Origin of the sequence: Kitasatospora sp. NPDC001261 (genome assembly GCF_042896795.1) — a bacterium.
GTDB lineage: Bacteria > Actinomycetota > Actinomycetes > Streptomycetales > Streptomycetaceae > Kitasatospora.
In genome coordinates this window covers 248,731-343,869 of record NZ_JBIAXP010000007.1, presented here as the reverse complement: position 1 = coordinate 343,869, position 95,139 = coordinate 248,731, and the positions used below count along the sequence as shown (strand labels likewise).

At 73.6% G+C, this 95,139-nt stretch carries 87 protein-coding genes and 1 pseudogene (1 of these 88 only partly in view); 30 read left to right on the top strand and 58 right to left on the bottom strand.

The features are described 5' to 3' along the window. Together ACFY4B_RS12720 and ACFY4B_RS12715 are read left to right on the top strand one after the other, a co-directional pair. Positions 1 to 97 (top strand): annotated as a pseudogene (locus ACFY4B_RS12720) (ABC transporter ATP-binding protein); the annotation flags it as partial. Between the two features lie 62 nt (positions 98 to 159). Beyond that, the gene (locus ACFY4B_RS12715) at positions 160 to 2,721 is read left to right on the top strand and encodes an ABC transporter permease (RefSeq protein WP_387967649.1); all 2,562 of its coding nucleotides are present in this window, start codon (positions 160 to 162) and stop codon (positions 2,719 to 2,721) included. 139 nt (positions 2,722 to 2,860) lie between these two features. Here ACFY4B_RS12715 and ACFY4B_RS12710 read toward each other — a convergent pair whose 3' ends face one another. The 5 genes from ACFY4B_RS12710 to ACFY4B_RS12690 form a co-directional block, all read right to left on the bottom strand. After that, complete coding sequence (locus ACFY4B_RS12710; protein WP_158077734.1) at positions 2,861 to 3,472, bottom strand: DUF4232 domain-containing protein; 612 nt, start codon at positions 3,470 to 3,472, stop codon at positions 2,861 to 2,863. Between the two features lie 252 nt (positions 3,473 to 3,724). Continuing rightward, positions 3,725 to 4,573 carry an iron uptake transporter permease EfeU gene (gene efeU / locus ACFY4B_RS12705; protein WP_387824206.1) on the bottom strand — a complete coding sequence of 283 codons (849 nt, stop codon included), beginning with the start codon at positions 4,571 to 4,573 and terminating at the stop codon, positions 3,725 to 3,727. A 48-nt stretch (positions 4,574 to 4,621) separates the two neighbouring features. Further along, the gene (gene efeB / locus ACFY4B_RS12700) at positions 4,622 to 5,923 is read right to left on the bottom strand and encodes an iron uptake transporter deferrochelatase/peroxidase subunit (protein ID WP_049655800.1); all 1,302 of its coding nucleotides are present in this window, start codon (positions 5,921 to 5,923) and stop codon (positions 4,622 to 4,624) included. A gap of 114 nt (positions 5,924 to 6,037) precedes the next feature. Then, the gene (efeO, locus tag ACFY4B_RS12695) at positions 6,038 to 7,186 is read right to left on the bottom strand and encodes an iron uptake system protein EfeO (protein WP_387967647.1); all 1,149 of its coding nucleotides are present in this window, start codon (positions 7,184 to 7,186) and stop codon (positions 6,038 to 6,040) included. A gap of 194 nt (positions 7,187 to 7,380) precedes the next feature. After that, positions 7,381 to 8,205 carry an ABC transporter ATP-binding protein gene (locus ACFY4B_RS12690; protein WP_049655803.1) on the bottom strand — a complete coding sequence of 275 codons (825 nt, stop codon included), beginning with the start codon at positions 8,203 to 8,205 and terminating at the stop codon, positions 7,381 to 7,383. 202 nt (positions 8,206 to 8,407) lie between these two features. Here ACFY4B_RS12690 and ACFY4B_RS12685 point away from each other — a divergent pair, with 202 nt between their 5' ends. Further along, complete coding sequence (locus tag ACFY4B_RS12685; RefSeq protein ID WP_387967644.1) at positions 8,408 to 10,507, top strand: AMP-binding protein; 2,100 nt, start codon at positions 8,408 to 8,410, stop codon at positions 10,505 to 10,507. Positions 10,508 to 10,582: 75 nt separating this feature from the next. On the opposite strand, the gene ACFY4B_RS12680 is transcribed toward ACFY4B_RS12685, so the two are convergent. Together ACFY4B_RS12680 and ACFY4B_RS12675 are read right to left on the bottom strand one after the other, a co-directional pair. Beyond that, positions 10,583 to 11,911 (bottom strand): hypothetical protein, encoded by a 1,329-nt coding sequence (locus ACFY4B_RS12680; protein WP_387967642.1) that lies wholly within the window; start codon positions 11,909 to 11,911, stop codon positions 10,583 to 10,585. A gap of 100 nt (positions 11,912 to 12,011) precedes the next feature. Continuing rightward, positions 12,012 to 12,413, bottom strand: coding sequence for a GNAT family N-acetyltransferase (locus ACFY4B_RS12675; protein WP_049659195.1), 402 nt, complete (start codon positions 12,411 to 12,413; stop codon positions 12,012 to 12,014). Positions 12,414 to 12,572: 159 nt separating this feature from the next. On the opposite strand from ACFY4B_RS12675, the gene ACFY4B_RS12670 reads away from it, so the two are divergent. Further along, positions 12,573 to 14,165: a M4 family metallopeptidase gene (locus ACFY4B_RS12670; protein ID WP_053112463.1), complete on the top strand. Its 1,593-nt coding sequence runs from the start codon at positions 12,573 to 12,575 to the stop codon at positions 14,163 to 14,165. A gap of 10 nt (positions 14,166 to 14,175) precedes the next feature. Here the strand turns inward: ACFY4B_RS12670 and ACFY4B_RS12665 are convergent, their stop codons facing one another. The 3 genes from ACFY4B_RS12665 to ACFY4B_RS12655 are packed head-to-tail and all read right to left on the bottom strand — an operon-like array spanning position 14,176 to position 16,528. Beyond that, positions 14,176 to 15,198, bottom strand: a complete 1,023-nt coding sequence (locus tag ACFY4B_RS12665) for a hypothetical protein (protein WP_387967640.1) — start codon at positions 15,196 to 15,198, stop codon at positions 14,176 to 14,178. A 15-nt stretch (positions 15,199 to 15,213) separates the two neighbouring features. Next, entirely contained in the window at positions 15,214 to 15,609 is a 396-nt protein-coding gene (locus ACFY4B_RS12660; protein WP_387967639.1) for a hypothetical protein, read from the bottom strand. A gap of 10 nt (positions 15,610 to 15,619) precedes the next feature. After that, on the bottom strand, positions 15,620 to 16,528 hold the full coding sequence (locus ACFY4B_RS12655) for a glycerophosphodiester phosphodiesterase (protein ID WP_387967637.1): 909 nt from the start codon (positions 16,526 to 16,528) through the stop codon (positions 15,620 to 15,622). Between the two features lie 181 nt (positions 16,529 to 16,709). Between ACFY4B_RS12655 and ACFY4B_RS12650 the strand changes: the two genes are divergently transcribed. The 3 genes from ACFY4B_RS12650 (at position 16,710) to ACFY4B_RS12640 (ending at position 19,041) form a co-directional block, all read left to right on the top strand. Next, the gene (locus ACFY4B_RS12650; protein WP_387967635.1) at positions 16,710 to 17,663 is read left to right on the top strand and encodes an oxidoreductase; all 954 of its coding nucleotides are present in this window, start codon (positions 16,710 to 16,712) and stop codon (positions 17,661 to 17,663) included. Positions 17,664 to 17,738: 75 nt separating this feature from the next. Next, positions 17,739 to 18,368 (top strand): histidine phosphatase family protein, encoded by a 630-nt coding sequence (locus ACFY4B_RS12645; RefSeq protein WP_387967633.1) that lies wholly within the window; start codon positions 17,739 to 17,741, stop codon positions 18,366 to 18,368. Between the two features lie 76 nt (positions 18,369 to 18,444). Further along, positions 18,445 to 19,041 (top strand): TetR/AcrR family transcriptional regulator, encoded by a 597-nt coding sequence (locus ACFY4B_RS12640; RefSeq protein ID WP_387967631.1) that lies wholly within the window; start codon positions 18,445 to 18,447, stop codon positions 19,039 to 19,041. A 63-nt stretch (positions 19,042 to 19,104) separates the two neighbouring features. On the opposite strand, the gene pqqE is transcribed toward ACFY4B_RS12640, so the two are convergent. From pqqE to ACFY4B_RS12610, 6 genes are read right to left on the bottom strand one after another with little or no spacing between them, the layout of a single operon-like run. Continuing rightward, the gene (gene pqqE, locus ACFY4B_RS12635) at positions 19,105 to 20,172 is read right to left on the bottom strand and encodes a pyrroloquinoline quinone biosynthesis protein PqqE (RefSeq protein WP_387967629.1); all 1,068 of its coding nucleotides are present in this window, start codon (positions 20,170 to 20,172) and stop codon (positions 19,105 to 19,107) included. Then, positions 20,160 to 20,399, bottom strand: a complete 240-nt coding sequence (pqqD, locus tag ACFY4B_RS12630; RefSeq protein ID WP_049654686.1) for a pyrroloquinoline quinone biosynthesis peptide chaperone PqqD — start codon at positions 20,397 to 20,399, stop codon at positions 20,160 to 20,162. The genes pqqE and pqqD overlap by 13 nt, the downstream gene beginning before the upstream one ends. After that, positions 20,396 to 21,070: a pyrroloquinoline-quinone synthase PqqC gene (gene pqqC, locus ACFY4B_RS12625; RefSeq protein WP_049654684.1), complete on the bottom strand. Its 675-nt coding sequence runs from the start codon at positions 21,068 to 21,070 to the stop codon at positions 20,396 to 20,398. The genes pqqD and pqqC overlap by 4 nt, the downstream gene beginning before the upstream one ends. Beyond that, entirely contained in the window at positions 21,064 to 21,876 is an 813-nt protein-coding gene (pqqB, locus tag ACFY4B_RS12620; RefSeq protein WP_117486598.1) for a pyrroloquinoline quinone biosynthesis protein PqqB, read from the bottom strand. The genes pqqC and pqqB overlap by 7 nt, the downstream gene beginning before the upstream one ends. Before the next feature lie 52 nt (positions 21,877 to 21,928). After that, the gene (locus tag ACFY4B_RS12615) at positions 21,929 to 22,090 is read right to left on the bottom strand and encodes a hypothetical protein (protein ID WP_387967627.1); all 162 of its coding nucleotides are present in this window, start codon (positions 22,088 to 22,090) and stop codon (positions 21,929 to 21,931) included. A 26-nt stretch (positions 22,091 to 22,116) separates the two neighbouring features. Beyond that, positions 22,117 to 23,574 (bottom strand): glucose/sorbosone family PQQ-dependent dehydrogenase, encoded by a 1,458-nt coding sequence (locus ACFY4B_RS12610; RefSeq protein WP_387967625.1) that lies wholly within the window; start codon positions 23,572 to 23,574, stop codon positions 22,117 to 22,119. Between the two features lie 424 nt (positions 23,575 to 23,998). Here ACFY4B_RS12610 and ACFY4B_RS12605 point away from each other — a divergent pair, with 424 nt between their 5' ends. After that, positions 23,999 to 24,280, top strand: coding sequence for a hypothetical protein (locus tag ACFY4B_RS12605; protein WP_387967623.1), 282 nt, complete (start codon positions 23,999 to 24,001; stop codon positions 24,278 to 24,280). A gap of 45 nt (positions 24,281 to 24,325) precedes the next feature. Here the strand turns inward: ACFY4B_RS12605 and ACFY4B_RS12600 are convergent, their stop codons facing one another. From ACFY4B_RS12600 to ACFY4B_RS12590, 3 genes are all read right to left on the bottom strand, one after another. Then, positions 24,326 to 24,673 carry a peptidoglycan-binding protein gene (locus ACFY4B_RS12600; protein WP_375877001.1) on the bottom strand — a complete coding sequence of 116 codons (348 nt, stop codon included), beginning with the start codon at positions 24,671 to 24,673 and terminating at the stop codon, positions 24,326 to 24,328. A gap of 366 nt (positions 24,674 to 25,039) precedes the next feature. Next, positions 25,040 to 25,609 carry a hypothetical protein gene (locus ACFY4B_RS12595; RefSeq protein ID WP_387967621.1) on the bottom strand — a complete coding sequence of 190 codons (570 nt, stop codon included), beginning with the start codon at positions 25,607 to 25,609 and terminating at the stop codon, positions 25,040 to 25,042. Positions 25,610 to 25,700: 91 nt separating this feature from the next. Beyond that, positions 25,701 to 25,931, bottom strand: a complete 231-nt coding sequence (locus ACFY4B_RS12590; protein ID WP_049654693.1) for a hypothetical protein — start codon at positions 25,929 to 25,931, stop codon at positions 25,701 to 25,703. A 126-nt stretch (positions 25,932 to 26,057) separates the two neighbouring features. Between ACFY4B_RS12590 and ACFY4B_RS12585 the strand changes: the two genes are divergently transcribed. Beyond that, a complete protein-coding gene (locus ACFY4B_RS12585) occupies positions 26,058 to 26,669 on the top strand; it encodes a hypothetical protein (protein WP_387967619.1) in 612 nt (203 codons plus the stop codon). On the opposite strand, the gene ACFY4B_RS12580 is transcribed toward ACFY4B_RS12585, so the two are convergent. The 3 genes from ACFY4B_RS12580 to ACFY4B_RS12570 form a co-directional block, all read right to left on the bottom strand. Beyond that, positions 26,660 to 28,954 (bottom strand): acyltransferase family protein, encoded by a 2,295-nt coding sequence (locus tag ACFY4B_RS12580; protein ID WP_387967617.1) that lies wholly within the window; start codon positions 28,952 to 28,954, stop codon positions 26,660 to 26,662. The two genes, ACFY4B_RS12585 and ACFY4B_RS12580, sit on opposite strands and share 10 nt — an antisense overlap. A gap of 136 nt (positions 28,955 to 29,090) precedes the next feature. Further along, positions 29,091 to 30,830 carry a cellulose synthase catalytic subunit gene (locus ACFY4B_RS12575; protein ID WP_338016312.1) on the bottom strand — a complete coding sequence of 580 codons (1,740 nt, stop codon included), beginning with the start codon at positions 30,828 to 30,830 and terminating at the stop codon, positions 29,091 to 29,093. A gap of 281 nt (positions 30,831 to 31,111) precedes the next feature. Next, on the bottom strand, positions 31,112 to 31,690 hold the full coding sequence (locus ACFY4B_RS12570) for a GNAT family N-acetyltransferase (RefSeq protein ID WP_049657166.1): 579 nt from the start codon (positions 31,688 to 31,690) through the stop codon (positions 31,112 to 31,114). Between the two features lie 356 nt (positions 31,691 to 32,046). On the opposite strand from ACFY4B_RS12570, the gene ACFY4B_RS12565 reads away from it, so the two are divergent. Continuing rightward, positions 32,047 to 32,955 (top strand): lysozyme, encoded by a 909-nt coding sequence (locus ACFY4B_RS12565; protein ID WP_387967614.1) that lies wholly within the window; start codon positions 32,047 to 32,049, stop codon positions 32,953 to 32,955. 67 nt (positions 32,956 to 33,022) lie between these two features. On the opposite strand, the gene ACFY4B_RS12560 is transcribed toward ACFY4B_RS12565, so the two are convergent. Both ACFY4B_RS12560 and ACFY4B_RS12555 read right to left on the bottom strand, forming a co-directional pair. After that, complete coding sequence (locus tag ACFY4B_RS12560) at positions 33,023 to 34,858, bottom strand: M1 family aminopeptidase (protein WP_387967612.1); 1,836 nt, start codon at positions 34,856 to 34,858, stop codon at positions 33,023 to 33,025. A 110-nt stretch (positions 34,859 to 34,968) separates the two neighbouring features. Beyond that, positions 34,969 to 35,598 carry a maleylpyruvate isomerase N-terminal domain-containing protein gene (locus ACFY4B_RS12555; protein WP_074003669.1) on the bottom strand — a complete coding sequence of 210 codons (630 nt, stop codon included), beginning with the start codon at positions 35,596 to 35,598 and terminating at the stop codon, positions 34,969 to 34,971. 203 nt (positions 35,599 to 35,801) lie between these two features. Between ACFY4B_RS12555 and ACFY4B_RS12550 the strand changes: the two genes are divergently transcribed. The 4 genes from ACFY4B_RS12550 to ACFY4B_RS12535 all read left to right on the top strand — a co-directional run bounded on the left by ACFY4B_RS12550 (position 35,802) and on the right by ACFY4B_RS12535 (position 38,995). After that, entirely contained in the window at positions 35,802 to 36,416 is a 615-nt protein-coding gene (locus ACFY4B_RS12550; protein WP_387967610.1) for a LysE family transporter, read from the top strand. A gap of 344 nt (positions 36,417 to 36,760) precedes the next feature. After that, entirely contained in the window at positions 36,761 to 37,483 is a 723-nt protein-coding gene (locus ACFY4B_RS12545) for a TetR/AcrR family transcriptional regulator (RefSeq protein WP_117486606.1), read from the top strand. Positions 37,484 to 37,577: 94 nt separating this feature from the next. Next, positions 37,578 to 37,907, top strand: a complete 330-nt coding sequence (locus tag ACFY4B_RS12540; RefSeq protein ID WP_117486607.1) for a hypothetical protein — start codon at positions 37,578 to 37,580, stop codon at positions 37,905 to 37,907. A gap of 14 nt (positions 37,908 to 37,921) precedes the next feature. Beyond that, complete coding sequence (locus ACFY4B_RS12535; protein ID WP_380782492.1) at positions 37,922 to 38,995, top strand: M14 family metallopeptidase; 1,074 nt, start codon at positions 37,922 to 37,924, stop codon at positions 38,993 to 38,995. Positions 38,996 to 39,087: 92 nt separating this feature from the next. Here ACFY4B_RS12535 and ACFY4B_RS12530 read toward each other — a convergent pair whose 3' ends face one another. From ACFY4B_RS12530 to ACFY4B_RS12515, 4 genes are all read right to left on the bottom strand, one after another. Beyond that, positions 39,088 to 40,467 (bottom strand): hypothetical protein, encoded by a 1,380-nt coding sequence (locus ACFY4B_RS12530; RefSeq protein ID WP_049658722.1) that lies wholly within the window; start codon positions 40,465 to 40,467, stop codon positions 39,088 to 39,090. 6 nt (positions 40,468 to 40,473) lie between these two features. Continuing rightward, positions 40,474 to 41,244 (bottom strand): hypothetical protein, encoded by a 771-nt coding sequence (locus ACFY4B_RS12525; protein ID WP_380744647.1) that lies wholly within the window; start codon positions 41,242 to 41,244, stop codon positions 40,474 to 40,476. A gap of 18 nt (positions 41,245 to 41,262) precedes the next feature. Further along, the gene (locus ACFY4B_RS12520) at positions 41,263 to 41,544 is read right to left on the bottom strand and encodes a hypothetical protein (RefSeq protein WP_049658726.1); all 282 of its coding nucleotides are present in this window, start codon (positions 41,542 to 41,544) and stop codon (positions 41,263 to 41,265) included. 375 nt (positions 41,545 to 41,919) lie between these two features. Continuing rightward, entirely contained in the window at positions 41,920 to 42,546 is a 627-nt protein-coding gene (locus ACFY4B_RS12515; RefSeq protein WP_049660629.1) for a TetR/AcrR family transcriptional regulator, read from the bottom strand. Positions 42,547 to 42,738: 192 nt separating this feature from the next. Here ACFY4B_RS12515 and ACFY4B_RS12510 point away from each other — a divergent pair, with 192 nt between their 5' ends. Next, on the top strand, positions 42,739 to 43,497 hold the full coding sequence (locus ACFY4B_RS12510) for an SDR family oxidoreductase (RefSeq protein WP_074003674.1): 759 nt from the start codon (positions 42,739 to 42,741) through the stop codon (positions 43,495 to 43,497). Positions 43,498 to 43,505: 8 nt separating this feature from the next. Here ACFY4B_RS12510 and ACFY4B_RS12505 read toward each other — a convergent pair whose 3' ends face one another. Beyond that, entirely contained in the window at positions 43,506 to 44,327 is an 822-nt protein-coding gene (locus ACFY4B_RS12505; RefSeq protein ID WP_387967606.1) for an NAD(P)H-binding protein, read from the bottom strand. A gap of 97 nt (positions 44,328 to 44,424) precedes the next feature. On the opposite strand from ACFY4B_RS12505, the gene ACFY4B_RS12500 reads away from it, so the two are divergent. After that, complete coding sequence (locus tag ACFY4B_RS12500; RefSeq protein ID WP_387967604.1) at positions 44,425 to 44,838, top strand: winged helix-turn-helix transcriptional regulator; 414 nt, start codon at positions 44,425 to 44,427, stop codon at positions 44,836 to 44,838. Between the two features lie 33 nt (positions 44,839 to 44,871). Here ACFY4B_RS12500 and ACFY4B_RS12495 read toward each other — a convergent pair whose 3' ends face one another. From ACFY4B_RS12495 to ACFY4B_RS12480, 4 genes are all read right to left on the bottom strand, one after another. Further along, a complete protein-coding gene (locus ACFY4B_RS12495) occupies positions 44,872 to 46,155 on the bottom strand; it encodes an alpha/beta hydrolase family protein (protein ID WP_375877017.1) in 1,284 nt (427 codons plus the stop codon). A gap of 120 nt (positions 46,156 to 46,275) precedes the next feature. Continuing rightward, a complete protein-coding gene (locus ACFY4B_RS12490) occupies positions 46,276 to 47,490 on the bottom strand; it encodes an acyl-CoA dehydrogenase family protein (RefSeq protein WP_387967602.1) in 1,215 nt (404 codons plus the stop codon). 6 nt (positions 47,491 to 47,496) lie between these two features. Next, positions 47,497 to 48,525 (bottom strand): phosphotransferase family protein, encoded by a 1,029-nt coding sequence (locus ACFY4B_RS12485; RefSeq protein ID WP_387967600.1) that lies wholly within the window; start codon positions 48,523 to 48,525, stop codon positions 47,497 to 47,499. Positions 48,526 to 48,696: 171 nt separating this feature from the next. Beyond that, positions 48,697 to 48,918 carry a hypothetical protein gene (locus tag ACFY4B_RS12480; protein WP_117486616.1) on the bottom strand — a complete coding sequence of 74 codons (222 nt, stop codon included), beginning with the start codon at positions 48,916 to 48,918 and terminating at the stop codon, positions 48,697 to 48,699. 466 nt (positions 48,919 to 49,384) lie between these two features. Between ACFY4B_RS12480 and ACFY4B_RS12475 the strand changes: the two genes are divergently transcribed. Continuing rightward, a complete protein-coding gene (locus ACFY4B_RS12475; RefSeq protein ID WP_387967667.1) occupies positions 49,385 to 50,608 on the top strand; it encodes a hypothetical protein in 1,224 nt (407 codons plus the stop codon). A 110-nt stretch (positions 50,609 to 50,718) separates the two neighbouring features. Here the strand turns inward: ACFY4B_RS12475 and ACFY4B_RS12470 are convergent, their stop codons facing one another. Both ACFY4B_RS12470 and ACFY4B_RS12465 read right to left on the bottom strand, forming a co-directional pair. Further along, positions 50,719 to 51,531 carry an isocitrate lyase/phosphoenolpyruvate mutase family protein gene (locus ACFY4B_RS12470; RefSeq protein WP_387967597.1) on the bottom strand — a complete coding sequence of 271 codons (813 nt, stop codon included), beginning with the start codon at positions 51,529 to 51,531 and terminating at the stop codon, positions 50,719 to 50,721. Positions 51,532 to 51,675: 144 nt separating this feature from the next. Further along, positions 51,676 to 52,419 (bottom strand): hypothetical protein, encoded by a 744-nt coding sequence (locus tag ACFY4B_RS12465; protein ID WP_387967595.1) that lies wholly within the window; start codon positions 52,417 to 52,419, stop codon positions 51,676 to 51,678. Positions 52,420 to 52,587: 168 nt separating this feature from the next. Here ACFY4B_RS12465 and ACFY4B_RS12460 point away from each other — a divergent pair, with 168 nt between their 5' ends. Then, a complete protein-coding gene (locus tag ACFY4B_RS12460) occupies positions 52,588 to 53,658 on the top strand; it encodes a LuxR C-terminal-related transcriptional regulator (protein WP_387824114.1) in 1,071 nt (356 codons plus the stop codon). Between the two features lie 87 nt (positions 53,659 to 53,745). Here ACFY4B_RS12460 and ACFY4B_RS12455 read toward each other — a convergent pair whose 3' ends face one another. From ACFY4B_RS12455 to ACFY4B_RS12445, 3 genes are all read right to left on the bottom strand, one after another. Then, positions 53,746 to 55,077 (bottom strand): hypothetical protein, encoded by a 1,332-nt coding sequence (locus ACFY4B_RS12455; RefSeq protein WP_387967592.1) that lies wholly within the window; start codon positions 55,075 to 55,077, stop codon positions 53,746 to 53,748. Then, positions 55,059 to 56,810 (bottom strand): hypothetical protein, encoded by a 1,752-nt coding sequence (locus tag ACFY4B_RS12450; protein ID WP_387967590.1) that lies wholly within the window; start codon positions 56,808 to 56,810, stop codon positions 55,059 to 55,061. Before ACFY4B_RS12450 ends, ACFY4B_RS12455 begins: the two co-directional genes overlap by 19 nt. Before the next feature lie 247 nt (positions 56,811 to 57,057). Continuing rightward, on the bottom strand, positions 57,058 to 58,266 hold the full coding sequence (locus ACFY4B_RS12445) for an RICIN domain-containing protein (RefSeq protein WP_143204599.1): 1,209 nt from the start codon (positions 58,264 to 58,266) through the stop codon (positions 57,058 to 57,060). Between the two features lie 403 nt (positions 58,267 to 58,669). On the opposite strand from ACFY4B_RS12445, the gene ACFY4B_RS12440 reads away from it, so the two are divergent. Then, positions 58,670 to 59,140 (top strand): hypothetical protein, encoded by a 471-nt coding sequence (locus ACFY4B_RS12440; protein ID WP_387967589.1) that lies wholly within the window; start codon positions 58,670 to 58,672, stop codon positions 59,138 to 59,140. A gap of 90 nt (positions 59,141 to 59,230) precedes the next feature. On the opposite strand, the gene ACFY4B_RS12435 is transcribed toward ACFY4B_RS12440, so the two are convergent. Beyond that, entirely contained in the window at positions 59,231 to 59,749 is a 519-nt protein-coding gene (locus ACFY4B_RS12435; protein WP_387967587.1) for a GNAT family N-acetyltransferase, read from the bottom strand. A gap of 50 nt (positions 59,750 to 59,799) precedes the next feature. On the opposite strand from ACFY4B_RS12435, the gene ACFY4B_RS12430 reads away from it, so the two are divergent. Continuing rightward, positions 59,800 to 60,441 carry a TetR/AcrR family transcriptional regulator gene (locus ACFY4B_RS12430; protein WP_387967585.1) on the top strand — a complete coding sequence of 214 codons (642 nt, stop codon included), beginning with the start codon at positions 59,800 to 59,802 and terminating at the stop codon, positions 60,439 to 60,441. A gap of 290 nt (positions 60,442 to 60,731) precedes the next feature. On the opposite strand, the gene ACFY4B_RS12425 is transcribed toward ACFY4B_RS12430, so the two are convergent. From ACFY4B_RS12425 to ACFY4B_RS12410, 4 genes are all read right to left on the bottom strand, one after another. Continuing rightward, positions 60,732 to 63,719, bottom strand: coding sequence for an ATP-binding protein (locus ACFY4B_RS12425; protein ID WP_387967583.1), 2,988 nt, complete (start codon positions 63,717 to 63,719; stop codon positions 60,732 to 60,734). A gap of 294 nt (positions 63,720 to 64,013) precedes the next feature. Beyond that, positions 64,014 to 65,927 carry a DNA/RNA helicase domain-containing protein gene (locus ACFY4B_RS12420; RefSeq protein ID WP_387967581.1) on the bottom strand — a complete coding sequence of 638 codons (1,914 nt, stop codon included), beginning with the start codon at positions 65,925 to 65,927 and terminating at the stop codon, positions 64,014 to 64,016. Between the two features lie 110 nt (positions 65,928 to 66,037). Then, positions 66,038 to 67,039 carry a hypothetical protein gene (locus ACFY4B_RS12415; protein ID WP_387967579.1) on the bottom strand — a complete coding sequence of 334 codons (1,002 nt, stop codon included), beginning with the start codon at positions 67,037 to 67,039 and terminating at the stop codon, positions 66,038 to 66,040. A gap of 147 nt (positions 67,040 to 67,186) precedes the next feature. Further along, entirely contained in the window at positions 67,187 to 69,304 is a 2,118-nt protein-coding gene (locus tag ACFY4B_RS12410) for a transglycosylase domain-containing protein (protein WP_380739430.1), read from the bottom strand. A 259-nt stretch (positions 69,305 to 69,563) separates the two neighbouring features. Here ACFY4B_RS12410 and ACFY4B_RS12405 point away from each other — a divergent pair, with 259 nt between their 5' ends. Then, on the top strand, positions 69,564 to 70,691 hold the full coding sequence (locus tag ACFY4B_RS12405) for a hypothetical protein (protein ID WP_387967577.1): 1,128 nt from the start codon (positions 69,564 to 69,566) through the stop codon (positions 70,689 to 70,691). A gap of 276 nt (positions 70,692 to 70,967) precedes the next feature. Beyond that, positions 70,968 to 71,504, top strand: coding sequence for a GNAT family N-acetyltransferase (locus tag ACFY4B_RS12400; protein WP_074003688.1), 537 nt, complete (start codon positions 70,968 to 70,970; stop codon positions 71,502 to 71,504). A gap of 89 nt (positions 71,505 to 71,593) precedes the next feature. Here the strand turns inward: ACFY4B_RS12400 and ACFY4B_RS12395 are convergent, their stop codons facing one another. The 4 genes from ACFY4B_RS12395 to ACFY4B_RS12380 all read right to left on the bottom strand — a co-directional run bounded on the left by ACFY4B_RS12395 (position 71,594) and on the right by ACFY4B_RS12380 (position 75,095). Then, positions 71,594 to 72,493 carry a Gfo/Idh/MocA family protein gene (locus tag ACFY4B_RS12395; protein WP_387967575.1) on the bottom strand — a complete coding sequence of 300 codons (900 nt, stop codon included), beginning with the start codon at positions 72,491 to 72,493 and terminating at the stop codon, positions 71,594 to 71,596. Positions 72,494 to 72,625: 132 nt separating this feature from the next. Next, positions 72,626 to 73,297, bottom strand: coding sequence for an O-methyltransferase (locus ACFY4B_RS12390; RefSeq protein ID WP_049650680.1), 672 nt, complete (start codon positions 73,295 to 73,297; stop codon positions 72,626 to 72,628). 114 nt (positions 73,298 to 73,411) lie between these two features. Further along, a complete protein-coding gene (locus ACFY4B_RS12385) occupies positions 73,412 to 74,077 on the bottom strand; it encodes a DedA family protein (protein ID WP_049650679.1) in 666 nt (221 codons plus the stop codon). A gap of 202 nt (positions 74,078 to 74,279) precedes the next feature. Further along, positions 74,280 to 75,095: a class I SAM-dependent methyltransferase gene (locus ACFY4B_RS12380; RefSeq protein WP_074003691.1), complete on the bottom strand. Its 816-nt coding sequence runs from the start codon at positions 75,093 to 75,095 to the stop codon at positions 74,280 to 74,282. 265 nt (positions 75,096 to 75,360) lie between these two features. Between ACFY4B_RS12380 and ACFY4B_RS12375 the strand changes: the two genes are divergently transcribed. Next, on the top strand, positions 75,361 to 75,906 hold the full coding sequence (locus tag ACFY4B_RS12375; protein ID WP_387967572.1) for a tetratricopeptide repeat protein: 546 nt from the start codon (positions 75,361 to 75,363) through the stop codon (positions 75,904 to 75,906). Positions 75,907 to 76,027: 121 nt separating this feature from the next. Here ACFY4B_RS12375 and ACFY4B_RS12370 read toward each other — a convergent pair whose 3' ends face one another. Next, complete coding sequence (locus ACFY4B_RS12370) at positions 76,028 to 76,726, bottom strand: hypothetical protein (RefSeq protein ID WP_387967570.1); 699 nt, start codon at positions 76,724 to 76,726, stop codon at positions 76,028 to 76,030. A gap of 585 nt (positions 76,727 to 77,311) precedes the next feature. On the opposite strand from ACFY4B_RS12370, the gene ACFY4B_RS12365 reads away from it, so the two are divergent. From ACFY4B_RS12365 to ACFY4B_RS12355, 3 genes are all read left to right on the top strand, one after another. After that, positions 77,312 to 77,836 carry a DUF6879 family protein gene (locus tag ACFY4B_RS12365; RefSeq protein ID WP_387967568.1) on the top strand — a complete coding sequence of 175 codons (525 nt, stop codon included), beginning with the start codon at positions 77,312 to 77,314 and terminating at the stop codon, positions 77,834 to 77,836. A 25-nt stretch (positions 77,837 to 77,861) separates the two neighbouring features. Beyond that, positions 77,862 to 78,710: a helix-turn-helix domain-containing protein gene (locus ACFY4B_RS12360; protein WP_387967565.1), complete on the top strand. Its 849-nt coding sequence runs from the start codon at positions 77,862 to 77,864 to the stop codon at positions 78,708 to 78,710. A gap of 117 nt (positions 78,711 to 78,827) precedes the next feature. Further along, positions 78,828 to 79,337, top strand: coding sequence for a hypothetical protein (locus ACFY4B_RS12355; protein ID WP_387967563.1), 510 nt, complete (start codon positions 78,828 to 78,830; stop codon positions 79,335 to 79,337). Between the two features lie 210 nt (positions 79,338 to 79,547). Here ACFY4B_RS12355 and ACFY4B_RS12350 read toward each other — a convergent pair whose 3' ends face one another. The 4 genes from ACFY4B_RS12350 to ACFY4B_RS12335 form a co-directional block, all read right to left on the bottom strand. Continuing rightward, a complete protein-coding gene (locus tag ACFY4B_RS12350; protein WP_387967665.1) occupies positions 79,548 to 80,087 on the bottom strand; it encodes a hypothetical protein in 540 nt (179 codons plus the stop codon). Positions 80,088 to 80,191: 104 nt separating this feature from the next. Then, positions 80,192 to 80,986, bottom strand: a complete 795-nt coding sequence (locus ACFY4B_RS12345; protein ID WP_387967663.1) for a spermidine synthase — start codon at positions 80,984 to 80,986, stop codon at positions 80,192 to 80,194. A gap of 89 nt (positions 80,987 to 81,075) precedes the next feature. Further along, positions 81,076 to 82,047: an alpha/beta hydrolase gene (locus tag ACFY4B_RS12340; RefSeq protein WP_387967561.1), complete on the bottom strand. Its 972-nt coding sequence runs from the start codon at positions 82,045 to 82,047 to the stop codon at positions 81,076 to 81,078. A 194-nt stretch (positions 82,048 to 82,241) separates the two neighbouring features. Then, entirely contained in the window at positions 82,242 to 83,999 is a 1,758-nt protein-coding gene (locus ACFY4B_RS12335; RefSeq protein ID WP_387967559.1) for an NB-ARC domain-containing protein, read from the bottom strand. 96 nt (positions 84,000 to 84,095) lie between these two features. On the opposite strand from ACFY4B_RS12335, the gene ACFY4B_RS12330 reads away from it, so the two are divergent. Further along, positions 84,096 to 85,499, top strand: coding sequence for a selenium-binding protein SBP56-related protein (locus ACFY4B_RS12330; RefSeq protein ID WP_049650674.1), 1,404 nt, complete (start codon positions 84,096 to 84,098; stop codon positions 85,497 to 85,499). 61 nt (positions 85,500 to 85,560) lie between these two features. On the opposite strand, the gene ACFY4B_RS12325 is transcribed toward ACFY4B_RS12330, so the two are convergent. The 4 genes from ACFY4B_RS12325 to ACFY4B_RS12310 form a co-directional block, all read right to left on the bottom strand. Further along, positions 85,561 to 86,796: a globin domain-containing protein gene (locus tag ACFY4B_RS12325; RefSeq protein ID WP_049650687.1), complete on the bottom strand. Its 1,236-nt coding sequence runs from the start codon at positions 86,794 to 86,796 to the stop codon at positions 85,561 to 85,563. A 283-nt stretch (positions 86,797 to 87,079) separates the two neighbouring features. Continuing rightward, positions 87,080 to 87,610, bottom strand: a complete 531-nt coding sequence (locus ACFY4B_RS12320) for a DUF6114 domain-containing protein (RefSeq protein ID WP_241852985.1) — start codon at positions 87,608 to 87,610, stop codon at positions 87,080 to 87,082. 2 nt (positions 87,611 to 87,612) lie between these two features. After that, positions 87,613 to 88,269 carry a DUF6230 family protein gene (locus ACFY4B_RS12315; RefSeq protein ID WP_049650672.1) on the bottom strand — a complete coding sequence of 219 codons (657 nt, stop codon included), beginning with the start codon at positions 88,267 to 88,269 and terminating at the stop codon, positions 87,613 to 87,615. A gap of 186 nt (positions 88,270 to 88,455) precedes the next feature. Further along, on the bottom strand, positions 88,456 to 89,184 hold the full coding sequence (locus tag ACFY4B_RS12310; protein WP_387967556.1) for a TetR/AcrR family transcriptional regulator: 729 nt from the start codon (positions 89,182 to 89,184) through the stop codon (positions 88,456 to 88,458). 601 nt (positions 89,185 to 89,785) lie between these two features. Here ACFY4B_RS12310 and ACFY4B_RS12305 point away from each other — a divergent pair. The 3 genes from ACFY4B_RS12305 (at position 89,786) to ACFY4B_RS12295 (ending at position 92,999) form a co-directional block, all read left to right on the top strand. After that, the gene (locus tag ACFY4B_RS12305) at positions 89,786 to 90,454 is read left to right on the top strand and encodes a hypothetical protein (RefSeq protein ID WP_049650670.1); all 669 of its coding nucleotides are present in this window, start codon (positions 89,786 to 89,788) and stop codon (positions 90,452 to 90,454) included. A gap of 194 nt (positions 90,455 to 90,648) precedes the next feature. Continuing rightward, entirely contained in the window at positions 90,649 to 91,530 is an 882-nt protein-coding gene (locus tag ACFY4B_RS12300; protein ID WP_387967554.1) for an AAA family ATPase, read from the top strand. Further along, positions 91,527 to 92,999, top strand: coding sequence for a VWA domain-containing protein (locus ACFY4B_RS12295; RefSeq protein WP_387967552.1), 1,473 nt, complete (start codon positions 91,527 to 91,529; stop codon positions 92,997 to 92,999). The genes ACFY4B_RS12300 and ACFY4B_RS12295 overlap by 4 nt, the downstream gene beginning before the upstream one ends. A gap of 43 nt (positions 93,000 to 93,042) precedes the next feature. On the opposite strand, the gene ACFY4B_RS12290 is transcribed toward ACFY4B_RS12295, so the two are convergent. Then, a complete protein-coding gene (locus ACFY4B_RS12290) occupies positions 93,043 to 94,011 on the bottom strand; it encodes an alpha/beta fold hydrolase (protein WP_380739456.1) in 969 nt (322 codons plus the stop codon). A gap of 169 nt (positions 94,012 to 94,180) precedes the next feature. Then, on the bottom strand, positions 94,181 to 95,139 hold the end of the coding sequence (locus ACFY4B_RS12285) for a S8 family serine peptidase (RefSeq protein ID WP_387967550.1). It continues 2,533 nt past the right edge of the window; the window shows 959 of its 3,492 coding nt (coding positions 2,534–3,492); the start codon falls outside the window, past its right edge — the gene reads right to left on this strand; it ends in the stop codon at positions 94,181 to 94,183.

Below are 95,139 nucleotides of genomic sequence, written 5' to 3'. Positions count from 1 at the left end.
CGCCGACGGCCGCATCGTCGACGAACTCCACCAGCCCACCGCCGACACCGTCCTGGACCGCATGCGCCGCTTCGACGCCAAGGGCCGCACCAGCTGATCCGGCCCACCGAGGCCCGAAGCCACCCGTCCCCCGAGTACCCCCAGGACTGACACTCCCTCATGTTCCGCACCGCACTGCGCAATGTGCTCGCCCACAAGGGCCGGCTGCTGATGACGGTACTGGCCGTCATGCTCGGCACCGCCTTCGTGTCCGGCACGCTGGTCTTCTCCGACACCTTCGGCAACGCGCTGAGGACCCAGAACTCCAAGAGCTACACCGACGTCGCCGTCACGGTCGCCGACCGCGAGGCCCGCAACCTCAGCGACGACGACGGCGGCCGGATCGCCGGCCCGACCCTCACCGAGGAGACCCGTGCCAAGGTCGCCGCGGTGCCCGGCGTCGCCGAGGTCCGCGGCGTGGTCAGCGGCTTCGCCGGCATCGCCGACACCAAGGGCGCGCTGATCGGCAACGGCTTCTCCACCACCGGCACCAACTACGTGCCGGGCGCCGACGGCACCGACCCGCGCTACCCGCTGGTCGAGGGCCGCGGCCCGAAGGACGCCACCGAGATCGCGCTGGACCGCAAGACCGCCGACAAGGGCGGCTACAAGGTCGGCGACACCGTCCGGGTCGCGGTCAACGGCCCGGTGATGAAGCTCAAGCTCACCGGCACCCTGACCACCAACGACCCGCGCGTGGTGGCCGGCGGCTCGCTCGCCGCCTTCGACACCGCCACCGCCCAGCAGCTCTACCTGACCCCGGGCCGCTACGCCGAGCTGGACGTCAGGTCCAAGCCGGGCACCGACGACGCCGCGCTGCTCACCGCCGTCAAGCAGGCCGTCCCGCAGGGCGACTCCATCGAGGCGAAGACCGGCCGCGAACTCGCCGCCGAGCAGGACGAGATGATCAGGAAGGGCACCACCGTCCTGACCACCGTCCTGATGGGCTTCGCGGGCATCGCGCTGTTCGTCGGCATCTTCATCATCGCCAACACCTTCACCATGCTGGTCGCCCAGCGCACCAAGGAGCTGGCGCTGCTGCGCGCCGTCGGCGCCACCCGCCGCCAGATCACCCGCTCGGTGCTGATCGAGGCCGTGCTGGTCGGCCTGACCGCCGCGGTGACCGGTCTGCTGGCGGGCATCGGCATCGCCGCCGGACTCAAGTCGCTGCTCAACGGCCCGATGGACGCCAACCTGCCGGACGGCCCGCTGATCATCGCCCCGACCACGGTGGCCACCGCGCTCGCGGTCGGCGTGCTGGTGACGGTGCTGGCCGCCTGGCTGCCCGCCCGCCGGGCCTCCCGGATCGCCCCGGTGGCGGCGATGAGCTCGGCCGAGCAGCCCGCGACCCAGAAGGGCCTGCGGATCCGCAACACCATCGGCCTGCTGTTCTCCCTGGCCGGCCTCGCCGCGCTGGCCGGCGGTGTGGCCGGCAAGGAGGTCAAGCTGGTCGGCCTCGGCGCCGGCACGCTGCTGATCGGCGTGTTCGTGCTGACCCCGCTGCTGTCCCGGCCGCTGATCGCGCTGTTCGCCCCGCTGCTGCGCGCCGTGTACGGCGCCCCGGGCAAGCTGGCCCAGGAGAACGCGGTCCGCAACCCGCGCCGCACCGCCGCGACCGCCTCGGCGCTGACCATCGGCGTCACCCTGATCACCTCGCTGACGGTGATCGGCGCCTCGGTGAACCAGGCCGTGGACAAGGCCGCCGAGACCGACCTCAAGGCCGACTACACGGTCGCGATGCAGAACTTCTCGAAGCTCTCCCCCGAGGTCGCCGCCCAGATCGCCAAGGCACCCGGCGTCAGCGTGATCAGCGCCGAGCGCAGCGTCACCGTCAAGACGGGGCAGAACGGCGAGGACAGCGAGTGGATGACCGCGGTGGACGCCGCGACCATCGACCAGGTGGCCACCGTCAAGGTCAAGGAGGGCTCCCCGGACGCCCTCAAGCAGGGCAGGCTGCTGGTCAGTTCGGGCCGCGCCGAGCGCGCCGGCTACAAGGTCGGCGACACCCTCGCCGTCACCTACCCGGACGGCGCCAAGGGCTCGCTGACCGTCGGCGGCATCCTGGAGGCCAACACCGCGCTGGCCTCGGTCATCGTCCCGGAGGCCGTGGTCGCCCCGCACCTGGCACCCGCCACCGGCCTGGAGAAGGTCCTGGTCAAGGGCACCAACGGCGCGACCGAGGAGCTGAAGCAGGCGCTGCGCGACGCGACCGGCGGCAACCCGCTGATCGCGGTCAAGGGCGCGAAGGAGATCAAGGCGGAGAACCGCCAGATGATCACCGGCATCCTGAACATGATGTACGGGCTGCTCGGCATGTCCGTGGTCATCGCGGTGCTCGGCGTGGTCAACACCATGGCGATGTCGGTGTTCGAGCGCCGCCGGGAGATCGGCATGCTGCGGGCGATCGGCCTGGACCGGCTCGGCATCCGCCGGATGGTCCGGCTGGAGTCGCTGCTGATCGCGCTGTTCGGCGGGCTGGTGGGTGTCGGACTCGGCATCCTGGTCGCCTGGGCGGGTGTGCGCACGCTGGCGGACAGCCTCAAGGACATCACCACCGTGGTGCCGCCGGTGCAGACCGTCGGCTTCCTGCTCGCGGCCGCCGTGATCGGCCTGCTGGCCGCGCTCTGGCCGGCCCACCGGGCGGCGAAGCTGGACATCCTGGACTCGATCAAGAGCCAGTAGTCCGGGCCCGGAACGGACGGAGCCCCCGGGGCGGTTCGGAAGAACCGGCCCGGGGGCTCCGTCGTGTCATCAGGCGAGCATCATCAGGTGGACATCGTCAACCGGACAGCATCAGGTGAACCGGATCGGGTGAACCGGATCAGTTGAACAGCACCTTCTCGTTGTTCGGCTGCAGGGTGCCGGTGGTCAGCCCGGCGGCCGAGACCAGCAGCTGGCCGGCCGGCTTGCCGTCGGTGCCCAGCACCTCGGCGTTGACCGCCGTGGTCTCGTCCGGCGCGGTGACCTGGAGGCCGGTGAGCACGTGGCAGGTCGCGTCCGACTTGTCGCAGGCGCTCCACTTGAGGCCCGCGTAGCCGGACTTGTTGGGCTTCAGGGTGACCAGCACCGCGGGCCCGGGGTGCGACTCGCGGTTGGCCGCCAGCGCGTCCGCGCTGTTGTCGGCCTTCAGTCCGCCGAAGCCCGGGTAGCCGTACAGGGTGCAGTTGTGGCTGCTCTTGTTCTTGATCGTCAGCATCGCCGAGCCCGCGCCCTTGAGCTGCACGGTGGCGGTGATGTCGTCGCTCTTGCAGCGCGAACCGGCCGCCTGGCCGGCCATCGGGTCACCCGGGACGGTGGCCCCGGCGGCGCTCGCCTTCGGGTCGCCCGGCTTGTCGTCGGTGTACTTCACGTCGTCGCACGCGGTCAGCAACACGGTCGCCGCGAGGGCGGCGACACCGGCGGCGACTAACCTGGCAGGCCTGCGAACGGTCATGTTCCCCCCATGTGTGGGTAATGGCATGGTGCTGTCACCCTAAGTACGAAGGTGGTGGCGCAACGGTTCCACTGGGACTGCAGTTTGTCAGAGCTGACCGTTTTCGTCGTCTTCCTGACTGGTTCCGACCGCTCCTGGCGAGAACTGGCTCCGCTCATACGAAACCGCCCCGACCGGCGGGTGCCGGACGGGGCGGTACGGGTGGAGCGGGGTGGAGCGGGTGCTACGGGTGGAACAGGCCGAACGGCCGGATCAGGCGGCCGGCTTGGCGGCCACCGGCTGGGCGGGCTTCTTGCTCCTGCCGCCGCCGAGGACGTTGAAGAACACCGCCAGGGTCGGGACCAGGTAGAGCAGCCAGACCACCAGCTGCAGCACCGTCGGGTCCGGCTGGAAGTTGAACACGCCCTTCAGCAGGGTGCCGTACCAGCTGTCCTTGGGGATGGTGCTGGAGATGTCGAAGGCCGTGTTGTGCAGGCCGGGCAGCCAGCCGGCCTCCTGGAGGTCGTGCACGCCGTAGGCGAGGACGCCGGCCGCGACCACGACCAGCATCGCGCCGGTCCAGGTGAAGAACTTGGCCAGGTTGATCTTCAGCGCGCCCCGGTAGAACAGCCAGCCGAGCACCACCGAGGTGAGCAGGCCGAGCGCGGCGCCGATCAGCGGGTTCCAGCCGTCGCCGGTGGCCTGGACGGCGGTCCAGATGAACAGGGACGTCTCCAGGCCCTCGCGGCCGACGGCCAGGAAGGCGGTGACCACCAGGGCGGTGGTGCCCATCGCGATCGCCGCGTCCAGCTTGCCGTGCAGCTCGGTCTTCAGGTGCCGGGCGGTGCGCCGCATCCAGAAGACCATCCAGGTCACCAGGCCGACCGAGATGATCGACAGCGAGCCGCCGAGCGCCTCCTGGGCCTCGAAGGTGAGCTGCGAGGAGCCGAACTGGAGCACCGCGCCGAAGGCCATGGAGAGTGCCACGGCCGAGCCGACGCCGATCCACACCGGCGGCAGCCGGTCCTTGCGGCCGGTCTTGACCAGGTAGGCGATCAGGATGCAGACGACCAGGCTGGCTTCGAGGCCTTCGCGCAGGCCGATCAGGTAGTTGCCGAACACGCGGGCTCCTGGGGGGTGTCGAGATGGTACGGGAGAACAGGAGGGGTGTCAGCCGAAGAGGGCCTGGCCCCACCACTCCCCCGGCTTGCGCACGCCCGCCGGGCAGGCGAAGTGGGCGGAGCCGACGTGCTGGATGTACTCGTTGAGCTTGTCGCTCGCCGCGAGCTTCTGCTGGAGCGGGACGAAGGCCTTGCGGGTGTCGCGCTGGTAGGCGAGGAAGAACAGCCCGGCGTCCAGGCGGCCGAGACCGTCGGTGCCGTCGGTGAAGGAGAAGCCGCGGCGCAGGATCATCAGGCCGCTGTTGGCGTCCGGGTGGGCGAGGGCGACGTGCGAGGTCGCGGGCATCGCCGCGAGGTCCGGCGCGTCGTGCTCCTTGCCCTTGCCGTACGGGGCGCCCTCGCCCTTGGTGCGGCCGAAGGTGTCCTCCTGGTCCTTCAGCGAGGCGCGGTCCCAGGTCTCGATGTGCATCCGGATCCGCCGGGCGACCAGGTAGGAGCCGCCGGTCATCCACTCCGGGCCGTCGCCGGGGGCGGCCCAGACGTGGTCGGCCAGCTTCGCGCCGTCGGTGCCCGCGATGTTGTGGGTGCCGTCCTTGAACCCCATCAGGTTGCGCGGGGTCTGCTCGTCCGGGGTGGTCGAGGAGGTCTTGCCGAAGCCGAGCTGCGACCAGCGGATGTTGACGGTGCCCATGCCGATCCGGGCCAGGTTGCGGATCGCGTGCACGGCGACCTGCGGGTCGTCGGCACAGGCCTGGACGCAGAGGTCGCCGCCGCTGCGGGTCGGATCGAGCTTGTCGCCCTTGAAGTTCGGCAGGTCGATCAGGCCCTCGGGGCGCTTGGCCTGGAGGCCGAAGCGGTCGACGCCGTCCTTCTCGAACAGGCTCGGCCCGAAGCCGATGGTCAGGGTGAGCCGGGAGGCGGGCAGGCCGAGGGCCTCGCCGGTGTCGTCCGGCGGCGCCTCCGGCGAGCCGGGCACCGCGCCGGTGCCGACCTCGCGGCCGCCGGTCATCGCGGCGGCCGCCTTGGTCCACTCCTTGAGCAGCTTGACCAGGGACTCCCGGGTGGCCTTCTCGGAGACGTCGAAGGCGGCGAAGTGCAGCCGGTCCTGGACCGGGGTGGAGATGCCCGCCTGGTGCTCGCCGTAGAACGGCACCTCGGCGCCGACGGGGGCGGCGACCGGGACGGCGTCGTCCTGCCGGGTGGCCGCGGCGACCGAGCCGACGGCGGCGGCGCCGAGCGCGACGCCCGCGCCGGCCCAGCCGATGACGGCGCGTCGGCTGACCGCGCCCCTGGTCCCGGTGGCGTCGGCGGCGGCCGGCGTCCCGTTCTGCTGCTCGTTCTCCGCGTCCATCGGCGGGCGGGCCCTTCTACTGTGCTGGACTTCTGCGCTGACCCGCGGAGGCCGTGGGGCCCGGATCGCGGGCCGCCACGGCGTCGGCGGAGTACTTCGGGGTGGGGTGGCCGGTTACTTGACGACCACGGCGGCGGCCAGCTTCGACAGCGGCTCGCCCAGCGAGTTGACCGCGTCGGAGAAGGCCTTGCGCTCGGCCTCGGTGACCTTGTCGTAGGAGGTGAAGGTGCCGTCGGCCTGCTTGTACTTGGCCAGCAGGGTGTTGATGGCGGCGAACTCGGAGTCCAGCGTCTTGGCCAGCTCCGCGTCCTTCTCGGAGGCGACCGGCTTCAGCAGCTCGTAGGCCTTCTGCGCGCCCTCGACGTTGGCCTGGAAGTCGGCCAGGTCGGTGTGGCTGTAGCGGTCCTCCTCACCGGTGATCTTGTTGGTGGCGACCTCGTCCAGCAGCTCCTTGGCGCCGTTGGCCATGCTGGTCGCGGTGATCTCCGCCTCGGGGATCTTCTTCTGCCAGTCCTTGAGGTCGGCGACCAGCTGGTCGGCGAGCTTCTTCTCGTCGTCGCCGATCTTCGCGTCGGCCCAGAGCGACTTCTCCAGCTTGTGCCAGCCGGTCCAGGCCTGGCCCGGCTCCAGCTTGTCCTCGCGGGTGTCGGTCTTCGGGTCGACGTCGCCGAAGCTCTCGGCGACCGGCTCGGTGCGCTCCCAGCCGGTGCGCGAGGGCGCGTACAGCGACTTGGCCTTCTCCAGGTCGTCCGCCTTGATCGCGGCGGCGAAGGCCTCGACGGCCGGGATGGTGGCGTCGGCCTGCTCCTGGGCGTACTTCCGGTAGGAGTCGACGGCGGCGGCCAGGCGCGGGTCGGCCGGCGCGGCGCTGCCGCCCTCGCCGGTGACGGTGATCTTCTGGCGGATGCCGTTGCCGACCATGCCGGGCTTGCAGGCGATCTCGTACGAGCCGGCCTTGATCTCGGCGTTGATGCTCGCCTTGGTGCCGGGGCCGATGTTCTCGCGCTCGGTGACGATCTTGTCGCCGTCGCCGTAGACGTAGACCTCGGTGGTCTTGGAGCCCTTGTTGCTGATGTCCAGGACGACGTGGCCGGCCGGGAAGGTGGTCTTGGAGACCTCGCAGGCGGTGTCGGTCGCGTTCACCTTGACCGCGTCGGAGCCGCCGGCCTTGTCGTCCTTCTTGGACGCGCAGCCGGCCAGGGCTGCGGTCGCCACGGCGAGGGTGAGCAGCGCGGCTGCGGTGGAACGGCGACGGGCGGACATGCGGGCTCCAACGGGAAAGGGCATGGGTGTGCCAAGGCAGTGCGGCCGGCCGGGGACCAGCAGACCATCATTAGCTAAGGCATACCTTACGTAAAGACGATTTTCCGTCTACACCCACCCCCTGAACCGTTACCGTCCCGGTGTCCGGCGGGCGGCCGTCCTGCCCGGCAGGCCGCCACCGTCCCGGCCGGCGGCTACCGTCCCGGTGTCCGGCGGGCCGCGGCCCGGGCCGTCCAGCGGCCCTCGTGCCGGCTGATCCGGATCGGGTGGCCGAAGGTCTCGCTGATCAGCTCCGTGGTCATCACCTCGTCCACCGGCCCGGCCGCCACACACTCGCCGCCGCGCAGCAGCAGGGCGTGGGTGGTGCTCTCCGGCAGCTCCTCCAGGTGGTGGGTGACCAGCACGCTGGCCAGCTCCGGGTGCTGGTGGCGCAGCAGGTCCAGGCTGTCCAGCAGCAGCTCCCGGGCGGTCAGGTCGAGCCCGGTGGCGGGCTCGTCGAGCAGCAGCAGCCGGGGACTGGGCATCAGCGCGCGGGCGATCAGGGCCCGGCCGCGCTCGCCCTGGGAGAGCGTCGTCCACGCGGCCTCGGCCATCGCGCGCATGCCGAGCGTGTCGATCAGCTGCTCGGCCCGCTCCAGCGCCTCCGGGGCCGGCTTGCGGTGGAACTCCGGCTCGATCGTGTTGGTGTAGCCGGTGAGCACCACCTCGCGCACGCTCAGCGGCGAGCGCAGCGGGTGGCGCGGGTTGACGTGCCCGAGGTGGGCGCGCAGCTCGCGGACGTCCACCCGGCCGAGCCGGCGGCCGAGCACGTCCACCTCGCCGCGGGTGGGGTGGGAGACGGCGCCGAGCAGCGCGAGCAGGGTGGACTTGCCGGCGCCGTTGGGGCCGAGCAGCGCCCAGTGCTCGCCGGGCCGGATCTCCAGGGTGATCCCGCGCAGCAGGTGGCGGCCGTCGCGCACGACGTCCACGTCGCGGGTGCGCAGCACCGGCCCGGCGAAGTCGGGGGCGGATGAGTTCATGGGACTCCGATCACGGTGCCGGGCAGGGTGCGGGCGGGGCGCCGCACGGGACGGTCCGGCGCCGTCCGTCCGCGTGCAGAGTACAACCGTCGAGTCGCGGGAGGTCGGGGCGTCCGAGGGGTGGACGCGCCAGAACCCTGTCGCCCGGCGGGAGTTGGGAGGAGGATGGTGCCCTTTCCGAGGGGGGACGAGGGGGGACTCGATGACCGCGGACGGGGAACGGGCCGCCGGCACGCTGCATGGGCTGGTCGAGGAACGGGCCCGCCGGGCGCCGGCCGCGGTGGCCGTGCGCTGCGGCGGGCAGGAGCTCACGTACGGGGAGCTGGTGGAGCGGGCCGGGCGGCTGGCCGCCGTGCTGGCGGAGCACGGCCTGGCCCCGGGCGGCCGGGCGGCGGTCGCGCTGGGCCGGGGCACCGAGGTGTACGTGGCGCTGCTGGCCGTGCTGACGGCGGGCGCGGCGTTCGTGCCGCTGGAGCCCACCGCGCCGGACGCGCTGCTGCGGCACGTGCTGGCGGACGCCGCACCGGACGTGGTGGTCACCGAGGAGCGCCACCGGGTCCGGCTGGCGGACGCTGGCGGGGCGCCGCTGGTCTGCGTCGACACGGCCGCCCCCGCGCGGGCCCCCTTCGAGCCGCCCGAGGTCACCGCCGCCGACCTCGCCTGCGTCTTCTACACCTCCGGCTCCACCGGCCTGCCCCTCGGCGCGCTGATCGAGCACCGCAACCTGCTGGCCGCGTACGAGGGCTGGCGCGAGGTGTACGGGCTCACCGCCGAGGACCGGATCCTGCAGACCGCGAGCCTGGAGTTCGACGTCTTCACCGCCGACTGGGTCCGGGCCCTCGGCACCGGCGCGACCCTGGTCGTCACCCCGTTCAACCTCACCCTGGACCGCGCCGCCGACCTCGGCGCGCTGCCCGCCCTGGTCGCCGCCGAGCGGATCACCGTCCTGGAGCTGAACGTCCGCACCGCGCGCCGGCTGACCGCCCTGCTGACGCGGACCGGCGGCAGGCTGCCCGGGGTGCGGCTGCTCACCGTGGGCGCCGAGAAGTGGTACCTGGACGAGCAGTTGGGCCTGCAGCGGCTGCTCGGCGGGGAGGCGAGGGTGCTGAACGTCTACGGGCTGGCCGAGGCCACCGTGGACAGCACCTGGTTCGACGCCCGGGGCACCGCGGCCGCCGAGGGCGCCGAACGGGTCTCGCTGGTCGGCCGGCCCTTCCCCGGCACCCGCGTGTACGTGCTGGGCCCGAACGGCACCCCCGCCAAGCAGGGCATGACGGGGGAGGTCGCGATCGCCGGCGCCGGCCTGGCCCGCGGCTACCTGAACCGGCCGGCGGACACCGCCCGCCGCTTCGTCCGCGCGGACTTCGACCCGGACGGCCGGGTGCTGCTGACCGGCGACCTCGGGGTGCTGCGGGCGGACGGCGTGCTGGAGTTCACCGCCCGGGCCGCGACCGTGGTCGGCCCGCTCGGCGCGGAGCGGCCGACCGGCGTGCTGGCGCGGGTGCGGGCGGCGGTCCACGCGGAGGGCGCGCTGCGCGGGCACCCGGCGGTGCGGGAGGCGGCCGTCGTCTACGTGGAGCCGGTACCGGGGCGGCGGCGGCTGGTCGGCTACGCGGTGACCGATCCGGCCGTGTACGGGGCGGACGGCTGGTCGCTCTCCCAGTACCTGGAGAGGAAGCTCAGGGGCCGCCCGGTGCCCGCCGCCGTCGTCACACTGCGCGAGCTGCCGCGCACCCGGGCGGGCAAGCTGGACCGCGCGGCACTGCCGCTGCCGGCCCCGCCGGAGCACGCCGCCCCGCGCTCCGCCAAGGCGGGCGGGCGGAGCGGCGGCAAGGGCGGCGGCAAGGCCGGGGGCCGGCGTTCCGGGGACGCGGGCTTCACCGGCGGCTGCGCGGCGGTGGTCTGCGTCCTGGTGTTCGCCTTCGCGGCCTGGGCGATGACCTTCGCGCTCTTCCCCGGCTCGACCGACCTCACGGGAGTCCCCTCCCCGTACCGCGGCTTCTTCCAGCTGCTGTACCTCTGCGAGAACCTGGCCTTCGGCGCCGGGATCGTCTACCTCACCATCGGTTTCGAGGCCGTCCTGCGGCTGGGCAGGCCGTTCGGGCTGTCGGTGCTGACCCATCTGGCGATCGCCTGGCTGCTGGTCAACTGGTGGCCGCAGGACAACCTCTACCGGCTCACCAGGGCCACCGACTGGCCGCGCGAGACGGCGATGGTGTTCGCGTTCAACGTCCCGCTGATGCTCGCGGCGCTGGTGCTGGTGCGCTTCGTGCTCTGGCGGCCGCCGGCCGGGAAGGAGTGACGGGACCCCGGCGGCGGCTCAGGCGGGTCCGACCCCGCCGGCGGCTGCTCAGGCGCGCCCGACGTCGCCGGCGGCTCAGCGCAGCGCCTCGAACATCCGGGCCAGCCCGTGGTTCGCGGCGGCGACCAGCGCCTCGGCCGCGTCCAGCGACTCGGTGTCCGGCCCGGCCAGGGCGAGGCCGACGAAGGGCTCCGGCTCGCGGGAGGCGGTCGGGATCAGCGGCAGCAGGGTGACGCCGAGCCGGGCGCAGCGCGGCCGCAGCCGTTCCAGGTGGTCGTGCAGCGCGGCCTGGTCGAGCCGGGCGCCGAGCGGCATCGCGTCCAGGGTGCGGACCAGGTGGCCGGGGCCGCACACCGCGTCAAGGCGGGCGCGCAGCATGAGGGCGACGGCCGGCCCGGTGAGCCGCAGGTTGATCTCGGTGGGGGCGAGCCGGCGCTCCCGGTCGGTGACGAAGTCGACGTCGTACCAGCCCCGGTAGCCCTCGGCGGCCAGCCGCTCCCCCACCGCCACGGCGAACCGGCGGGCGGTGTCGGCGGCGTCCCTCGGCACCGCGCCGGGGCCGACGGTGACGCCCTGGTAGCGGGTGCCGGCCACCTCCATGGCGCCCGCGCCGACCGGGTGGACGGTACCGTCCGGGCCGACCAGGGCGTCCTGGGTGAGGTCGCGGAGCCGGGCGGACGGGCCGGCGTCGACGTACTCCTCCAGCAGCAACTCCCCGTCGGTGGGCAGGAGTTCGGTGCGGACCAGGCGCCGCAGCAGGGCCCGGCCGCCGCCCGCGGCGAACAGTTCGGCGGGCTCCACCACGACGGTGCCGTAGCCGCCGACGCCGTACGGGCTCTTCAGCACCGTGGTCAGGCCCCGGACGGCGCGGGCGGTCAGCCGGCGGGCCGCCCGGCGCCGGCCGCCCGGGCGCTCCTGGTGCGGCACCCGGATGCCGGGGTGCCCGGGGGCGAGGGCGGTGAACAGGTCGTGCGCGGCGGCCTTGGACTCGTAGCGGCGGACGGCGGCCAGCTCGGGCCCCTCGCCCTGCGCGGCCGTCCGGCCCCACCCCACCACCGGACGGCCGGAGTCGGCGATCCGGGCCGCCAGGGCGGGACGGTCCGCGAGGGCCTCGGCCACCGTGCGGTCCGGTGCCACGCCGCCGTGCACCTCGACCGGGCCCCAGGCCAACTCCCGGGCCAGCCAGTCGGTCCACTCCGGGGCGACCTCGGCGGGCAGCACCAGCAGCGCCGGTTCGGGGCTGTAGCAGGCGGCCAGGCAGGCGTAGTGGTGGGCGTGCCGCAGCCGTCGCAGGCGCTGCGCAGGATCCATGCCGGGGGCGAAGAACTGCGCGTTGAAGTCCGCGACGTCGCCCACGTGGACCGCCGCCCGGCCGCCGGTCCAGGCCCCCACCCATCCGTCCATGGGGCGGAAGCGTAGAGCCTCGGCGGGCCGGCCGCCCAGTGTCGGAGCACCGGAGGTCCGGCGGCCCGATGTCGGAGCATCGGAGGCCGGCGGCAAGGTGTCAGAGCGCCAGCAGCCCGGCGTCGGTGGGGCGCAGGCCGCAGGCGTCGAGGTAGAAGGGGCGCAGGTGCGGCTCGAAGTCGACGTGCAGCCAGGCGCAGCCGGCCGCGCGGGCGCCGTCGGCGGCCTCCGCGACCAGCCGGGTGGCGACGCCCTGCCGTCGGGTGTCCGGGGAGACCGCGGTGTCGAGCAGGAAGGCGTGGGCGCCGCCGTCCCAGGCGAGGTTGACGAAGCCGAGCAGGGCGCCGTCGGCGGTGCGGCGGGCGGTGACCCAGCCGAGGCTGTGCCGTTCCAGCCGGGCGAGCCGGCCGCCGGGTTCCACGGGGTGGCCGAAGGCCTCGGCGTGCAGGGCGTCGAGTTCGGGATCGGTGAGCGGGCCGCGCCACAGGTAGTCGATCGTCACGACGGCACTGTAGAGCCCTTGTTAACTTCCGATCATTTTTTATCGACCAAGGACACGACTTGGCAAAGTTATGACCTTTCCTCTAGCTCAATCTGACTGACCCCCGTCAATCTCGGTCGCAGCTCCTTTCCCTGCACAGCTACCCCCACTGGAGTCCGAGTGATCCCCACGTCCTCCTCCCGCCGTGCCCGCGTGGCCGCGGCCTTCGTGGTCGTCGCCGCCCTCGCCGGCGCCACCGTCCCGGCCGCCACCGCCTCCGCCGCCCCCGGCATGCGCGAGGCCGCGATATCCCAGGCCCGCGCCAACGTCGCCCACAACGCGGGGGTGTTCGGCTTCGGCGCCGGCCAGGACCTCGTGCTCAAGGACGTCGTGGTCGACGCCGACGGTGCCACCCACGTCCGCTTCGACCGGACCTTCCAGGGCCTGCCGGTGGTCGGCGGCGACCTGGTCGTCCACCAGGACGCCAAGGGCCGCCTCAAGGACTCCTCCCGCGCGGCCGCCCACGACGCCGCCGTGAAGTCGACCGTCCCCAAGGTGACCGCGCAGTCCGGCGCGGCCGGCGCGCTGGCCGCCGCCCCGGGCGTCAAGGACGCCGTCAGCAGCCCCGAGCTGGTCGTCTGGGCCGCCGACGGCACCCCCCGGCTGGCCTGGCGCACCACCGTCGAGGGCACCGGCGAGCACGGCCAGCCAGCAGGCAAGGTGGTCGTCACCGACGCCACCACGGGCGAGCAGATCGAGTCCTACGACGCCGAGCACCAGGCGGCCGGCACCGGGAACTCCGAGTACACCGGCACGGTCACCATCGACACCACCGCCGCGAACGGCGGCTACACCCTGACCGACCCGGTCCGCGGCCACGTCACCAAGGACGCCAACAACGTCGCCGCGAGCTCGCTCAAGGCCTCCTCCGGCACCGCGATCACCAGCACCACCAACGTCTGGGGCGACGGAAAGAAGTTCTCCTCCGACCGCACCACCGCCGCCGTCGACGCCCACGCCAACACCGCCTGGACGTACGACTACTACAAGAACGTCCACGGCCGCAGCGGCATCAAGAACGACGGCAAGGGCGCCACCGTCTTCGTCCACGTCGGCACCAACTGGGACAACGCCCAGTGGTCCGACACCTGCTTCTGCATGATGACCGGCGACGGCGACGGCACCACCGACCCGGAGCAGGTGGACCTCGACACCATGGGCCACGAGATGACCCACGGCGTCACCAGCGCCACCGCCAACCTGCGCTACAGCGGCGAGTCCGGCGGCCTCAACGAGTCCACCAGCGACATCTTCGGCACCATGGTCGAGTGGTACGCCAACAACAGCGTCGACAAGGGCGACTACCTGTTCAGCGACCAGTCCACCCCGCCGTGGCTGCGCCGCTTCGACAAGCCCTCGCTGGACGGCCGCTCGGCCGACTGCTGGAGCAGCGGCGTCGGCAAGCTCGACGTCCACTACTCCTCGGGCGTCGGCAACCACTGGTTCTACCTGGCCAGCGAGGGCAGCGGCACCAAGACCGTCAACGGCGTCACCTACACCAGCCCGACCTGCAACAACTCCACGCTGGCCGGTATCGGCAACGCCAAGGTCGCCAAGATCTGGTACCGCGCGCTGACCGTCTACATGACCTCCACCACCACCTACAAGGGCGCCCGCTCCGCCTCCCTGAACGCGGCCCGCGACCTGTACGGCGCCGGCAGCGCCGAGTACAACGCGGTCGCGGCGGCCTGGAGCGGCGTCAACGTCAACTGACGTACGGTGCCTAGTGGTCGAAGCCCACGTGGCAGTGGTCGTGGTGGGTGTCGTCGGTGAAGAACTGGTTGCCGACGCCGCCCGGGACCGCCACCGGGCCGCCCACGTTGTACGAACCGGCGGCGGCCGCGTCCCGCATGAAGGACTCGACCAGCTGCCGGGACGTACCCGGGTCCACCACCGCCAGGCCGTCGATCCGCCAGACGTCGAAGGCCCGGCCCAGCGGATGGTCGCTGGGCCGGGTCGTCCCGAAGACGTCCAGCGGGTGGCCGGTCCGCACCACGCTCACCGAGAGCGTGTACGGGCCGGCCAGCCGCAGCATCGCCTCCAGCACGCTGTCGTGGACCGTGCCGCCGCGCAGGTCGGCGGCGGCCTCCGGCGGCAGCTCGATCCGGGGCTCGGCCAGCACCCGGGCCACCGCGGGCGACGGCGCGGCGGCCGCCGGGCCCGCGACCCCCGGACGCAGGTCGGTGACGGTCCAGCGCGGCTCGGCCCGGCCCAGCCGGACGTCCACCGTGGTGCCGCCCTCGGCCACCGAGCCGTCCGGGCCGCGGGTCCACTGGCGGCACACCACCAGCACGCTCGCCGAGTCGTCGAGGATGCCGCCGTACTGGGCGACCACCACCTCCAGGCTCGCCTCCGACGCCGCCGGGGCCAACGGACCGGCGGCATCGGCCAGCGCGGGCGGCAGGCCGAGCGCCGCCACCCGGGCCCGGGCCGCCTCCACCCCCTGCCCGCCGGGCGGCCAGGCGCCGAGCGCGGCGACCAGCTCGACGGCGCGGCGCTTGACGTCGGGCTGGATCTCGCCGGGGCCGGGCTGCCAGAGGGGCGGGCGGGGCAGCGGGGTGGGCGTGGGTGTCTCGGTCAGCGTTCCGGCCGGTGTCGCGGGCGTCGTCGCGCTCGGACTCGGCCCGGCCGCCCCCGGCCTGCTCCCGCCCGTGCACCCCGCCGCACCCAGCGCCAGCGCCGCCGCCGCGCCCGCCCGCAGCACCCCGCGCCGGTCCGGGCCCCGGCCGCCGTCTGCACCCGTCATGCCGTCAGTATGCGGCTACGGCAGCTCCGGGGGCCGCAGGCCGTAGCGGCCCTCCTCGGTCCGCACGATCCATTCGGGCTCGCCGAGCTTCGCCCGCAGCAGCGCCATCGGGTACCTCAGCTCGTGGGGGTGGAGCGACGCGTCGTAGACCTTCCACAGGATCGTGTCCGGCGCGTGCACGCCCTCGCCCAGCTCGATCAGGCCGCGCAGCAGCTTGACGTCCGAGCGGCGGAGCCGGACCTCACGGCCGTCCACGGTGACGACCTGGGTGTCCAGGTCGATGACGAGGCGCCCGTCGAAGGCGGTCAGCGAGCCCTGCGGCTCCAGGACCACGCCGAGGTGCCGGCGGATCCAGTCCGCCCCGGCCTGTTCGTCCACCGGCCGGGCGCCCGCCGCGTTCTCCTGCTCCACGCCCGGCAGCCTAACCGGCGGCGCCCCGCGCCGACCAGGCCGCGCTCCAACCGGCCAGCTCGGCCGGGCGGTTGGTGATGATCCCGTCCACGCCCGCCGCCGCGAGCACCTGCCAGCGGGCGGGCCGGTCGACCGTCCAGACATTCACCGCCACCCCGGCGGCGTGCAGCTCCCCGACCACGCCGGGGCGGGCGGACAGCGCGTCGTCCGCGAGGTTGTAGGCGGCCAGGCCGAGGTCGCGGGCGGTGGCGACCGGGTCGGCGTCCAGGGTGGAGCGCAGCAGGCCGAGCGGCAGCTCGGGAGCCAGCTCGCGGGCGTACCGCAGGGCGTCCACCTCGAAGCTCTGGACGAGGACCCGGTCGGCCATGCCGTGGTCGCGCACCTCCTGGACGATCCGGGCGACCTCGTCGCGGCTGTGCGGGCCCTTGATCTCCAGCAGCAGGCTGCCGCCGCGGGTGCGCAGGTCCTCCAGCTGGGCGGCCAGGGTCGGCAGCCGGGTGCCCGCGTACGCGGGGGCGAACCAGGAGCCGGCGTCCAGCGCGTCCAGCTGGGCGGCGGTCAGCTCGCGGATCCGGCCGGTGCCGTCGGTGGTGCGGTCCACCGTGTCGTCGTGCAGCACGTACGGGACGCCGTCCCTGCTGGGCTGGACGTCGTCCTCGATCCACTCGGCGCCGGCCCGGCGGGCCACCTCGTCGGAGACCAGGGTGTTCTCGGGCGCGGCGGAGGAGGCGCCGCGGTGCGCGTACACGGTCGGCGGCGCACCGGTCGGGCGCATCGGGGCGGCGGACGGTCGTGCCGGTGCCCCGGTGAGCGCGACGGCGCCGAGGGCGGCCCCGAGCAGCGCGGCGACGAGGACGGCCCGTCGGGTGTAGGGGTGCCGGGGGTGCCGGGGGTGCCGGGGGTGCCGTTGGGGTGTCATGTCCCGCACGCTACGGTCGGCGGGACGCGCCCTCTCCGCCGACACCGGTGTGCCCGGCCGACATGACGACGGACGGCGGAACGCCCGGCCACCCCTCCCCCAACGCGGCCACCGCCCCCATCCTCATGGACATGTTCGAATCACTGGCGGTCAGGCCGGTTCAGTAGCGATCATGACCGGCATGACGTCCGACAGCACCGCCGCCACCCCCGCCACCACCGCAGCCGCCGCCGGCACCTGGAAGCTCGGCGACCGCACCGTCCACCGGATCGGCTTCGGCACGATGCGCCTGCCGCAGACCGGCCCGGCACTCGTCCCGCACGCCGTCCCGCGCGACCGTGAGCAGGCGCTGCGGGTGCTGCGCCGCGCGGTCGAGCTGGGCGTCAACCACATCGACACGGCGGCCTTCTACTTCTCCCCGCTGCGCTCCGCCAACGAGCTGATCAACCGGGCGCTCGCGCCGTACGCCGACGACCTGGTGATCGCCACCAAGGTCGGCCCCGGCCGCGGCATCGACGGCGAGTGGGTCGAGCACGCCCGCACCCCCGCGCGGCTGCGCGCCCAGGTCGAGCAGAACCTGCGCCAGCTCGGCCGCGACCACCTCGACCTGGTGAACCTGCGCATCCTCGGCACCGGCTCGGTCGCCGAACGCTTCGGCGCGCTGGCCGAGTTGCGCGAGGCCGGGCTGATCCGGCAGCTGGGCCTGTCCAACGTCCACCCGCACCAGCTCGCCGAGGCTCAGGCCATCGCGCCGGTGGTCTGCGTGCAGAACCCGTACGGCATCGGCGCCACGCCGGAGCAGGACGAGCTGCTGCGGATCTGCGGGGAGCAGGGCATCGCCTTCGTCCCCTTCTACGCGATCGCCGGGGCCGGACGGCAGGACGGCGCCGGGGAAGCCGAGCCCGCCCAGGTCCGGGCGGTGGCCGAGGCACGCGGGGCGAGCACCGCCCAGGTCCGGCTGGCCTGGACGCTGCACCGCGGCCCGCACGTGCTGGCCATCCCGGGCACCGGTGACGTGGCGCACCTGGAGGAGAACGTCGCCGCCGGGGCGCTGCGGCTGTCGGCGGAGGAGCTGGCGCTGCTGGACGAGGCCCACGCGGGCCGGGCCCACGCGGACGCGGCCCCCACGGGCTGAGTCGGAACCGGGCGCGGCCCCCGGTGTGTCACTCGGGACGACATGATCTTCGTCCCTCCCGAGGAGTCCCACGGCATGACCGACACCGCCACCCGCTACCTCTACCTGGCCCGCCACGGCGAGGCCGAGTCCCACGGCGACCACAGCGGACTCACCGCCGCCGGGCGCCGGCAGGCCGCGCTGCTGGGCCGGCGGCTGGCCGGCCGCCCGGTCTCGGCGCTGCACCACGGCCCGCTGCCCCGGGCGGCCGAGACCGCGCGGCTGGTCGCGGAGCAGCTGACCGGCGTGCGGCCGGAACCCTGTGAGGAGGCCGGGGACTTCGTTCCGTACGTGCCCGCTCGGGACGAACTGCCCGACGACAGCGCGCGGTTCCTGCTGGACTTCCTCGGGGGCACCACGGCGGCGGAGCGGGAGGAGGGCGCGGTGCTGGCGCGGCGGGCCGTCGAACGGTTCACCGGGCCGGTGCCGGGCCGCGAGGAGCGGCACGAACTGGTCGTCACCCACGCCTTCCTGGTCGGCTGGCTGGTCCGGCAGGCCCTGGACGCCCCGGCCTGGCGGTGGCTCGGTGTCAACGCCGCCAACGCGGCGATGACCGTCCTGCGCTACACGCCCGGACGGCCGCCCGCCGTCCTGCTGCTGAACGACCAGGGCCACCTGCCGGAGGAGCTGCACTGGACCGGCTACCCACCCCAGTACCGCTTCTGACGATCGGTCAACTATTGCTCAAGAGAGGCTCGAAGGCCCGTCGACACGAATATGCAGACCGGTCTACTATCGCCGCATGGGAGTCAAGGGTGAGGAGACCCGGGCCCGGCTGATCGCCGGCACCAGGGAACTGATCGAGGCGCAGGGCTACTTCGGGACGGGACTCAACCGGATCGTCGCCGCCACCGGCGCCCCGCGCGGCTCGCTCTACTTCCACTTCCCCGGCGGCAAGGACCAGTTGGTGGCCGCCGCGCTCACCCAGGCCGGCCAGGAGGTCGAGGCGCTGCTCGCCTCCCTGGCCGGCGAGGGCGCCGGCACCGTCACCCTCGCCGGGCGGCTGATCGACGCCTTCGCCGAACGGCTGGAGCGCTCCCGGTACACCAGCGGCTGCCCGATCGCCACCGTCGCCCTGGAGGTGGCCGGCACCAACGAGGCGCTGCGGGCGCTCTGCGCCGAGCTGTACGCGGGCTGGCAGCGGATCCTGGCCGACCGGCTGGAGGGCGAGGGCTACGGCCCGGCGGAGGCCCGGGTCGCCGCCGGACAGACCCTCGCCCTGGTGGAGGGCGCCGTCCTGCTCGCCTCCGTCCGGCGCGGCCCCGAACCGCTGGACCACGCCCGGCAGGCCGTCCGGCGGCTGCTCGGCGCCACGCAGGACCACGCAGGCACCACCTGAACCCGAACACCGGACGGGCGACGGGCCGGCCGGACCGGGGAGGACGGCCTGCGGAGCGGAGCCTCAGCGGCCGGCCGGATCCCGGTAGACGAGGTCCCCGTCCTGCCGGGCGGCGAGCTCCGTGATCAGGCCGTGGTCGGGCGACAGCGCGCACGCGGGATCGGTCCGCCCCGGGTCGCCGGTGAGGGCGAAGGCCTGGCAGCGGCAGCCGCCGAAGTCGACCTCCCGGAGGGCGCAGGAGGCGCAGGGCTCGGGCAGCCAGTCGGTGCCGCGGTAGGCCCGGAAGGCCGACGACTCGGACCAGATCCAGGCGAGGGCGTGGTCGCGGACGTTCGGCAGGTCCAGTGGGAGGTCGTAGGCGGCGGGGCAGGGCAGGACCCGGCCGTCGGGGGCGACGGTCAGGGAGACCGCGCCCCAGCCGCCCATGCAGGGCTTCGCGACGCCGTCGAAGTAGTCGGGGACGACCCAGACGAGTTCGACGCCGGTCCGCCGCCGTCGGCGCTCGACGGCCTCCCGGGCGCGGGCCAGCTGGTCCCGGGTGGGCATGAGGGCGGCCCGGTTGGCCAGCCCCCAGCCGTAGAACTGCGTGTTGGCGAGTTCGATGCGCACCGCGCCCCAGGCGATGCCGAGGTCCACGATCGCGTCGATGTCGTCGAGGTTCAGGCGGTGCAGGACGACGTTGAGGCCCAGCGGCAGTCCGGCCTCGCGGACCAGCGCGGCGGCACGCTCCTTCGCCGCGAACGACCGCCGTCCGGCGATCAGCTCGGAGGAGGCGGCGTCGGCGCCCTGGACGGAGAGCTGGACGCTGGGCAGCCCGGCCGCGGTCAGCGCGGCCAGCCGCCCCCGGGTCAGGCCGAGTCCGCTGGTGACGAGCTGGGCGTAGATCCCGGCGCGGTCGGCCCCCGCGACGATCTCGGTCAGGTCGCGCCGCAACAGCGGTTCGCCGCCCGACAGGTGGACGTGCGCGACCCCGAGCTCACCGGCCTGCGTCAGCACGTCCAGCCACTGATCTGTCGTCAGTTCTGCTCTGCGGGCGGTGAGTTCGATCGGGTTGGAGCAGTACGGGCAGCGCAGGGGGCAGCCGTGGGTGAGTTCGGCCAGCATGGCCCAGGGCGGGTTCACCGCAGCCATCCCCGCTCCTTCAGGTCGTCGAGGAAGACCACGACGTCGTCGGCCCCCTCGGCCGGGAACTCGGTGGTGATCTCCGGTACGGTCCGGGTGCCGTCGCACAGTCCGACGATCGCGGCCGCCTCGGCACTGAGGACGACGATGCGCTCCGGGACGACCAGCAGCGTGCTGTTCCGCACCGGGCAGTGGCGCAGCCGCGCGTAGCCGCTCAGGGCCGGTCGCCAGGTCACGCCGGGGCCCGTTCGACGGCGTCGAGGAGGGTCCACAGCAGCTCGCACTTGTAGGAGAGCGCCGCGATGGCGGCCTCCTGCTCGGCCCGGGTGCGGGCCCAGGACAGCACCAGGGACAGCGCCTCGTCGCTGTCCCGGCGGCCCTGGCCGACGCGGGTCCTGAAGTAGGCGAGGCCCACGGGCTCGATCCAGGTGTAGTGGCGCTCGAAGGCGGCGATCCGGGTGGCCATCAGGTCCGGCGCGAACAGTTCGGTCAACGAGGCGGCCACGGCTTCCAGGGGCGTGCCGTGGCGGCAGAGGTTGACGTAGCCGTCGACGGCGAGCCGCACTCCGGGCAGCACCCCGCGGCCCGAGAGCAGGTCGGCGCGGTCGAGCCCGGCCGCCTCGCCGAGCCGCAGCCAGCGCTCGATGCCGCCTTCGTCGCCGTCGCCGCCGTCGTGGTCGGTGATCCGGCGGATCCACAGCCGGCGCAGGGCGGGGTCCTCCAGCTTGGCGAGGATCAGCGCGTCCTTGACCGGGATGTGCCGCTGGTAGTGGAAGCGGTTGAGGATCCAGGTGCGCAGCTCCTCCGGCAGCAGGAGCCCCTGGTGCATCCTCAGGTTGAAGGGGTGCCGGTGGTGGTAGCGGCGCTCGGGCACGGCCCTGAGCTCGCTCTCGAAGGTCGTCACCATGTGAGGACCGCTCCTTCCGCGGCCACCCCGAGGCCCCGGTCCGCCAGCTCCTCGTGGAGGGGGGAGTCCGGGTCGACGAGCGGGTTGGTGTTGTTCAGGTGGGTGTAGAGGCACCGGGCGGACAGGGCGGCGAGCCGGTCGCGGGTGGCGAGCACGGGCAGGTGGCCCATCCCGGTGGCGGACTTCGTGGAGAACCCGGCGGTGCGCGGCTCCTCGTCGTCCCAGAAGGTGCCGTCGACCAGGACCAGGTCGGCGTCCTCGCCGAAGCCGTCGGTCCAGACGCCGGTCGACGGCGCGTAGAGCAGTCCGCCCACCCGCAGGGCGCTCACCCAGTCCCCGTCGCAGGCGTCCCGGGCGTAGCGGGGGCGCTTGCCGGAGAGCGGTTCGAGCGCGACGCCGTCGAAGTCCCGCCAGCGCAGGCGGGTGTAGGGCGCGAGGACCTCGCCGAGGCCGAGTCCCTTGTGCACGGCGTCCCGGACCGCGTCGGTCGCCATGACCTCCAGTTCGTCGGCCTCGCGCAGCCGCGCCAGGCCGAGCGTGTGGTCGAGTTCGGCGTCCGTGAGGATCACGCCGGACAGCCGGGTGCGCCGGCCCTCGGGGTGCAGCCAGGGGCAGCGCTCGATCTGTTCGGCGATGTCCGGTGTGGCGTTCACGAGGTACACCCGGCCGGGCTCGGTCTCCACGGCGACGGACGCGTGCAGCCGCCGGCGCGACGGAACCGCGCGTGCCCCGGCACAGCCGGGGCACGCACAGTTCCACTGCGGGACACCGCCGCCGGCTGCCGTACCGAGTACGTGCAGTCGCACAGCGCTTCCTCCCTCTTCGAGTGGTGGTCCTACCGGTGCGGTGCGGTGGCCGCTACCGCTTGGCGAGGTAGTACGCCGAGACCTCCAGAGACGCCTCCACCACCTGGTAGCTCGGCTTGCGCCAACGGGCGTCTTCCGTCGGGGTGTTCGGCCGGTCGGTGGTGCGCTCCCGGGACTGCCGGGCACGCCTGGGCTGTTCCTCGTGACGGGTCATGACTGTCTCACCTCCGTGTCGGGGCTTCACTGCGTCGTGGTGTGGTCGTAGGGGACGGCGAGGATCGCGCCCGGATTCGCCAGGTGGGTGGTCGGGGTACCGCCGTCGCCGCGGACCATGTGCTGGCCTTCGCTGTCGGTGGCGATGTACAGCGTCTTGCCGTCCGGGCTGAGGGCGACGTCGCGGTAGCGGTTGACGGTCCGGTAGAGCTCCTCGTACTTCTTGCCGTCCTTGGAGAGCCGGAAGACGGTGCCGTTCTTCAGCGAGGTGACGAGGACGTCGTCCCCGTACACCTTGAGGCTGCCGGGCGCCATGGTCGGCCAGCACATGTAGGCGGAGGCGGCGTCGGGGCAGACCGGCGTGGTGCCGAAGTTGTGCCCGCTCTCGACGGTCGTCCCGTACGTGCTGAGCGGGGAGACCATGTCCTTGGTGAAGTCCGTCTCCTTCGTCGTCGGCACCTCGGCCGGCGGCGTGTTCGGGTCCGGGTTGTAGGTGAGCTTCTCGCAACCGCCCTTGGCCTGCGACCAGTTGGAGTAGACGTACGCCTTGTCGTCCTTCCACCCGGCGACGTTGGGCCAGCCGTAGTTGCCGCCCTTCGTGATGAGGTTGAACTCGTCGTCGGTGAGCGGGCCGTTCTCGGCCGTGTAGAGGTCCTTGCCGCCGAAGTCCATGCCGTCCGGGTTGCGCATGCCGTAGGCGTAGATGTGGCTGCGGGCGCCGTTCAGCTCGGGGTTGTCGTCGGGGACGGAGCCGTCCGGGTTGATGCGGAGCACCTTGCCCTGGTACAGCGACCAGTCCGACGCGGCGACCTGGGCGGCGGTCGGCAGGTCCTGCGCGTGGTTCGGCAGACAGTAGTCGGCCATGTAGTTGTGGCCCTGGTCGCCGATCGAGTAGTAGAGCTTGCCGTCCTGTCCGTACCGGATCCGGGCCGACTGGTGCTGGTTGTGCCCCGGCAGCCCCGTCAGGACGGGCTGTTCGTCGGAGAGCACGCCGTCCTTCGCGGTGTAGCGGACGATCTTCGTGGCCGAGTCGTTGCCGTTCTTGTAGGTGTAGGCGAGGTAGAGGTAGTCGCTGCCCTTGCCCTTGCCGAAGTCCGGGTGCAACGCGAAGCCCAGGACGCCGTCCTGTCCGTCCTGACTGTGGAAGGCCTTTCCCGTGAGGTCGAGGGCGGTGCTCTTGGCGCCGCTCTGCGGGTCGACCCGGGTGATCTTGAGCCCGGACTTCTCGCTGACCCAGAGCCGGCCGTCGGGGGCGTAGGCGAGCTCGAACGGGTCTCCCAGCCCGTCCGTCACCACCTTCACCTGCGTCTGCGGCGCCTGGGCGGCCTGGGACTGGGGTGCCTGGGACTGCACGGGCTCGGCGGTGACGACAGCGGGCTTCTGCGCGGCGGTGCTGCCGCCGGACGCCGCTCCCCCGTTGTCGGAGCACGACGTGATCAGCGCGGCGGCGGGGATCAGGGCCAGTGCGACCGGGAGCTTTCTCATGATGCCTCCCACTCGTCGTGGCGACGAGTGTCTGGTTTCCGAATGACCGGATTCGGCGATTCCTACGGGGCCGGCCGCGCACGGTGCGGGCGCCCGGCGAGCGGGCCATCGCCAACGGTTGGGGGGCGCCACCGGCGGCGTACGGCCGCCCGGCGTCCCGATCCTCACCGTAGGTCGGGTCCCCCGGATCCGCACCCCTCGTTGACCCGGTCGCGTGGCCCGGACGGCGGGGTCCTCCTCGACAGCAGCGCGGCGAAAAAGGCCGCGCCGGCGCGGGCCAGGATCACCGCGTGGCGCGGGCGCTTCGCATCCATCCGATCGCACCCCGGTCGTCGCAGCTGCGCTTGCCCCTCCCGTCCGCGGCTTCCACTGGCATCATGGACAGGAGCTGACTCTTCGTCAGTTCCCCATCACGGGAGGCGGGATGGCGTTCCGGTTCCACTTCACCGGCGAGGATCTGGCGCGCACCAGGGTCGCGGGGGCGATGGCGGCGATGGTGGAACTGAACGTGGCGGTGCGCGTCCTGCGGGAGGGCTGTACGACCGGGGACGTCGCCGCCGCCGTCCGCATCTCCGCGGCGAGCGCCGGCGAGCACGCGACGGTGCTGCGAGCGGCCGGGCTGGTCACCACCCTGCGGGACCGCAACACGGCGATCCACACCGCCACCGCGGCCGGGCTGACGCTCCTCGCCGCCGCTACGGGCTGAGGCCCGGCCCCGTGCGGGCGGGGCCGGGCCTCAGGTGACGCGGTGTCAGCAGGCGTAGCCGGAGGAGGCGGTCCACTTGTCGAGCTGCGCCCAGGTCCTGGGGCCGACCAGCCCGTCCTTCGGGAGGCCGACGCAGCCCTGGAACCTCTTCACCTCGCTCAGCGTGCCGTTGCCGAAGATGCCGTCGCGGGCCAGGTTGCTGCTCTTCATCGAGTAGTAGAGCTCGCACTGGAGCTGCTTGACGGCCGTCGAGCTGTCGCCGACCGACAGGAACGGCTCACTGCTGGTGTAGTTGCACCGGCTGGACGCCTGCGCGGAAGCGGCGGGCGCGGCGGCGACGCCGATGGAGAGCGCGAGTGCGGCGACGCCGAGGGCGGCGGTGATCCTCTTCATGGGACTGTCCCCTTTCAGGGGTCGTCAGGAAGGCGGGTGCGCGGTGGCGGCACCCGGCAGGACGCCGGTCCGGTACGGTGCGGGACCGGCCGGAGACCATCCCCCGCGGTCTCCGACCGGTGTTCCCCGGCCCGGCACAGCCATCGTGCCGACGGCCCAGGGGCGGTGTCGCCTCGCTTCGGCCTCACCCGAATCACGGACAATCGGGGCTTCCTCCGCACACGGCGCGAATGCCGCTCGCCGTGGCCCCGGAGGATCGAGGGTGTGGTCGCCGCCGATGAACGGGCGGCCGGGCCCGTCGAGTCGGTACCGACCGAAAAGACCACGGGCACAGCCGAGTTCACCCGTGGGGGTCGGGGCCGAGGCTCACGCCCCCGTGCTGGACGGCGAGTTGCGCCGCTGCGGCGCCGCGTCCGGCCGGCCGGTCTCCTCGGCCTCCCGGACGACCACCGCGTCCCCGGCGGCGGCCGCGCTCGCGAAGAAGTCCCGCAGCTCGCGCAGGTCGTGGACGACGAGCGCCGCCCAGGTCTCGGACCAGGGCGTCGGGTACCCGAGGTGCGCGGCCGTGCGGGCGAGCACGCTGTTCTGCTGGCGGACGAGTTCGCCGAGCGCCGAGCCGCGCAGGAAGGCGGAGGCCGCCGCGACCTGTTCGGGGCGCAGCACCGGCATGGCGCCGCCCGGCAGTGCCCCGTCCGGTTCGTGCCGTCCGCCGCCGTAGACGGGCAGTCGGGCGGCCGGGTCGGGGTGCAGCCCGTTCTCGGTGAGCGCGAGTTCCATCAGGACGGCGGTGCGCCGCACGCCGAGGGCGAGCCCGGCGGCGGCCAGCCGGTCGTACCGGAGGTCGCGGTCGCGGGGCACGAGTTCGCCGAGTTCCTCCGGCGAGCAGGTGTCCACGGCCTGACCCGGCAGGCGGCGCCAGAAGTGATCCACACTCACCCGCCCAGCGTAACGAAGTCGCGGGCTGCCGATCCCGCGCCGAGCCGTTCAGACCTCGTCAAACCGGGGTTCGGGCCCCGTCAGGCCGCGTTCAGGCCTCGCCGGCGTGCCAGGCGGGCCATTCCCAGGGACGGTCGGCCCAGTGGACCCGTTGGGGGTCGCGCGGGTCGAGGTCGGGGAAGAGCTGGTGGACGCGCGGCTCGAACTCCTCCGGTGCGAGCGGCTCCCAGCCGTGGCCCTCGAAGCGGACGAGGCGGTAGCGGCTGTCGGTGCGGAACTCGGCCACCTCGACCAGGGGGGTGGCCGTGCTGTTGGTCTCCATGCCCCCCAGCATGTGGCGCGGTGGCAATCAACGCCCGTCCAGACCCCTCTTCCGGGTCATGTCCCGGCGTCGGCGCGCTCGTTGAGCACGGCAAGGTTCTAGGGGGGCCGCTGGAAGGACGAGCACATGACTGGGCAGCCCACCGGAGGGCAGTGGCAGTGGCCGCAGAACGCTTGGCAGCCGCCGCCGGTTCCGACAGATCCGCTACCGCCGTGGTCCACCGCCACACCGCCGAGGCGCCTGTCGCGCAAGGCCTGGACGGCCGCGATGGTCGGCACGGGTGCCGTGCTGGCGTCCGTCCTGGCGATGTGCGGGCCGGGGTCGGGTGACGAGCTCAGCGTGGCGGCGCTGCCGGACGCCTCGCCCACCGCCTCGGACTCGACGACGGCGCGGCTGCTGCCGGTCTCCCCGTCGCCGGTCACGCCGGCGCCGTCCCCGTTGCCGCCGCCCACCCCCGGCGCGGCGGTCCCGGTGACCGGGCCGGGCACGGCGCCGGCCGCGTCCGGTGCCGGGGGCAGCGCGACGCCCGACGCCCAGCACGCCTCGGCGAGTGCGCGCCCCAAGCCGGGGCACAGCCCGCACACCAGCACGCCGGCCCGTGGCCCGTCAGGCGCGCCCGCCCCGGCGAGTACCGGGGCGGGCGGCGGCCAGAACACCATTTGCGACCAGGCCGAGCGGGCGGGCCACTGGCCGCCCGGCTCGGACCAGGCCCGGGTCTGCCACAGCCTCTACGGCTGAACCGGCTGACCCGGCAGCACCGGCTGAATCTGCTGGTCCGGCCGGTCCGACGTCGGCCCGGGAGCCGCAGGCGCGGCCGGAGCGCCCGGACCCGCCGGAGCCGCGGACGCCCCCGGGGCGCCCAGCAGCCCCCTGTCCAGCCGCGGCGCCAGCACCCGCGCCAGGGTGTCGGTGATGTGACCGGTGTCCCGGTACAGCACCACGCCCTCCAGCACGGCCGGGCAGGAGGGCCCGGTGCCGGGGCAGAGCAGCGGGCCGAGGTCGAGGGTCCGCACCCCGTACCGGGCGGCGAGCCCGCCGTCCAGTACGGGGTCGGGCTCGAAGGCGGTGTCGCGCGGGAAGAAGCAGGCGTCGGAGCGCCCGTCGGAGGCGGCCAGGCAGGTCGGGATGTCCTTGCCGGGCATCGGGGTGTCGCCGAGGTAGGCGAGCGGGGCGCCGAGCGCGGTGAGCCGGTCCAGGGTGCGGGTCCAGCCCTCGGTGCGCTCCTCCGGGCTGCCGTAGCGGTTGAGGCCCGCCATCAGGACCAGCCGCGGCTTGGGCCCGGAGGCCAGCCGGGTGAGGGTGTTCTCGCGCCAGCGGTCGCACTCCTCGAAGGTCCGGCCGAGCACGTTGTTGCGCACGGTGAGGGTGGCCAGCGGGCAGCCGGGCTTGACCAGCACCTCCAGGGCCCAGTGCCGCTGCTCGGCGAGGGCGAGGCCGGCGGAGATCCACTGCCCGGCGTGCGAGTCGCCGAGCAGCACGATCCGGTCGGGGCTGTCCTCGGCGCCGAAGAGGCAGCGCGGGCTGCTGTCGGCGTTGAGCGGGATCTCGCAGCCCTTGCCGGGCGGGAAGTCCTCCCGGGCCCGGGCCAGCGAGGGCGTCAGGGTGAGCACCCGGGTGCCGGGGGCGAGCAGGCCCGGGCCGTCGGCGGCTCCGGCGGGCGCCGCGACGGGCCCGGAGGAGGGGTCGCCGAGGGCCCGTACGGTGCCGCCGCCGAGGGTGAGCGCGGCGATCAGCGGGATGACCAGGGCGCTGGCGCCGACGGCGAGCCCGCGCCGGGGTGCCGGGCTGCTGCCGTACCGCAGCGGCTGTTCGACCAGGCGCAGGGTGAGCCAGGCGGGCAGCGCGCTGGCGGCGGTGAGCGCGAGCAGGGTGGTCCAGGGCAGGGCGCCGTACCGGGCCTGGGCGATGGTCAGCACCGGCCAGTGCCACAGGTACCAGGCGTACGAGAGCCGTCCGGCGGCGCGCAGCGGGCGGGTGGCGAGCAGCCGTCCGGCGTCGGCGGCGCCGGGGCCGCCGTGCCCGGCGGCGTGTCCGGCGAGCAGGACGGCGGCGGTGCCGAGGACGGGCAGCAGCGCGGCGGCGCCGGGGAAGGGGGTGTTGCGGTCGTACAGGACCACCGGTGCGAGCACGGCCGCGAGGCCGAGCCAGCCGACCACCCGCAGCGACCACACCACCGGGCGCCGCTCGGCGCGGGAGAGCAGGGCCGGGCCGGCCAGCGCCGCGCAGGCGCCGGCCGCGAACTCCCAGAGCCGGCTGCCGGTGGAGAAGTAGGCGAGCGGCGCGGAGGTGGCCGTCCAGCGCAGGCAGAGCGCCAGTGAGACGCCGCCGACGGCCACCGTGGCGAGGGTGATCGCGAGGGTGCGGCGGCGCCCGCGCAGGTAGCGGGCGAGGCCGAGCAGCAGCACGCCCCAGAGCAGGTAGAACTGGTTCTCCACGCCCAGCGACCAGAAGTGCTGCAGCGGGCTGGGGTCGTGTTCGGCGGCCAGGTAGTCGGTCTGCTGGCCGACGAAGCGCCAGTTGGCGAACTGCCCGGCGGAGGCGATCAGGTCGCGGGCGAGGTCGGTGCCGCGCAGCGGGTCGAGCAGGGCGCCGCCGGCGACGGCGGTGGCGACGAGCACGGTGGCGGCGGCGGGCAGGATGCGCCGGGCGCGGCGGGCGGCGAAGTCCCACAGGCCGAGCGGGCGGCCGACGAGCAGGCCGGTGATCAGGAAGCCGGAGATGACGAAGAAGACGTCGACGCCGACGAAGCCGCCGGTCAGGCCGGGGACGGCGGAGTGGAAGGCGAGGACGGAGAGCACGGCGACGCCGCGCAGCCCCTCGATGTCGGGGCGGAAGGCGGTGCGCCGGCGGGCCTGCCCGCTCTCGGCGACGGTGGCGCGCTGCGGGGCGGCGAGTTCCCGGTCGACCCGGACGACGCCGGGCAGCAGGTCGACGCCTGGGCCGGACGCGGCGGAGGTCGGAGCGGAGGGCTGGACGTCAGCGGAAGAGGAGGACGACGACGGTGGTGGTACGGCCGTTGACACGGCGGTGCTCCTTGCAGGGCTGGCAGCGGTTTGTCGGGCCCGCCGGGCCGATGGGGCGGCCGGGCGGTGTCCGCGCCGGTGGGGCGACGCGCAAGGAAACGCAACAGGCAGGTGTTGCAGTGGAAGTGACGGTCCGTCAGAAGATCAGTGGGTCGGCCCAGCCGGAGGCCAGCAGCCCGCACAGCAGCAGCGCGGCGGTGACGGCGACGGCCTCGGCCCGTCCGAACCCGAGGTCGGAGCGGCCCGGTGCGGGCGCGGCGACCTCACCGACGGCGGCACCCTTGCCCCCGTTGGTCCCGTTCAGCAGCGGCCACAGCTCCCGGATCAGCGGGACCATGGTGTAGGTGGTGAGCGCGAGCAGTCCGGCGAGCGCCCAGTACGGCCGCCAGCCGTACAGCAGCGCGGCCCGGACCAGCCCGGCGGCGCCCGCGAGGACGACGAGCCCGAGCCAGGCGACCCCGATCCGGGCGACGGTGCGGGCGAGCGTGCTGCCGCCGGAGACGGCGCCGGTGGGCACCCAGTCGGCGGAGCGGCGGCGCAGCGCGTGCGCGATGGCGACCACGTGGCAGAGCCCGCCGAGGAGTTGGACCCGGGTGACCTCGAAGCGCCAGCGGGTGCGGGACATCGCGGGCAGCAGCACCAGGGCGACCCAGATCGGCGGCAGGAACGGCAGCACCTGCCAGGGCTGGATCTCCTCGGGCCGGAAGAACAGCATGATCAGGGCGGGCAGCGGTACGGCGAAGACGTTCACCGCGCTGGTGACGTAGCCGAGGATGCCGTTCCAGAAGCAGAGCCGGGCGGACTTCGGCAGCGGGCCGCGGCGGAAGTCCGGGTCGCGGACGAGCGCCAGGGAGCCGAGGCACCAGCGGTACTGCTGGCTGATGAAGGCGGGCAGGCCGGTGGGCGACATGCCCTTGGCGACCAGCGCGGGGACGTAGCGGGTGGACCATCCGGCGCGGGCGAGGGCGAGGCCGGTGTAGAGGTCCTCGCTGTGGTCGATCTCGGCGAAGCCGCCGATCCGCTGCAGCGCGGCACGGCGGTACAGGGCGTTGGTGCCGCAGCAGACGGTGCCGTCCTGCGCGTCCCGGGAGGGCTGGATCCAGCGGTAGAAGATCTCCTGGGTCGCTCCCGCGGCGCGTTCGAGCCAGGACATGTCGGCGTCCGTGTCGAAGCACTGCGGGCTCTGCACGATGCCGACCCCGGGGTTGTCGAGGTAGGGCACCAGGTGGTGCAGGAAGTCGGGGCGGGGGCAGAAGTCGGCGTCCAGGACGGCGACGATCTCGCCGGTGCCCTCGGCCAAGCCGTGGTTGAGGTTGCCGGCCTTCTTGAACCGGCCCCGGTCGGGGCGGGCGTGGTAGCGGAAGCCGTAGGACTCGGCGAGTTCGCGCACCTCGGGGCGGCCGGCGTCGTCGAGGACCAGGACGGTCAGCTCACCGGGCCACTGGACGGCCGCGGTGTACCGGTAGGCGTTGTCCAGGACGGCCAGCGGTTCGCCGGCGGTCGGCAGCAGCAGGTCCACGCTCGGGGCGCGGGCGGGGCTCCAGGCGCGCAGCAGCAGGTCGTGCGAGTCGCGGGTGAAGCGCCGGGCGCGCTGGCCGTCGGTGAGCGAGAGCAGCCAGGTGGCCGCGTTGAGCACGGTGAGCACCAGGAAGGGCCAGAGCAGCGGCTTACTGAGGGCGAACAGGCCGAGCGTGGCGGTGGCTCCCGCGTAGGAGAGGGTGGCGCAGAGCAGCACCCAGCGGCGCTGCGGGCCGAAGTACCAGTAGAGCTCCTCGTCGTCGGGCGGGCTGGGCAGCCGGTGGTCGTCGGGGTCCGCGGGTGTCCGGCGCGGACCGGTGTCGGGTGCGGGCATGGCGGTGCCATGGAGAACGGGCATGCGGAAATGGCCCCCCTGGGCAGCGGACGGAACGTGGCCGTTCGCACTCAGCCTCTCACATTGGCCTAGACCAATAATGAACGAGGTATGACATCTCCGCATCGCCCCAGCTCAGCGAGTTGACGGCGGATCACCTGCGGAAACCCGGTCCAGCGGAACTGAACCGAACCCCGAGGACGGGCCGTTTCCGAGGCCGTCAACCACCGGTACGACTACTGGTACGACCGCCCGGACGACCCGGCCCCGGCCTCCGCACAGCCGTCAACTTCCGTACACGGACGTCAATTCCCGGCGGACTCCGCCTTCAACTCCTTGACGAGGTGCGCGAACCGGAGGTCCGGGCGCCGCGGGATCCCGAAGCGCTCGTCGCCGTACGGGAACGGGCTGAACTCGCCGGTGCGCCGGAAGCCGCGCCGCTCGTACCAGGCGATCAGCTCGGCGCGCTGCTCGATCACCGTCATCTCCATCGCGCCGACGCCCCACTCCTCGCCCGCCACCCGCTCCGCCTCGGCCAGCACGGCCCGGCCGATGCCGCCGCCCTGGAGCCCGGGACGCACCGAGAACATGCCGAAGTAGGCCAGCCCGCCGCGCCGCTCCAGCTGGCAGCAGGCGACCAGCTCGCCGTCCCGCTCGGCGAGCAGCACCACGCCGTCGGGGTGGCCCACGGCCTCGGCGACGGCCTCCGGGTTGGTGCGCCGGCCGCCCAGCAGGTCCGCCTCCGTGGTCCACCCGGCCCGGCTGGAGTCGCCCCGGTAGGCGGACTCGACCAGCGCGACCAGCGCCGGGACGTCGGCGGGCGTGGCGGGCCGGAACACGGGCTCCCCGGCGGGCCGGGCGGAGTCGGTGGCGGTCTCGATCATGGCTGGTCTCTCCTCACGTGCAGGGGGCCGCCCGTGGTGGCCGGCCCGCGGGCATCGTGCCACAGCGCCCCCGCCGCACCCGGCGCCGCCTCCGCTGCCCGCCCCTCCCCCGACCCCCCTCCCGGCCCCTCCGTCGCCCCCGCCGCCGATCCCTCCCCGGGGCCGGCCGCACCGGCAGAACCGGCAACGCCGGTTGCCGGTCCTGGCGTTCCGACCGAGGTGACGTGCGTTCACCATGTGAAAAAAGATGCCTGGTGGCGGTGCCAGGTACATGGCTACTCTGCGGTACGGCCGGTCAGACCCCGGCCGAACCGGGTCATTTCGACCTTCCCCACGCTCGGACCAGAGGAGTGCTCATGCCCCGCTCTTCCCGCTCCGCCCGCACCACAGCCACCGCCGCGAGCACCGCCGCGGCCGCCAGACCGGCCCGCCGCCGACTGCCCGCACTGGCCGCCCTCGCCGCCGCGACCGCCCTGGTCGCCGGCGCCGCCGCCCCCGCGTACGCGGCCGACCCCGCCCCGGTCGCCCCCGTCGCCGAGGGCCGTCCCGGCTTCCACCCCGAGCAGGACTTCGCCGGCTCCACCGTCGCCGCCCGCGAGGGGCGAAGCACCGCCGCCCCGTTCGCCTCCCTCGCCGCCACCCAGACCCCGGGCCTGGACGTCTCCGGCTACCAGGGCAACGTCAACTGGTCCTCGGTGGCGGCCAACGGCGCCAAGTTCGCCTACGTCAAGGCGACCGAGGGCACCGGCTACACCAACCCGTCCTTCGCCCAGCAGTACAACGGGTCGTACAACGCCGGCCTGGTCCGCGGCGCCTACCACTTCGCGCTGCCGAACGCCTCCTCCGGCGCCACCCAGGCCAACTACTTTGTCAGCCACGGCGGCGGCTGGTCCGCCGACGGCAAGACCCTGCCGCCCGCACTGGACATCGAGTACAACCCCTACGGCGCCACCTGCTACGGCCTCAGCCAGAGCGCCATGGTCAGCTGGATCCGCGACTTCAGCAACACCGTGCACTCCCGCACCGGCCGCTACCCCACCATCTACACCACCACCAACTGGTGGACCCAGTGCACCGGCGACAACGGCGGCTTCGGCACCACCAACCCGCTCTGGATAGCCCGCTACGCCTCCTCCGTCGGCACCCTGCCGAACGGCTGGGGCTACCAGACCTTCTGGCAGTTCGCCGACTCCGGCACCTTCCCCGGTGACCAGAACTACTTCAACGGCGCGGCCGACCGCCTCCGCGCCCTCGCCCTGGGCTGACCCCGCGCAAGAACGTCGCCCCCGGCCTGGACCGGGGGCGACGTCCGGGATGTACGGATGTCCGGGCTCAGCCGTCGATGCGGTGCTGGCTCCAGAAGGAGCTCAGGTCCACCGTGGTGGCGGCCTGGGCCGCGGCCTTGAACTCCGCGGTGGTGGAGACGCCGTACCAGTGCGCCTGCGCGTAGTTCCGCAGCAGCGTGGTCATCGCGCTGTCGCCGATCGTCCGGCGCAGGTCGTGCAGGGCGCACTTGCCGTAGCCGTAGACGACCGTCGAGTAGCGCGAGGAGTTGGCGTCCCAGTACGCCATCGAGTTGGTGATCCGCTCCGCCGAGGACGCCCAGGAGACGCTGTTCCAGCAGCCGTTGCCGGTCTTGCCGAGGGCGAGGTCGGTGGCGTAGTCGGTGAAGGCCTCGTCCAGCCAGGGGCCGTTGTACTCGTCGTCGCCGACGATGCCGTACCACCACTGGTGGCCGATCTCGTGGGTGAGCGCCGTGGTGCTGACCAGGTCGAGGACGAAGCCCGGGTACTCCATGCCACCGAACCAGAAGTTGTTGTCGAGCACCGCGTCCAACTCGCCGTACGGGTAGGCGCCGAAGCGCTGGGCGTGAGCGTCGACCGCCGAGGTCGCGGTGGAGAGCATCGACTGGGAGTCGGCCGCGCTGATCCCCGCCACCGAGTAGACGTTGACCTTCACCCCGGCGGCGGAGGTGCCGGAGATCCTCGTGAACGGCCCGGCGCCCCAGGCGAAGTCGCGCACCTTGCTCGCGGTCGCCTTGGTGACGGTCCGTCCGGCCGTGCCGGGGGTGTCCACCGAGGTGCCGGTCGCGGGCACCAGCAGACCGCTCGGGTGGTCCAGGGTGACGGCGAAGTCCGCGGCCACCGAGTAGAAGGACTCGCCGTTGTTGGTGTACGGGTCGAGGTGCCAGCCGGCCGCGTCCCGTATCGCCAGGACGGGCAGGGCGTTGCCGAGGAAGTTGTACGCGCCGTCGTGGCCGAAGCGGTCCGCGCCGCTCGGCACGGTGATGCCGAGGTCGAAGGCGACGGTGCCGCTCTGGCCCTGGGCGAGCGGGGCCGGCAGGGTGATCTTGAGCGCGGTGCAGTTCACCGTGAGCGGTGAGGGCGTGCCGCCGGTCACGTTGGTCACCGTGATCGGGGTGCTGGGGCAGCTGCCGTGGGCGTTGTCCCACAGCCGCAGGTACACCTCGTTCAGCGGGTCGGGCGAGGCGTTGGTGAACGTCACGCTCTCGTGCCCGGTCCAACTGCCGCCGGAGGAGTCGCTGGTGAGGCCGACGGTGTACGTCGGCGCGACCGGGGTGCGGGTCGGGTCGCCGGGCTGGGGCGACGTGCCGCCGCCGGAGACGTCCAGGGTGACGTCGTCCAGCACGAAGCTGGTCTGCAGGCTGGCGTCCTCGACGCCGGTGAAGGCGAGCGTCACGGACTGGCCGGCGAAGGCGGAGACGTCGAGCGTCTTGTGCACGTACCCGGCCTTCGCGTCCAGGTTGGAGTAGGTGGCCAGGGTGGTGGAGCCGAGCTTGACGGTCAGCTTGTCGTACGCGGTGCTGCCGGTCGTCTCGGCGGTGTCGACGTGCAGCCAGAACCCGAGCGTCGCGGTGCCGCACCCGGCGGGGAGGGTGACGGACTGCGAGAGCGTGTCGGTGTGGCTGGAGCCGTAGCCGTCGAGCCAGGCGTAGGAGCTGCCGGAGTGGGCGCTCTGGCCGGTGTCGGCGGTGATCGCGCCGCTCGGCGCCGACCAGGACGAACCACCGGACTCGAAACCGCCGTTGGCCACCACCTGGGCGGGTGTGCAGTCCGCGGCGCTCGCCACATTGGGGGTGGCGAGCGCCGCGAGGCCGGTCGCCGCGAACAGGGCGGCGCCGGTCAGGGCAGGCAGGAGTCTTCTCATCGGAGCCTCTCGTGGGGAGCGGGCCGGGAGCAGCAGCGTGACAGCAAACCCGCACCTTTGAAAGGCTCATGACATGAGACGCATACGCCTCACCCCACCCGACGGCAGCCCTACCGCAGCACCGGGAGCACCGCCTCGGCGCTACGGCCGGTCGCCGCCTCGATGAAGGCCACCGGGTCGGCCACCTCCGCCAGCAGGGCGCGGGTGAAGTGCAGCGCCCCCTCGGCGGGCGGCGGGCCGCCGACGGCCGCGATCAGGTCGAGCAGGTGGACGGTCGCCTCCATCAGCGCCACCTCGCCGAGCGCGCCGACCGTCACGCTGCCGAGCAGCGGGTGCGCCACCGTGGCCCCCGGCGGCAGGTCCGCGAGGCCGGCCAGCGCCGCCGGGCCCTCGACGCCGAACCGGGCGATCAGCACGGCGGGTTCGGCCACCTCGGCGGTCCGCTTCGCCGCCTCGGCGACCTGCCCGGCGGCGGTGTGGGCGATGCCGCCAGGCCGGTTGTAGGCCCGCAGGATGCCGGCCCCGTCGGCCACCTCGGCCGGCGTGTCCAGGACTGCCGCGCGCAGCCCGGTGAACATCTCCGGCACCGGCGCCACGTGCGCGAACAGCTCCCGTACGGTCCACTCGGGCAGCCGGGTGGGGCGGTCCCAGTCCTCGGCGGCCAGGGCCGCGCCCCGCTCCGCCCAGGAGGACCAGGCCTCCGCCAACAGCACGCGCACGGGATCGTTCTGACTGTTCATCGGCTCTCCTCGGGACGGTGATCACGGGATCGCCCCACGCTATCCCGGGCCCGCGGAAAGCCGTTTGCCACCCCCGCCCCGGGCCGTCACCATCGACCCATGACCGTCTCCGCCACCCGCCCGCTGCCCGTACCCGCCGCCACCCGCCCGGCCCCGGTCCAGCAGCAGCCCGGCCGCCCCCGGAGGCCCGACGCCCCCCGCGCATGAGGGCCGCGCTGGCCGCGGGGCTGCTCGCCGGGCTCGGCGTGGCCGTCCCGGTGGGGGCCGTCGGGGCCTACCTGGTGTCGCTCACCGCGCGCACCTCGCTGCGCACCGGCGCCTGCGCCGCCCTCGGCGTGGCCACCGCGGACGGGCTGTACGCCCTGCTCGCGGCGGCCGGCGGCACCGGCCTCGCACCGCTGCTCGAACCGGTCGCCCGGCCGCTGCGGATCGCCTCCGCCCTGGTGCTGCTCGCCCTGGCCGCGCGGACGGCCGCCACCGCACTGCGCGGCCGCTCCGGCCCCGCCGCCGGAGCGCGGCCGTCGTCGCCCACCCCCGCCCGGGCCTTCCTCGCCCTGCTGGGCATCACCCTGTTGAACCCGCTCACCGTGCTCTACTTCGCCGCCCTGGTGCTCGGCGGCGGCAGCCAGGACGGCGTCCCCGCCCGGGCGGCCTTCACCCTCGGCGCCTTCGCCGCCTCCGCGTGCTGGCAACTGCTGCTGGCCTCCGGCGGCGCCCTGCTCGGCCGGGCCCTCACCGGCCCGCGCGGCCGGCTGCTGACCGCCCTCGGCTCCGCCGCCCTGGTCGCCGCGCTCGCCGTCCGGCTGCTGCTCGACTGAGGCCGGCGCCGGGCGTGGTGACCGGCGCCGCCGGGTCGGACGCGCTCAGCGACCGGGCGCCGGAAGGAGGTTGGCGAGCGGGTGCGGAGTGGCGTCACACACCGCGACCGGCCCCGCCACCCCGGTCGCCGCCCCCACCGCCCCTCCCCCGGTCATCTGACCAGCGGGATCGGCAGCACCGCCGCCGCGCCGCCGCGCGGCCGTTTACGTCCTATTCCTCCCTTGTATCCTGGTTCTGTATCCGCTGAGTGACATCCGCCGAAGACCCAGCCCGGCAGCGGGCCCCGCGCCCAAGCCGAGCCGACCGCCCGACGACGCCGCCACCGACCCGGAGGAGTGCGGAGATGGCCGAGCAGGACGCCCCCGAGAGGCGGGGCCGGCTGAGCCGCCCGCTGGTACTGGGCGCCGCCGTGGCCCTGGTCGACCGCGAGGGCCTGGCCGCGCTGACCATGCGCAGGCTGGCCGCCGATCTCGGCGTGGAGTCGATGGCCCTGTACCGCTACACCCCGGGCAAGGAGGCGCTGATCGACGGCCTGGTCGAGGCCTACTTCGACGAGATCAACGCCCGGCTGCGGGCCGGCGCCGCCCGCGGCCCCCACGAGGACGGCTGGCGCGCCGAACTGCGCCGGATCGCCCGGGCGTTCGCCGCCACCGCGCACGCCCACCCCGAGATCCTGCCGCTGGTCGCGACCCGCCCGCTGGCCGTCCCGGTGGCCCGCCGGCCGGCCTCGGTGCTGGAGCTCACCGAGCACATCCTGGCCGTACTCGGCCGAGCCGGCTTCGACGACGCCGGCGCGCTGACCGTCTACCGCACCTTCGTCGCCTGGAACCTCGGCTGCCTGCTGGTGGACAAGCGCCAGGTGGTCGACAACCCGAACGAGCCGGACCCGGCCCTGCGGCTCGGCCTGCACCGGCTGCCCGCCGCCGACTACCCCAGGCTGCGCGCCCTGGTGCCCCGGTTCTCCGACTTCGACGACGAGGCCGAGATGCTGAGCGGCCTGGACAGCCTGCTCGACGGGATGCCCGAGCCGCCCCTTGACGGCTTCTACGGCGGCGACGCATCCTGAGGATACGAGGTACACGTCGGACATATCCGCTTGAATCCGGCACCGCTGAGCCGGCCGTGGGCCGCGCTCCCCCGGCGCCCGAGAAGAGGTCGCCATGTCCGCCGTTCCCACCCGACCGCCCCGACCCGACATCCTGCGACTCCGCGTCACCGCCAGGGACCCGGAGGTCCTGCGCGCCCTGCTGCGCGAGGCCCGCCCCGACACCGGTGGCCGCCCGCACGTCGACCCGGACGGCAGCGTCGGCATCGACGTCTACGCCCCGGAGGACCGGATCGCCGCCCTCGAACGCGAGGGCGTCACCGTCACCCGGATCGGCAACGCCAGCGAGGCCGGCCGCGCCGCCCAGGCCGAGGTCGGCACCGGCGACCGGTTCGCCGCCGCCGACGCCGTCCCGCACGGCCTCGCCGCCAAGCCCGCCGGCTGAGCCGGGAGGTCGTCATGCCGTACCTGAACATCACCGAGGTCGAGTCCGCCGTGGCCAGCCTGGCCACCGCCTACCCCGGCACGTCCGAACTGCTCACCCTGCCCGAGCCCTCCATCGAGGGCCGCACCGCCCACGCCCTCAGGATCGGTGCACCGGCCCCGGTCCCCAAGAGCTGCGTGATGATGATCGGCGGTGTGCACGCCCGTGAATGGGGCAGCTGCGAGATCCTCGTCCACCTCGCCGCCGACCTGCTGGAGGCCCAGCGCGACGGCACCGGCCTCGGCTACGGCGGCACCGTCTTCACCGCCGACCAGGTCCGCAACCTGCTCCAGCGGCTGGACCTGGTGTTCTTCCCGCTGGTCAACCCGGACGGCCGACTGTTCAGCCAGACCGCCGACCCGATGTGGCGCAAGAACCGCGACCCGGCCAACGCCGGGGGCAGCACGAACCCCGACTGCGTCGGCGTCGACCTCAACCGCAACTACGACTTCCTCTTCGACTTCGCCACCGCCTTCGCCCCGACCGCCACCCCGCAGGTGTCGGCCGACCCGTGCGACCAGCAGGTCTACGAGGGCCCGAGCGCCTTCTCCGAGCCCGAGACCCGCAACGTCCGCTGGCTGCTGGACCAGTTCCCGCGGACCGGGTGGTTCGTCGACGTGCACAGCTACTCCCAGGACATGCTCTACAACTGGGGCGACGACGAGAACCAGTCGGTCACCCCCGCCATGAACTTCCGCAACAGCCAGTACGACGGCAAGCGCGGCCTGCCCGGCGACGTCGCGTACGCGGAGTACATCCCCAAGACCGACGCCGACACCGCCGTGCTGCTCGCCGAGGCCTTCTGCCAGGGCCTGCACGGCGTGCGCGGCCTGGCGTACAAGCCGCTGAGCGGCTTCCACCTGTACCCGACCAGCGGCACCAGCGACGACTACGTCTTCGCCCGCCACTTCGTCGACCCCGAGCAGGGGAAGGTGCTCGGCTTCACCGTCGAGTGGGGCACGCAGTTCCACCCGCCGTGGGCCGAGATGCAGCGGATCGTCCTCGACGTGGACGCCGGGCTCGTGCGGTTCTGCCTGGCCACCGCCTGAACCCCTGCCCCGAAAGCCACAGTGCCCGACAGCAGGGCGCCCGCCACGACCGGTCGTGGCGGGCGCCTTGGGATGCGGGGGTGCGCGGGTGCTCAGGCGGCCCGGTGGAAGAAGAACGGGTCGATGGACGGCGGCACCCGGGTGACCCCGTCCGAGCTGAGCAGTTGGTGGGTGGTGAAGTTGGCGTTGCGCTGGTAGGTCACGCCCACCGGGAAGTTGGCCCGGTCGGGGGTGTTGTTGCCGGCGAAGACGCCGTAGAAGTCCTTTCCGACCGTGACCATCCGGAGGTAGTCCCCCAGGTACGGCAGCTGCGTCCCGGCCGGCGGCACGTCGCCCGGGGCCTGGTGCAGCACATGGCTCTCCGTCGTCCCGAAGCCGTCGGCGGTCAGTTCCAGCACCGTCGACCACTGGTTGTGGACCAACTGCTGGTAGACCAGCCCGACCAGGCCGTCGGAGTTGACCGCCAGCGACGGGTTCTTGCCGTTGACCACGTCCGGGCGCGCCGCGGCCCAGGTCTGGCCCCGGTCCGCCGAGTGACGGCTGTGCAGCACGTAGTCGGTGGGGGCGGTTCCGCCGAGGTTGTCGCAGTAGGCGATCCAGACGCTGTTGGAGTCGGTGGGGTCCACGGCGACGGCCAGGTCCGCACCGGTGCGCTCCTGGCCCAGCGACCGCTGGTGCGGGTTGAACCGGGCCTTGCGGCCGGTGACCACGCGCTGGCCGACGTCGCCGACGGCCGAGTCGAGGAGGTCCTCGAAGGGGTTCGGTCCGACGCCGCCCTTGTCGTCACGGGTCATCACGACGTCGAAGGTGATCAGGGCCCCCGCGCCGGTGGCGGTCACGCTCAGGAAGGCGACGTAGATCGTGCCGTCCGGGTGCGCGGCGATCCGCACCGGCGGCCCGTCGAAGAGCGTGCCGGTGTGCCGGTCGAGCTTGACGGGCGCGAAACCGGCCGGAGCGGGCCCGGTGCCGGCGTCGTTCGAGACGTCCACGGTGGCGGTGCCGCCGGGCTGGGCGACGTCGTTGCTGCCGATGTACACCCGGTCGCCGCTGCCGCCGTTCGCCGTGACGGTGGTGGCGACGACCCAGGGCTGGTCCTCCCCGCTCCGGTCGACGAGCACGGCCATCGGCGTGCTCGCGGTGATGTCCGGCGCGCGCAGGATCTGCAGGTCGCCGCTCTGGCCGTTGAGGATGCCGGTGTAGAGCCGGCCCCCCGCCCCGCCGAAGCCGACGCTGATGTCCCCGGTGCCGAGTGCCCCGTTGCCCGGGACGACGCTGTTCAGCACCCAGGTGTCCCCGCCGTCCGTCGAGACGTAGACGGGGGCGAGCGGCCCGTTCATCGGGTCGGGGGTGAAGGCGGTCGCGACCATCTCCAGCGGGTTCTCCGGGTCGACCGCGAGGTTGGGCTCACTGTCCAGGTTGGTGTCGCCGCTCAGCGCCTTCGGGGTGATGTTGACGACCTTGATGGTGGGCATGTCGGCTCACCTCCGTTCCCGCAGCACGGCGAGCTTCTGCGCCGGCTGGTAGTCCTCGGGGTGGAGCAGCCGGTACGGCGCCCGCGCGGCGAGCTCGCCCCCGGTGGCGTGCAGCAGCCACAGGCCCAGCTGCCCGGGCGTCGGTTTGGGCACCGCGCGCCAGCGGATGTCCCCGCTCGCCGGGTAGAGCACGGTGGTCGGTCCGGGGGCGGCGCCGCCGGACTCGACGAGCGAGACGTCGAGCGTGGCCCGCCACCAGTGCGGGTCGTGCTCGGAGTACTCGGCCAGGCCGAGGTCCTCCAGGCCGACCACGGTGGCGACCACGACGGCGTCCGCCTCGGCGGCGTGCGCGGCCAGGTCCTGGTCGCGGATCTCCCGCTGCACCGAGGAGAAGGGGAGTTCGTCGGCCGTGGTGGCGGCCAGCGAGACGTGCTGCCGGACGGCGTCGGCCGGCAGCCGGCCGACCTCGGCCACGCCCAGGCCCTCCCCGTAGACCATCCCCCTGGTGAAGAAGGCCGCCGTGTCGCCGACCTTCAACAGCTCGGCGTCGGCGGCCAGTTGGACGGTGACCTCGCTGCCGCCGAGCTGCCGGAAGGCCGCGGGTGCGTGCAGCACCTGGTCCACCCGGACCACGGCGGTCCGTTCGTTCCTGGCCTCGGCCGGCAGGGCGGCGAGCGAGGTGCCGCCGACCCTGGTGACGGTGCCGAGGAAGCTCAGCGGCGCACTCCGGACGAGGTCGGTCAGCCGGGGTGCGGCGGCTGGTGCGGTGTCGGTCATGACGGTCCTCCGATCCGCTCACCGCGCGGCGCGGACCGGGGCCGGGTGCGCCCGGCGCCACTCGGTCCGCGCGCCGAGCGCGCACCCGGCGGTGACGGCGGCCGCGAGCGCGACCACCAGCCACTCCGCGGCGCCGCTGCCGGCGTCCGGGTCGAGGCCGAGCAGCGTCTCGATCCACTGCGGCCACACCAGGGTGAGCAGGAACAGGAGCCCGGACAGCGCGCCGAGGGCCGTCTCCAGCCAGAATCGCGGGCGCACCGGGCTCGGTCGTCGATGGGCGGGGGCTTGTTGGGAAGGCATTGCCGCGCCTCCCCTCTCCCTCCACCCGGGCCGCGCCCGGCGCGCCACGCGCGCCGTCCCGGTGCCGCCGGGCCGCACGGGCCCCGCGACACGGCCGGCCGGACCGGCCCGGGTCGGGGTCTGCTCCCGTCGGCGCCGCCGGTCGGGGGCGTGGCCGCCGCGGGAGGGTGCTGCTGGGGGCGCGGCGCGGGGCCGCGCGGGGGGCCGTCTCTCGGGGCCGGGTGGTGCCGAACGTCGTCGGCGCCGTACGTCTACGAGGCACACGTACGAGGGACACGTACTGCGTATACGAGTCTGCTCGCCTCGTCGCAGCAGGTCAAGGGGCCCGGAGCGGCACGGGCGGCACGGGCGGCACGGGCGGCACGGGGCTCCGGCTCAGACCCGGGCGCCGAGCATCCGCAGGACCAGCTCCCCGTAGCGGCGCCCGAGCTCCTCCGGCGCCTCGGAGGAGTTGTCGGTGTACCAGCGGGAGACGTCGATGCCCAGCGAGGTGACCGCGCGGGCCGCCGTCCGCACCTCCGCCACCTGGAACTCCCCCGCCGCCACGCCCGCCTCGATCAGCGCGCTGACCTCGCGCTCGATGTCCAGCCGCAGCGCCGCGACCACCGCGTAGGCGTCCTCGGGCAGCGCGTGCAGCTCGTAGTTGACCACCCGGCCGACCGTCCGGGCCCGGGCGTGCCAGGCGGTGAACTGCTCGACCAGCTCCCGCATCCGCTCGGCCGGTCCGCCCCCGCCGGCCACCGCGCCCCGGACCAGGGTCAGCGTGGCGGCGTGCCCGGCCCGGCTGATCTCGGCCAGCAGCGCGGCCTTCGACTGGTAGTGGATGTACAGCGCGGCCGGACTCATCCCCGCCGCCGTGGCGATGTCCCGGGTGGTGGTGGCGTGGAAGCCGCGCTCCGCGAACGACTCGACGGCGGCCTGGAGCAGCCGGTACGCCGCTTCGGGGCGGGCGTCGGCGCCGGGCAGGGTCGGCCAGAGGTCGGCGAGCGGGGTGCTGGTCATGGCGTCATCCTCCCAGAGAAACTCGTACAGGCTTTCGCGCCGGCCACCCCTCGGCCCGACCCCCGACCCGGGCCGGCGTGCGACGGGCAAGCGGTCGGCGGACTGTTGACAGCCTCCCGCACCGACAGCATGCTGAGCAAGCGCTTAGTCAGCTGACAGCAGGGATCCCCCGCACGAAAGGCAGGACGCTCCGTGGTGCACTCCTTCAAGGGCCGGGTGGCCGTCGTCACCGGATCGAGCCGGGGCATCGGCCTCGGCATCGCCCGCGAGCTGGTCGACCGCGGGGCCAGGGTCTGCCTCACCGCCCGCAACCCGGAGCCGCTGGCCGAGGCCGTCCGCGACCTGGGCGGCCCGGAGAACGCGATCGCCGTCGCGGGCAAGGCCGACGACCCGGCGCACCAGGAGGAGACGGTCACCCGCACCCTGGAGGCCTTCGGCCGGCTCGACCACCTGGTCAACAACACCGGCATCAACCCGGTCTACGGGCCGGTCCTCGACACCGACGAGGCCGCCGCCGCCAAGATCCTCGCCGTCAACGTGCTGGCCCCGCTGGCCTGGACCCGCCGCGCGCACGCCGCGTGGCTGGGCGAGCACGGCGGCTCGGTCGTCAACGTCGCCTCCATCGCGGGCATCCGCTCCTCGCTCGGGATCGGCATGTACGGCGTCAGCAAGGCCGCGCTGATCCGGCTCACCACCGAACTCGCCGCCGAGCTGGGCCCCCAGGGCATCCGGGTCAACGCCGTCGCCCCCGCCGTGGTCAAGACCAGGTTCGCCGAGGCCCTGTACGAGGGCCGCGAGGAGAAGGTCGCCAAGGCCTACCCGCTCGGCCGCCTCGGCGTCCCCGAGGACATCGCCGGCGCCGTCGCCTTCCTGCTCTCCCCCGACGCCGGCTGGATCACCGGCCAGACCCTGGTCGTGGACGGCGGGGTCACCCTGGGCGGCGGCATGTGACCCGGAGGTCACCGCCCCTCGGCGATGACCTCCAGGGCCGGGCGGGGCGCGCGGCCGAGCAGGGCCGCGAGGTCGCCCGGCCCGCCCGGGCCGGCGAGGAAGCCGTGGGCGATCGCCGAGTAGGTGCCCACCACCATCGGCACCTGGAAGTCCCGCGCGTCCGAGGCCGCCACCGCCGCCCGGGCCTCCGTCAGCCGTCCCGGCCGGTACGCGGCGCCGAGCGCCTCGGCCACCTCCGCGCCGCCCACCGCCCGCTCCCCCACCAGCTCGTACGTCCGGCCCGCGTGCCCGGCGGGCGCCAGGGCGACGTTCACCGCCGCCTCGGCCAGGTCCGCCCGGGCCACCGCCGCGAGCCGCCCGTCGCCGAGCGGGGCGCTGATCACCCCGTCCGGGCCGGGGGCGGCGATCGCGCCCAGGAACTCGGCGTACAGGCCGTTGCGCAGCACCGTCCAGCGCAGGGTGGCGGACGCGCGCAGCCGCCGCTCGGTCCAGCGGTGGGCGAGGGCGTAGGGCAGGTGGTCGCCGTCGCCGGAGAGGCTGGTGTAGACCACGTGATCGACGCCCGCCCGCTCCGCCGCCCCGATCGCGGCGCCGTGCCGGGCGATCACCACGTCGTCCTCGGCGGCGCCGGCCGAGATCAGCAGCAGGGTCCGCACGCCGGTGAAGGCCTCCGCCAGTGTCCGCGGCCGGTCGAAGTCCACCAGCCGGGCCGGGACGCCCGCCGGCACCCGCTGCGGTGTGCGCGAGCCCGCGACGACGCCCTCCCGCCCGGCGAGCCGCTCCAGTACGAGCGCGCCCAGGCCTCCGTTGACTCCGGTGACGAGCAGCATGGGGTTCCTCCAGGGATGGTCGGTCGAGCAGATGATCGTTCGTCGGCTTCGCGACCATCCTCGGTAGCCTGGGCGTCCGGCGTAAGGAGGCACTTCCATGTCAGCAGGGCACACCGCGGTAACCACCCCCCGCCCGGTGGTCTGGTGCGAGGACGGCGTGGACTGCGGGATCCGCGACCTGCTGGACCGCCTGGGCGACAAGTGGTCCGTCCTCACCGTCGTCGAACTCGCCCAGGGCGTACGGCGGTTCCGCGAGCTGCAGCGTGCGCTGCCGGGCATCTCGCAGCGGATGCTCACGCTGACCGTGCGCCGCCTGGAACGGGACGGCATGGTCTCGCGGACCGTCCACCCGACCGTCCCGCCGCAGGTGGAGTACGAGCTGACGCCGCTCGGCCACAGCCTGACCCACCTGGTGCGGGCGATGACGGACTGGTCGTACGACCACCACGACGCGATCGTCGACTCCCGGCGGCGGTGGGACGGGGCCCACCCGGGCTCCGGGATCCGCTGACCCCGTCCGGTGCCCCCGGCACGCCGGGCCCGGCTACCGCTCGTACGCCATCTCCGGGAAGCGCGCCGAGGGCCCGTCCAGCAGGTGGTCGTCCTGGCCGCGCAGCCAGCGGTCGAAGAAGGACGCGACGTAGCTGCGGGTGGCGAGTTCGGCCCGGCCGGGGCGGATGTCGCCGACGTCCTTGCGCAGCTGGTCGGCGCCGAGCACGCCCTGCCGGGCGAGCTGCGGGAGCAGCGGCTGGGCGTCGGTGTACGAGCCGTGCCGGGAGCCGGTGAGGGTGACGTCGGCGTGCCAGCCGGTGCTGTGCCGCCACAGGGCGTTCCAGCCGGGCTGGTCTCGGTAGCCGCCGGAGTCCTCGCTGCCGGTGCCCATCAGCAGGAACGGCCGGTCGAGGCCGTCCTCGGCGACGCTGGGCAGGAAGACGCCGGTGTGGCCGTCGGGGCCGGGGAAGTGCAGCTGGCCGTCCATGTTGATCCCGGCCGCGATCCGCGGGTCGTCGTGCATGGTCTGGAGCGCGGTGAAGCCGCCCGCCGACTGGCCGACCATGCCGATCCGGCCGAGGTCGAGGGCCCCGGCGACCCCGGCGGGCAGGCCCGGCCGCTCACCGAGCGCGGCGAGCTGGTCCAGCACGAAGCGGGTGTCGGCCACCCGGGTGTCCATCGCCTTGCGCAGCACCGCGCCGACGTCCAGGCCGGGCTGCCCGAGCATGCCGGGGAGCACCGAGGGGGCCAGGTCGCCGTCGGGGAAGGCGACTTCGGAGGCCTCGTAGGTGTGGTCGACGGTGACCACCAGGTAGCCGCGCGAGGCGAGGTCCTCGACCAGCGCCGTCCCCCAGGTGCGCGGGTCGCCGAGGCCGGGCGAGTACAGCACCACCGGGCGCGGGCCGCCGGGCAGCGCGGGGGCGTCCCGGCGGGCGTGGGTGCGGATGGCCGACCAGTCGGTGCGGCCGGGCGTGGTGCCGTAGTTGAGCAGGCCGACGCCGTCCGGGCCGTCGAAGTGCCGCCCGGCGGCGGGCTCCATGTACGGGGCCCGGTCGTCGCCGGCGGCCGGCCGGGAGGTCGGGTACCAGAGGCTGATCATCAGCTCGCGCCGCTGCCCGGGGTGCCAGGGGTCCTCCCGTGCGGTGTCGGTGAGGTGCACGGCGGTGGTCCCGATCGGGTACGGCCCGCTGGGCTCCGGCAGCCAGGCCCGGGCCTGCCGCCCGGGGCTCGTGTCCCCCGGCGGCGGCAGGACCGCTCCCGCGGCCGTACCGATCGTGCCCACCGCCGCTGCCGCCGCCAGCACCGCCGCCGCCACCGCCCGTCCCGGAATTCCCATGGTGTCCCTCCGCGTTCCGATCGATCGAACACGCAGGACACTACGGTCGGGAACGGGCCGCCGCCGTCATACCTGGGGGCCAACCGGCCCCGGAATACCCGGGTATCACACCCCTACGGGTCAGCGCCGGTACTGCCGCAGTTCCCTCCGGGCCAGCGAGCGCTTGTGCACCTCGTCCGGGCCGTCGGCCAGCCGCAGGGTGCGGTTGCCGGCCCAGAGCTGGGCGAGCGGGGTGTCCTGGCTGACGCCCGCCGCGCCGTGCGCCTGGACGGCCTTGTCCAGGATCCACTCGACGGTGCGCGGGGTGGCGATCTTGATCGCCTGGATCTCGGTGTGCGCCCCCCGGTTGCCGACGGTGTCCATCAGCCAGGCGGTCTTCAGCACCAGCAGCCGCAGCTGCTCGATCCGCACCCGGGACTCGGCGACCCAGTCCTGCACCACGCCCTGCTCGGCCAGCGGCTTCCCGAAGGCCACCCGCTCGTTGGCCCGACGGCACATCAGCTCCAGCGCCCGCTCGGCGATGCCGATGGCCCGCATGCAGTGGTGGATCCGGCCGGGGCCGAGCCGGGCCTGGGCGATGGCGAAGCCCGTACCCTCCTCGCCGATCAGGTTCCCCACCGGGACGCGGACGTCCTCGAACAGCACCTCGGCGTGGCCGCCGTGGTCGGCGTCGTCGTAGCCGAACACCGTCATGCCGCGACGGACGGTCACGCCCGGGGTGTCGCGCGGGACGAGCAGCATGCTCTGCCGGCGGTGCGGCTCGGCGGCCGGATCGGTCTTGCCCATCACGACGAGGATCCGGCAGTCGGGGTTCATCGCCCCGGTGATGTACCACTTGCGGCCGTTGACCACGTACGCGTCGCCGTCCCGCTCGATCCGGGTCTCGATGTTGGTGGCGTCCGAGGACGCGACCTCGGGCTCGGTCATCGCGAAGGCCGAGCGGATCCGGCCGTCGAGGAGGGGGCGCAGCCAGCGCTCGCGCTGCTCGGCGCTGCCGAACTGGGCGAGCAGCTCCATGTTGCCGGTGTCGGGCGCCGCGCAGTTGAGCGCGGGCGGGGCCAACTGGATGCTGCGGCCGGTGATTTCGGCGAGCGGGGCGTACTGGAGGTTGGTGAGGCCGGCCCCGAGCTCACCCGGCAGGAAGAGGTTCCAGAGCTTCTGCTTGCGGGCCGCGGCCTGGAGGTCGGCGACGACGGGGGGGACGGCCCAGCGGTCGCGGGCCGGGTCGGCGAGCTGGGCGGCGAGGACGGGCTCGGCGGGGTACACGTGCTCGTCCATGAAGGCGAGCAGCTGCTCGCGGAGTTCTTCCGTCCGGGCGTCGTAGGCGAAGTCCATCGGTTCTCAGCTCTCCTTGAGGGTGCTCAGGCCGTGCCGGGCGAGGATCGGGGCCATCTCGCCGGCGCGCTCGAAGCCGGCGCCCAGGGTGCGGCCCTGCCGGAAGCGGTAGTGGATGCCCTCGGCGACGGCGGCGAGCTTGAACGAGGCGAAGGCGACGTACCAGTCGAGGTCCTCGGCCCGGCGGCCGGTCGCGTCGGCGTAGCGGGAGACGATCTCGTCGGCCTTCGGGAAGCCTGGGGCGGTCATGGCGGAGGGGATGATGCCGCCGCCGACGCCCGCGAGTTCGGTGTACATCACCAGCAGGCCGATGTCGGTGAGCGGGTCGCCGAGGGTGGACATCTCCCAGTCCAGGACGGCCGTGATGGTGTCGGCGTCGTCGACCAGGACGTTGTCGAGGCGGTAGTCGCCGTGCACGAGCGCGGGCGCGGGCGAGGCCGGCAGGCGCTCGGCGAGCCTGGCGTGCAGGCGGTCGAGCTCGGGCAGGTCGCGGCTGCGGGAGGCGGCCAACTGCTTGGACCAGCGGCGCAGCTGGCGCTCCAGGTAGCCCTCGGGCCGGCCGAAGTCGGCGAGGCCGACGGCGGCGGGGTCGATCCGGTGCAGGGTGGCGAGGGTGTCGACCAGCCGCTGTCCGAGCGCGTGCACCCGCCGCTCGCCGAGGGCGGCGAGCGGGGCGACGTCCCGGTGGGCGGTGCCGGAGACGTACTCCATGAGGTACCAGGGGGCGCCGAGGGTCTCGTCGTCCGGGTCGAGCAGGAGCGTCCGGGGCACGGGCACCCCGGTGTCGCGCAGCGCCGTCATCACCCGGTACTCGCGGCCCATGTCGTGGGCGGTGGCGAGGACGTGCCCGAGCGGCGGGCGCCGCAGGACCCAGCGGGAGGCGCCGTCGCCCAGGACGTACGTCAGGTTCGAGCGGCCCCCTTCGACGAGGTCGGCCCGCAGCGGCCCCTGGAGGAGGCCGGGCAGCTCGCGCTCCAGCCGGGACCGGAGACGGGCCAGGTCCAGGCCGGGCGGGTCGACGGGGGTCTCGGCCATCGGGCGGCTCCTCGGGGTGGATCCTCATTGACTAAGCGCTTGCTTAGCATTCAGCCCGAGGATGTCCCCTGTCAATGCCGCGAAGCCCGTCCGGGGGCCCTCCGGCGGGAACGGCGACGCCCGGGTGGCGGTTCGGACGAACCGCCACCCGGGCGCGTCGAAGGGGCGGGTCTAGCGGGGTGCGGCGGGCTGGGTGGCGCCGGCCACGCCGTAGACGGTGACGGCGGGCTTGGGGACCGAGGCGGGCGCGGCGGTCGCGGCACCGGCGGTGGCGACCGCGACGCCGGTGAGCACGCAGGCGGCCACCGCGGCGGCCCCGGCCGCGGCGGCGAGCCGGCTGCGGACGCTCGTGGTCGAGGGACGGTCCAGCGGGCGGTAGTACGTCCTGTTCATGGCACACCAGTCCAATCGGGAAGGTCCACGGGACGCCGCACGAGGGCCGTGGGGCGCCGGAGGTTCGCTGAGCTGGAGCGACCCTAGCCGGGGCCGGAACGGCTGGGCACGTAGCGCCATGCCCATGCCACGAACTTGGCCGAAACCCGCGTGACGCCCGATCAGTCGCTGAACCCGTCGGCGGCCGCGGCCGTTGCGGTGGCGGCGACGATGAACCACCCCGCACCCCCACACCCTCCGGGGGCCTCCACCGGAGCCCGCTCGGCGCGCCATCTCCCATGCCCTACAAGGGAGTTGCTCACCAGGCCCACCCCCACCAAAGCCACACCATCCCCACCTCGACAGAGGTCGATCAAAAGTGTTCTGATGATCACATTCATCGATCATCTTCCGAACAGCTCCTGATTGAAGATCAGAGAAATGGGGTCCCGTGCGGACTGCTCGCGGCTCGGCCATCCTGCTGACGATGGGGGTCCTCGGGGCCTCCGCCCTGGCGACGGGATGCGACGGCACACCGAGCAGACCCACCGCCACCACCGGCACCACCCCGCCCAGCCCCGTCCCGAGCACCACCACCGAGGCCCCCGCCCCGCCACCGCCCGCCCCCACCCCCACCTGGGACGGCCAGGTCAAGGTGCTCGGCGACGGCTCCACCTCCGACACCGGCCCGCAGCCCAAGCAGCCCGTGCCGGAGAAGCTCAAGTCCGGGGAGAAGCCGCCGCAGTTCGTCGTCTTCTCCTGGGACGGGGCACTGGAGGGCGACGACCGCCAGTTCTCCCGCTTCCGCAAGCTCGGCGCCGAGAACAACGCCCAGATGACCTTCTTCCTGAGCGGCCTCTACACCCTCCCCAAGTCCAAGAGCACGCTCTACAAGCCGCCGCAGCACAAGCCCGGCGACGCCTCCATCGACTACGCCACCGACCCCCACATCAAGGACACCCTGGAACAGCTGCGCCTCGCCTGGCTCGACGGCAACGAGATCGGCACCCACTTCAACGGGCACTTCTGCAACGCCAAGGGCGGCGGCGAGTGGAGCACCGAGGAGTGGAAGAGCGAACTCGACCAGGCCGTCTCCTTCGTCACCAACTGGAAGACCAACACCGGCTTCAAGGACCTCCCGCCGCTCCCCTTCGACTACACCAAGGAACTGGTCGGCGGCCGCGCCCCCTGCCTGGAGGGCCAGAAGAACCTGCTGCCGGCCGAGAAGGCGACGGGCTTCCGCTACGACGCCAGCTCCCCGGGCGAGTTCCAGGTCTGGCCGACGAAGAAGGAGGGCATCTGGAACTTCCCGCTGCAGCTGCTCCCCACCCCCGGCAAGTCCACCCAGAGCCTCTCGATGGACTTCAACTTCCTGGCGAACCAGTCCGGGAACACCACCAACGGCGACCCCAAGAAGTACGACACCTGGGAGAAGGAGACCCGCGAGAGCTACCTCGCCGGCTTCGAACGCGTCTACAACGGCAGCCGCGCCCCGCTGTTCATCGGGAACCACTTCGAGTCCTGGAACGGCGGCATCTACATGCAGGCCGTCGAGGACGTGATGAAGGGCGTCTGCAAGCGCGACGGCGTCCGCTGCGTCTCCTTCCGCCAGGTCGCCGACTGGCTCGACGCCCAGGACCCGAAGGTCCTCGACCAGCTCCGCCAACTCGACCCCGCCCAACCGGCCGACTGGTCCCGCCTGGCCAAGTAGCCCGGCGGACCGCCACAGCGATCCGACGGACAGCCCGACCCGCCACCGGAGACCCGGCGCCCGTGCGCCGGCGCCGGGTCTCCAAGCGGACCGCCGTAGCCGGGGCGCGGTCAGCCGCTCACGGTGAACAGGCTGTTGAGCTCCGGGTAGTCGATGGTCCGCCGGAGGGAGTCGTAGCCGCCGGCGCGGTGCAGGTCGAGTGCCGCCTGCCGGGCCGCGGCGTAGGCGACCTGGGCCACCCCCGAGCCGAGGCTGACCCGGGCCACGCCCAGGGCCCCCAGTTCGTCCACCGGCGCGGTGCTCGGCCCCGCCATGATGTTGAGGGGCACCGTCAGACCCGCGGCCAGGTCCCTGATGACGCCGGGGTCCGCGACACCGGGGACGAAGATCCCGTCCGCACCGGCGTCCACGTAGCGGCGCGCCCGTCCCAGCGTCTCCCGCAGCCGGGTGGCGGGGTCGCCCAGCCCGAGCAGGTAGGTGTCGACGCGGGCGTTGACGAACAGGTCGACGCCCGCCCGCCGCGCCGCACCGCGGGCGGCCGCGATCCGGTCGGCGAGCGCGCCCGGCGGGCGGGTGCCGTCCTCGATGTTGACGCCCACCACGCCGGCCTCCAGCACCCGCGTGACGGTCTCCGCGACCTCCGCCGGGCTCTGTCCGTAGCCGCCCTCGATGTCGGCGGTCACCGGGACGGCGACCGCCGCCGCGATCCGGGCGATGGCGTCCAGCACCGGGCCCCGGGGGACGCGGTCCCCGTCCGGGGCGCCGAGCGACCAGGCCACCCCGGCGCTGGTGGTGGCGATCGCGGCCGCCCCCGCGGCCTCGATGACGCGGGCGCTGGCCACGTCCCAGGCGTTCGCGAGCGCGAGCGGACGAGCGGGAGTGTGGAGGGAGCGGAAGAGCGCGGACTTGCTGGCGTTGATCATGCCCCCAAGGCAACCAGCGGCTGCCACCGTTGTCCGGCGGAAAACCGACACGAACGACCGTAGGCCCAGGCCGCCTGAGCGCCGGGCGGGGCGGTCACGGGGCAGCCGCGGGGCGTCGCCGGCAGCGGGCCAGGGCTAAGGGCGCTACGGCCAGGGGTAGCCCACCTGTTCGGGTTCGTAGCCTCCGCAGAGCTCGGCGGTGGCACGGGGGTCGCCCGCGGTCAGCCGCGCTTCGAGGCGCTCGGCCTGGTCCGACGGGTCCTCCGCGGAGATCGGGATGATCATCGAGAACTGGGCCCAGGGCAGACCCGTCTCCTCCCGGCCGGGGGGATGCCGCAGGATGACGTCGATCCGGTCGGGTTCCAGGCGGGAGGCCCAGACGGCCTCCACCTCGCACTCCCACCTGCCGAGCCAGTCCTCGCGTCCCCTCAGCCCTTCCTCCAGCAGCGTCGCGACCACTGCCCCCGGCCACTCCCAGCCGCGGTCCGCTTCGGCTCGCAGCACCTCGGCCTCGTACTGGTCCGCGGCGAACCGGAACTCCGGCAGGTCGAAGCCCCGTTCGGCCGGGTCGCGCCAGCCCGCCCAGACGACGTGCTCTCCGTCCCGACCGACCGTCACGTACAGGGTGCTGCAGCACTGTTCCAGGCCGCACCCGGACACACCGAGCCGGACCTCCCGGGGCACGGCCGTGGCGTGCAAGCGCCCGCCCCGGCCCAGGAGGTACCGGGGGCCTGATCCGATGAACCGGGGGCCGCCCGACTCCCTGTTGCGGAGGGTCAGTTCGGCCAGGAGGTCCCGGCCGCTGACGACCGGGCGGACCTCCAGGTAGCCCTCGCCGGGCGGCGGGCAGAGGATGTTCAGGTCGAGGATGTCCGGTTCCGTGGCCACCGGCCCATGATCCCGGAGCCTTCCACCGCTGTCATGCGGATTTCGCCCGGCCCGCGCCCAGGGCGGCGGTTCGGACCGCCCCTGGCCCTCTCCGCCCCCGGGGAGGGAGCCTCCGCGCTGCCGTTCGGTGCGTGGGTGGGGCGCGAACTGTCGTGCTAGCTTCACCGGATGGGGCGACGTGGGGTGGCGGGGCGGGCGGCGATCGAGGGGGTGCGGGAGCTTGCCGGGGCGGGCTTGACGGCACCCGAGGTCTTCCGGCGGGCGGATGAACTGCTGCGGCCGGTACTGGAGTTCGACGCCGTGTGCTGGCACACCGCGGATCCGGCGACGGGGTTGGTGAACTCGGTGCAGAGCGAGGACCTCACCCTGGACGCGTTCGAGCACGCCGTGCGGCTGGAGGTGTGGGCGGACGACGTGGCGACCTTCCCCGAGATCCGGCGCAGCGGGGTGCAGGCCGAGACGCTGAGCCGGGCGACCCGGGGGTCGCTGCGGGAGAGCGTGCGGTTCCGGGAGCAGGTCAGGCCGGCCGGGTTCGGGGACGAGTTACGGGCGGTGTTCGACGCGGCCGGCGGCATGTGGGGGTGCGCGGCGTTCCTGCGGGCTCCGGACCGCGGTCCGTACCTGGAGGGCCAGCGGCAGCTCGCCGACGCCGCCGCCCGGCACCTGGGCCACGCGCTGAGGGCCTGTCACGTACCGGCCGGCCCGCCCGAGGAGGCGGATGCCGGGCCGGCGGTGCTGGTGCTGGACCGGCGCAACCGGCTGCAGGCGCTGTCCGGACCGGCTGAGGAGTTGCTCGCCCGGCTGGCCGACCCCACCCCGACCTCGTTGACCGTCCCGACCGGCGTGGCGATGGCCGCCGAGCAGGCCCGCCGGGCGGCGCACGGGCTGCCCGTACCGCAGGCCCCGGTGCGGGTGTGGAGCCGGGACGACCGCTGGTACCTGCTGCACGGTTCCGCCCTGCGCGACGGCGGGGCGGCGGGCGCGGTGACGGTGGTGGCCTCGCCCGCCTCGCCGGCCGAGGTGATGCCGCTGTACCTGGCCGCGTACGGGCTGACCGCCCGCGAGCGGGAGGTGGCGCTGCTGCTGGTGCGCGGCGGCGACACCCGGGACGTGTCCCGGGCCCTCGCGATGACGCCGTACACGGTGCAGGACCACCTGAAGTCGGTGTTCACCAAGACCGGGGTGGGCAGCCGCCAGGAGCTGATCGCGCGGATCATGCTCGGCGAGGGGCGCTGCTGACCCGCGCCGCGCGGCCGGCCCGAAGGCGCCCTCCCGATCGCCGCGCGGCGGTCGGGAGGGCGCCGTGTCGGACGGGCGGACGGGGTGTCAGCCCCAGTTGCCCACCAGCGGGGTGTCGCCCGGGTTGCCGAACTTCCTGCTGTAGACCACCAGGTCGGAGTTCTCGGCGGCCCCGTAGAAGGTCTGGTCGCCGGGCCGGTACACGCCGATGGTCTCCTTGCCGCTGCCGTCCCAGTCGCCCTTGACCGGGCGGTCGCCGGGGTTGCCGAACCTGACGCCCGGGCGCGGGTGTTCCGTCTCGTTGGAGTCGTTCAGGTAGAAGGTCTGGGTCTGCGGGTCGTAGACGGCGACGGTGGTGGTGCCGTTGCCGTCCCAGTCGCCGACCAGCGGCTTCCAGCCCTCGTTGCCCAGCTTGATCCGGTACCTGACGGTGGCGTTGTCGTCCGACAGGTAGAAGTACTGGTCGCTGGGCCGGTAGACGCCGACCGTGCTCCGCCCCTGCCCGCTCCAGTCGCCGACCAGCGGGACGTCACCGGGGGCCCCGAACGGGAAGGTGGCGGCCACGGTGGCGTTGTCGTAGGACAGTTGGAAGGTCGCGGTGTCGCGGTGGTAGACGCCGACGGTGTCGGTGCCCGGCCCGTTCCAGTGGCCCGTCAGCGGGACGACGTCGCCGCCCCCGCCGCCGAACACGGCCTGCCCGGTGTACCAGCCGTTGTGGGCGGCCTGGCCGAAGCTGCCGTCCGAGGGCCGGTACACGCCCACCGAGGCGGGCGCCGGCGTGGGCGTGGCGTCGACCACGGCCTTGCCGATCCTCTTCTGCGCCGCGACGGTCAGCGGCACCTTGTTCGGCTGGTCCGGGCCGAGCCAGCGGAAGTTCTGCAGGTAGACGACCCGGGGGTCCTGCGCGGCGATCGCGCGGTACTCGGCGTTGTACGCCGCGATGTCGGCGTCGGTCTTGCCGGAGTAGCAGCCGTCGGCGACCCGGTACTCGTTGGTGGACTCCGGGAAGAGCATCAGGTGCTGGTCCGGCGAGGAGAGGAAGGTCTTCAGGTTCGCCAGCAGCCGCTGGATCTCGCCGCGGCCCTCGCAGTAGTAGTCGAAGCCGACGATGTCGACCGTGGCCGGGATCGGCGCGGTCTGCTCGGCGTTCCAGCGGTCGAGGCTCATGATCAGCGTCTTGTCCGGGAACGCGGCCCTGATCTGCTCCGCCTGCGTCTGGACCTGCGCGGGGCTCAGGCCGTGCGAGTAGGGCTCGTCGCTCACGTCGACGGCGCCGATCTTGTCGATGTTCGACCCGATGCGCCGCACCAGGTCCAGGAGGTTCCGCGCGGCGTTCGGGTTCGGGTCGACGGCCCAGGAACCCGGCGCACGCGGGACCACCGTCTCCTGGTTGAGGTCGATCACGCAGGCGGCCGGCACTGGTCCAGGAACTCCAGGCGGGGGTCCTGGTCGCGCAGGTAGTTGTTGAAGTTGGTCCACTGCGCCACCTCCGGCGCGTGGTTGGCGCTGAAGTTCGGCTCGTTCGGGTCCCGGATGTCGAAGAACCCGTAGTAGCCGAGCCCGCCCAGCATGGAGACCCGCAGGTCGTCCGCCGTGGTGACCTGGCCGGCCGCCGAGTGGTGCGCGCCGAGCGAGACGTAGCCGTCGCGGGGCAGCTTGGCGGCGGTGCGGCCGGAGAACACCGTCGTGCCGTTGACCCTGACGGTCGCCCGCTGCCGGTCGCCGGTCGCCAGCGCGGCCGACACCTCGTAGGAGCCGGCCGGCGGGACGGCGGGCAGTGCGGTCGGGGTGCCGCCCTGGAAGAGCGTCAGCCCGCCGTCGGCCTGGACGCGCAGGCCGAGCGCGATGTCCTCGGCGTCGACGGCGCCCGTGCCGCCCGAGGCGTTGCCGACGGCGAGGGAGGCCCAGTCCTGGCCGGAGGTGCTGCCGACCACGGGGGTCAGGACGGCGTGCACCGTGTAGGCGCCGCTCTGGACGTCCGAGGTGGCCGGCTTGTCGAGGCGGACCGCCGAGGTGCCCTTGGGGAAGGAGAGCACGTTCGGGTGGGCCGGGCTGTTGACCTGCACCGAGCCCGCCGGCGGGTCGAGGGCCAGGCCCTTGACGCCCGACACGGCGGTGTAGTTGGCGGAGATCAGGCTCGGCTGGCGGGCAGCCAGGTCCTGGTTGAGGCCGTGGTCGGCGGTGGCGTTGGGCGCGCCGTCGAAGGTGTCGACGAACGGCTTGGCGCTGCGGGTGGCGCTGGTGTCGATCCGGCTGACGTTCAGGCCGTGGCCTGCGCCGTCACCGAAGGTGGTGACGCGGTTCGGGTCGGAGAGGTACGCGCCGAGGTAGAGGAACTCGCTGCCCGGCCAGCGGGTCACCCCGGCCGGCGCGGAGACGGTGAACGGGGTGCCGTTCACCGTCAGGGTGACGGCGCGGTCGGCGCCGGTGGAGACGGTGAGCGAGACGGCGTACTGCGCCGTGGGCGCCACCGTGCCGGTCCAGAAGGGGTTCTCGCCGCCGCCACCGTGGAAGAGGGCGAGCTTGCCGCCCGAGGTGACGGTCAGGCCGAGGTCGACGTCGCCGCCGGTCACGTAGCCGTTGCCGCGGTGGCTGCGGCTCAGCACGATCGAGCCCCAGTCGGCGCCGCCGGTGTCGCCGACGACCGGGTCGACCACCGTCGAGACGGTGTAGTGGCCGGTGCCGTCCGCGACGGCGGGCGCGCCGAGCATGATCGCGGAGACGCCCTTGGCGAACAGCAGCCTGTCGGGGTGGTCCGGATGACTGGTCTGGACGAACCACTGGTCGGGCGCGGTCGAGGTGTCCCAGCGGCCGGAGACCCGGGTGTAGGAGATCCCGTGCTGCCCGGCCGGGGGCGACTGCCGGGCGTCGAGGCCGACGTTCAGCCCGTACAGCGGGTCGGTGTCCTGGGCCGGGTCCAGCCGGAAGGTGTCCGCGAAGGCGCGCGTGGTGGTGAGGTCCACCGGCGTCGGGCCGGACCCGTCACCGGCCGGTGCGCCGGGTGCTGAGCCGGCGGGTGCTGAGCCGGCGGGCGTTGAGTCGGCGGGTGCGGCGGCCGCCGTGGTGGGTGCGAGGCCCGCGGGCAGCAGTGCCAGCGCGAGCGCCGAGGCGCCGGCGAGCAGCCCGCGGCCCAGGCGTTGAGTGAGTATCACCGAGTGTTCGTCTCCCGGTCGTCGAATCGGCGACGCGGGTGTGCGCCCCCGAGGGGAGAGCGGACACAGCGGTGTCGTACCCCAGCTCAGCGACCTTCCCCCCGGGCGGGATCATAGAGGGTGGGTACGAACGGCCGCGCCGGGTGTTCCGGCGCGGCCGTGGGCGGGTCGGCTCGTTCACACCCCGTAGGGCGTTGACACCTCGTACCTCATGACACCTCGTGGGGCGTTGACACCTGGTGGCTCGTCACACCTCGAAGGGCGTGATCGTCTGCTCGGCGCGCCCGTCGAAGACCTGCGCGGTCACCGGGTCGCCGCTGCCCCCGGAGGTGCTGGAAGTCATGGCCCAGCCGGCGGAGTTCACCACGGCCTCGTTCATCACGTCGTACGTCCACTGCTGGGCGGCCGAGCCGTCACACGCGGCGGGTGTGATCTGACCGCCGACGGAGGACGGCGCGGCCAGGCACTCGTTGCCCTCGGCGCTGCGCATGCTGCCGTCGCGGGCGAAGACGAACAGCTGGTTGCCGTTGGGCGATTCGGCGCAGCCGTAGGTGATCACGCCGGTGGCGCCGCCGCGGTCCAGACAGGCGCCGTTGGTGAAGCGCAGGGGCCACCGGGCGGACTGGCCGAGACCGGTCTCGGTGATCAGCGTCCCGTCGTCCTGCTTCTGCTGCCGGACCATGTCCTGACAGGTGCCGCTGGTCGACGTTCCCGTGTTCTCGGCGGTGAGGGTGCCGCCGTTGCCGGTCATCTTGCCCCACCGGTTCTCGGCGTACGCGTTGTCGTCGCACACATACCGGGAGTCGTTCCAGTCGAAGTACTCCACCCAGCTGCTCCAACTGTGCTGGATCTTCGAGGAGTTCGGCAGCAGGGCCTCGCCCAGGACGAAGCTGGTGCCGGCGGTCTCGTCGCTCACGGTGACCTTCGCCCAGTGGGTCACGGGGTCGATCTCCACGTGGAAGGCGTAGGTGTCCCCGGTGACGGGACGGCCGTGGTTGACGGTGGTGTTGGAGCACTGCAGGTGCTGGCCCTCACCCTCGTTGTTCCAGCAGTGCGAGCCCTCGGTCCCGTCCTTGAACTGGAGGTCCTTGTCGGCCCAGGTCGACCAGAGGAACTGTCCGCTGTTCTGCTTGCCGAGCTGGAAGCCGGTGTAGGAGAGGTTCCCGTCGAAGTTGAACTGGTGCGCCCAGTACACGTCGCCGTCTCCCGGGCTGGTGACCACGGTGTTGCGGAAGTCGACGTCCGTCACGGTGTCGGTGGTGTTGAAGGTCCAGTCCGAATAGGCGCCGGGCGTCTGACCGGTGGCCGTGATGCCGGCGGCCGCCGGCAGGGCGGACGGCGTCGGAACGGCCTCGGCCGTCACGGCTCCGGTCCAGATCCCGGAGAGGGAGAGGAGGGCGGCGACGGTCGCCGGCCAGGCGGACGGGCGGGTTCGAGGACGGGCTGGGAATGACACGTGGGGCTCCTTGGGAGAATCGGGAGAAATCGGGCGGTCGAGCATCCACAAGATTTCTCCGGCCGGAGGCGCGCGGCAATCGGAAGCACTACGGAGCGTGACGGATTTCCTGCCGGATCCGCCCGAACGCCCTGGTCAGCGGGACGGTCCTGCGGGAGGTCCGGGCAGGGGCGGGCGGCGCGTGGGACGACCAACCGGACGCATCCGGCGACCGCCGTCCGGAGCATGGCCGGGCGGCGCCATGACGGTCAGTTGGGATCGTTTTCGGTCAGGTCCGTCGATGTATCGATCTGGATCTATCAGCGACCTGATCACCGCCGCTAAGGTGCGGCGCATCCCCGCTGTTACACCCTCCCCGCGCCGCACCGACGGCGGGGAGACGACCGATCGGAACGGTGTCGCCGTGACCACGATCCTCCGCAAGCTGATGACCCGTACGGGGAGGGCGGCCGCCACGGTCGCCGTGCTCGCGGCCGCCCTCACCGGCACGACGGCGGCCGGCACGGCCTCCGCGGCCTCCCCAGCCTCGGCGGCCGCCGCAGCCGGCGGCTGGAGCTGCTCCGGGGCACCCGTCCCGGCCGGCTACGTCATCACCATGTACAACGCCGGCGGCTGCAACAACCACGGCTCGTGGTACCAGCGGCCCGCGCAGGACCGCCTCTGGACCTGCTCCGGCTCGCCGATCGTCTCCGGCTACGTGCTGACCAACTACGACTCCCGGGGGTGCAGCGGCGTCGGCGCCTGGTACCACGAGCTGGTCCGCAACGGCGTCTGGACCTGCCCGTACTCGCCGATCCCGGCCGGGTACCGCAGCACCACCTACGACGCGCGCGGCTGCAGCGGCCTCGGCGCCTGGCTCACCGTGAAGCTCTGAGCACCGGGAACCGCAGGACGGGACGGCGGTGGACGACGGCGCGCGCCGAGCACGGGGGCGAACCCGCGCGCCCGCCCGGCCGCCGTCCCCTCAGAACCGCAGGTCCATCCGCTGCTCGACCGCGTCGACGCCGAACTTGCGGGCCGGGCGGGAGACGGTGAGCTCGAACCCGGCCGTCGCGTAGAGGTGGTGGGCGGCGCCGAGTCCCTCGACCGTCCAGAGCAGCACGCCCTCGTACGCACGGGCCCGGGCCTCGTCCAGGGCCGTCTCCAGCATCCGGCGGCCCAGCCCCCGGCCCCGGGCGTCCGGGTCGAGGATCACCCACCGCAGCTGGCCCCAGCCGGGGCGCTCCTCCGCCCGGACGAGACCGGTGGCGCCGACCACCCGGCCGTCGATCTCGGCGACCCACAGACGGCCGGGTGCCGCGCCGCCCTCACGGGCCCGGGCCAGCACCAACTCGGCCATCCCGGCGGCGACATAGGCCTCCATGGTCGCGTCCATGCCGTGCTCGCGGGAGTAGAGGACGCCGTGCAGGGCGGCGACGGCGCCCAGGTCTCCGGGCCGGAGGGCCTCGCGGATGGTCGCGGCTCCGGGTGCGGTGGCGGCCATGCGGCATCCCCTTTCACTGAAACACTCGTTTCAGTGAAACGATAGAGCACGTGTCCGCTCCCACCAACGCGCCCTCCCACCCGTCGCCCCGTCCCTCATCCCCTCGGCGCGCGTCGGCTCGGCAGCCGTCCCCGCGCCGCGAGGACCTCCTCGCGGCGACCGTCCGCTACGTCGCCGAGCACAACGTGTCCGACCTCTCCCTCCGCCCCCTGGCGGCCGGGATCGGCTCCAGCCCGCGCGTGCTGCTGTACCTGTTCGGGTCGAAGGAGCAGCTGGTCCGGGAGGTCCTGGCGGTCGGACGGGCCGAGCAACTCGCGCTGCTGGAACGGTCCGAGGCCGAGGGCGGCAGCGCCCGCGAGACCCTCGACCTGATCTGGGAGTGGCTGACGCAGCCCGAACACCGAGGGGCGCTGCGGCTGTTCTTCGAGGGGTACGTCCGCGCCTTCGGCCGGCGCGAGCCGTGGCCGGACTTCGGCACCGCCTCGCTGGAGGAGTGGCTGCCACCGCTGGAACGCGTCCTCGACGGCACCCGGGCGAACCCCACCGTGGTGCTCGCCGTCCTCCGCGGCCTGCTGCTGGACCTGCTCGCCGGGGTCGACGACGAGTCCGACAGCTCCGACAGCTCCGACGGGTCCCACGCCCGGCGCGTCCACGCCGCCTGGCACGCCTTCCTCGACGCCACCCTCGCCTGAGCCCCGGCCCGGGCGACGGATCCCGTCGGCCGACAGATGTCACGCACCGACGGATGCCGCGGTCCCGACGGCCGCACCTCCGGCCGGGTCCGTCCCCTGCGCGGACCCGACCGGCAGCCCATGCGGCGCGTACGGTACAGGCGCGTACGCCTGTCCCGTGCCGTGGGGATCGAGCCTAGGCAGGGGCGCTTACCGATCGCTTACCAATCACTGACGGCTGCGGCCCGCGACCGGTACGGCCCCGGCTGCGGCAACGGCCCCGGCCCCGGCCCCGGCCCCGGCCCCGGCCGCTACCGGACGTCGCTCAGCTCCCGCGCCTCCGTGAGCACCCGCGCGGCCGACTCCGGCAGCCCGGCCGCCTCGTAGGCCCGGCCGAGCGCCCGGAGCGCCTCCGCGAGGAAGGAGCGCCAGCCGCGGGCGCGCCACACCAGCACGGACTCCTCCAGGTGGGCGACGGCCGAGGCGCGGTCCCCCGCCGCCAGGTCCAGCTCCCCGAGGATGCCGAGGGCCTGGGCGAGGTGGTGCCCCAGGTCGAAGCGGCGGGCGATGGCCAGCGCGGCCTCGGCCGTCTCCCGGGCGCGGCCGTCGCCGGTGGCCGCGTACAGCGTGGCCAGGTACAGCAGCGAGAACGCCTCCACGTAGCGGTCCTTGAGCGAGCGGGCCATGGCGAGCGAGCGCAGGAGCAGCTCGCCGCCCCGCTCCACCTGGCCGGCCCGGCCGTGGGCGGCTCCCAGGAACTGGATCGCGGTCGCCTCGAAGCGGGTGTTGCCGATCAGCCGCGCCAGCCGCAGCGTCTCGGTGAGGTGCTCGATCGTGCGGTCGAGGTCCGTCTCCCCGTGGGCGATGGCGATGATCTGGTGCGCCCGGGCCTCGCCGCCCGGGTGGTCGTGGGCGGTGGCGAGGTCCAGGGCACGGTGGCCGGCGTCCAGGGCCTCCTGCGCGCGGCCCTGGGCGACCAGGCTCCAGGCCGTCAGGACGAGGGCGTCGGCGGCCCCGCGCACCTCCCCGGCCTCCTCGAACAGGCGCCGCAGGTGCCGCGCCCGCTCCTCCAGGGCGACCATCGTCTGGGCGCCGTCCGCCAGGTCGACGGCCGTGCCGGAGCCGTCGGCCGGGGTGGTCCAGGTCGTCACCTCGATCAGGCCGCGGGTGAGCACGGCGGTGCCCAGGCCGTCACCGGCCGACCGGCAGGCCTGGAGGACGGCCAGGTGGGTGGTGCGCCACTCGTCGTACAGGCCGCGCACGTCGCAGTACTTCTCCTGGCAGGCGGCGAGGTCCCAGGCCACCGGCACCATGCGCAGCGCGGCGGCCTGCCGGGCGCTCGCGTCCAGGGCCGGCTGCTCGGCGTCGAACCAGGCCATCGGGTCGTCCAGCAGCGCCGCCGCGACGCCGGACGGCATCGGGTGGCGCGGCGCGGTGCCGTGGATCGGCGCGAAGCACGGCCCGGGCACCTGGTCGGCCGCCTGCTCGGCCAGCCAGAGCCAGGCGCCGAAGGCCCGTCCGAGCGCGGCGGTGCGGGCGGCCGGCTCGTCCGCGGCCTCGGCGTGCTCGCGCGCGTACAGCCGGACGAGGTCGTGGAAGCGGTAGCGCAGGTGCGGCTCCGCGCCGGTCTCCTGGAGGAGCTGGGCGTCGATCAGCTCCTCCAGCTGGCGCTCGGCCCGCTCCGGCGGGATGCCCGCCACCGCCGCCGCGACCCACGGCGCGAAGTCGGGCGCGTCGAGCAGTCCGAGCAGCCGGAACGTCCGGCGGGTCGGCTCCGGCAGCCGGGCGTAGCCGACGGCGAAGCCGGCCCGTACGGCCAGGTTCCCCGCGGCCAGTTCGTCGAGCCGGCGCCGTTCGTCGCGCAGCAGGTGCGCGAGCCGGGCCAGGGTCCAGCGCGGCCGGGCGGCCAGGCGGGCCCCGGCGATGCGGACGGCCAGCGGCATGCCGCCGCACAGCTCGACGATCTGGGCGGCGGCCACCGGCTCGGCGGCGACCCGGCGGTCCCCGAGGATGCGGCGCAGCAGCGTCCGGGCGTGGGGCGCGTCGAGTTCGTGCAGGTCGACGAGGTGCGAGCCGGGCAGCGCCGTGAGCGCGGCGCGGCTGGTGACCAGGACGGCCGGGCGGTCCGGCCCGTGCCCGGCCGGGTCCGCCGGGGTGCCCGGGAGCAGCGGGCCGATCTGCTGCTCCCCGGCGGCGTTGTCGAGCAGGACGAGCGTGCGGCGGCCGGCCAGCAGCGTGCGGTACAGCGCGGAACGCTCCTCCAGGGAGGCCGGGATCTCCCGGGGGTCCGCGCCCAGGGCGCGCAGGAAGGCGGCAAGGACGCCGGCCGGGTCGGCGGGCGTCTCGTCGGCCCCGCGCAGGTCCGCGTACAGCCGACCGTCCGGGTAGTCGACGGCGGCGCGGTGGGCGCTGTGGACGGCCAGCGCCGTCTTGCCGATGCCGCCCATCCCGGCGATCACCGGCACCCGGCCGGCCGCCAGGGCGTCCAGGACGAGCCGCACCTGCTCGTCACGACCGGTGAAGTCCGGGATGTCACGCGGGAGTTGGGAGGGCACCCGGGAGCACCCCGGAACGGCTCGGGCGTCCTCCCGGTCGTGCGCCAGCAGCGCCAGGAAGACGCTCTGCACCTGCTCGCCCGGCTCGATCCCCAGCTCCTCGGACAGCCGCCGGCGCAACGCCTGGAAGCGGCGCAACGCCTCCGCCGCCCGCCCGTCCGCCGCCAGCAGCTCCAACAGGGCGGCCTGCACCGGCTCGTCGTACGGGTACTCCTCGGCGAGCGCCGTCAGCGCGGGAACGGCCGCCCGGGCCGCCCCGTCCGCCTGCGCGGCCCGGGCCAGGGCCAGGACCGTGGCACGCACCTCGTCCTCCACGGCGGCCACCAGCGGGTCCTCCCGGTTCACCCGCTCCAGCCCGGCCAGCACCGGCCCGCGCCGCAACCCGATCGCCCCGGCCACGTCCCCGTCGGCGGCGAACCCGCGGAACCGTCCGAGGTCCACCGCCCCCGGCCCGGTCACCAGCCGGTACCCCTGCGCGTCCGACTCCAGCACCACCGACTCGTCCCCGAACCCGCCGAGCCAGCCGCGCAACCGCGACATCCCGGTGTGCACCGCACCCCGGCCCACCCGGTCCGCCTGCCCCGCCCACACCAGCTCCAGCAGCCGCCCCACCGACAGCCGCTCCCCCTCCGCCAGCAGCAGGACCCCCAACAGCCCCCGCAACACGGCGGCCCGCGGCAACGCCTGCGGCACGGAGTCCACGGCGACCGCCAGGGGCCCCAACAGCCCGAACGTCATCTTCATCCGCTGCATCCGCTTCAGTCCCTCAGAGCCCACGACCGCCCTCGGCCCGCCCACGACCCTAGTACGGACACGGCCCGACCGGCATTCACCAGCCCTCCCCGGACCGGGGCGCCCTACCTCTCACGCACACCGTCCGGCCTCCCCTTCAGCGCCGCACCTCCACGCTGGCCCCGGCCGCGCGGAACTCGGCCGCCGTGGCCTCGGCCAGGTCCGGACGTCGCGTCGTCAAGGATCGTCTCGCGGCCTGCCGTGCCGGAGGCCGGGCCGGTCTGCCGGGAGACGCCCCCGGCCGGGTCAGGAGCCGGGGAGCAGGGAGGCGAGGTAGGCCTGGGTCTCGGGGTCGGTGGAGTAGAGGCGGGTGCCGTGGGTGGCCCGGGTCGCGAGGACGCGGTAGGTGTTCAGCGCGTACGGCAGGTACTGCTCCGGGGGCAGGGTCCGCAGTTGTACGGCGTCGTAGCTGGCCTCGGGGCGGGCCCGCCAGCGGTCGTGGCGGCGGACGAGGTCGCCGCCCATGATGACGGCGCCGAAGGCGTACTCGAGGCCCTGGGCGGTGTAGATGCATCCGACCTGGTCGTGCCCGCCGCGGTCGGTCGCCCAGTACGGGCGGGCCGGGATGTCGGGGAAGCCGGGGACGGGCTGTTCGGATCGCAGGTTCCAGGGGCGGGCCCAGGAGCGCTCGCCGTGGTCGGGGCCGTGCCAGCGGATGGCGACCTCCGGCTCCAGCGGGGGGACCTCACCGGTGTCCCAGGGCCAGCAGAACCCCGCGGTGATCCGGGCGCTGCGGCCCTGCGCGGTGTGGCCGTCGACCCAGGAGGCGAGCGCGTCCGGGTCCGTGGCCAGGGCGAGGTCGTAGCTTCCGCCGTTCCACGGACGCGCCGCGCCGGCCGGGGAGAACAGGAGGTCCACCCAGCGGTGGTAGGCCTGGGAGCCGTTGCAGCGGAACTGGGTCTCCAGGTCGACGTGCCGGAACGCCGCCCCGGACTCCTGCGCGTGGCGGGCCAGTTCGTCCAGGGTGAGGCCCTCGCTGGGACGCACGATCTGGCGTTCGTCGAGGAACAGGACCAGGACGCCGACCCGGTCGAGCAGGTTGCGCAGGACGGCGGGGAAGCCGGTGCCCCGCTGGTGCGGGTAGGTGGCGGCGCGGTGCGCCTCGTCGAGGAGGACCACGCTGTTCTTGTCCAGCCCGCCGGGGGTCTTGCTCTTGAACGTCGCGACGAGGCCGCGGGACTCCTCGCGCAGCAGCCGCTGGAGCTGCCGGGTGAGGGTGCCGGAGGGGGTCAGCAGGCGGGGGTTGCGCCGGGACTCGCGGCACAGTTCGCCCATGAGGCGGGCGGCGATCGCCGTCTTGCCGGTGCCGGGCCCGCCGGTGACCACGACCATGCCCCCGGGCCCGTGCGCCCCGGCCGCGCCGAGGCCGTCCTCGCGCGCGTCCGCCTCCCGGACGGCGTCCAGGATCGCCAGCCGGGCCCGGTCCTGTTCCCCGATCAGGCGGAACGGGCGCTGGTCCTCGATGTTGGCGGCCAGCCGCTCCATGGCTTGCTCGGAGGGCCGGTGCTCACCGGCGAGGAACCGGTCGACGGCCTCCCCCGGCGCGGGCGACAGGCCGGCGCAGCCGAGGCGCTCCGCGAGGTCTCCCGCGGGCACGCCGACCGCGAGGTCGTCGCGGCCCAGCAGGGGGAACTCGGCGCTCGGGGAGTCGGGCGACACCATACTCCGGAGACGCTCGATCACGTCGGCGGAAGCGTTGTGCAGGACCACCGCACCCCTCGCCCGAACGCCGTTCCCGCCGTCGGCCCAGCCCCGCAGGTAGTGCACGTATCCGCCGACTTGGCGGGCGGGGTGCTGCACGGACCGCCGTCCGACCTCCAGCATCCCCGGGTGGCCCGGTACGGGCCGCGCCCCGGTCCACTGCTTCAACTCGACGGCCACGACCGTCAGGGCGCCGTCCGCGTCCTGGCCGACGACGGCCGCGTCGACGCGCTCACCCGTTCCCGGCAGCGACAGCTCCAGCAGGACGTCGAGGCCGCCCAGACCGGCGCGCACCAGCGCGTCGAGGAGGACGGGCCAGCTCCGCCGCCAACTACCGGCCTCCTCCTCCCCGGGCGCCGCGCCGTGCAGGGCACGGAACCGCGTCGCACAGGCGTCCATGAACTCCGGCCGCGCGGCCCGCCGCGCCACGTCGTCGATGATCCCCCGGTGTACGTACATGACCGATGGATACCATCACCGACCGACAACGCCGAGAGCGCCGACGACGCCGACAGCCCGCGCGGACGCCCGACGGCGTGGGCCGCCGGGTGTCCGCGCCCGCGGTCCGCTCAGCCGGCCGGCGTCTCCGGCCCGGCCTGGACGGCCCCGGCCGCCGACGGCGCGGCCCAGTTGGTCCAGTGCCAGTCGAAGTACTGCGCGCTATCGGGGGTGTGGGCGGTGCACCGCCTGCCCTCGAGGGCCCTCACCGCCGCGAGGAGGTCGGCGGAGGCCGCGCCCTTCTCCGACACCTCCACGATCCCGTCGGAGGACACCCTGATGTAGCCGTCCTCGAACAGGGCGTCGCAGCCGAGCACACAGGCGGCCATCACGTTCGCCAGGTGGGAGCGCTGCTCGAGGTTGCTCTGCGACCTCTTCCGCACGTGCGCCGCACGGACGAGCGCCTGGGGAAGCTCCCGCCCGCAGAGGTCGCAGCGGATGGAGCTCCTGCCGTTGAACTTGGCACGCCGCACGCGGGCCTGCTCGCGGCGGGCGAGCGCGACCACGGGGCGGTCCAGGCTGTCGCCCAGCTCGAGGTAGCGGTCCGGGTCCTGCGAGGTGTCCAGGCCGTGCCAGGCGGCGGTGGGCCCCGTAGCGTCGGAGGACGCGATCGGCTGCTGCTCGATGGAGTCGACCAGCCTGGTCATCACCTCGGGGTCGGCCACCGGGACCGGGGTGCCCTGCTTGTTGGCGGAGAGCCGGAAGGCCTCCATCGCCGCAGCGCCGAGCTGCCCTCCCTCGACGGTGGCCTCGAGGTCCAGAACGTCCAGGCGGACGCGCACCGGGTAGGCGTCGTCCGGCCAGACGGTGGCCTCGTCCTTGTAGACCGCTCCGGTGACCTGGGCGACGGCGAGCTCACGCAGGACCGCGTCGGCCCAGCCCCCCTCGGGGACACGGGCGTTCGGCCCCCGGTGGCCGAACAGGACGTAGTCACCGGGCTTCAGCCCGTCCAGCACCTCCGGGGTGTTCGCCTTCTCGGCGGTTTCGGGCTTCCAGCCCCATATGGACTCGCGCAGGCCGATCTCGAAGTTCCGCTTCGAAGCGGCGGGGACGTACACGGCAACGACGGACACGTCGTGCATCCTCCTCGGTTCGACTCCCCCTGCCGGACGGGCCCGGGGAGTTGGTTGGTTCGGACGGGCCGCGCCGCGTGTCCCGTGGAGGCGGGAGAAGACGGCACGGTCTCTGTCTACCAGACGGCACTGACAGACAGGCCCGGCCTACTGTGCCGCCGTCTTCATGTAGGTGCTCCAGATGCGGGTCGGGAGGGCGGCGTCGGAGGTGTCCGGGGTGGCGCCGCCGAGGCCTTCGAGGGAGAGCAGCTTCATGTCCTTCAGGTCCGCGCGGAAGATGGTGACCGCCGTCGACAGCTGCCCGTTGTAGCCGACGAACCACCCTGCCGTACGGTCTGCGGTGGTGCCGGGTTTGGCGGCCAGGCCGGGGCCGGCCTCCGCTGCCGGCTTGGCGGCTCCGTCGCGGACGGAGCCCTTGAGCGCCGCGTCCACCTCGGCCGCGACCGACGGGGTCAGTGCCTGGGTGGCGGCGGGCAGGCGCAGGGGGAGCTGGGCGCCGTTGCGGGAGATCCTGAGGACGGAGTACGGGTCGGTGTGGCTGCCGCCGGCCGCGAAGGCGGCGTACGCGTCGGCGGTGCGGACGGCGCTGGGGGTGGAGTTGCCGACGCCGAGGGCGGGGACGAGTTCGCCCAGGCTGTTGGGGAGCAGGCCGAGGTCGGTGGCGGTCTTCTGCACCCGGTCCAGGCCGACGTCCATGCCGAGCTGCATCAGCGGCCCGTTGACGGACTGTTCGACCGCGTTCCGCAGGGTGACCGTGCCCCAGTTCCGCCTGCCGTCGTTGGCGGTCTTGACGATCTTCCCGTCCCGTCCCCAGTACGGCCCTTCCGGGGTCATCACGTTCACCCCGTCGTCGCCGTTGTAGGGGGTGGCGGGCGTCACCGGGGTGCGGTCGCCGCCCCGTTGGCGCTGCACTCCCTGGCCGAGCCCGGCGGCGTACACCACCGGTGTGAAGGCCGAACCGATCGGCACCGTGGTGGTGTTGGCGTTGTTGAAGCCCTGCTTGAGGTAGTCGGTGCCGCCGTAGAGCGCGACGATCCGGCCGTCCGGGGCCACCGAGGCGGCGCCGACCTTCAGGAGCTTGTCGGCCTCCCGGTTGTCCGGGTCGATCCCCGCGGTGCCCTCCCGTACGGCGGCGGCCAGGGCGTCGACCCTCGGCTTCTCGAAGGTGGTGCGGATCTGGTGGCCGCCGAGGTCGAACTGGGCCGGGGTGATGTCGCTGTGGCTCTCCACGTAGGCGCGGGCCATGTCCACCAGGTACCCGGTCTGGCCGCTCAGCCCCGCCGACTTCGGCTGCGGCCTGGGCTCGGGGAACACGGTGTACTTGGCGCGCTCGGCGGCGGACAGCTTGCCGACCTCCACCATCCGGTCCAGGATCCACGACCAGCGCTCCTCGGCGCGCTCCCGGTTCTCCGCGCTGACCGCCGGGTCGTACTGCCCGGCGCCCTTCAACAGCGCGGCCAGGAAGGCGCCTTCGCTCGGGTCGAGCTGGGAGACGTCCTTGCCGTAATACGCCGCCGCGGCGCGCTCGATGCCGTAACTACCGCGCCCGAACCAGCTGGTGTTGAGGTAGCCGGCCAGGATGTCCTGCTTGCTCATCCGGTCGTCCAGCTTGATCGCGATGACGATCTCGCTGAGTTTGCGGGACATGTCCTGGCGCTGGTTCAGGTAGATGTTCTTGACGTACTGCTGGGTGATGGTGGATCCGCCCTGGGTCTCACCGCCGGTGACCATCTGGACGACGGCGCGCCCGATGCCGGTGACGGAGATGCCCGGGTCGTCGTAGAAGGTCTCGTTCTCGGCGGCCAGCACCGCCCACTGCACCGGCTCCGGCACCTGGCCGAGCGGCACCTCCTGCCGGTTGGTCGGACCGATCCGCGCCATCTCGCTGCCGTCCGCCCAGTAGTAGACGTTGTTCTGCTGGGTGGCGAAGGAGTTCAGGTCCTCCGGGACGGCGGTGTGCGCGTAGAACCAGAGCAGCCAGCCGCTCAGCCCGGCCGCGCCCGTCCCGGCCACCAGCAGCAGCTGCCGCCAGGACGGGAGCCAGCGGCGGACGCCGCGCCGTCCGCGGCGCGGGTAGTCGATCCGCAGGGACGGGCGCCGGCCCCGGAACGGACGCGACCCGCGTAACGGTCGGGGGCGCGGGCGCGGCAGGAAACGTCGGCGTCGGCGCCCGGGCGTCTCCTTCTCGGCGGTCTCGCCGGCGGTCTTCTCGGCGGTCTCCTCGGCCACGCCCTCGGCCGTCTCCCCGGCCCCGTCTTCGGCCACGTCTTCGGCCCCGCCGTCTTGCTGAGCACGCACAGTCCGGTCTCCGATTCGCTCGTGGGCTGACCCTCCGTACACATAGACGTGATGAGAACATCAGTACGTATGCCTGGCTTTGGTGTGATCATGGTCATACTGCGCTCGACGGGTGGGACGTGAGCGTCCGACGGGCGGGCCGCGGACCGTGGACGAACAGCCCGCGGACGGCCGCCCGCGCGGAACCCGGTCCGCGCCAGCCCCGGCGTGCCGCCAGAATGGCGCCATGAGGATGATCCAGACCGCGCTCGGCACGCTGCTGCTCCTGCTGATCATCGGCAGCATCCTGCGCACGCTGGTCGTTCCGCGCGGCCTCTACTCGGCGCTGGTGATGCGGCTCTGGCGGGTGCTGCGCACGCTGCTGCGGCTGTCCGCCGGGCCGAACCGCGGCTACCTCGCGCAGGACCGGGCGCTCACCTGGCTGGCGCCGCTGGTGCTCCTCGGCATGCTCGGCGTCTGGCTCAGCTGCATGCTGACCGCCTACACCCTGTTGCTGCACGGCACCTCCGAGCTGAGCTGGTCGGTGTCCGTGCGCGAGGCCGGGTCCAGCCTGTTCACCCTTGGCTTCGCGAGCGGCGAGCGGCTCCACCTCTCCGCGATCGACTTCCTGGCCGCCGCCAGCGGCCCGCTGGTCATCGCCCTCCAGATCGCCTACCTGCCGACCCTCTACGCCGCCTACCAGCGCCGCGAGACCGAGGTGACCCTGCTGCAGTCCCGGGCCGGCGAGCCCGCCTGGGGCCCCGAGCTGCTGGCCCGCCAGTCCCTGGTGGACACCGAGACGGCGCTCCCCCAGCTCTACCGGGACTGGGAGCGGCTGGCCGCCGACATCGGCGAGAGCCACTCCAACTACCCGGTGCTGCTCTCCTTCCGCTCCCCGCAGCCCCACCGCAGCTGGGTGGTCGGGCTGATCGCCGTGATGGACGCCGCCGCCCTGCACCTGGCGCTCTGCCCGCGCTCGGCCCCGCCCGAGGCCCGGCTGGTGATCCGGGCCGGCTTCACCGCGATGCGCGACATCGGCCGCTCGCTGCGGATCGACTTCGAAGCGGACCCGGACCCGGACATCCCGATCCGGCTGACCTACGCCGAGTACCTGGGCGCCGTCGCGATGATCACCGCGGCCGGGTTCCCGCGCGAGCGCCCGGTCGAGGACGCCTGGGCGCACTTCCACGGCTGGCGGGTCAACTACGAGGCGCTGGCGTACGAACTGGCCCGGCGCAGCGACGCCGTCCCGGCGCTGTGGACCGGCCCGCGCGACTTCCGCGCCCCCGTCATCCCGCCGAGCCGCCCCACCGACCGCCGCCCGTCCTCGACCCCGCCGCCGGGGACATCGCTGCCGCCGCTGCCGCCCGCCTGAGCGGACGGACCGGACGGACCGGGCGGACGGGGCGGACGGGACCGACCCGGGCGGACCGGGTACACTCGTCCGCAGTACGTGCCGTTCAGGAGTACGCAGGAGCAGAGGAAGAAGAGGGAGGTGGGGTTGATGACCGCGCTCAAGGCCGCCATGCGCAGCGTCCGGGTCTCCCTCACGTCCCGGGCCGCGGCCTGACCTCCTCCTGTCCCGCCTCGCCGGGGGCGTGAGCCCGCGGGGCCCGCACGAACACTCCTCAGGAACGGATCTCCGTCCACCATGCGCAACTGGATCACGCGTGCCGAGACCGGCACCGACATCCCGACCATCCGCGACATCAACCTCGCCGCCTTCGGGACTCCCGCCGAGGCCGACCTCGTCGACGCGCTGCGCGCCGACGCCTCCTGGATCGAGGGCCTGTCCCTCGTCGCCACCACCGAGCACGGCACCGACGAGCAGGGCACTGGTGAGCACGGCACCGCCGTCGGCCACGCCCTGCTGACCCGCTGCCACATCGGCGACGTCCCGGCCCTGTGCCTGGCCCCGTGCGCCGTGCTCCCCGCGTACCAGCGCACCGGCGCCGGCTCCGCCGCCGTCCGCGCCGCACTGGACGCGGCACGGGACCTGGGCGAGCGCCACGTCGTCGTCCTGGGACACCCGGACTACTACCCGCGGTTCGGCTTCACCCGCGCCTCCGCCCACGGCATCGGCCTGAGCATCGAGGTCCCGGACGAGGCGCTGATGGCCCTCGCCCTGGACGCCGGCCACCCGCTGCCCGCGGGCACCGTCCGGTACGCCGCGCCGTTCGGCATCTGACGGACGACGCCGGGCGGGGCACCTGGGTGCCCCGCCCGGCGTCCTTCCCTCCTGTCAGGGACTGTCAGGGCCCTGCCCGACAGCAGGCCTCAGACGGCCACCGTGGCGCCGGTCGCCAGCGAACGCTCGGCGCCGACCAGGATCTCCACCACCCGCAGGCCGAAGTCCGCCCCGCACGGGTGCGGCTCGCCGGAGGCCGCCGAGGCCCGCAGGGCGTCCAGCGCCCGGTGCAGCGCCGCGGCCGGTCCCTCGCCGCGCGGGGGCAGCTGCACCACGCCGTGCTCGCCGCGCAGCTCCATACCCGTCCCGCCGGCCGCGAGCGGCGCGGTCAGGCTGAGCGCGAGTGTGCTGGAGGCGCCGCCGGCGTGCCGTACCACCAGGTGGACGGTGTCCAGCGGGCCGGCCGCCGCCGTCACGTGCGTCGCGTCGCCCAGGACCGGCAGCAGGACGGACAGCGCGTGCGGGCCGACGTCCCACAGCGCGCCCTTCTCGACCCGCCACGGCGAGGCCGCGTACGGGCTGGTGCTGCCGGGCGCGAACACCGAGCCGAGCCAGTCCGAGCGGCCGGTGAACCAGCCACCGAGCTCCGCCTGCCGCTCGATCCACGGGATCTGCTCGCCGCCGAAGCGCACGGTGAAGAAGACCACCGAGGCGACCTTGTGCTCGCGCACCGCCCCGGCCACGGCCTCGGCGTCCGGCACCGTCAGCGCGACCGGCTTGTCCAGCAGCAGGTGGCAGCCCGCCTCGGCGGCCCGCACGGCGAGGCCCGCCTGGACGGTCGGGGGCAGCGCGATGGAGACCGCGTCCACCTCGGCCAGCAGCCGGTCCAGGTCCGCGTACCCGGGCACGCCGTGCGCGGCGCCCAGCGCCTCGGCCGCCTCCGGTCGGCGGCCCCAGACGCCGGTGAACTCCAGCCCGGGGTGCTCGGCCAGGACGGGCGCGTGCACCCGCTCCGCCCAGGGGCCGGTTCCCAGCAGTCCGATCCGCACGATGTCTCCGTTTCCTTCGTGTTCCGTCGCGACGCCCGTGTTCTGTCGCGTTCGTGTTCCGTCGCGCCGCCGCCGCATGGTCGCGACGCCGCCGCGTGCTCGCGGCGCGTGATTCGCGGCGCGCGCCCTGGTTCAGCCCCGGACGCGGGCCAGGGTGAAGCCGTCGTAGCCCTTGCTGCCGACCGTCTGCACCGAGGTCGCGGTGACCGTCGGCTCGGCCGCGATCAGCTCGTGCAGCGCCCGGGTGCCGACCACCGCCGGGTCGGTGCTGTCCGCGTCGGCGACCGCGCCACCGCGCACCACGTTGTCGACGATGATCAGCGAGCCGGGCCTGGTCAGCTGGAGCGCCCGGCGGAAGTACTCCGGGTTGCTCGGCTTGTCGGCGTCGATGAAGACCAGGTCGAAGGGCTCCACGCCCTGCTCGACCAGCGCGGCCAGCGAGTCGGCGGCCCGGCCGACCCGTACCTCGGCGACCCCGGCCAGGCCGGCGGCCGCCAGGTTGCCCCGGGCGACCTCGGCGTGCCGGGGGTCCAGCTCCAGGGTGAGCAGGGTGCCGTCCGCGGGCAGCGCCCGGGCCAGCCAGATCGCGCTGTAGCCGCCGAGCGTGCCGACCTCCAGGATCCGCTTCGCGCCCTGGGTCAGTGCCAGCAGGTGGAGCAGCTTGCCCTGGTTGGGGGCGACCGCGATCTTCGGCAGCCCGGCCGCGTCGGCGGCGGCGGTGGCGCCCTCCAGCACCGGGTCGTGCCCGACCAGCTGCTCGGAGAAGTAGGCGTCCACGGCGTCCCAGGTCGGCTGCGAAGACATCGGGCCCTCCAGAGTGCAAGATCGGCAGCTACCCGGCCGATGCTACTCCGAGGGCCCGAGGGCACCACGACGGTGGTTGTGGACGGCCGGTCGGACGACCGGCCGTACGGGAGGTCAGTCGGCGACCGGCTCCTTGGTCGCGGCGGCGGCCTTGGCGGCCTCCTCCGCCTCGATCTTGGCGTGCGTCTTGGCGGCGCGGCGCTTCATGATCCAGGCCGAGAGCAGGCCGATCACCAGGGCCGCCCCCAGGCCCGCCCAGGAGAACCGGGCCAGCCAGGGCTCGATGCTCTTGCCGACCTTGTAGACCAGCAGCGTCGTGCCGCCGGCCCAGACCACGCCGCCCAGCACGTTGGCGATCAGGAACTTCCAGTACGGCATCTTCAGCGCGCCCGCGAGCGGACCGGCGAAGATGCGCAGCAGGGCGATGAACCGGCCGAAGAAGACCGCCCACATGCCCCACTTCTGGAAGGAGCGCTCGGCGGTGGCCAGGTGGGAGGGCCCGAAGTGCTTGGGGAACTTGCGTCCCAGCTTCTCGAAGAGCGGCTTGCCTCCCTTGCGCCCGATCGAGTAGCCGATCGAGTCGCCGATGATCGCGCCGGCGATCGCGCAGATGGCGACGCCCCACGGGCTCACCACACCCTTGACCGCCATCAGGGACGCCGTGACCAGGGCGATCTCGCCGGGCAGCGGAATGCCCAGCGACTCCAGCCCGATGATCAGACCGACCACTGCGTACACCGCTGTCGGCGGAATCCCCTCGATCCAGGCGTCGATGTGCAAGGCCAGTCCCTCCGTGGCAGGACGGGACCGGCCGCGCTCCCCCTGGAGCCGCGTGCCCGTCCCGGCAGTTCGTCCGATGGCGGCACCCAGGCCGCTCCCCCGGAAACGAGCCTAACGTGCCGGGCGGCCTGTCCCCCCGGCCGATCACCCGTGGTTACGACGTACGCCCCCGCGCCATGGTTCCAGCTCGACCACCGTTTCTTCAAGATTCGGCAAAAAGCAGTGCGACCACGGACGGGCGCTGCTTGATCCGGCGCGCGAACGGCAGCAGGGCGCTCACCGGCCACCGCCCGCCCTCCGGGTACACCTCGCGCACGTCGGTGACCCCCGGGTGCGCGGTGGCCAGCTCGCCGCGCTCGTCCGCGTCCATCCCGAACGGCATCGGCGGCGCCTGGTAGTACCGGTCCCGCAGCTTGCCCTCGACGGCCCGCCGGCTGAACCAGCGCGGCACCGCGTCCAGCACCATCGCCCCGCCCGGGAAGCGCTCGGCGCAGGCCGCGATCAGCGCGCGGACCTCCTGCGGCCGCAGGTACATCAGCAGGCCCTCGGTGCTGATCAGCACCCCGTTCGACGGGTCCACCTCGTCCATCCAGCCCGGGTCGGTGGCCGAGTGGGCGACGATCCGGTGCCGCTCGTCCGGCGGCAGCAGCCGCCGCCGCAGCGCGACCGTCTCCGGCAAGTCCACCGACAGCCAGCTCGCCCGCCCGTTGTCGACCCGCCAGGCCTGGGTCTCCAGGCCGTCCCCGAGCCCGACCACGGTGCCGCGCGGGCAGCGGGTCAGGAAGTCCGCCACCTCGCGGTCGAAGCAGGCGGCCCGCAACGCCTGGAGCTGGCTCACCAGAGCGTTCTCCCCGAACCGCGCCGCGAACGGGTAGTCGATCCGCTCCACCAGCTCGACCGCCTTCGGGTCCGGCAGCACGGTGTCCGGCCGCCGCGCCTCCACCGCCCGGTGCCACAGCGTCCACAGCGCCGTCTCCGGTACCTGCCCCAGCTCCGGCCGCTCCCCGCCGCCACTCATCGCTCGCTCCTTCGGACGTGGTCCCGTCGCGGTCCGACTCATTCCGTCGCGTTCCCGCCGTGTTCCCGTCATGGGCATGAACCCGCCGATTCTGACACCCCGTCCGCACCTCCCCTCCCGCCGACGCGCCGACTCACCGACCCGTGGAGCTCTACGACGGCAACCATCGACCGGGCCTTCCAGGCGACCTGGAGCGCGCGAACTCGTTCTCCCGCGTGGGCACTTCTCACCCCACGGGGTGGAGAACCGAACGACGGAGGGCCACGTGCTCGAGCACCTCATCACTCACGACCACGACCTGCGGATGGTCCCCAGCGACCGGAACGAGCTGACCACCGCGGTCGGCCGGCTCCACGGGGAACTCCGGGCCCTGCCCGAGGGGACCGACCCCGCCCGCGCCCGCCTCCTGACCAGGTGGATCGGCATCGGCCACCTGTGCCTGGGCCACCACGAGGAGGCCCGTACATTCCTCCGCCAGTCGCTCGACCTCGCCACGGAGACGGGCAACACCCGGGCCGTCGTCGCCACCGGACTCAACCTCGCCGACGCGCACCGCTACGCCGGTGACGTGCGGACCGCGGACGCGCTCTACCGCAGCGCGCTGGACACCGCGCGAACCCGGCACCCGGAACTCCTCGACTTCGCACTCCAGCACACCGGCAAACACCTGATGGAACGCGGTGACCTCGCGCAGGCCCGGACCCATCTGCAGGAGGCGCTGCGGCTGCGGATCGCCAAGGGGGACGGCGAGTTGATCGAGTCCACCCAGGCCGCACTCGACAGGGTGGAGCTGCTGCTCGACCGCCCCTGACCGCCCCCTGCGGCTGACCCTGTCCCCGTTCTGCGCCAGGAGGCCGTAGCGGGCCCGGACCAGGCCTGCTCGGCCAGCGCGATGCCCACCCGCAGCTGCGCCCAGAGCCGGTCCCGGCCGCTCAGTCCTCCGCCGCCACCACGGCCACGGCCGTCGCCAGGGCGGCGGCGGTCAGCCAGGCCAGCGCCGGCAGGCCCACGGTGAGGGCCTGCGGCCAGCGCCAGGCCAGCAGCCGCGCACCGACGCCCCAGGTGAGGAGGAACAGCGGGACCAGGATCACCGCCTGCATCCTCCACGCCTCCAGGAACGCCCCGGCCAGGCCGCCGGCCAACAGCGCCGTGCCCGCCACGACCAGCAGCCCGATCCGGAACATCAGGGCCCACGGGGTGGTCTGCGGGTCGGTTCGGTGCCCCTGGTGAATGATCTCGGCCACCCGGCCCCGCCAGAAGCGCAGCTCCACGGCCGAGCCGACGTCCACCGCGTCGTAGAACGACTGGTCGACCGTGTAGGTGCGGCCCGGCGCGTTCTCCCGGAGAACGGCGAGGCGGTACGAGGTCGAGTCACTGTTGGCGTCCACCCACTTCTTCGTCACCCGGCCGCTCTCGGGACGCAGGCAGTCCGCCTGTGCCGCCCCGTCGACCGTGGCACCGCAGACGGGTGCGTCGAGGTAGGCCCCGCCCTCGTCGTAGGCGTCGTGGTAGCGGACGAAGCCGAACACCACGATCGCCAGCCCCAGCACGGCGATCAGCCCGCGCACCACCTGACCCGCCGCCGGCCCGCGCCGCGGGCGCCGGTCCCGCGGTCCGTCCGCCTTCCCCATGGGCCCCTCCCCCCTGCCGGACCATGCCATTGTGCCCCGGGAGAAGACCGCAGAGGTCGCCACCGGGCGTCAGCGGCCTCGGAGAACAGGTCGGCACCGTCGAGAAGGGATTCGATCGGCTACTTTGGGTAACGATGCGCGGGATTCTGTCGCTCCTTCTTGAGCGCCGGTATGGACGAGGCCTTGCCTTGGAGCCGAGGGTTGTTACCGCAGTGCTGGACTCGAAGTCGCTGAGCTGGCTGCTCATCAGAAAGTGAAACGCCTGACACGGCATCCGGCCCGCGCGCGATCCTGTTCCTGCACCAACAGCCATGCAAGGTAGCGCAAGTGAAGTGACAGGAGGGGTGGGCACGGCGATACGGTTCTTTGGGATCGACCCGGAGACCGGTCAGGGGAACAGGCCGACCGTCTGGGTGGACGAGGGGGTCGGGGACTTGCTGGTCCAGAGCTACGTCGCCGACGAGGCGTCGATCGCCGGCGTGCTCGCGGCCGGCCACGGTCCGGACCACGAGAACACGATCCCGTCGCACGAGGGAGTGTTTCGGATTCCGGCCCGAATGGTGCCGATTCTCAGGAGGGCGTGTGATGAGGCAGAGCGTTCCCAGCTTCGTCGAGATGCTTAACTCGGCGAGGAGCACGGCGGTGCACCTGGAACTGCGTGACCAGTACAGCGTCGTCGAGGAAGCCACCGAACTCGCCAAGTGGCACCGTGGTGAAGCCGTCGATGTCGACCCCGACTCGGAGTACTGGAGCGGGTGGAGCGACCTCGTCCGCCGCACCGTCGCCCGAGGCGTCCAGGTCCGCCGGGCACGCGTCGTGTCGGTGCCGGTGACGGACTACGTGCGGTACGAGCGCCACATCACCAGCGTGAACCTGGCCATCGGCGAGCAGGTGCGCTGGCTGCCCCGCAGTGAGGCGTCGGGCCTCGCCCTGCCGGGCAACGACTTCTGGCTGGTGGACGGGCGCGCTGTCCGCTTCAACCTGTTCGACGGGCCCGGAGCTGCGTTGGACCCGCAGTACTCCGAGGATCCGGCGGTGGTCGAGCTCTGCGCCAACGCCTTCGAAGCGGTGTGGGAGCGCGGCGTGGAGCACGAGAAGTTCGCCGTCTGATTCCAGTACGCAGGACTACCGGATCATGCCCCTGTCGCCGTCCTCCAGCGCGCAGAGCGCCCGCGAGACGATCGCCAAGAGATTGAAAGCGCTTCAGCAGGATGCCGGCCTCACAGGGCATGGTCTGGCCCTACGAACAGGCTTCAGCGAGTCGAAGGTCTCACGCATCGCGGGTGCCAAGACCCCACCGTCAGCTGACGACATCCAACGATGGTGCGCAGCCTGCGGCGCGGAGGACCAGGCCGCGGACCTGGTCGCCGCGAGTCGGGCGGCCGACGAGATGTACGTCGAGTGGAAGCGCCTCCACCGCACGGGGATGAAGCACGCCCAGGACGCCATCCTGCCCCTGTTCAGGAACAGTCGGCAGATCCGTATGTACTGCTCCAACGTCATGCCGGGGATCGTCCAGCGCCGTGAGTACGCGCGTGCGCTGATGGAGACCATCACGGCCTTCCAGAACACTCCGAACGATGTGGAGGCCGCCGTCGAGAGCCGGCTCCAGCGCGGACGCTGCCTCCATCAGGGAAGCTGCACCTACGCGCTCGTCCTGGAGGAAACGGTCCTCTACTACCCGCTCGGCGACGATGAGGCCATGGCGGATCAACTGCGCCACCTGCTGGAGGTCATGGCCCTGCCGCGCGTCAGTCTCGGGGTGATTCCCTTCCGGGCGCCTCGCGTGATGTGGCCGCTCGAAGCCTTCTACATGTTCGATGATCGGCAGGTGGACGCCGAGTTGCTGACCGCCGTCGTCAAGATCACGACGCCGACCGAGATCGCCGCGTACTCGAAGGCGTTCAAGGCCCTCTCCGGCATGGCGGTGCACGGCCGTGAAGCTCGGACCCTCATTGAGCAGGCAATCCACGCGCTCGGGTGAATCCGTGCAAGACGATGCAAGATTGTGGCACCGCCTGTAGCCGCCTCCCTACGGTCTATCACGCACCCCCGCCGCCACGGCGAAGGCAGTGCGCCACCGAGAAGAGAGGAACGGACCATGACCGTTGCACTGGAAGCGCCCGCGGACACCGAGTTCCGCGATCCCCGCGCGCTCCTCAACGCGGTCCGGCCGTACGTCAAGGAGCTGACGTACAACGTGTTCGAGGGCCCCGGCAACACCGGCGACCTGTACGACCGCGAGATCGCGCTCCTGCTCCGCGACAACACCATGGTCCGCAACATGGCCGAGCGCATCCTCGACAACGCCATCGCCTACACGATCACCGCCATGGAACACCCGCAGGTGCACCTGGGCGTCGGCAAGATCGTGGACATCGGGGTGCACCAGCTCCTGCTGGACACGCCGGTGCACTTCGCCGTCTGCGAGGCGTACAACGCCGGCCGCTACAAGCACCACGCCCCGCTGATCCAGCGACGCAACGACGGCACCGTGGTCCGTACCGCCGAGTTCCTGCGCGGCAACGGGTTCGACGCCGACGAGGAGCTGTGGGCGATCGACGGGGCGGACTGCTCCCCGTGCGACGACAAGGTCCCCGACAGCCACTGACCGGACACCAGGGTGCCCCTGCCTCGTATCGTGGGCAGGGGCACCCGGCCAGCCAACTCCTCAGCAAGGGAAGTCCGTTGCCCGCACAGCACAACATCGAGTCCACGCAGGCCGCACTCGGGGTGGAGCTGCTGCTCGACCGCCCCTGACCGCCCCCTGCGGCTGGCCCTGTCCCCGTTCTGCGCCAGGAGGCCGTGGCGGGGCCAGCGGTCAGCCCAGCCCGTTCGACCAGTCCGCCAGGAGGGCGAAGTCCTCCGCCGTCAGGCCAGCCTTCGGGTCGATGTGGTGGAGGAGTGCCGGGGCCGGGTGGTGGGCTTCGACCCAGGTGCGGTCGGCGTCCGTGATCAGGTCGTCGACCCAGGCGAACGGGCGGCCCTGCGCCCAGGTGACGATCTGTGGGGTCTTCCAGAACACGCCGTCGTCCGGCTCGGGCTGTGGCTCGGACCAGGGGAGGTACGGCAGGGCGGGCAGCCCGAGCAGGGGGGCGATGAAGGTGTTGGCCTCCTCCTGCCACGTCGTCGCCCACGCCAGGTCGAAGGGCAGCGCGGCGAGGGCCGGGCCGTGGGCCGGGTTGAGCCAGACCCGCAGGGGCTTCGGGGCCTTGTGGGGAAGGCCCCAGGCGGTGAGTCGGCGGCGCTCGGCCGCTTCCCAGCGTGGTGTCGTCAGCCGGTGGGTCCGGTAGCCCTCGGGCCGCCGGTAGGGCTTCGCCGCGCACGGGTTGAGCGGTCCGTCGACGTCCAGCAGGAGCAGCGGACGCACCGGCTCACCTCCCTTGATCGTCCCCGCAGGCTACCGGCGGGGACGGGGACGGACCAGCGGATTTCCGCGCCAGGGGCCGCGAGGGGGCCGAGGGTTCAGCCGATGCTGAAGGCGCCGTCCGGCGGGGGCGGGGAGTCGGTGGCCTCGGCGTCGGTGACCGGGGCGGTCCGGCCGACCAGGGCGGCCAGGTCGTCGCCGTCGGTGAGCCGGGCCGGGAAGATGTCGCCCGCGAGCAGCCGGGTCAGCTCGGCCACCGGCAGCGGCGCGGTCGAGCCGGCCAGCAGGATGTTGCCGTACCGGCGGCCGCGCAGCACCGGTGCCTCCGCCACCAGGCAGACGTACGGGAACACCGCGCGCACCGTCGCCGCCTGCGCCTTGGCGAAGGCCAGTGGCGGGCCGTCCGCCAGGTTCGCCGCGTAGCAGCCGCCGGGGCGCAGCGCGGCGGCCGCCAGGCGCAGGAACTCCACCGAGGTGAGGTGGGCCGGGGTGCGCGAGCCGTGGAAGACGTCGGCGATCACCAGGTCCTGCGAGCCGGCCGGGGTCTCGGCGAGGGCTGCCCGGGCGTCGCCGACGGTCGCGGTGATGTCCGCGCCGGGGCCCTGCCAGGGCAGGTGTTCGGCGACCAGTTCCAGCAGCGGCCCGTCGACCTCCACCACCCGCTGCCGCGAGCCGGGCCGGGTGGCGGCCAGGTAGCGGGGCAGGGTGAGCGCGCCGCCGCCGAGGTGCAGCGCGTCCAGCGGCTGCCCGGCGGGGGCGAGGGCGTCGGCGAGGTGGCCGAGGCGCCGGGTGTACTCGAACTCCAGGTGGGTGGGGTCGGCGAGGTCGACGTAGGACTGCGGGGTGCCGTCCAGGGTGAGCAGCCAGCCGCCGTCCCGGTCGAGGTCGGGCATGAGCTTGGCGAAGCCCAGGTCGGTCCGGCGGCCGACCGGTACCGGCTCGTCCCGCTCGTCCCGCTCGTCCCGCGAATCGTGCTCGGAGGTCACGCGTGCTCTCCGACGGGCTCGACGTCGAGGTACGCGGCGAGCCAGTGGTCCAGCTCGGCGAACACCTCGGTGCGCGCGGCCTCCCCGGAGAGCACCAGGTCGTGCATACCGCCCTTGATCCGCACGATGGTGACGTGCCGGCCCAGCCGCGGCCCCTGCGCGGCGATGTCGTCGGCGCGCAGCACGGCGTCGGCGTGGTGCAGCGCGCTGTGCCACTTGGTGGTGGAGATGGAGCGGGTCGAGGCCATCAGCAGCACCGGCACGTCGATGCCCAGTCCCCGGTGCAGCCGCCGGTGGCCCTGGTGGATCGCGGACAGCCAGCCCGCGTACAGCGGGAAGCTCTCGGGGCGCTTGAGGGTGAGGTCGAAGTCCCACTCGCCCTGGTGGTCCTTGTGCAGGCTGTGGGTGTAGTGCGGGTTGAGCGCGGACGGCAGGACGCGGGTCGGCGCCAGCCGCCCGAGCGCCGTGACGGCGGGGCCGCCGAGGGTGCGGACGGCGGGCCCGGCCGGCATCGACAGGAACGGCGAGTTGAGGAACAGCCCGTCCACCAGGCCGCGCCCGGCGCGCCGGGCGGCCCACAGCGCGCCGATCAGCCCGCCGGTGGAGTGCCCGTTCAGCAGCAGCTGCCGGTGCCCGTCCACCTCGCGGATGATCCGGACCGCCTCGTCGATCTCCTCGTCGTACTCGGCAAGGTCGCGGACGAAGTTCGGCGACTGGTGCGGGCGCAGGGAGCGGCCGTACTTGCGCAGGTCGAGGGCGTAGAAGGAGAAGCCGAGCGCGGCGTAGTGGTCGGCGAGGTTGGTCTGGAAGAAGTAGTCGTTGTACCCGTGGATGTAGAGCACGGCGCGCTCCGCCCCGGGCGCCGGACGCCGGACGAGGGTCGCGCACACCGGCCCCTCGTCGTCCGGCCGCAGCGTCAGCTCGGCGGCCTCGTAGGGGGCACCCAGGATGTCTTCACGGAACTCCATCTGCTCGCCGCACCCGTCCTCTGTATCTGTCTGCCCGTATCGGCAGGTGACCGCCCGTTCCACCCCCGACCATACCGGCCGGTAGCCGCGCGGCGCTCGGCGGTGGGTCGTCATGTGCGGATCCGCGCTGCGGCACCACGGGTGTCGTCGGGAGCCCGTGGCCACCGGGCGTCCGCTCGCTTCACGCCGAGTGCTCAAAAGGTGCCTTGGGCATGTTCCTGGGTCTGGGATGCCTCGTCGTTCCGGTCCTGTACCCGGAGAGCCGATCCCGTGCTTCCCCAGGCCACGGCCGGGCAGAGCCGGTCGTCGCACTCCTCGCAGAGCACGCGGGCGCGTTCGAGGAACTCAAGTGCTTCATCGAGGCAACCCATGACCCTCAGCCGCTCGCCGAGGTTGAGCAGCGCGATCGTCTCACCCACCCGGTCATGACAGCTGCGCGCGATGGCAAGGGCACGTCGATGGGCTTCCACCGCCTCCTCGGAACGGCTCGCGAGGCTGAGCGAAATCCCGTAGTTGTTCCAGACGTCCGCTTCGACGTCGCTGGTACCCATGGAGTCGGCAGCCCTCAGTGCCGCCTCCGTGACGGCGATCGCCATGTCGGCCCTGCCGCTGTAAATCAGCCCGGGCACCACTACGGGCGACAGGCGCGCGACCCCTCGGTGGATTCCGACGTGTGCCAAGCTCAGGGTCAGGACCACCATGTTCGCGCGCTCGCAGTCCAGCCAGGCCAGCGCGGCAGCCCGTTCCGGGAAGAGGCCGGCGTCCGAGCACTCGGGCGGTGACGCGGCCCGCCGGTTGGCGGCATGGGCGGTCATCACGTAGTACTCCACCAACCGGCTCAACCGCCGTGCTCCCAGCTCCGGGTCCTTCCCCAGCTGTTCCAGGGCGTAGTCGCGGACCAGGTCGTGCAGGTACCAGCGGCCGCCGCACGCCGCCTGTTCGATCAGGGCGCTGCCGGCGAGCCGGGCGAGCCGGGAGCGGACCTCGCGGGGCTTGGTGCCGGTCAGCGCGGCGACGGCCTCGGTCGAGATGTCGGGGCCGGGGTTGAGGACGAGGAGGCGGAAGAGCTCCGCCTGCGGCTCGGTGAGGCGCCGGTGCGAGCGATCGAGCACGATGCGCATGCCGACCTCACCGTCGTCCAGGAGGTCGAGCCGGGCGGCGCGGTCGGCGAGGTCCTCGGCGAGCTCGTCCGGGCACAGGTGCGGGTCCAGGACGAGGTGGGCGGCGGCGAGCCGCAGAGCGAGCGGGAGGTGGCTGCACAGCTTCGCGATCCGCCCGGCGGCCGCCGGGTCGGCCGTGATCCGCTCGTCGTCCGGGTGGGCGGCCCGGACGGCGGTGTCGAGGAGGGTGACGGCCGCCTCGGCGTCGAGGACGCCGAGGCGGTGGAGGCGGGCGCCGAGGCCGGGGAGGGTTTCGCGGGAGGTGACCAGGAGGCGGTGGCGGGTGGCGGGCGGTGGCTGGAGGGGGCGGACCTGGTCGGCGGCGGAGGCGTTGTCGGCGATGACCAGGACGCCGCCGCCATGCTGCTCCAGTCGGGCGCGGTAGAGAGTGGCGCGGCTCTCCCGGTCGGGCGGGATGTGTTCGGCGGGGACGCCGAGGGCCCGGAGCAGGGTGTCGAGGGCCTGTCCGGCCTCGACCGGGGTCTCGTCGTAGCCGCGGAGGTCGACGAAGAGGGCGGCGGAGTAGTGGCCCTCGCCGAGCAGCGCGTGGCCGGCGGCGAGCGCGAGGGTGGTCTTGCCGATGCCGCCGAGGCCGGTGACCGTCACCGTCGACGGGCCGTCCGGGGCCAGCAGGGCGCGGAGTTCGGCGAGGTCCTGGTCGCGTCCGGTGAGGGCGGAGGTGACCGGCGGCAGCCCCGCGATCGTGGGCGGGCGCGCGGTGACCGTGACGTGCGCCGTGTCCGCCTGGACGACCGGGGCGTGGAAGGTCCCCCCGCGAATGCTGTTGTGCACCCCGTGAGCGTAGTCGCCCGCCCCTCGTGCGCCTGCTGTGCGCCGGTGGTTCTGTGGAACGCTTCCGGGACAGACCAGGCGAGTTGGGGAGTTTGCATGCAGCACGGGCACACCGATCCGTCGCTCTACCGTTCGGCCGCCGAGGCGATCGCCGCCCCGCCGGAGAGGCTGGCGTACGTGGCCGGGTTCGACCGGTCGGGGCGGCGGCCGGACGCGTTGCTGAGCGTCGACACCGATCCGGACTCGGCGAGCTACGGGAAGGTCCTGAACTTCGCCGAACTCCCCACGCTCGGCGACGAGTTGCACCACTTCGGCTGGAACGCCTGCTCCAGCGCCCTCGCCCACGCGTGCCACGAGAACCCGGAGCGGCGCTACCTGCTGCTGCCGGGGCTGCGCTCCTCCCGGCTGCACGTCATGGACACCTACCCCGACCCGGTCCGCCCGCGGCTGGTCAAGACGGTGGAGGCGAAGGAGCTCGCCGCCAAGGCGGGCTACTCGCGCCCGCACACCCTGCACTGCGGCCCCGACGGCGTCTTCCTGTCCTGCCTGGGCGGCGCCGAGGGCAACGACGGCCCGGGCGGGGTGGCGCTGCTCGACCACACCACCTTCGAGGTGCTGCGCGCCTGGGAGACCGAGCGCGGGCCGCAGCACTTCGCCTACGACGTCTGGTGGCACCTGGGCACCAACGTGGGCATCACCAGCGAGTGGGGCACCCCGTCGATGGTCGAGGGCGGGGTGGTGCCGGAGCTCCTGCTCGGGCGCAAGTACGGCCACGCGCTGCACTTCTGGGAGCTGGACTCCGGCCGCCACCTCCAGCGGGTGGACCTCGGCGACCAGTACCAGATGGTGCTGGAGCTGCGCCCGGCGCACGACCCGCAGGCGGAGTGGGGGTTCGCCGGGGTGGTCACCAACGTCGAGGACCTGTCCTCCTCGGTCTGGCTCTGGTACCGGGACGGGCCGGCGTTCACCGCGCGCAAGGTGATCGAGATCCCCGCCGAGCCGGCCGCGGCCGAGGACCTGCCGCCCGCGCTGCGGCCGTTCGGCGCGGTGCCGCCGCTGGTCACCGACATCAACCTGTCGGTGGACGACCGCTGGCTGTACGTGTCGGCCTGGGGCACCGGCGAGCTGTTCCAGTACGACGTCTCGGACCCGTTCCACCCCCGGCTGGCCGGCTCGGTGCGGCTCGGCGGGATCACCGCCCGCACCCCGCACCCGGCCGAGCCCGGCCGTCCGCTGAGCGGGGCGCCGCAGATGGTGGAGATCAGCCGGGACGGCCGGCGGGTCTACCTCACCAACTCGCTCTACGGCGCCTGGGACGACCAGTTCTACCCGGACGGCATCGAGCCCTGGATGGTCAAGCTGGACGCCGACCCGGAGGCCGGCGGGCTGAGCGTCGACGAGCGCTTCTTCCCGCACGGCGCCGACTTCCGGGGCCTGCGCGTCCACCAGACCCACCTGGCGGGCGGCGACGCCTCCTCCGACTCCTACTGCTTCCGCTGAGCGGTCCTCACCAGCTGAGCCGACCCGACCGGACGGGCGGGCGTCACCGGTCAGGCGGGCGTCACCGGAACAGCGCCTGGTCGAACCGCACCTGCGCCGACGGCAGCCCCGCCGCCGTCAGCCGGGTGCGGACGGAGCCGACCATGCCGGCCGGCCCGGTGACGCAGGCCAGGTGCTCGCGCCAGTCCCCGGCCGTCGCGACGGCGTCGGCGAGTTCGCCGACGGTGACCGGGGTGACGGTCAACCACGGCTTGTGCAGGCCGAGTTCGGACAGCGACTGCCAGTCGTAGAGGTCCCGGCGGTCCCGGGCGCCGACGAACAGGTGGACCCGGCGGCCGGTCGGCCGGTGGGCGGTCTGCTGCTCGATGATCGCCTTCATCGGGGCGAGGCCGGTGCCGCCCGCGACCAGCAGCAGGTCGCGGGCGTCGCCGTCGGGCAGCAGGCTGCCGCGCGGCGGGCCGAGGCGCAGCCGGTCGCCGATGCCGGTGTGCTCGACCAGGGCGGCGCTGACCCCGCCGGGGGCGGTGCGGCGGACGTGGAACTCCAGCTCGTTGTCGGCGCGCGGGGCGCAGCCCATCGAGTACTGCCGCCAGGTGTGCGGCAGCGCCGGGTGTTCGACGGTGCCGTACTGCCCGGCCCGGTACGGGTACGGTTCGCCGGTGCGCACCCGCAGCACGGCGAGGTCGGGGCGGCGGCGCTCGTGGCCGGTCACCACGGCGTGCCAGTACGGGGGTTCGGTGAGCGCGGAGTCGGCGCCGGCCACCATCGCGCCGACGGCGAAGCGCAGCATCCGCACCCAGGCGCCCTCCAGCTCCTCCGTCCAGCGCTCGCCGGCCCGGTGCCGGACGGCCGCGCACAGGGCCTCCTCGAAGGCCTCGTAGTGCACCGGACGGACGCCCAGTTTCCGGTGGTCGCGGCCGAGTTGGCGGAGCGTCTGCTCCAGTTCGGCCGGGCGGTCGAGGTGGTCGATCAGATGGTGGAAGATCCGTTCCAGGTGGAGCTGCTGGAACTCCATCGAGGCGGGGAAGAGCGGTCGCAGGTACGGGCGGTGGCTGAACATCACCGCGTAGAGGTGGTCGATCAGGTCCGCGAGCGGGGAGATCAGGTCGAGGTCGCGCCGGATGACGTGCTGGTCCGCGGCGCCGTCGTAGCCGCCCTCCTCCCCGTACGCGTTGCACCCGAGGTCGCCGCCGGCCGAGGTGGACGGGGCGAGGAGTTGGCGTCGCAGGCGCATCGCGTGATGGCGGGCGATCAGGCGGTCGTACTCGGCGGTGGCGGTGGCGGTGCCAGTGCTCATGCTGCTGCTGTTGTCCATGTCCCGCCCAGTGAACTGCCGGGCCGCCGGACACGAGAAGGGCCGATCGCCCCGGAGAGACCCGGGACCAACGACCCCTTGCGGTGGTACGTCCGGACCGGGACGCTTTTCGGCCACCGCGCGCACGGACCCCCACCGCGCGCACGCACCCCCACCGCGCACGGGCCCCATCGCGCGCACGCACCCCCGGAACGGGCGGGCAGGACGGAAGGGTGCCCCGCGCCCCGGTGCTCTCCTACCACCAGGACCCGGGGCACCGCCGTCGTCAGACTCCTGCCCGGCGCGCCTCCCGGCGCTCCAGCCGCCGCTGCCGGCCCTGGCGCAGCGGCTGGTCGGGCAGCCACCCGAAGGTGAGACAGGCACCGACCACCCCGAGCAGCATCCCGATCACGAAGCCGCCCAGGTTGGAGGTGACCCAGCTGGCCAGCGAGGCCAGCACGGCGAGGATGGAGTAGAACAGCCGCTGCGCCGGGTTGAACAGGATCAGCAGGCCGCACAGCAGCATCACCGCGGGCACCAGGTACCCGGCCAGCCCCTGCATCCCGATGTGCAGGATGACGGGCAGCGGAGCCTTCAGGGTGAACAGGACCTCGGCGCCGCCGAGTGTCACCAGCAGCCCGCCCCAGAACGGTCGCCGGCCCCGCCAGTCGCGTGTGACCGGGCGTGCGGCGGGCTCGGCGACGGGGGCCGCCACGGCCTGGGCGGGCGCGGCCGCCGTCCCCTCGGCGGCCACCCCCTCGGCCCGTGCCGCGGTGCCCTCGCCGGTGCCGGCCGGCTCCGGTACGGACTCCGCCATGCTCAGCAGCCCGTGGAGCTGAAGCTCAGCCGCAGGTTCGGCAGTTTGAACCCGACGGCGGTGCTCGCGTAGTTGTGCTGGTTCAGGTGAGTCAGCGTGACGTGGTCGGCCTGCTGGCCGAACACGCCGGGGTTGCCCTTGCCGACCGGGCCGGCCTTGGTGTACGTGCTGGCGTCGCCGCCGATCTCGATGTTCTTGAACTCCGCGTCGCCGGACAGCATGTCGGAGTCGGTGGTGAGGTCGGAGGCGGTGACGGGGGTGCCGCCGTCGCCCGCGTGGATCACCAGGTTGATGCCGCCGAGGTCGACGCTCTGGCACAGGTTGGTGATCTCGGCCTTCTTGATCGCCGACACCGCGACCAGCACCTGGCCGCCGGTGGAGCCCGCGTTGGGGCTGTCGGGGATCATCGAGTCCAGCGAGCCGAACTGGGCGAAGCCCTCGCCGTCCAGCTTGTCGGCGGTGATGGTGAACGGCATGCCGGAGATGGAGAACTGGGCGGCGAGCACGCCCTGGGCGGTGAGCGCCATCAGGACGCCACCGGCCGCGATGGCCGGTACGGCCATCAGGGCGCTGCGCTTCAGCCGGACCCGTCCTCTTCTCGGCCCGCTCGGCGTCTGCGGGGTCTCGGCCGCCGTGGCGGCGTCCTCGGACATGGCCATGTGTGTGCTCCCTGTGGGTGGAATGGGTGTGCAGGCACTTGGCACGTTGTCCTGGCGCGGACAGCGTTCCCCGGCCCGACCGGGCTGTCCGCCCCTCGGCAGCGGGGCGGACCGGTCGGCGCCGGTAGGTAACTGGGAAGCTACTGCCCGGTATTGGCCGGGTCAATACAGGTGCACGAAGGATCTTCACCAATCCGCGACCCGCTTCGGCCAGTCCCGCACCCCCAGCCGCTCGGCCGCTTCCGCCGGGCCGAGGAAGGGCGACAGGCAGAACAGGCTCAACAGCGGCAGGAGCTCCAGTAGTTGTTCGGTCCGGCCGGAGTCGATCCGCCGGTAGATCGCGCTGTAGACGCCGCCGACCACGGCGTCCACCATCTCCTTCGACCCGACCCCGCCCGGAAGTTGGGGCACATCGGCGAAGAACGAGCGGAACCTGGTCAGCAGTTGGTCCCGCTCCCGTCGGCCGGCCGGACCGACCGCCTCGATCTCGATCACCGCCATCGTGGCGAACGCCGGTGTCCCCGCCAGCAGTTGCAGCATCGCGCCGAGCGCCTTCCGGATGCCCCGGCACCAGTCGGATTCGGCCGCGAAGGCGGCCGCCATCCGCCGGATCACCACACCGGTGCCGTGCCGGTGCGCGGCCAGGAAGGCGTCCTCCTTGCCGTTGAACAGCTCGTAGAAGACCGGCCTGGTCACGCCCGCCGCGCGGCAGATGTCGCTGATCGTCGCGTGCTGGTAGCCGCGCTCGGCGACGGTCCGCACCAGCCCGTCCAGGAGTCGATCGCGCTGGGTCGCGGCGACCACTCCGGCGGGCAGCCGGCGCGGGCCCGGCTTGATCGAGCGGGCCGGATCGCGGCCGGTCCGGGCACCCGGCAGCAGGACCACGTCGGCTCCGCGGAGGTGTTTCCGATCCATCACCAACTCCTGTGTCCTGTATTGACATTGATGGAACACCGGGTTTACAACACTGACAGGTTTCCAACCGGCGGGCCAGCAGGCGCCCACCGGCCGGACCTCCGGGGGCTCCGCGGACCGGGGCGAAAGCCCGGGCCACGGGACCACGGCGGGGACGGGACCGCGACGGTGGCAGTCGTCGAGGGCCCCGACGGCACCGCACGTCCCCGACCGAACGGCGCGGTGCCGCGGTGTTCCACGCCGCCGTCCGTACGCAAGGCCACACGCAAGGCCGCACCGCAGCTCCACCGCACCGCCGTACCACCGCACCGCCGTACCACCGCAGTTCCACCGCACCGCCGTACGCCCACCCTCGCGTACGTCCGCACCGCCGTACCGCACGGGCGGGCCCGTGGCGCCGGGCCCGCCCGCCCTCGGCATGGGCCGAGGGCATCCGGTGTGAAGACCGGAGCGCGGCCCGGAGAGCGACCCGGGGAACGGTACGACGTCTCCGGTGCGAAGCCTCCGGCACCCGCCACGCCCCTCCCCCGTCGTGCACACCACCACACCCGCACGCCGGGTTTCCCCCACCCCCGTCCACCGGACGGAGAGAGGTACCCTCATGCGCATCAGCCGCACCCTCGCCACCGCCGCCCTGGCCGCACTCGCCCTCACCGGCGCGGCCGTGACCCCCGCCCAGGCCGCCGGCGCGGTCCTGACCACCGGAAGTCCGAGCGGCCCGGACGTCGCCGTCGGCGACGTGCTGACCGCCAACCTGGTCTCCGGCACCACCGCGAACTTCAACAACAGCGCCACCGGGTCGACCGGCGTCAAGTGTGCCGCCTCCTCCTTCTCGGCGACCGTCACCGCCAACCCCGCCGCGCCGGGCAGCGCCGTCGAGCGGCTCGACACCCAGACCTTCGGCTCCTGCACCTCCAACGTCATCGGTGTCACCGGCGTCAAGAGCGTCACGGTCACCAGCCTGCCGTTCACCAACACGGTCAGTGACGCCCCTGGCAACCCGGTCAAGCTCACCCCCGGCGCGGCCGGCGTGATGGGCACCACCGTGGTGCTCAACACCATCCTGGGCAGCATCAGCTGCAACTACCAGAACAGCACCGGGATCAACGGCACCACCTCGAACACCGGCAACACCATCGGTTTCGCCGGCCAGCCGTTCGCCCTGGTGTCCGGGCCGAGCCTGTGCTTCTCGACGGGCTACTTCAGCGCCACCTACGGCCCGGTGCTCGACAGCTCCGTCGCCGGCAGCCCGGCGCTCTTCGTCAACTGACGCCGGGGCCCCCACGGCCCGTCCTGACGACGGCGGCGTACGGCACCCTCACCGGGCCGTACGCCGCTGCGCCGGACCCGTCCCCGAACCGGAACGCCCGCCCCCGACCCCGGACGCCCGTCCCCGAGACAGCGAAGTGACCGGCCGGTAGGGTGGCGCCGCACGGAGACGGCGAACCGGAACGGGGCAGGCGGATGAGCGACGACGGCGGGCACGGCACGGGCTTCTTCACCTCGGTGGCGGACGCCGCCGAGCGGTTGGCCGCCACCGGCTACCTGGCCTCCACCTCCGTGGCCACCACCGTCTTCCTCGCCGACCGGCTCGGCAAGCCGCTGCTGGTCGAGGGCCCGGCCGGGGTCGGCAAGACCGAACTCGCCAAGGCGGTGGCCGCGATCGGCCGCGCCCGGCTGGTCCGGCTCCAGTGCTACGAGGGCATCGACGAGGCCCGCGCGCTCTACGAGTGGAACCACGCCAAGCAGCTGCTGCGGATCACCGCCGGCCGCGACGAGGGCTGGCAGGAGGCCCGCACCGACATCTTCGGCGAGGAGTTCCTGCTCGCCCGCCCGCTGCTCACCGCGATCCGCGGCGAGGAGCCGACCGTGCTGCTGATCGACGAGATGGACAAGGCCGACGTCGAGGTGGAGGCGCTGCTGCTGGAGGTGCTCAGCGACTTCCAGGTCACCGTCCCCGAGCTGGGCACCATCACCGCCGAGCGCCGCCCCTTCGTGCTGCTCACCTCGAACGCCACCCGCGAGCTCTCCGAGGCGCTGCGCCGCCGCTGCCTCTTCCTCCACCTCGACTACCCCGAGGCCGAGTTGGAGCGCCGCATCGTCCGGCTCAAGGTGCCCGGACTGGACGAGACGCTGGCCGAGTCGCTGGTCCGGGTGGTCGGCGCGCTGCGCGCGATGGAGCTGCGCAAGGCCCCGTCCGTCGCCGAGACCATCGACTGGGCCCGCACCCTGCTGGCGCTCGGCGCCGCCACCCTGGACGAGACGGTCGTCCGGGACACCCTCGGCGTGATCCTCAAGCACCAGGACGACGTCCGCAAGGCCGCCCAGAAGCTCACCCTCGCATGACGACGCCCTGGGAGGCCGACACCGCCGCCCGCCTCACCGGCCTGGTCCGCGCCCTACGCGGGCACGGCCTGCGGATCGGCCCGGCCGAGACGGTGGACGCCGCCGCCGTCCTGGACGTCCTCGGCTTCGCCGACCGCGAGCAGATGCGGGCCGGCCTGGCCGCCGCCCTGCTCCGCTCGGAAGCCCAACGGACCGTCTACGACGCCGCCTTCGACCTGTTCTTCCCGCTCGGCGTCGGCACCCCGGAGGCCGTCCGGGCCGACCCGCCGCCCGTCCCCGACGACCCCGAACCGCCGCGCTTCGGCCGCCCCGACCCGCTGCGCGAGCAGCTGCGCGAGCGCCTCGCCGCCGCGCTGGCCGCCGACGACCGCGCCGCCCAGGCCCGGCTGGCCGGCGAGCTGATCGAGGCCTTCGGCCGGTACGGCACCGGAGGCTCCCCCGGCAGCGGCGGCTCCCCCGGCTCCGGCGGCTGGTCCGCCCAGCAGGCGCTCGGCCGGCTCGCCCCCGAGACGCTGCTCGCCCGCGTCCTCGCCGCCCTGCGCGAACGGCCCGGCGCCCGGGACCCCGCCGACCGGGGCCCCGCCGACCGGGACCTCTCCGACCGGGTACTCGCCGACGAGATCCGCCGCCGCATCCGGGACTTCCGCGCGATGGCCGCCGGCGAGGCCCGCCGCCGGGTCGCCGAGCTGCGCGGCCCCGAGCGGATCGCCGAACGCGCCGTCGCCCCCACCGCCGACCGGGTCGACTTCCTCTACGCCGGCCGCGACCAGCTCGCCGAACTGCGCCGCACCGTCCACCCGTTGGCCCGCAAGCTGGCCACCCGGCTGGCCGCCCGGCGCCGGCGCGCCGCCCGCGGCGAGATCGACCTGCGCCGCACCCTGCGCCGCTCGCTGGGCACCGGCGGGGTGCCGCTGCGCCCCGCGTACCGGCGGCGCCGCCCGGCCCGCCCGGAGCTGGTGCTGCTGTGCGACGTCTCCGGCTCGGTGGCGGGCTTCGCCGACTTCACCATGCTGCTGGTGCAGGCGATGGGCGAACAGTTCAGCAAGGTCCGGGTGTTCGCCTTCGTCAACCGCACCGCCGAGGTGACCGGCCTGCTGCGCGGCGGCGACGACCCGGCACGCCTGGCCGCCCGGATCCTCACCGAGGCCGAGGTCACGGGCTACCACGGCAACAGCGACTACGGCTCCGCACTCGGGGAGTTCGCCGAACGGCACCTGGACGCCGTCGGCCCGCGCACCTGCGTCCTGGTCCTCGGCGACGCCAGGAACAACCACCGCGACCCCAACCCGGACGCGCTGCGCCGGATCGCCGCCCGGGCCCGCCGGGTGTTCTGGCTCAACCCCGAGCAGCCCTCGCTCTGGCCGACCGGCGACTCCGCCGCCCTCGTCTACGCGGGCGTGGTGGAGATGCACTCCTGCCGCAACGCCCGCCGCCTCGGCGAGCTGATCGCCCGCCTCCTGCCGGTCTGACACCGGGCGCGGCCCCCGAGGCCGCGCCCGGTGCCCCGGCCGGCTACTTGTCCAGGTGCGCCAGGAAGTCCAGCAGCGCCTCGGTGACCTCGGCCGGGCGCTCCTGCTGCGTCCAGTGGCCGGTGTCCGGCAGCCGGACGTGCCGGTGCAGCCGGGGCGTCAGGTGCGTCAGCAGGTACTGGACCGCCTCCGGCGCGATCATCGCGTTCACCAGGTCCCGCTCACCGACCACGAACAGCGCGGGCACGTCGATCCGCTGGCCGACGAACGCCGTCATCAGCTCGCTGTTCCGGTCGATGTTGCGGTACCAGTTGAGGCCCCCGGTGAAGGCGTTCTCGCCGTGCCGGGCGTAGTCGGCGGCGAACACGTCGAGGTCCTCGTCGGTGAGCCAGTCCGGCAGGCTCTCCGGCTCCGGGACGGTGTCCAGCAGCTTCTTTCCCTCGGGGACGATCCACGGTCGCGGCTCGCCGTCGGGCTGGATGCCGCAGAGGATGCGGCGCAGGCTGGACTTGACGTCGGCCGCCAGCTCGGCGTCGGCCCGGCCCGGCTCCTGGAAGTAGATCTGGTAGAAGCCCTCGCCGAAGTTCTCCCGGGCCGCGGACAGGGTGCCGGGCCCGGCCGGCAGCGGCGGCACGCTCAGCCCGGCCACCCCGCGCACCAGGTCCGGCCGCAGCGCCGCGGCGGCCCAGGCCACCGGCGCGCCCCAGTCGTGCCCGACCACGACGGCCTTCTCCTCGCCGAGCGCGGCGATCAGCGCCGTCACGTCGCCGACCAGGTGCAGCAGGGTGTAGGCGTCGATCCGCTCGGGCTGCTCGCTGCGGGCGTACCCGCGCTGGTCCGGCGCGACGACCCGGTAGCCGGCCTCGGCGAGCGGCGCGAACTGGTGGCGCCAGGAGTACCAGCTCTCCGGGAAGCCGTGCAGCAGCAGGACCAGCGGCCCCTCGCCCTGCTCCGCGTAGTGCAGCCGTACGCCGTTCACCACGACCTCGCCGTGCTTGATCGCGTCGTTCAACTCGCAACTCCCCATCCGGTGACAACATCCGGTGACAACATCCGGTGACAACATCCGTTCACTCCCGACCCTGCCCAGTCGGCCGCCCCCGGAACCCCGGCCGTCGAACGCGGCCGAGGCCGCCCCGGAACCCCGGGACGGCCTCGGCCTGACGTCGGCTGACGTGGCGTCAGTTCACGGTGTAGCTGTACGGGATCGCCGCGAGCACCGAACCGGTGGTGTTCAGGGCGTTGTTGGCGGTGGCCACGCCGGTCGGGCCGGACACCAGGTACAGCACGCCCTTGACGGTGCTGCCCTTCGGGCCGGTCGGGGTCAGCGTCACCTGGAGCGTGCCGGTGGCGCCGGGGGCGACGGTCACCGGGGTGGCGGCCGCGGCCGAGGCGTTCACCGAGGCGGCGTACGGGTCACCGGTGCTGGAGGTCAGCGCCGGGTCGAAGGCCTGGGTGTGCGCGGTGGCCGTGATGGTGGAGGTGCCGGCCGGCGCGCCGCCGGTGCCGAACGGGCCGATCTGCTGGACGAAGGTGCTCCAGGTGCCGGGGACGACCGGCTGCTCGGCGGTGCCGTTGTCGGTGACGACCGAGACGGTGGAGCCGTCCTGGGCCTTCTTCAGGTCGCCGAACAGGTCCGGCGAGCCGGTGGTGGCACTCAGCTCGATCTGCGCCGGCGTCGAGGACGCCGCCACGGCCTTGAGCCGGTCGGTGCCCGGCGGTACCAGGAAGGACGGCACCGCGGAGCTGAGGCTCAGCGGCAGGGTGACGGTCGCCGAGGTGCCCTGCGGCACCAGCGGCACGTCCACCCGGCGGTCCAGCCGGCCGTCGGCCGCGATCCGCTGGGTCGCGACGGTGTTGTTGGTGTAGTTCACCTGGACGGTGACCGGCTTGCCGGCCGCCAGCCTGGTGCGGGCGTCGTTGGGCAGGCCGGCCGCGGTGGCCTGGTTCTGGTTGAACGCGATGGTGCCGGTGAAGTCCTGGGCGAGCTCCTGGCCGCTGACCGGGCCGAGCACGTTCAGGACGAACCGCCAGCGGCCGGCGGCCGGGTTGACGGCGGTGGCCGAGACGCCGTTGCCGGTGCCCGCCAGGTTGCCCTGGGCGTCGAACTGCCCGTTGCCCTCGATGTCGACCGGGGTGC

What these genes read in the sequence shown, in the direction of transcription:
- ACFY4B_RS12650 (WP_387967635.1), top strand. Translation starts at nt 16,710, where the DNA reads ATGACGTCCGACAGCACCGCCGCCACCCCCGCCACCACCGCAGCCGCC.
- ACFY4B_RS12310 (WP_387967556.1), bottom strand. Translation starts at nt 89,184, where the DNA reads ATGGATCGGAAACACCTCCGCGGAGCCGACGTGGTCCTGCTGCCGGGT.
- ACFY4B_RS12715 (WP_387967649.1), top strand. Translation starts at nt 160, where the DNA reads ATGTTCCGCACCGCACTGCGCAATGTGCTCGCCCACAAGGGCCGGCTG.
- ACFY4B_RS12605 (WP_387967623.1), top strand. Translation starts at nt 23,999, where the DNA reads ATGGCGTTCCGGTTCCACTTCACCGGCGAGGATCTGGCGCGCACCAGG.
- ACFY4B_RS12475 (WP_387967667.1), top strand. Translation starts at nt 49,385, where the DNA reads ATGGGGGTCCTCGGGGCCTCCGCCCTGGCGACGGGATGCGACGGCACA.
- pqqE (WP_387967629.1), bottom strand. Translation starts at nt 20,172, where the DNA reads ATGGCTGCGGTGAACCCGCCCTGGGCCATGCTGGCCGAACTCACCCAC.
- ACFY4B_RS12550 (WP_387967610.1), top strand. Translation starts at nt 35,802, where the DNA reads ATGAGGGCCGCGCTGGCCGCGGGGCTGCTCGCCGGGCTCGGCGTGGCC.
- ACFY4B_RS12480 (WP_117486616.1), bottom strand. Translation starts at nt 48,918, where the DNA reads ATGAACAGGACGTACTACCGCCCGCTGGACCGTCCCTCGACCACGAGC.
- ACFY4B_RS12590 (WP_049654693.1), bottom strand. Translation starts at nt 25,931, where the DNA reads ATGGAGACCAACAGCACGGCCACCCCCCTGGTCGAGGTGGCCGAGTTC.
- ACFY4B_RS12365 (WP_387967568.1), top strand. Translation starts at nt 77,312, where the DNA reads ATGAGGCAGAGCGTTCCCAGCTTCGTCGAGATGCTTAACTCGGCGAGG.
- ACFY4B_RS12685 (WP_387967644.1), top strand. Translation starts at nt 8,408, where the DNA reads ATGACCGCGGACGGGGAACGGGCCGCCGGCACGCTGCATGGGCTGGTC.
- ACFY4B_RS12470 (WP_387967597.1), bottom strand. Translation starts at nt 51,531, where the DNA reads ATGATCAACGCCAGCAAGTCCGCGCTCTTCCGCTCCCTCCACACTCCC.
- ACFY4B_RS12600 (WP_375877001.1), bottom strand. Translation starts at nt 24,673, where the DNA reads ATGAAGAGGATCACCGCCGCCCTCGGCGTCGCCGCACTCGCGCTCTCC.
- ACFY4B_RS12515 (WP_049660629.1), bottom strand. Translation starts at nt 42,546, where the DNA reads ATGACCAGCACCCCGCTCGCCGACCTCTGGCCGACCCTGCCCGGCGCC.
- ACFY4B_RS12300 (WP_387967554.1), top strand. Translation starts at nt 90,649, where the DNA reads ATGAGCGACGACGGCGGGCACGGCACGGGCTTCTTCACCTCGGTGGCG.
- ACFY4B_RS12320 (WP_241852985.1), bottom strand. Translation starts at nt 87,610, where the DNA reads ATGGCGGAGTCCGTACCGGAGCCGGCCGGCACCGGCGAGGGCACCGCG.
- ACFY4B_RS12560 (WP_387967612.1), bottom strand. Translation starts at nt 34,858, where the DNA reads ATGAGAAGACTCCTGCCTGCCCTGACCGGCGCCGCCCTGTTCGCGGCG.
- ACFY4B_RS12295 (WP_387967552.1), top strand. Translation starts at nt 91,527, where the DNA reads ATGACGACGCCCTGGGAGGCCGACACCGCCGCCCGCCTCACCGGCCTG.
- ACFY4B_RS12425 (WP_387967583.1), bottom strand. Translation starts at nt 63,719, where the DNA reads ATGAAGATGACGTTCGGGCTGTTGGGGCCCCTGGCGGTCGCCGTGGAC.
- ACFY4B_RS12570 (WP_049657166.1), bottom strand. Translation starts at nt 31,690, where the DNA reads ATGATCGAGACCGCCACCGACTCCGCCCGGCCCGCCGGGGAGCCCGTG.
- ACFY4B_RS12490 (WP_387967602.1), bottom strand. Translation starts at nt 47,490, where the DNA reads ATGGACTTCGCCTACGACGCCCGGACGGAAGAACTCCGCGAGCAGCTG.
- ACFY4B_RS12545 (WP_117486606.1), top strand. Translation starts at nt 36,761, where the DNA reads ATGGCCGAGCAGGACGCCCCCGAGAGGCGGGGCCGGCTGAGCCGCCCG.
- ACFY4B_RS12325 (WP_049650687.1), bottom strand. Translation starts at nt 86,796, where the DNA reads ATGAGCACTGGCACCGCCACCGCCACCGCCGAGTACGACCGCCTGATC.
- ACFY4B_RS12575 (WP_338016312.1), bottom strand. Translation starts at nt 30,830, where the DNA reads ATGCCCGTTCTCCATGGCACCGCCATGCCCGCACCCGACACCGGTCCG.
- pqqC (WP_049654684.1), bottom strand. Translation starts at nt 21,070, where the DNA reads ATGGTGACGACCTTCGAGAGCGAGCTCAGGGCCGTGCCCGAGCGCCGC.
- ACFY4B_RS12680 (WP_387967642.1), bottom strand. Translation starts at nt 11,911, where the DNA reads ATGGACGGATGGGTGGGGGCCTGGACCGGCGGCCGGGCGGCGGTCCAC.
- ACFY4B_RS12360 (WP_387967565.1), top strand. Translation starts at nt 77,862, where the DNA reads ATGCCCCTGTCGCCGTCCTCCAGCGCGCAGAGCGCCCGCGAGACGATC.
- ACFY4B_RS12345 (WP_387967663.1), bottom strand. Translation starts at nt 80,986, where the DNA reads ATGCCCGACCTCGACCGGGACGGCGGCTGGCTGCTCACCCTGGACGGC.
- ACFY4B_RS12710 (WP_158077734.1), bottom strand. Translation starts at nt 3,472, where the DNA reads ATGACCGTTCGCAGGCCTGCCAGGTTAGTCGCCGCCGGTGTCGCCGCC.
- ACFY4B_RS12610 (WP_387967625.1), bottom strand. Translation starts at nt 23,574, where the DNA reads ATGAGAAAGCTCCCGGTCGCACTGGCCCTGATCCCCGCCGCCGCGCTG.
- ACFY4B_RS12530 (WP_049658722.1), bottom strand. Translation starts at nt 40,467, where the DNA reads ATGCCCACCATCAAGGTCGTCAACATCACCCCGAAGGCGCTGAGCGGC.
- ACFY4B_RS12400 (WP_074003688.1), top strand. Translation starts at nt 70,968, where the DNA reads ATGCGCAACTGGATCACGCGTGCCGAGACCGGCACCGACATCCCGACC.
- ACFY4B_RS12485 (WP_387967600.1), bottom strand. Translation starts at nt 48,525, where the DNA reads ATGGCCGAGACCCCCGTCGACCCGCCCGGCCTGGACCTGGCCCGTCTC.
- ACFY4B_RS12405 (WP_387967577.1), top strand. Translation starts at nt 69,564, where the DNA reads ATGAGGATGATCCAGACCGCGCTCGGCACGCTGCTGCTCCTGCTGATC.
- ACFY4B_RS12505 (WP_387967606.1), bottom strand. Translation starts at nt 44,327, where the DNA reads ATGCTGCTCGTCACCGGAGTCAACGGAGGCCTGGGCGCGCTCGTACTG.
- ACFY4B_RS12355 (WP_387967563.1), top strand. Translation starts at nt 78,828, where the DNA reads ATGACCGTTGCACTGGAAGCGCCCGCGGACACCGAGTTCCGCGATCCC.
- ACFY4B_RS12535 (WP_380782492.1), top strand. Translation starts at nt 37,922, where the DNA reads ATGCCGTACCTGAACATCACCGAGGTCGAGTCCGCCGTGGCCAGCCTG.
- ACFY4B_RS12540 (WP_117486607.1), top strand. Translation starts at nt 37,578, where the DNA reads ATGTCCGCCGTTCCCACCCGACCGCCCCGACCCGACATCCTGCGACTC.
- ACFY4B_RS12585 (WP_387967619.1), top strand. Translation starts at nt 26,058, where the DNA reads ATGACTGGGCAGCCCACCGGAGGGCAGTGGCAGTGGCCGCAGAACGCT.
- ACFY4B_RS12520 (WP_049658726.1), bottom strand. Translation starts at nt 41,544, where the DNA reads ATGCCTTCCCAACAAGCCCCCGCCCATCGACGACCGAGCCCGGTGCGC.
- ACFY4B_RS12640 (WP_387967631.1), top strand. Translation starts at nt 18,445, where the DNA reads ATGGGAGTCAAGGGTGAGGAGACCCGGGCCCGGCTGATCGCCGGCACC.
- ACFY4B_RS12460 (WP_387824114.1), top strand. Translation starts at nt 52,588, where the DNA reads ATGGGGCGACGTGGGGTGGCGGGGCGGGCGGCGATCGAGGGGGTGCGG.
- ACFY4B_RS12330 (WP_049650674.1), top strand. Translation starts at nt 84,096, where the DNA reads ATGCAGCACGGGCACACCGATCCGTCGCTCTACCGTTCGGCCGCCGAG.
- ACFY4B_RS12390 (WP_049650680.1), bottom strand. Translation starts at nt 73,297, where the DNA reads ATGTCTTCGCAGCCGACCTGGGACGCCGTGGACGCCTACTTCTCCGAG.
- ACFY4B_RS12495 (WP_375877017.1), bottom strand. Translation starts at nt 46,155, where the DNA reads ATGGGAATTCCGGGACGGGCGGTGGCGGCGGCGGTGCTGGCGGCGGCA.
- ACFY4B_RS12420 (WP_387967581.1), bottom strand. Translation starts at nt 65,927, where the DNA reads ATGTACGTACACCGGGGGATCATCGACGACGTGGCGCGGCGGGCCGCG.
- ACFY4B_RS12645 (WP_387967633.1), top strand. Translation starts at nt 17,739, where the DNA reads ATGACCGACACCGCCACCCGCTACCTCTACCTGGCCCGCCACGGCGAG.
- ACFY4B_RS12370 (WP_387967570.1), bottom strand. Translation starts at nt 76,726, where the DNA reads ATGGGGAAGGCGGACGGACCGCGGGACCGGCGCCCGCGGCGCGGGCCG.
- ACFY4B_RS12690 (WP_049655803.1), bottom strand. Translation starts at nt 8,205, where the DNA reads ATGAACTCATCCGCCCCCGACTTCGCCGGGCCGGTGCTGCGCACCCGC.
- ACFY4B_RS12615 (WP_387967627.1), bottom strand. Translation starts at nt 22,090, where the DNA reads ATGACCCGTCACGAGGAACAGCCCAGGCGTGCCCGGCAGTCCCGGGAG.
- ACFY4B_RS12315 (WP_049650672.1), bottom strand. Translation starts at nt 88,269, where the DNA reads ATGGCCATGTCCGAGGACGCCGCCACGGCGGCCGAGACCCCGCAGACG.
- efeB (WP_049655800.1), bottom strand. Translation starts at nt 5,923, where the DNA reads ATGGACGCGGAGAACGAGCAGCAGAACGGGACGCCGGCCGCCGCCGAC.
- ACFY4B_RS12665 (WP_387967640.1), bottom strand. Translation starts at nt 15,198, where the DNA reads ATGACGGGTGCAGACGGCGGCCGGGGCCCGGACCGGCGCGGGGTGCTG.
- ACFY4B_RS12500 (WP_387967604.1), top strand. Translation starts at nt 44,425, where the DNA reads ATGTCAGCAGGGCACACCGCGGTAACCACCCCCCGCCCGGTGGTCTGG.
- ACFY4B_RS12565 (WP_387967614.1), top strand. Translation starts at nt 32,047, where the DNA reads ATGCCCCGCTCTTCCCGCTCCGCCCGCACCACAGCCACCGCCGCGAGC.
- ACFY4B_RS12380 (WP_074003691.1), bottom strand. Translation starts at nt 75,095, where the DNA reads ATGAGTGGCGGCGGGGAGCGGCCGGAGCTGGGGCAGGTACCGGAGACG.
- ACFY4B_RS12525 (WP_380744647.1), bottom strand. Translation starts at nt 41,244, where the DNA reads ATGACCGACACCGCACCAGCCGCCGCACCCCGGCTGACCGACCTCGTC.
- ACFY4B_RS12340 (WP_387967561.1), bottom strand. Translation starts at nt 82,047, where the DNA reads ATGGAGTTCCGTGAAGACATCCTGGGTGCCCCCTACGAGGCCGCCGAG.
- efeO (WP_387967647.1), bottom strand. Translation starts at nt 7,186, where the DNA reads ATGTCCGCCCGTCGCCGTTCCACCGCAGCCGCGCTGCTCACCCTCGCC.
- ACFY4B_RS12555 (WP_074003669.1), bottom strand. Translation starts at nt 35,598, where the DNA reads ATGAACAGTCAGAACGATCCCGTGCGCGTGCTGTTGGCGGAGGCCTGG.
- ACFY4B_RS12305 (WP_049650670.1), top strand. Translation starts at nt 89,786, where the DNA reads ATGCGCATCAGCCGCACCCTCGCCACCGCCGCCCTGGCCGCACTCGCC.
- ACFY4B_RS12435 (WP_387967587.1), bottom strand. Translation starts at nt 59,749, where the DNA reads ATGGCCGCCACCGCACCCGGAGCCGCGACCATCCGCGAGGCCCTCCGG.
- ACFY4B_RS12655 (WP_387967637.1), bottom strand. Translation starts at nt 16,528, where the DNA reads ATGACACCCCAACGGCACCCCCGGCACCCCCGGCACCCCCGGCACCCC.